The organism is Methylobacterium sp. J-026, assembly GCF_022829585.1.
Classification (GTDB): domain Bacteria; phylum Pseudomonadota; class Alphaproteobacteria; order Rhizobiales; family Beijerinckiaceae; genus Methylobacterium.
Genome location: NZ_JAKSYC010000100.1, coordinates 1 through 97,867 on the forward strand (window position 1 = coordinate 1; position 97,867 = coordinate 97,867).

General features: G+C 71.6%; 88 protein-coding genes and 3 tRNA genes. 37 read left to right on the forward strand and 54 right to left on the reverse strand.

What is annotated here, in order from left to right; all coding sequences use genetic code 11:
• Positions 1-141: 141 nt before the first annotated feature.
• From MKK69_RS09660 to MKK69_RS09700, 10 genes are all read right to left on the reverse strand, one after another.
• Positions 142-636 (reverse strand): cupin domain-containing protein, encoded by a 495-nt coding sequence (locus MKK69_RS09660; protein ID WP_243967549.1) that lies wholly within the window; start codon positions 634-636, stop codon positions 142-144.
• 267 nt (positions 637-903) lie between these two features.
• Positions 904-1,026, reverse strand: a complete 123-nt coding sequence (locus MKK69_RS30965; RefSeq protein WP_279598286.1) for a hypothetical protein — start codon at positions 1,024-1,026, stop codon at positions 904-906.
• 155 nt (positions 1,027-1,181) lie between these two features.
• On the reverse strand, positions 1,182-2,654 hold the full coding sequence (gene cysG / locus MKK69_RS09665; RefSeq protein ID WP_243967550.1) for a siroheme synthase CysG: 1,473 nt from the start codon (positions 2,652-2,654) through the stop codon (positions 1,182-1,184).
• 139 nt (positions 2,655-2,793) lie between these two features.
• The gene (locus MKK69_RS09670) at positions 2,794-5,490 is read right to left on the reverse strand and encodes a nitrate reductase (protein WP_243967551.1); all 2,697 of its coding nucleotides are present in this window, start codon (positions 5,488-5,490) and stop codon (positions 2,794-2,796) included.
• Positions 5,491-5,722: 232 nt separating this feature from the next.
• Positions 5,723-7,327, reverse strand: coding sequence for a sulfite reductase subunit alpha (locus MKK69_RS09675; protein WP_243967552.1), 1,605 nt, complete (start codon positions 7,325-7,327; stop codon positions 5,723-5,725).
• The gene (locus MKK69_RS09680) at positions 7,324-9,138 is read right to left on the reverse strand and encodes a NirA family protein (RefSeq protein WP_243967553.1); all 1,815 of its coding nucleotides are present in this window, start codon (positions 9,136-9,138) and stop codon (positions 7,324-7,326) included. Before MKK69_RS09680 ends, MKK69_RS09675 begins: the two co-directional genes overlap by 4 nt.
• A gap of 11 nt (positions 9,139-9,149) precedes the next feature.
• The gene (locus tag MKK69_RS09685) at positions 9,150-10,418 is read right to left on the reverse strand and encodes an NAD(P)/FAD-dependent oxidoreductase (protein WP_243967554.1); all 1,269 of its coding nucleotides are present in this window, start codon (positions 10,416-10,418) and stop codon (positions 9,150-9,152) included.
• A 451-nt stretch (positions 10,419-10,869) separates the two neighbouring features.
• Positions 10,870-11,031: a hypothetical protein gene (locus MKK69_RS09690; protein ID WP_243967555.1), complete on the reverse strand. Its 162-nt coding sequence runs from the start codon at positions 11,029-11,031 to the stop codon at positions 10,870-10,872.
• Between the two features lie 145 nt (positions 11,032-11,176).
• Positions 11,177-12,178 carry a CmpA/NrtA family ABC transporter substrate-binding protein gene (locus tag MKK69_RS09695; RefSeq protein ID WP_243967557.1) on the reverse strand — a complete coding sequence of 334 codons (1,002 nt, stop codon included), beginning with the start codon at positions 12,176-12,178 and terminating at the stop codon, positions 11,177-11,179.
• Complete coding sequence (locus MKK69_RS09700) at positions 12,175-12,762, reverse strand: ANTAR domain-containing response regulator (RefSeq protein WP_243967558.1); 588 nt, start codon at positions 12,760-12,762, stop codon at positions 12,175-12,177. The genes MKK69_RS09695 and MKK69_RS09700 overlap by 4 nt, the downstream gene beginning before the upstream one ends.
• A 236-nt stretch (positions 12,763-12,998) precedes the next feature.
• On the opposite strand from MKK69_RS09700, the gene MKK69_RS09705 reads away from it, so the two are divergent.
• The 8 genes from MKK69_RS09705 (at position 12,999) to MKK69_RS09740 (ending at position 24,605) form a co-directional block, all read left to right on the forward strand.
• On the forward strand, positions 12,999-13,640 hold the full coding sequence (locus MKK69_RS09705; protein WP_243967559.1) for a hypothetical protein: 642 nt from the start codon (positions 12,999-13,001) through the stop codon (positions 13,638-13,640).
• Between the two features lie 102 nt (positions 13,641-13,742).
• Positions 13,743-15,632: a glycoside hydrolase family 15 protein gene (locus MKK69_RS09710; RefSeq protein WP_243967560.1), complete on the forward strand. Its 1,890-nt coding sequence runs from the start codon at positions 13,743-13,745 to the stop codon at positions 15,630-15,632.
• Positions 15,629-17,704 (forward strand): transketolase, encoded by a 2,076-nt coding sequence (gene tkt / locus MKK69_RS09715; RefSeq protein ID WP_243967561.1) that lies wholly within the window; start codon positions 15,629-15,631, stop codon positions 17,702-17,704. Before MKK69_RS09710 ends, tkt begins: the two co-directional genes overlap by 4 nt.
• A 233-nt stretch (positions 17,705-17,937) precedes the next feature.
• Entirely contained in the window at positions 17,938-20,784 is a 2,847-nt protein-coding gene (locus MKK69_RS09720; protein ID WP_243967562.1) for a bifunctional transaldolase/phosoglucose isomerase, read from the forward strand.
• Positions 20,785-21,000: 216 nt separating this feature from the next.
• Positions 21,001-21,978 (forward strand): phosphogluconate dehydrogenase (NAD(+)-dependent, decarboxylating), encoded by a 978-nt coding sequence (gene gnd, locus MKK69_RS09725; protein WP_243967563.1) that lies wholly within the window; start codon positions 21,001-21,003, stop codon positions 21,976-21,978.
• Positions 21,979-21,987: 9 nt separating this feature from the next.
• Positions 21,988-22,713 carry a 6-phosphogluconolactonase gene (pgl, locus tag MKK69_RS09730; RefSeq protein ID WP_243967565.1) on the forward strand — a complete coding sequence of 242 codons (726 nt, stop codon included), beginning with the start codon at positions 21,988-21,990 and terminating at the stop codon, positions 22,711-22,713.
• A gap of 114 nt (positions 22,714-22,827) precedes the next feature.
• A complete protein-coding gene (locus tag MKK69_RS09735; RefSeq protein WP_243967566.1) occupies positions 22,828-23,898 on the forward strand; it encodes an HD-GYP domain-containing protein in 1,071 nt (356 codons plus the stop codon).
• A gap of 185 nt (positions 23,899-24,083) precedes the next feature.
• Positions 24,084-24,605, forward strand: a complete 522-nt coding sequence (locus MKK69_RS09740) for a cysteine dioxygenase (RefSeq protein WP_243967567.1) — start codon at positions 24,084-24,086, stop codon at positions 24,603-24,605.
• 18 nt (positions 24,606-24,623) lie between these two features.
• Here MKK69_RS09740 and MKK69_RS09745 read toward each other — a convergent pair whose 3' ends face one another.
• Together MKK69_RS09745 and MKK69_RS09750 are read right to left on the reverse strand one after the other, a co-directional pair.
• Positions 24,624-25,085, reverse strand: coding sequence for an Lrp/AsnC family transcriptional regulator (locus tag MKK69_RS09745; protein ID WP_243967568.1), 462 nt, complete (start codon positions 25,083-25,085; stop codon positions 24,624-24,626).
• 23 nt (positions 25,086-25,108) lie between these two features.
• Positions 25,109-26,233: a 2'-deoxycytidine 5'-triphosphate deaminase gene (locus MKK69_RS09750; RefSeq protein ID WP_243967569.1), complete on the reverse strand. Its 1,125-nt coding sequence runs from the start codon at positions 26,231-26,233 to the stop codon at positions 25,109-25,111.
• Between the two features lie 275 nt (positions 26,234-26,508).
• On the opposite strand from MKK69_RS09750, the gene apaG reads away from it, so the two are divergent.
• The 3 genes from apaG to speG are packed head-to-tail and all read left to right on the forward strand — an operon-like array spanning position 26,509 to position 28,668.
• The gene (apaG, locus tag MKK69_RS09755; protein WP_043355208.1) at positions 26,509-26,901 is read left to right on the forward strand and encodes a Co2+/Mg2+ efflux protein ApaG; all 393 of its coding nucleotides are present in this window, start codon (positions 26,509-26,511) and stop codon (positions 26,899-26,901) included.
• Positions 26,902-26,935: 34 nt separating this feature from the next.
• Positions 26,936-28,102: an acetylornithine deacetylase gene (gene argE, locus MKK69_RS09760; protein WP_243967570.1), complete on the forward strand. Its 1,167-nt coding sequence runs from the start codon at positions 26,936-26,938 to the stop codon at positions 28,100-28,102.
• 17 nt (positions 28,103-28,119) lie between these two features.
• Positions 28,120-28,668: a spermidine N1-acetyltransferase gene (gene speG, locus MKK69_RS09765; protein WP_409564792.1), complete on the forward strand. Its 549-nt coding sequence runs from the start codon at positions 28,120-28,122 to the stop codon at positions 28,666-28,668.
• A 316-nt stretch (positions 28,669-28,984) separates the two neighbouring features.
• On the opposite strand, the gene MKK69_RS09770 is transcribed toward speG, so the two are convergent.
• The 3 genes from MKK69_RS09770 to MKK69_RS09780 form a co-directional block, all read right to left on the reverse strand.
• Positions 28,985-30,016, reverse strand: a complete 1,032-nt coding sequence (locus tag MKK69_RS09770) for an Hsp33 family molecular chaperone (RefSeq protein ID WP_243967573.1) — start codon at positions 30,014-30,016, stop codon at positions 28,985-28,987.
• Positions 30,017-30,267: 251 nt separating this feature from the next.
• Positions 30,268-31,248: an ornithine carbamoyltransferase gene (gene argF / locus MKK69_RS09775; protein WP_243967574.1), complete on the reverse strand. Its 981-nt coding sequence runs from the start codon at positions 31,246-31,248 to the stop codon at positions 30,268-30,270.
• A gap of 168 nt (positions 31,249-31,416) precedes the next feature.
• Positions 31,417-32,607, reverse strand: coding sequence for an aspartate aminotransferase family protein (locus tag MKK69_RS09780; protein ID WP_243967575.1), 1,191 nt, complete (start codon positions 32,605-32,607; stop codon positions 31,417-31,419).
• A 307-nt stretch (positions 32,608-32,914) separates the two neighbouring features.
• On the opposite strand from MKK69_RS09780, the gene MKK69_RS09785 reads away from it, so the two are divergent.
• From MKK69_RS09785 to MKK69_RS09800, 4 genes are all read left to right on the forward strand, one after another.
• Positions 32,915-33,388, forward strand: a complete 474-nt coding sequence (locus tag MKK69_RS09785; protein ID WP_243967576.1) for a RidA family protein — start codon at positions 32,915-32,917, stop codon at positions 33,386-33,388.
• A gap of 1 nt (position 33,389) precedes the next feature.
• Positions 33,390-34,139, forward strand: coding sequence for a glycerophosphodiester phosphodiesterase family protein (locus MKK69_RS09790; RefSeq protein WP_243967577.1), 750 nt, complete (start codon positions 33,390-33,392; stop codon positions 34,137-34,139).
• A gap of 170 nt (positions 34,140-34,309) precedes the next feature.
• Positions 34,310-35,590, forward strand: coding sequence for a GNAT family N-acetyltransferase (locus MKK69_RS09795; protein ID WP_243967578.1), 1,281 nt, complete (start codon positions 34,310-34,312; stop codon positions 35,588-35,590).
• Positions 35,587-36,747, forward strand: coding sequence for a M20 aminoacylase family protein (locus MKK69_RS09800; protein ID WP_243967579.1), 1,161 nt, complete (start codon positions 35,587-35,589; stop codon positions 36,745-36,747). The genes MKK69_RS09795 and MKK69_RS09800 overlap by 4 nt, the downstream gene beginning before the upstream one ends.
• A 9-nt stretch (positions 36,748-36,756) precedes the next feature.
• Here the strand turns inward: MKK69_RS09800 and MKK69_RS09805 are convergent, their stop codons facing one another.
• From MKK69_RS09805 to modC, 3 genes are all read right to left on the reverse strand, one after another.
• The gene (locus tag MKK69_RS09805; protein WP_243967580.1) at positions 36,757-37,299 is read right to left on the reverse strand and encodes a TetR/AcrR family transcriptional regulator; all 543 of its coding nucleotides are present in this window, start codon (positions 37,297-37,299) and stop codon (positions 36,757-36,759) included.
• Between the two features lie 5 nt (positions 37,300-37,304).
• Positions 37,305-37,772, reverse strand: coding sequence for a DUF1348 family protein (locus tag MKK69_RS09810; protein ID WP_243967581.1), 468 nt, complete (start codon positions 37,770-37,772; stop codon positions 37,305-37,307).
• Between the two features lie 453 nt (positions 37,773-38,225).
• The gene (gene modC, locus MKK69_RS09815; RefSeq protein WP_243967582.1) at positions 38,226-39,329 is read right to left on the reverse strand and encodes a molybdenum ABC transporter ATP-binding protein; all 1,104 of its coding nucleotides are present in this window, start codon (positions 39,327-39,329) and stop codon (positions 38,226-38,228) included.
• 62 nt (positions 39,330-39,391) lie between these two features.
• On the opposite strand from modC, the gene MKK69_RS09820 reads away from it, so the two are divergent.
• Complete coding sequence (locus MKK69_RS09820) at positions 39,392-40,072, forward strand: glutathione S-transferase (RefSeq protein WP_243967584.1); 681 nt, start codon at positions 39,392-39,394, stop codon at positions 40,070-40,072.
• A 63-nt stretch (positions 40,073-40,135) separates the two neighbouring features.
• Here the strand turns inward: MKK69_RS09820 and modB are convergent, their stop codons facing one another.
• The 4 genes from modB to MKK69_RS09840 all read right to left on the reverse strand — a co-directional run bounded on the left by modB (position 40,136) and on the right by MKK69_RS09840 (position 42,299).
• The gene (gene modB, locus MKK69_RS09825) at positions 40,136-40,828 is read right to left on the reverse strand and encodes a molybdate ABC transporter permease subunit (RefSeq protein ID WP_243967585.1); all 693 of its coding nucleotides are present in this window, start codon (positions 40,826-40,828) and stop codon (positions 40,136-40,138) included.
• A gap of 13 nt (positions 40,829-40,841) precedes the next feature.
• Complete coding sequence (gene modA, locus MKK69_RS09830; RefSeq protein ID WP_243967586.1) at positions 40,842-41,657, reverse strand: molybdate ABC transporter substrate-binding protein; 816 nt, start codon at positions 41,655-41,657, stop codon at positions 40,842-40,844.
• Positions 41,658-41,798: 141 nt separating this feature from the next.
• Positions 41,799-41,996 carry a hypothetical protein gene (locus MKK69_RS09835; RefSeq protein WP_243967587.1) on the reverse strand — a complete coding sequence of 66 codons (198 nt, stop codon included), beginning with the start codon at positions 41,994-41,996 and terminating at the stop codon, positions 41,799-41,801.
• Between the two features lie 159 nt (positions 41,997-42,155).
• On the reverse strand, positions 42,156-42,299 hold the full coding sequence (locus MKK69_RS09840) for a hypothetical protein (protein WP_243967588.1): 144 nt from the start codon (positions 42,297-42,299) through the stop codon (positions 42,156-42,158).
• 286 nt (positions 42,300-42,585) lie between these two features.
• On the opposite strand from MKK69_RS09840, the gene MKK69_RS09845 reads away from it, so the two are divergent.
• Both MKK69_RS09845 and MKK69_RS09850 read left to right on the forward strand, forming a co-directional pair.
• On the forward strand, positions 42,586-43,506 hold the full coding sequence (locus tag MKK69_RS09845) for a 50S ribosomal protein L11 methyltransferase (RefSeq protein WP_243967589.1): 921 nt from the start codon (positions 42,586-42,588) through the stop codon (positions 43,504-43,506).
• Between the two features lie 30 nt (positions 43,507-43,536).
• Entirely contained in the window at positions 43,537-43,725 is a 189-nt protein-coding gene (locus MKK69_RS09850; protein WP_243967590.1) for an Rmf/CrpP family protein, read from the forward strand.
• Between the two features lie 21 nt (positions 43,726-43,746).
• Here MKK69_RS09850 and MKK69_RS09855 read toward each other — a convergent pair whose 3' ends face one another.
• Positions 43,747-45,213, reverse strand: coding sequence for a methyl-accepting chemotaxis protein (locus tag MKK69_RS09855; RefSeq protein ID WP_243967592.1), 1,467 nt, complete (start codon positions 45,211-45,213; stop codon positions 43,747-43,749).
• Positions 45,210-45,533, reverse strand: a complete 324-nt coding sequence (locus MKK69_RS09860; protein ID WP_243967593.1) for a hypothetical protein — start codon at positions 45,531-45,533, stop codon at positions 45,210-45,212. The genes MKK69_RS09855 and MKK69_RS09860 overlap by 4 nt, the downstream gene beginning before the upstream one ends.
• A gap of 589 nt (positions 45,534-46,122) precedes the next feature.
• Between MKK69_RS09860 and MKK69_RS09865 the strand changes: the two genes are divergently transcribed.
• Complete coding sequence (locus MKK69_RS09865) at positions 46,123-47,253, forward strand: serine hydrolase domain-containing protein (RefSeq protein ID WP_243967594.1); 1,131 nt, start codon at positions 46,123-46,125, stop codon at positions 47,251-47,253.
• 89 nt (positions 47,254-47,342) lie between these two features.
• Here MKK69_RS09865 and MKK69_RS09870 read toward each other — a convergent pair whose 3' ends face one another.
• From MKK69_RS09870 to MKK69_RS09885, 4 genes are all read right to left on the reverse strand, one after another.
• Positions 47,343-48,503 (reverse strand): M20 family metallopeptidase, encoded by a 1,161-nt coding sequence (locus tag MKK69_RS09870; RefSeq protein WP_243967595.1) that lies wholly within the window; start codon positions 48,501-48,503, stop codon positions 47,343-47,345.
• A 69-nt stretch (positions 48,504-48,572) separates the two neighbouring features.
• Positions 48,573-50,399, reverse strand: coding sequence for a glutamine--fructose-6-phosphate transaminase (isomerizing) (glmS, locus tag MKK69_RS09875; protein WP_243967596.1), 1,827 nt, complete (start codon positions 50,397-50,399; stop codon positions 48,573-48,575).
• Between the two features lie 150 nt (positions 50,400-50,549).
• Positions 50,550-51,926: a bifunctional UDP-N-acetylglucosamine diphosphorylase/glucosamine-1-phosphate N-acetyltransferase GlmU gene (gene glmU / locus MKK69_RS09880; RefSeq protein WP_243967597.1), complete on the reverse strand. Its 1,377-nt coding sequence runs from the start codon at positions 51,924-51,926 to the stop codon at positions 50,550-50,552.
• A 235-nt stretch (positions 51,927-52,161) separates the two neighbouring features.
• Positions 52,162-52,237: transfer RNA gene (locus tag MKK69_RS09885), tRNA-Asn, on the reverse strand.
• Between the two features lie 276 nt (positions 52,238-52,513).
• Between MKK69_RS09885 and MKK69_RS09890 the strand changes: the two genes are divergently transcribed.
• The gene (locus MKK69_RS09890) at positions 52,514-52,753 is read left to right on the forward strand and encodes a hypothetical protein (RefSeq protein ID WP_243967598.1); all 240 of its coding nucleotides are present in this window, start codon (positions 52,514-52,516) and stop codon (positions 52,751-52,753) included.
• A 313-nt stretch (positions 52,754-53,066) separates the two neighbouring features.
• Complete coding sequence (locus tag MKK69_RS09895; protein ID WP_243967600.1) at positions 53,067-54,746, forward strand: methyl-accepting chemotaxis protein; 1,680 nt, start codon at positions 53,067-53,069, stop codon at positions 54,744-54,746.
• Between the two features lie 38 nt (positions 54,747-54,784).
• Here MKK69_RS09895 and MKK69_RS09900 read toward each other — a convergent pair.
• From MKK69_RS09900 to rocF, 3 genes are all read right to left on the reverse strand, one after another.
• Positions 54,785-54,858, reverse strand: a tRNA-Cys gene (locus MKK69_RS09900).
• A 116-nt stretch (positions 54,859-54,974) separates the two neighbouring features.
• On the reverse strand, positions 54,975-55,844 hold the full coding sequence (locus MKK69_RS09905) for an urease accessory protein UreD (RefSeq protein ID WP_243967601.1): 870 nt from the start codon (positions 55,842-55,844) through the stop codon (positions 54,975-54,977).
• A complete protein-coding gene (gene rocF, locus MKK69_RS09910) occupies positions 55,844-56,812 on the reverse strand; it encodes an arginase (RefSeq protein WP_243967602.1) in 969 nt (322 codons plus the stop codon). The genes MKK69_RS09905 and rocF overlap by 1 nt, the downstream gene beginning before the upstream one ends.
• A gap of 683 nt (positions 56,813-57,495) precedes the next feature.
• Here rocF and MKK69_RS09915 point away from each other — a divergent pair.
• Positions 57,496-59,658, forward strand: a complete 2,163-nt coding sequence (locus tag MKK69_RS09915; RefSeq protein WP_243967603.1) for a methyl-accepting chemotaxis protein — start codon at positions 57,496-57,498, stop codon at positions 59,656-59,658.
• A gap of 99 nt (positions 59,659-59,757) precedes the next feature.
• Here the strand turns inward: MKK69_RS09915 and MKK69_RS09920 are convergent, their stop codons facing one another.
• Positions 59,758-61,167: an ATP-binding protein gene (locus MKK69_RS09920; RefSeq protein WP_243967604.1), complete on the reverse strand. Its 1,410-nt coding sequence runs from the start codon at positions 61,165-61,167 to the stop codon at positions 59,758-59,760.
• A complete protein-coding gene (locus MKK69_RS09925) occupies positions 61,164-61,919 on the reverse strand; it encodes a response regulator (RefSeq protein ID WP_243967605.1) in 756 nt (251 codons plus the stop codon). Before MKK69_RS09925 ends, MKK69_RS09920 begins: the two co-directional genes overlap by 4 nt.
• 205 nt (positions 61,920-62,124) lie before the next feature.
• On the opposite strand from MKK69_RS09925, the gene MKK69_RS09930 reads away from it, so the two are divergent.
• Entirely contained in the window at positions 62,125-63,990 is a 1,866-nt protein-coding gene (locus MKK69_RS09930) for a glycoside hydrolase family 15 protein (RefSeq protein WP_243967606.1), read from the forward strand.
• A gap of 54 nt (positions 63,991-64,044) precedes the next feature.
• On the opposite strand, the gene MKK69_RS30970 is transcribed toward MKK69_RS09930, so the two are convergent.
• The 4 genes from MKK69_RS30970 to MKK69_RS09950 form a co-directional block, all read right to left on the reverse strand.
• Positions 64,045-65,538: a DUF2336 domain-containing protein gene (locus MKK69_RS30970; RefSeq protein WP_279598288.1), complete on the reverse strand. Its 1,494-nt coding sequence runs from the start codon at positions 65,536-65,538 to the stop codon at positions 64,045-64,047.
• A complete protein-coding gene (locus MKK69_RS09940; protein ID WP_243967608.1) occupies positions 65,535-66,620 on the reverse strand; it encodes a lytic transglycosylase domain-containing protein in 1,086 nt (361 codons plus the stop codon). Before MKK69_RS09940 ends, MKK69_RS30970 begins: the two co-directional genes overlap by 4 nt.
• A 90-nt stretch (positions 66,621-66,710) precedes the next feature.
• Positions 66,711-67,340, reverse strand: a complete 630-nt coding sequence (locus MKK69_RS09945; protein WP_243967609.1) for a flavin reductase family protein — start codon at positions 67,338-67,340, stop codon at positions 66,711-66,713.
• 531 nt (positions 67,341-67,871) lie between these two features.
• Complete coding sequence (locus tag MKK69_RS09950) at positions 67,872-68,435, reverse strand: nitroreductase (protein WP_243967610.1); 564 nt, start codon at positions 68,433-68,435, stop codon at positions 67,872-67,874.
• Between the two features lie 164 nt (positions 68,436-68,599).
• On the opposite strand from MKK69_RS09950, the gene MKK69_RS09955 reads away from it, so the two are divergent.
• Positions 68,600-69,520 carry a hypothetical protein gene (locus tag MKK69_RS09955; protein ID WP_243967611.1) on the forward strand — a complete coding sequence of 307 codons (921 nt, stop codon included), beginning with the start codon at positions 68,600-68,602 and terminating at the stop codon, positions 69,518-69,520.
• A gap of 18 nt (positions 69,521-69,538) precedes the next feature.
• Here the strand turns inward: MKK69_RS09955 and MKK69_RS09960 are convergent, their stop codons facing one another.
• Complete coding sequence (locus MKK69_RS09960; protein ID WP_243967612.1) at positions 69,539-70,432, reverse strand: DMT family transporter; 894 nt, start codon at positions 70,430-70,432, stop codon at positions 69,539-69,541.
• Positions 70,433-70,656: 224 nt separating this feature from the next.
• Between MKK69_RS09960 and MKK69_RS09965 the strand changes: the two genes are divergently transcribed.
• Complete coding sequence (locus MKK69_RS09965) at positions 70,657-71,055, forward strand: PRC-barrel domain-containing protein (protein ID WP_243967613.1); 399 nt, start codon at positions 70,657-70,659, stop codon at positions 71,053-71,055.
• 92 nt (positions 71,056-71,147) lie between these two features.
• Here MKK69_RS09965 and MKK69_RS09970 read toward each other — a convergent pair whose 3' ends face one another.
• Complete coding sequence (locus tag MKK69_RS09970; protein ID WP_243967614.1) at positions 71,148-71,390, reverse strand: hypothetical protein; 243 nt, start codon at positions 71,388-71,390, stop codon at positions 71,148-71,150.
• 472 nt (positions 71,391-71,862) lie between these two features.
• Here MKK69_RS09970 and MKK69_RS09975 point away from each other — a divergent pair, with 472 nt between their 5' ends.
• The 3 genes from MKK69_RS09975 (at position 71,863) to MKK69_RS09985 (ending at position 74,158) form a co-directional block, all read left to right on the forward strand.
• Complete coding sequence (locus MKK69_RS09975; protein ID WP_243967645.1) at positions 71,863-72,267, forward strand: DUF2231 domain-containing protein; 405 nt, start codon at positions 71,863-71,865, stop codon at positions 72,265-72,267.
• Positions 72,264-73,616, forward strand: coding sequence for a PQQ-dependent sugar dehydrogenase (locus MKK69_RS09980; RefSeq protein WP_243967615.1), 1,353 nt, complete (start codon positions 72,264-72,266; stop codon positions 73,614-73,616). The genes MKK69_RS09975 and MKK69_RS09980 overlap by 4 nt, the downstream gene beginning before the upstream one ends.
• Before the next feature lie 287 nt (positions 73,617-73,903).
• Entirely contained in the window at positions 73,904-74,158 is a 255-nt protein-coding gene (locus tag MKK69_RS09985) for a hypothetical protein (protein ID WP_243967617.1), read from the forward strand.
• Between the two features lie 321 nt (positions 74,159-74,479).
• Here the strand turns inward: MKK69_RS09985 and MKK69_RS09990 are convergent, their stop codons facing one another.
• From MKK69_RS09990 to MKK69_RS10005, 4 genes are all read right to left on the reverse strand, one after another.
• Entirely contained in the window at positions 74,480-74,674 is a 195-nt protein-coding gene (locus MKK69_RS09990; protein ID WP_243967618.1) for a hypothetical protein, read from the reverse strand.
• 382 nt (positions 74,675-75,056) lie between these two features.
• Positions 75,057-75,401, reverse strand: a complete 345-nt coding sequence (locus MKK69_RS09995; protein ID WP_243967619.1) for a hypothetical protein — start codon at positions 75,399-75,401, stop codon at positions 75,057-75,059.
• Between the two features lie 265 nt (positions 75,402-75,666).
• Positions 75,667-75,742: transfer RNA gene (locus MKK69_RS10000), tRNA-Lys, on the reverse strand.
• A gap of 100 nt (positions 75,743-75,842) precedes the next feature.
• On the reverse strand, positions 75,843-77,411 hold the full coding sequence (locus MKK69_RS10005) for a 2-isopropylmalate synthase (protein WP_243967620.1): 1,569 nt from the start codon (positions 77,409-77,411) through the stop codon (positions 75,843-75,845).
• A gap of 410 nt (positions 77,412-77,821) precedes the next feature.
• On the opposite strand from MKK69_RS10005, the gene leuB reads away from it, so the two are divergent.
• The 3 genes from leuB to ubiB all read left to right on the forward strand — a co-directional run bounded on the left by leuB (position 77,822) and on the right by ubiB (position 81,807).
• Positions 77,822-78,931 (forward strand): 3-isopropylmalate dehydrogenase, encoded by a 1,110-nt coding sequence (gene leuB / locus MKK69_RS10010; RefSeq protein ID WP_243967621.1) that lies wholly within the window; start codon positions 77,822-77,824, stop codon positions 78,929-78,931.
• Between the two features lie 109 nt (positions 78,932-79,040).
• The gene (gene ubiE, locus MKK69_RS10015) at positions 79,041-79,823 is read left to right on the forward strand and encodes a bifunctional demethylmenaquinone methyltransferase/2-methoxy-6-polyprenyl-1,4-benzoquinol methylase UbiE (protein WP_243967622.1); all 783 of its coding nucleotides are present in this window, start codon (positions 79,041-79,043) and stop codon (positions 79,821-79,823) included.
• A 421-nt stretch (positions 79,824-80,244) separates the two neighbouring features.
• A complete protein-coding gene (gene ubiB, locus MKK69_RS10020) occupies positions 80,245-81,807 on the forward strand; it encodes a 2-polyprenylphenol 6-hydroxylase (RefSeq protein WP_243967623.1) in 1,563 nt (520 codons plus the stop codon).
• A gap of 15 nt (positions 81,808-81,822) precedes the next feature.
• Here ubiB and MKK69_RS10025 read toward each other — a convergent pair whose 3' ends face one another.
• Positions 81,823-84,783: a response regulator gene (locus tag MKK69_RS10025; RefSeq protein WP_243967624.1), complete on the reverse strand. Its 2,961-nt coding sequence runs from the start codon at positions 84,781-84,783 to the stop codon at positions 81,823-81,825.
• Positions 84,780-85,994, reverse strand: coding sequence for a cell division protein ZapE (gene zapE, locus MKK69_RS10030; RefSeq protein ID WP_243967626.1), 1,215 nt, complete (start codon positions 85,992-85,994; stop codon positions 84,780-84,782). The genes MKK69_RS10025 and zapE overlap by 4 nt, the downstream gene beginning before the upstream one ends.
• A 305-nt stretch (positions 85,995-86,299) precedes the next feature.
• On the opposite strand from zapE, the gene MKK69_RS10035 reads away from it, so the two are divergent.
• On the forward strand, positions 86,300-86,893 hold the full coding sequence (locus MKK69_RS10035; protein WP_243967628.1) for a GNAT family N-acetyltransferase: 594 nt from the start codon (positions 86,300-86,302) through the stop codon (positions 86,891-86,893).
• A gap of 9 nt (positions 86,894-86,902) precedes the next feature.
• On the opposite strand, the gene MKK69_RS10040 is transcribed toward MKK69_RS10035, so the two are convergent.
• Positions 86,903-87,664 carry a ComF family protein gene (locus tag MKK69_RS10040; RefSeq protein ID WP_243967630.1) on the reverse strand — a complete coding sequence of 254 codons (762 nt, stop codon included), beginning with the start codon at positions 87,662-87,664 and terminating at the stop codon, positions 86,903-86,905.
• Positions 87,665-87,691: 27 nt separating this feature from the next.
• Positions 87,692-87,937, reverse strand: a complete 246-nt coding sequence (locus tag MKK69_RS10045; protein WP_243967631.1) for a hypothetical protein — start codon at positions 87,935-87,937, stop codon at positions 87,692-87,694.
• 168 nt (positions 87,938-88,105) lie between these two features.
• Between MKK69_RS10045 and MKK69_RS10050 the strand changes: the two genes are divergently transcribed.
• The gene (locus MKK69_RS10050; protein ID WP_243967632.1) at positions 88,106-88,996 is read left to right on the forward strand and encodes a methyltransferase domain-containing protein; all 891 of its coding nucleotides are present in this window, start codon (positions 88,106-88,108) and stop codon (positions 88,994-88,996) included.
• Positions 88,993-89,355, forward strand: a complete 363-nt coding sequence (locus MKK69_RS10055; RefSeq protein WP_243967633.1) for a DUF427 domain-containing protein — start codon at positions 88,993-88,995, stop codon at positions 89,353-89,355. Before MKK69_RS10050 ends, MKK69_RS10055 begins: the two co-directional genes overlap by 4 nt.
• 189 nt (positions 89,356-89,544) lie before the next feature.
• Here MKK69_RS10055 and MKK69_RS10060 read toward each other — a convergent pair whose 3' ends face one another.
• Positions 89,545-91,011: a DUF6880 family protein gene (locus MKK69_RS10060; protein WP_243967634.1), complete on the reverse strand. Its 1,467-nt coding sequence runs from the start codon at positions 91,009-91,011 to the stop codon at positions 89,545-89,547.
• A 94-nt stretch (positions 91,012-91,105) separates the two neighbouring features.
• Positions 91,106-91,345 carry a hypothetical protein gene (locus MKK69_RS10065; RefSeq protein ID WP_243967635.1) on the reverse strand — a complete coding sequence of 80 codons (240 nt, stop codon included), beginning with the start codon at positions 91,343-91,345 and terminating at the stop codon, positions 91,106-91,108.
• Between the two features lie 142 nt (positions 91,346-91,487).
• Between MKK69_RS10065 and MKK69_RS10070 the strand changes: the two genes are divergently transcribed.
• A complete protein-coding gene (locus tag MKK69_RS10070) occupies positions 91,488-91,742 on the forward strand; it encodes a hypothetical protein (RefSeq protein ID WP_243967636.1) in 255 nt (84 codons plus the stop codon).
• 6 nt (positions 91,743-91,748) lie between these two features.
• Here the strand turns inward: MKK69_RS10070 and fabI are convergent, their stop codons facing one another.
• The 3 genes from fabI to fabA form a co-directional block, all read right to left on the reverse strand.
• Entirely contained in the window at positions 91,749-92,579 is an 831-nt protein-coding gene (fabI, locus tag MKK69_RS10075) for an enoyl-ACP reductase FabI (RefSeq protein WP_243967637.1), read from the reverse strand.
• 381 nt (positions 92,580-92,960) lie between these two features.
• Entirely contained in the window at positions 92,961-94,187 is a 1,227-nt protein-coding gene (fabB, locus tag MKK69_RS10080; RefSeq protein ID WP_243967638.1) for a beta-ketoacyl-ACP synthase I, read from the reverse strand.
• Positions 94,188-94,316: 129 nt separating this feature from the next.
• Positions 94,317-94,853 carry a 3-hydroxyacyl-[acyl-carrier-protein] dehydratase FabA gene (gene fabA, locus MKK69_RS10085; protein WP_243967639.1) on the reverse strand — a complete coding sequence of 179 codons (537 nt, stop codon included), beginning with the start codon at positions 94,851-94,853 and terminating at the stop codon, positions 94,317-94,319.
• A 219-nt stretch (positions 94,854-95,072) separates the two neighbouring features.
• Between fabA and irr the strand changes: the two genes are divergently transcribed.
• Positions 95,073-95,588 (forward strand): Fur family transcriptional regulator Irr, encoded by a 516-nt coding sequence (gene irr / locus MKK69_RS10090; RefSeq protein WP_243967641.1) that lies wholly within the window; start codon positions 95,073-95,075, stop codon positions 95,586-95,588.
• 79 nt (positions 95,589-95,667) lie between these two features.
• Here the strand turns inward: irr and MKK69_RS10095 are convergent, their stop codons facing one another.
• Positions 95,668-96,231 (reverse strand): SH3 domain-containing protein, encoded by a 564-nt coding sequence (locus MKK69_RS10095; RefSeq protein ID WP_243967642.1) that lies wholly within the window; start codon positions 96,229-96,231, stop codon positions 95,668-95,670.
• 255 nt (positions 96,232-96,486) lie between these two features.
• Here MKK69_RS10095 and MKK69_RS10100 point away from each other — a divergent pair, with 255 nt between their 5' ends.
• Positions 96,487-97,485, forward strand: coding sequence for a 2-hydroxyacid dehydrogenase (locus tag MKK69_RS10100; protein ID WP_243967643.1), 999 nt, complete (start codon positions 96,487-96,489; stop codon positions 97,483-97,485).
• A 33-nt stretch (positions 97,486-97,518) separates the two neighbouring features.
• Here MKK69_RS10100 and MKK69_RS10105 read toward each other — a convergent pair.
• Positions 97,519-97,867: Crp/Fnr family transcriptional regulator (locus MKK69_RS10105; RefSeq protein WP_243967644.1), on the reverse strand; the 349-nt coding region annotated here is incomplete at its 5' end.

The following is a 97,867-nucleotide window of genomic DNA, read 5'->3' on the forward strand; positions in this document are numbered from 1 at the left end:
CCCCCCTCTGCGGGGGAGGGTGCCCCCCGAAGGGGGTCGGGAGAGGGGAGCCCGGCTTCCGGAAGGGGCGCAGCTCTCGTGTAGGCCAGAGCTTCGTTCTGCACCCTCGCTCCCCTCTCCCGACCCCTGCTGACGCAGGGGTCAGCCCGGACCGCCGCTGCTCCGGCTCGGATCGTCGGCGGGGTCGATGTAGTTCAGCCCGAACGGGCCGGAGCCGTTGACCTGCAGCTCCACCGGCTCGTCGGTGGTCCAGAGGGAATGCGGCATGTCCTCCGGCAGGTAGACGAAGCCACCCGCCGTCAGCGCCGCGCCCTTCGTCCTGTCCAGGGTGCGCCCGTGCGCGTGGTAGATCGACCCCGACAGGATCGTCAGCGTCTCGGGCTTCGCATGCGTGTGCGGCGCGATCACCGTGTGGGCCGGGAACTTGAGCCGCAGCACGAACGGCCCGGGCTCAGCGGGATCCCCGGCGACGCGGCTGATCAGCGTGCCCTTGGGCAGGTTCGGCGGCCCCGGCTCGTAGCGGACCGACGCCGCGTCGGGCTTCACCACCATCCCGCCCGCGTCCTGGTCCGCCGCCAGGGCCGGACCGGCCGCCGCGAGCAGGGCCGCAGCACCGAGCCAAAACTGTTTTCTCATCGCGCGCCTCCCGGATCTCTTGAGGGTTCTGTCGCGAGGGTCCAGGCCCCCCGCCCCTGTTCTGGTGCAGGCACGGCGGCTTCACAGAACCGGCTGACGAAACACATCGTCGCGGGCCCGCCCGCCCATCGTGACTTTAGCCGCCTCGAACGTGCTGATGCGAGTCGCGACACGCATCGCGTCCGGGCCATCCGGTACACCGCTTCCCGGCGGTGCTTGGCGGCCGCGATCTCGGTGATCGCCGCGTCGCTGACACGGGAGACCCGCTCAACGCCGCGCGGCATCGGCGATCAGATCCATCATCGCCTCGTAGGCGGCGGGCGCGACCATGTGGGCCATCACCCGGTTGTGGTTGAGGATCGCGACCGTTTCACCCTGCGCCTCGCTCAAGACGCCGTCGGCGCTCCTCTTCAGGTCCGATACGCTGACAGCCGCGTTCGCCAGGACGGTCTGCGTCTCACGCCCCGCCGGGTGCTGCGTCGGGCACATTCGATACCGGTTTCAGGGCCGGAATCTGGCGCGGTGCGCGAAGGCTTCAAACCACTTCAGATCGCCACCCGCTCCGGCGCGGTCTCGACCTGCGCGGCACCCCGCATCTCCGAGAACGCCTCGCCGACCATCAGCAGCGCCGGCCCGTCGAGGCCCGCGGCCTCGACGCGGTCGGCGAGGTCGGCCGCGGTGCCGCGCAGGGCCTGCTGGTTCGGGCGGGTGGCGTTGAAGACCAGGAGCGCCGGGGTCGAGGGGGCCAGCCCCTCCGCGACCGCCCGGGCGAGCAGCGCCCGCAGGGTGCGCTTGGGCATGTAGACCACGGTCGTGACGCTCGGATCGGCCAGCGCCCCCCAGTTCAGGTCGTCCGGGAGATCGCCGCGGCGGTCATGGCCGGTGACGAACTGGAGCCGGCGCGCGGCGTCGCGATGGGTCAGGGACAGGCCGAGGGAGGCCGCCGCCCCCTGCGCCGCCGAGACCCCCGGCACCACGGTGACCGGGATGCCGGCGGCCCGGCAGGCCTCGATCTCCTCGCCGGCCCGGCCGAAGACCAGCGGATCGCCGGATTTGAGCCGCACCACCTGCTTGCCCGTGCGGGCGAGCTGCACCATCAGCGCGTTGATGTCGTCCTGGCGGCAGGACGGGCCGTGGCCGGTCTTGCCGACCAGCATCGTCCGCGCCTCGCGGCGGGCGTAGTCCAGGATCTCGGGAGCGACGAGGTCGTCGTACAGGATCACGTCGGCGTTGCGGAGCGCCCGGAGCGCCTTGAGGGTCAGGAGTTCCGCGTCCCCGGGGCCGGCCCCAACCAGCGTCACCGCACCGCCCTTCGGTGCGGCCTCGGTCTCCCCGAGCAGCTCGGCGAGGTCCTGCTCCGAGGGTGCCCGGTCGGGCTCCGCGAAGGCGCGCTCGGTGAAGCGCTCCCAGAAGACGCGCCGTTCGGCGAACCCGTGGAAGCGCGCCGTGACGCCGTCACGCCAGTCCCGGGCGGCCGCGACCCAGCGGGCGAAGCCCTGGGGCAGCATCGCCTCAATCCGGGCCCGCACGGTCTGGCCGAAGACCGGGGCGGCGCCCTCCGTGGAGATGCCCACCACCAGCGGCGAACGGTTGACGATGGCGCCGAACTTCACGTCGCAGAGATGCGGCCGGTCGACCGCGTTGACGATGGCCCCGGCCCCGCGGGCAGCCACCACGAAGGCGACGCACTCGGCCTCGTCCTCCAGGGCGCCGATGCAGAAGGCCGCGCCCCAGAGGTCGTCGGGGGTCCAGGCGCGCTCGTGCAGCACCACCTGCCCGTCGACGATCTCGCCCGGGACCGCGCGCAGCTCCTCGCCGGGCTCGGGGGCGTAGACGTCGACATGGGCGCCGGCCGCGGCCAGCACCTTCACCTTCCAGGGTGCCCCGCCGGAGGAGCCGGCCAGGACCACGCGCTTGCCGCGCAGGGGCACGAAGACGGGCAGCACCGCCAGCGGCTCCAGGCCGGCGGCCTTGGTCTCGCGGGGCGCGCGGGCGGCGCGCAGGGGGGTATCGGTCACGGCTTTGTCCTGAAGTCTGCCTCGTGCCGGTCATCCCGCCGGACACCCTCGTCCTGGGGCGCCGCTTCGCGTCCGCACCCCAAGAGGAGGGGCTGGCGGGACGGGCCGATCGGTCCTCACCGGCGAATATACCAAACAATCACGCCGCGCGGGCGGTTTGCCCGGCGAGCATCTTGCGGATCTCCGGTATGCAGGAGCCGCAATTCGTGCCGGCCTTGCAGGCGGCGCCCACCGTCTCCACGGATCCGGCCCCCGCGGCGATCGTCGCGGTGATCACGTCGGCGCCGACCCCGTGACAGGCGCAGACCACGGGCCCCGCCGAGGCGGTCGCGGCCCGGCCCGAGAGCAGCGCCCGGCGCTCGGCGGTCTCGGGTTCCTCGGCGGCGAACAGGGCCTTGGCCGCCTCCCAGTCCGGCCGCTCCGCCGCCGGCGCGTAGGCGAGGCACGCGACGAGGCGCGCGCCGTCATAGACCGCGCAGCGGTACCGGTCCCGGGCGTGATCGGCATATTCCGCCAGTTCGCAGCCCGCCAGGGCCTCGCTCTGGATCAGGCCGCGCACCATCAGCGCCACGGCCCGGGAGCTGTCCTGCGTGGCGAACTGCACGCCCCAGCCGCCGGTGATCGCCGCCCGCGCCCACCACCAGCCCTCGGGCAGATCCACCTGCCGGCGGGTCATCAGGAAGCCGCGGGCCCGGTAGGCCACCGGCGCCACGGCGGCCGGCGTCGCCTTCAGCTCGGGCTGGCCGGACACCGGATCGGGCATGCCGCGCACCAGGGCGCCGACCCGGGCCCGCGACGCGAAGGCGCCGCCCCAGTGCATCGGCATGAACACGTTGCCCGGCACCACCGTGTCGGTGACCGTCACCTCCAGCTCCGCCTCGCCGTGCGCGGTGGTCAGCCGCGCGATGCCGCCGTCGGCGAGGCCATGGGCCGCCGCGTCGTCCGGGTGGACCTCGACGAACGGGACCGCGCGGTGTGCGGACAGGCGCTGGCTCTTCCCGGTTCGGGTCATGGTGTGCCAGTGGTCGCGCACCCGGCCGGTGTTGAGCACGAACGGGAACGCCTCCGAGACCGCCAGGGCGAGGCCGGGCGGCTGCACCGCCACGAAGCGGGCCCTCTGGTCGAACGTGTAGAAGCGCCCGTCGCCGAACAGCCGGGCCTTGCCCTGCGGGGCGCCGCGCGGCCCGGAGCGCTTCGGGATCGGCCACTGCACCGGCAGGTTCACGTCGTAGGCGGCCTCGCTGAGGTCGGCGAGCGCGCCGAGATCGAAGTCGCGCGTGCCGTTGTTCTCGTAGGCCGAGAGCCCGGCATGCTCGCGGAAGATCGCGGCGGCGGAGTCGAACGCGAAGGCCCGGCCGTGGCCGAGCCGGCGGCCGACCTCCGCCAGCACCGCCCAGTCGGGGCGGGCCTCGCCGGGGCTGTCGAGGAAGCGGCGCTGGCGGGAGATCCGCCGCTCGGAATTGGTGACGGTGCCGTCCTTCTCGCCCCAGCCCTGCGCGGGCAGCAGCACCGTCGTCTTGCCGAGGCCGCGGGCCGTGTCGGAATCCGCCACCGCCTCGGAGACCACGTAGAGGTCGAGACCGCCGAGCGCATCCCGGATCAGGTCGGCCCGCGGCATCGAGACCAGCGGGTTGGTGCCCATCACCCAGAGGGCCTTGATCTTGCCCTTGGCGACCGCCTCGAACAGGGCGACCGCCTTCATGCCCTCGCCGGTGATGATCCGGGGGGCGCCCCAGAAGCGGCGCACCCGGTCGACCTCCTCGGGGGCGAAGTGCATGTGCGCGGCCAGCATGTTGGCTAGCCCGCCGACCTCGCGCCCGCCCATGGCGTTGGGCTGGCCGGTCAGCGAGAACGGCCCCATCCCGGTCTCGCCGATGCGGCCGGTGATCAGATGGCAGTTAATGATGCTGTTGCCCTTGTCGGTCCCCTGTGCCGACTGGTTCACCCCCTGCGAGAAGGCCGTGACCACCCGGCGGGTGCCGGAAAACAGGGCGTAGAACGCCGCGATGTCGGCCTCCGGCACCCCCGTCGCGGCGGCGACGGCCGCGGCGTCCGGTGCGATCAGGCGGGCGCGCTCCAGGGCGCCGTCGAGCCCGGCCGTGTGGGACTCCACGAAGGCGCGATCGCGAAACCCGTTATCCGACAGGTAGACGAGGAGCCCCGAGAACAGGGCCACGTCGGTGCCCGGCCGGATCCCGAGGAACAGGTCGGATTCCTGCGCGGTCTGGGTCCGGCGGGGGTCGATCACCACGAACTTGGTGCCCCGCCTTGCCTTCGCGTCGGCCATGCGCCGGAACAGGACCGGATGGCACCAGGCGGTGTTGGAGCCGACCAGCACGATCAGGTCGGCCTCGTCGAGATCCTCGTAGCAGCCCGGCACGGTGTCGGAGCCGAAGGCCCGGCGGTGGGCCGCGACCGCGCTCGACATGCACAGCCGCGAATTGGTGTCCACGTGCGGCGTGCCGATGAAGCCCTTCGCGAGCTTGTTGGCGACGTAGTAATCCTCGGTGAGCAATTGCCCCGAGAGGTAGAAGGCGATGGCGTCCGGCCCGTGCTCATCGGCAACCGCGCGGAGCTTTCCCACCACGGTGTCGAGGGCCGCGTCCCATGAGACCCGCGTCCCGTCGACCTGTGGGTGGAGCAGGCGGTTCTCCAGCGACAGGGTCTCGCCCAGCGCCGAGCCCTTGGAGCACAGGCGGCCGTAATTGGCCGGGTGCTCGGCATCGCCCGCGATGGCGGCGCCCCCCTGCCCGTCCGGTGTCGCGAGCACGCCGCATCCGACCCCGCAATAGGGGCAGGTGGTCCGCACTGCCGGGTCTGCCACGGGCTGAAGCATGGCTGGGTCCTCGAAAGTCTCGTGTCCGACGGCGCCCGCAAGAGGCGGGCCGCGTGCTTCCTCCCCCCTCTGCGGGGGAGGGTGGCCCCCGCGTCGGCGAGGGTCGGGAGAGGGGAGCGCCGGATCCGGAGGGGTCGCGTCGGAAGCCAGATCCTGAACCGTCGCGCTGCCCCTCTCCCGCCCCGCATCCGCCGGGCACCCTCCCCCACAGAGGGGGGAGGGTTTTGGCTGATCAGTACACGTCGGCCTGGTAGCGCCCGGCCTTCTTCAGCGCGGCGAAATATGCCACCGCATCCTCGGGGTTCTTGCCGCCGTGGCTGGCCGCCACGTCGATGATCGCCCGCTCCACGTCCTTAGCCATGCGCTTGGCATCGCCGCAGACGTAGAAATGCGCGCCGCCCTCCAGCCACTTCCATAGCTCGGCGCCGTTCTCGCGCATCCGGTCCTGGACGTAGGTCTTCTCCGTCCCGTCCCGGGACCAGGCGAGCGACAGGCGGGTGAGCACCTTGTCGTCCTTCAGCCTGGTCAGCTCGTCCTTGTAGAAGAAGTCCGAGGCCTGCCGCTGATGGCCGTAGAACAGCCAGTTCCGGCCGGATGCCTGCGTCGCGGCGCGCTCGCGCAAAAACGCCCGGAACGGCGCGATGCCGGTGCCGGGGCCGCACATGATCACGTCCTTCGATAGGTCGGCCGGCAGCCCGAAGCCGTGGGCCTTCTGGAGGTAGACCTTGACCCGGGTCTGCTCGGGGAGTCGCTCGCCGAGATGGGTCGAGGCCACCCCGAGCCGCAGCCGCGAGCGGTGGTTGTAGCGCACCGCGTCCACCGTTAGGGACACGCGACCGACATCCACCTTGGGTGAGGACGAGATCGAGTAGAGGCGCGGCTGGAGCTCGTCCAGCGCCTCCAGGAAGACCTCCGCGTCGGGCCGCGCGCCGGGGAACTTGTGCAGGGCGCCGAGCACGTCGAGATAGGCGGCGTCGCCGTCGGGATCCTCGCCGGAGGCCAGAGCCTGCGCTTTCTTGCGGGCCGCCCCCGAGGTGAGGAGCGACAGGAGCTGGTAGAGATTGTCCGGTGCCGCGCCCAGGGCGTAGTTGATCAGCAGGTGCTCGCGCAGGGTCCTGGCGCCGATGACCCGTTCCGGGCGGGCGCCCAGCTCGGCGATCACCGCGTCCACCAGCGCCGGGGCGTTGGCGGGGAACAGGCCCAGGGAATCGCCGACCTCGTACCGGATCGGCGTGTCGTCGAGGCCGATCTCGATATGCCACGTCTCCTTCTCGCCGCCCGGCTCGTTGAGGCGGCGGCGGGACAGGAACAGCGCCTCCACCGGGTTCTCGCGGCAATAGCCGAGCGGCCCGAGATCGGTGGCGGCCGTCGGGGACTTGTCGTCCGCCTTCGGGGCAGCGGGTGCGCCGGAGGCGGCGCCGAATTCCTCCTCCAGCTTCTTGAGCATGCGCAGGGTCTCCTTGCCGCCGGGCTGGCAAAGATTCAGGCGCGCCTCGTTCTTGAGGAAGATCGCGTTGGCATAGTCGGCGCAGTTGTAGCCGCACTGGCCGCAATCCTGCTGGGCCATGGCGGCCATGAGCTTCTGCGGCTCGGGCCGGTCCTTGGCCATGTCCATCCGGTCGCCGATCGGGACGGAGGGGTCGTGCCAGGGTGCATCGTCGTTGTCGGCCAGCCGCGGGCCGCCGGGCGGGGCCTCACCCGGCGCCAGCGCGGTGGCACCCGCGACGGCCGGGCCGAGGAGCGCCGCGAAGTAGCCCGAGAGCCAAGCGCGCTGGTCCTCGTTGAACGGGGCGGTCTCGGGGATCAGGACGAGGGGCGGCGAGACGTGCTGGCTCATGCGGCGACCTTTAGGGCGGGCTGGTCCTCGGCGGCGTCGCGGAGCGCCTCCGCACCGGTGCGGCCGGTGAAGGCCTGGAAGCTCTCCTCGGGCCCCTGGCGGCGGTCGAGATAGGCGCGCAGCAGCGCCTCGACGCGGGAGGGGCAATCCTCGGCCTTCACGGCCTTCCAGATCTCGGTGCCGATCTTCGGGTTCTCGGCGAAGCCGCCGCCGACCACGATGTCGTAGCCCTCGACGGTATCGCCCTCTTCCGAGACGACGACCTTGGCGCCGATCAGCCCGATATCGCCGATATAGTGCTGGGCGCAGCTGTGATGGCAGCCGGTGAGGTGGACGTTCACGGGCACGTCGAGGTCCGGGACGGCCGCCTCGACATGGTCGGCGATGACCAGGGCGTGGCCCTTCGTGTCCGAGGCGGCGAACTTGCAGCCCCGGGCGCCCGTGCAGGCCACGAGGCCGGAGCGGATGCCCGCCGCCCTGGTGGAGAGCCCCAGCGCCTCGACCCGGGCCTCGACCTCGGCGACCCTCGCGTCCGGCACGCCGGAGAAGATGAAGTTCTGCCAGACGGTGAGACGGATCTGGCCGTCGCCGCAGTCGCGGGCGATCTCGGCCAGCGCCCGGACCTGATCGCTGGTCATCTTGCCGACCGGCAGGACCACGCCGATCCAGTTGAGGCCCGGCTGCTTCTGCGCGTGGACGCCGACATGGGCGTAGCGGTCGGTGGGCTTGCGCGGCGCCACGTGCTCCGGCGCGACCCGGTCGAATTTGCGACCGAGCTTCTCCTCGACGGCGGCGAGGTACGTGTCGAAACCCCAGGCGTCGAGGACGTACTTCATCCGGCTCTTGTTGCGGTTGGTCCGGTCGCCGTTCTCGATGAACACCCGGATGATCGCGTCCGCGACCGCGTTGCACGCCTCGGGCTTGAGCACGATGCCGGTGTCGCGGGCGAGGTCCCGGTGACCCGAGATGCCCCCGAGGACGAGGCGCATGTAAATGCCCGGCGGCACCGCGGCGCCCTCCAGCACCTCCACCGCCTGGAAGCCGATATCGTTGGTCTCCTCCAGCGTCGGCATCACGCCGCTGCCGTCGAAGGCGACGTTGAATTTGCGCGGCAGGCCGTAGAGCGAGCGGTCGTTGAGGATCCAATTGTGCCAGGACTTGGCGAGCGGGCGCGTGTCCAGCAGTTCCTGCGCGTCGATCCCGGCCGTGGACGAGCCGGTGACGTTTCGGATGTTGTCGGCGCCCGAGCCCCGGGCGGTCAGGCCGATATCGGTGAGCCCGTCGAGGAACGGCTGGGCGTGTTCCGGGCCGATCTCGCGCACCTGAAGGTTGGCCCGCGTCGTCACGTGGACATAGCCGCCGCCATGCTGGTCAGCGAGGTCGGCGACGCCGGCGAATTGCCAATGGTGCAGGATCCCGTTCGGGATCCGCAGCCGGCACATGTATGAGACCTGGTTCGGCGCGACCCAGAACAGGCCGTGGTAGCGCCAGCGGAAATTGTCCTCGGGCTTCGGCTGCTTGCCGGCGGCGGCCTCCTGGATCAGGCGGTTGTGACCCTCGAAGGGACTCTCCGCGCGCTTCCACTTCTCCTGCTCGCAGAGCTTGCCGCCGTCCTTGACGGTCTTGTCCTGCGCCTTGATGTGGATCGCGTCCGGGCCGGTGGGCTCGGCGGGCGGCGCGGCCGCCCCGGCGCCGCCGGCCAGGCCGCCGGTCATGCGGATTGCGGCGATGCCGGACGCGAAGCCTTCGAGGTAGCGCTTCTGCTCCGCGTCGAAGGCGCTCGCTTCGGTCTGTGTCGGGGTCTCGGACATCCGCGCCTCCTCTAAGCGGCCAGCGGCTCGGACGCGAGGCGCCCGAACATCAGATCGTCGACGTTCTCAATGGGGTCGCCGGAGCGGATCAGGCCCTTGCAGGCGCCCTGCTCGGCGATGTCGCCCACGAAGACGGCACCGATCAGTTTTCCGTCCCGCAGCAGCAGCTTGCGGTAGAGGCCGGCGCCGGGATCGGACAGCACGATCGCCTCGGCATCGTCCGGGGTGTCGACGGTCCCGGCGGAGAAGACCGGAAGGCCCGAGACCTTGAGGCTGGTGGAGAGCGCCGTGCCCCGGTACTCGGCCGGCTGGCCGGCGAGATGGCGGGCGAGCGTTTCGGCGTGCTCGTAGGCGGGCTCGACCAGCCCGTAGACGAGCCCGCGGTGCTCGGCGCACTCGCCCAGGGCGAAGATGCGCGGGTCCGAGGTGGTCAACCGGTCGTCGACCTTGATGCCGCGGCCGATCTCCAAACCCGCCGCCTGCGCCAGCCCCACGGACGGCCGCACGCCCACCGACATCACCACGAGCTCGGCCGGGAGCACGGTCCCGTCCTTCAGGACGAGGCGTTCGACCCGGCCATCGCCTTCGATCCGGTCGGTGTCGGCCTGCAGGATCACCCGGACGCCCCGGGCCTCCATGGCACGTTTGACCAGCCCGGCGGCGTGGTGATCGAGCTGGCGCTCCATCAGCCGGTCCATGACGTGGAGCAGGGTCGTGTCGACACCCAGGCGCGCGAGCCCGACCGCGGCCTCGAGGCCGAGCAGGCCCCCACCGATGACGATCGCCCGGGCATGCTGGACGGCCGCCCGGCGGATCGCCGCCACGTCGGCCAGGTCGCGGAAGGTAATCACCCCCGGGAGGTCCATCCCGGGTTTCGGCAGGCGGATCGGGAGCGACCCGACCGCCAGGACCAGTTTGTCGAAGGGAAGGACATGGGTCTCGCCGACCATGACCAGGGCGTTCTCCCGGTCGATCTGCGTGACCGGCGCGCCGGTGATCAGGCGGATGCCGTGGGCCGCGTACCAGTCGAGGCCGCGGAATTCGCAGGCTGCCTCATCGACTTCGCCGCCGAGCAGCGAGGAGAGCAGGACCCGGTTGTAGGCGGCCTGCGGTTCGGCGCCGACGCAGGTGACGTCGAAACGGTCGCGGCAATCCTCGGTCAGGCGCTCGAGGAAGCGCAGCGAGGCCATGCCGTTGCCGACGACGACGAGTCTCTCACGCGGCAGGCCGGTCTCGGCGCGCGCGTCGGGTACGCGGGTGTCCAAAGGGGATGTCGCCATCGCTCGTTCGTGTCTGGAACCTCGATTGCAGGGTCGTTGGCGGACCGCCCACGAAAAAGCCGCTGCCGGTGATCTCCCAGCCGGCTTCAGCCTCAGGAGAACCGGATCAGCGGCCTCGCTGACGGCGCTGCCCGTCGCCGTTGACGGACCCATGTGAGGTAGCAGCTTCCGTGCCAGAGACGGCGCCAGGTGCTTAAGTCGCGGACCGGAAAGGCAGGATGCGTTTCGGCCGCAGGGCCGGGATCCGCCCGGGCCCGCTCCGTGCGCTGCACAAAAAGCGGGCGCACGCTGGTTAAATGATCAGTCGCCCGGAACCTGAACGACGGCACGCGGCACCGGGGTGCACGGGGCCTGATCCGGAGACGCCGCATGGACGCGACGTTGATCCCGCAGCCTCCGAGCGCATCGGGGCAGGCGCGTGGAATCAGTCCGGTCAGACCGGAAATTCTGATCAGATGAGGGTGGAGAGAACCGCCAGCAGGCCGAGGGTCGGCATCGCTCCGACCAAGAGGACCCAGTACCAGTTGCGGTTGGTACCGGCACGCCGGTTATCGTTGCTCGCCCGCGGGGTCCTGCCGCCCCGCTGGACGTGACGGCGAAGCTCGTCGCGCATCCGCGGATGCGACGGGTACGAGCCAGTATCGAGTTTGCGGCATCCGGGCATGGCATCGACACAACGGGTCGGGCCGCACGACGTTCCAGTCCGTTTCGTCCTGATGAGGCCCGCCGGTGACGAAACTCAGCGGCTGTCGCGCGCCTCAGAGGTCGTCCGCCGCCACCCGATAGAGATCGGGCCTGTAGACCGTGGGGATCGCGGCTTCGAAACCGGTCGGATCGACCACCTGCCGCGCGGCCTGCATCTGCGCGAGGAGCCATCGCGCGTCCGCGAAACGCGGCTCCTGGATCGCGGCGCCGAAGCCGAGGGCCGCGCCGGTGGCCGCCGGGGCCGGCGCTCCGCCCGGCAGGGAAAGGCCGACGATCGCCTCATCGAGGTCGAGGTAGCTCCGCCGCGCGAGGCGGTGCGCCAGCTCCGTGCGGTTGTCCGGATCGGCGCACCACCGCCCGGCCCGGGCCACCGCCCGGACCAGCGGGAGGATCGTGCCGTCGAGGCGCTCGGACACCGCCAGCACCTTCTCGGGGGCGTCCGGGGCCAGCGCGCTGCCGAGCACCGCGATCCGCCCGTGCCCGGCTGCCACCGCCACGTCGTTCCACGGGGCCCCCGCGCAGAACCCGTCGACCAGGCCCCGGGCGAGGGTCTCGACGCTGTACTGGGGCGGGACCACGACGGTGCGGAACGCGCCCGGGTCGAGCCCGCCGGCCTCGGCAAACAGCCGCAGCTGGTAGCTGTGGCACGAGAACGGGTGGACGGTGCCCAGGGTCAGCGGCCGGCCCGCGGCGCGGCGCGCCTCCGCCTCCCGGGCGAAGGCCCGGGCGACGTCGCCGGGGCGTTCGCTCTCCGGCGCCATCGCGGCCCAGAGGCTGCGCGACAGGGTGATGGCGTTGCCGTTGACGCTCAGCTGCATCGGAACGATCAGGTCGGAGGGCGGACCCGACAGGGACAGGCGGCTTGCCAGCGCCAGCGGTGCCAGCATGTGGGCGCCGTCGAGGTGCCCGAGCGCCAGCCGGTCGCGCAGGGTCGCCCAGGACGGCTCGGCCGTGAGGTCGAGTTCGAGGCCCTCGGCCCGGGCGAAGCCGAGTTCGTGCGCCGCGATCAGGGGGGCGGCGTCGCAGAGCGGGACGTAGCCGAGCTGGAGCCTCATCCGAGCAGGTCCGCGGTGGTGACGATCGCCCGGGCGATGTCGGCGATCTTGCGCTTCTCGTTCATGGCCTTGCGGCGCAGCTGCTTGTACGCCTCGTCCTCCGAGAGGCCCTTCAGGCTCATCAGGATCCCCTTGGCCCGCTCGATCAGCTTGCGGTCGGCGAGCTCGCCCCGGGCCTCCGACAACTCACGCTGCAGGCGCGCGAAGGCGTTGAAGCGGAGGATCGCGATGTCGAGGATCGACTTGATCCGCTCCGCCCGCAGCCCATCCACCACGTAGGCCGAGATCCCGGCATCCACGGCGGCCTGCATCATGGTGGTGTCCGAGCGGTCGACGAACATGGCGACGGGCCGCTCCACCTGCCGCGAGACCCCCGACATCTGCTCCAGGATGTCCCGGCTCGGGCTCTCCAGGTGGATCACCACCACGTCGGGCTTGAGGGCGGTCACGCGCTCCATCAGGTCGACGGTGTCGGGGATGACCACCACGCGGCCGACCCCGGCCGCGCGCAGTCCCTCCTCCAGGATCGCCGCGCGGGCGCGGCTCGGATCGATCACGGCGACGGTCAGGCTTGATTCGGTCATCGGGGCCCGGTTCGGGGCGGGTCGTCTCGGCGGCCCGGTGCGGGCGGGCCGGGCCAAGCAAGGGATATGCCCCCCACCGGGGTTCCGGGGAAGCGCGATCGGGTTTTCTCCCCAACCCTGACCAACCCTCGATCCGAGGCGGCTTGCAACGCCCGCGAAAAGAAACGGTCCCGTTTCCGCCGCATTGTCGGCCCCTCCTGCGGGCATCGGAGCGATCAGGGAGATCGGTGAGTCGGATGCGCAGGCCAGATCAGCCCGCCCTCACGGACGCCGGCACCGCCCGGGTCTCGATGCCCTTCCTGCCCACGCTGATCGTCGTCGCCGTGCTGGGCGCGGCCTCGCTCTATTGCCCGTCGTCAAATCCGGCCCGCCCGGCCTCGCGGGCGGATCTCGCGCTGTCCGATCCGCTGACGACGGAATCCCTCGCGCCGGTTGCGTTCGTACCCACCCCGACCGCCTTCGCGCCGATGACCGCGATTCCCGCCGGACCCGGCCGCCTCCCGGCCGCTCTGGTCTTCGCCGAAGCCTTCCCGCTCGACACCTCGGCGCCGCGAGCAACCGCGTCGACCCTCCACGCCGGGGTGCCGACCCGACCGGCGCCGCGCCTCGCCGCCGCGACCCGGCGTCCCTGCCCGGGCCGCCGGTGCCCGGAGGCGCCCCAGCGCGGTGCCGATCCATTCGCGGCCGCCCATGCGGAGGCCGCGGAACCGGTTGAGAGCGGCGCGATCCCGCATCCGGCCCTGCCCTTTGCCGACACGGTCGCCGAGACCCTGGCGCCCGCCGCCGAGGTCCTGGGCGACGCGGCCGAACTCATGCGCAGCGGCGCCGCTGCGGTCCAGGGCTCCGTCTCCCTCGCGGTGGCCGACTGCCTGCGCTGACCGGCCGCCGCCGGGGGCGATCCCCCTGGATCTGCCGGCCGTCCGTCCTAGGTGCATTGCAGCGGACGGCCCTAGCCGGACGCGGACCGGGGCCGGGGCCGGATGGCTGTACGCATCGAGGATTACGCGCTCGTCGGCGATTGCCGCAGCGCCGCGCTGATCAGCCGGCAGGGCAGCGTCGACTGGCTGTGCTGGCCGCGCTTCGACGCGGCGGCCCTGTTCACCAGCCTGCTCGGGACCGAGGCGCACGGGTTCTGGAAGATCTTCCCCGAAGCGGAGCACGTCGAGACGCGCTGGTCCTATCGGCCGGGCAGCCTCGTGCTGGAGACGCGCCACGCCACGCGGCTGGGGGAGGTCCTGGTCACCGACTTCATGCCGGTGGGCGACGGATCGCATCTCGTGCGCTTGGTCGAGGGCATCCACGGGCGCGTCGCCATGCGGATGGAGATGGCGGTCCGCTTCGATTACGGCTCGGCGGTGCCCTGGGTGTCCCGCTCGGAACTCGGTGACCTGCGCGCCGTCTCGGGGCCCCACAAGGTCGTGCTGCGCACCGATGTCCACCTGAAAGGCTCGGACGCACAGACCACGACGGCCGAATTCACCGTCCATGCCGGGCAGAAGCACCGGTTCGTCCTGAGCTACGGCCCCTCCCACGAGGACGATCCGGTGGCGATCGAGCCGCGCAGGGCGCTCGACGCCACGGATCAGCACTGGCGCGAATGGTCGAGCCGCTGCACCGGCGGCACGGCCTGGGATCAGATGCTCCAGCGCTCGCTCCTGACCCTCAAGGCGCTGATCTACGAGCCCACCGGCGGCATCGTGGCCGCGCCGACCGCCTCCCTGCCGGAGGGTCTCGGCGGCGAGCGGAACTGGGATTACCGCTTCTGCTGGCTGCGCGACTCGACGCTGACGCTGATCGCCCTGATGGACGGCGGCTATATCGACGAGGCGCGCGACTGGCTCGGCTGGCTGCAGCGGGCGGTGGCCGGAAATCCGGAACAGGCGCACATCCTCTACGGGATCGGCGGCGAGCGGCTGCTGCCCGAGATCGAGCTCGACTGGCTGCCCGGCTACGAGAATTCGCGGCCCGTCCGCATCGGCAACGCGGCCGCCGGCCAGTTTCAGATCGACGTCTACGGCGAGCTGTTCGACGCGCTCTACCAGGCCCATGCCCGCGGCCTGCCGGTGAGCGCGGACGGGCTGCGGGTCGGCCTGGCGATCCTCGGCCACCTGGAACGCGCCTGGCGCCGGCCCGACGAGGGCATCTGGGAGGTGCGCGGGGGCGCGCGCCACTTCACCCATTCCAAGGTGATGGCCTGGGTGGCGTTCGACCGCGCCCTGCGCATGCACGAGATGCACGAATCGGGCGCCACGGAGGAGCACGCGAAGCGCTGGCGCGCCGTCCGGGACGAGATCCACGCGGAGGTCTGCGCGAAGGGGTTCGACCCCGCACTGAACAGCTTCGTCCAATCCTACGGGTCGAAGGCCCTGGACGCGAGTTTGCTCCTCATCGCCCATACCGGATTCCTGCCGCAGGACGATCCCCGGGTGGTCGGCACCGTCGAGGCGATCGGCAAGGGGCTGATGCGGGACGGCTTCATCCTCCGCTACGAGACCGAAGGGCAGGTCACCGACGGCCTGTCGGGCAACGAGGGGGCCTTCCTGCCCTGCACGTTCTGGTACGTCGACAACCTGATCGGCCTGGGCCGGCGGGACGAGGCAAGGGCGATCATCGAGCGCCTCATCGGCATCTGCACCGATCTCGGCCTCGTCAGCGAGGAATACGACGTGCATGCCAAGCGCCTTGTGGGTAACTATCCGCAGGCGTTCACCCACGTCGCGCTCGTCAACACGCTGCTCAGCTATACGCGCGGCGAAGGGCCGGCGGACCGTCAGGGTGGTAAGGCCAACGGAGCCCCTCCCGCCGTCCTTCGGCAGCGCGAAGCCGCGAAGCGGACCGCGAGAGGCGAACTGGAAGACGCGACATCATGAGCGGTGCTGACACTCCGGCCAAGGCGGCCCTCGCTGAGATCGATACGCTCAGCATCAACACGATCCGGACGCTGGCGATCGACGCGGTGCAGAAGGCCAATTCCGGCCATGCCGGCGCGCCGATGGGCCTCGCCCCCGTGGCCTACACCCTCTGGAACCGCTACCTGCGCTACGACCCGGCGCACCCGCACTGGCCGAATCGCGACCGCTTCGTCCTGTCCTGCGGCCACGCCTCGATGCTGCTCTACGCGCTGCTGCATCTGGCCAACGTCGCCGAGAGCGACGGCGGCAACGCCCCGGCGGTGGCGCTGGAGGACATCAAGAAGTTCCGCCAGCTCGACAGCCGCACGCCCGGCCATCCGGAATACCATTTCACCACCGGCGTTGAGACCACCACCGGGCCCCTCGGCCAGGGCGTGGCCAACTCGGTCGGCATGGCGATGGGCAGCCGCTTCCTCGGCCAGCACCTCAACCGGCCGAACCTGCCGCTGTTCGACTACAACGTCTACGCGATCTGCTCGGACGGCGACCTGATGGAGGGTGTGGCCTCCGAGGCGGCGTCGCTGGCCGGCCACCTGCGGCTGGCCAACCTCTGCTGGATCTACGACGACAACACCGTCACCATCGAGGGCCACACCGAGCTGGCCTTCGGCGAGGAGGTCGCGACCCGCTTCCTGGCCTATGGCTGGCAGGTGCTCCGCGTCGCCGATGCCAACGATCTGCACGCGATCACCGGCTCGCTCGACACGTTCCTCGCCAGCCATGACCGGCCGACGCTGATCATCGTCAAGTCGGTGATCGGCTACGGCGCGCCGAACAAGCAGGGGACGTCCAAGGCCCATTCGGACGCGCTGGGCGTGGACGAGGTCAAGGGCGCCAAGCGCGCCTATGGCTGGCCGGAGGACGCCCAGTTCCTGGTCCCGGACGGCGTCCACGAGAACTTTCGCGATGGCATCGGTCAGCGCGGCGCTGCCCTCTACGACGCGTGGCAGGGCCTCCTGACCCAGGCCCGGGAGGCGGATGCCGCCCACGCCGAGGATCTCGCCGCCCTGCTGGAAGGGCGCCTGCCCGAGGGCTGGGACAAGGACATCCCGGTCTTCGAACCCGACGCTAAGGGGATGGCGACGCGCGAATCCTCCGGCAAGGTGCTCAACGCCATCGCGCAGCACGTGCCGTTCATGCTCGGCGGCTCCGCTGACCTGGCCCCGTCCAACAAGTCGAACCTGACCTTCGAGGGCGCGGGCTCGTTCGGGCCGTTCTCGCCCGGCGGCCGCAACCTGCATTTCGGCGTGCGCGAGCACGCCATGGGGTCGATCGTGAACGGGCTCGGCCTCTCCGGCCTGCGCGCCTACGGGGCGACCTTCCTGGTCTTCGCCGACTACATGCGCCCGCCGATCCGGCTCGCCTCGCTCATGGAGCTCCCGGTCTTCCACATCTTCACCCACGACTCGATCGGCGTGGGCGAGGACGGGCCGACCCACCAGCCGGTGGAACAGCTCCTGTCGCTGCGCTGCATCCCGGGTCTCGTCACCCTGCGTCCGGCCGACGCCAACGAGGTCGCCGAATCCTACCGGGTGATCTTCTCGCTCAAGAACCAGCCGGCCGTGCTGGCCCTCTCCCGCCAGCCGCTGCCGACCCTGGACCGCACCAAGTTCGGCGCGGCCTCCGGCACCGCCAAGGGCGGCTACGTGCTGGCCGATTGCGCGGGCACGCCGGAGGTGATCCTGCTCGGCTCGGGCTCCGAGGTGCAGCTGTGCGTCGGCGCCTACGAGGCGCTGACGGCCGAGGGCGTGAAGGCCCGGGTGGTGTCGATGCCCTCCTGGGACCTGTTCGAGCGGCAGGACGAGGCCTACCGCCATGCGGTGCTGCCGCCGGCCGTCAAGGCGCGGGTCGCCGTCGAGCAGGGCAGCATCATCGGCTGGGACCGCTATGCCGGCTCCGAGGGCGCGATCATCGGTATGAGCACCTTCGGCGCCTCGGCGCCGATCAAGGATCTCCAGTCCAAGTTCGGCTTCACCCCCGAGAAGGTTCTGGAAGCCGCCAGGGCGCAGGTGGCCAAGCACAAGCGGTAATGACTGATACGCGACGGCCCCCTCCCCCCTCTGCGGGGGAGGGTGGCCCCCGAAGGGGGTCGGGAGAGGGGAGCGACGGTGCAGGATCGGGCATTGCCCTTCGTGCTGGTCACACCCTTTCCTGAAGCCGGGTTCCCCTCTCCCGACCCTCGCTGACGCGAGGGCCACCCTCCCCCGCAAAGGGGGGAGGGAGGGCGCCCGGCAAAAAGCGGCACGCGAGACGAGGAAACGACATGAACGCGCTCAAGGCCCTGCACGACGAACAGGATCAAGCGGTCTGGCTCGATTTCGTGGCCCGCGGCTTCATCCAGAAGGGCGAGCTGAAGCGGCTCGTCGAGACGGACGGCCTGCGGGGCGTCACCTCCAACCCGTCGATCTTCGAGAAGGCGATCGGCCACTCGGACGAGTACGATGCCAGCCTCCGGGCCGTGCAGGAGACCGGCGACAGCCGCGTGATCGATCTCTACGAGGGTCTGGCCATCGCCGATATCCAGGCGGCGGCCGACGTCCTCCGCCCGGTCTACGAGGCGAGCGACGGGGCCGACGGCTACGTCAGCCTGGAGGTCTCCCCCTATCTGGCGCTGGACACCGAGGAGACGCTGACCGAGGCGCGGCGCCTGCACAAGGCAGTTTCGCGCGACAACCTGATGGTGAAGGTCCCGGCCACGCCCGAGGGCATCCCGGCGATCCGCCAGCTGACGGAAGAGGGCATCTCGATCAACGTCACCCTCCTGTTCTCGCAGGAGGCCTACGCGGCGGTGGCCCGCGCCTTCATCGACGGGCTCGACGCGCGGGCGAAGGCCGGCCACGACGTCTCACGGATCGCCAGCGTGGCGAGCTTCTTCATCAGCCGCATCGACGTGCTGGTCGACAAGCAGCTGGACGAGAAGATCGCGCAGGCCAACGACCCCGACGAGAAGCTCGCCCTGGAGCAGCTCAAGGGCAAGGTCGCGATCGCCAACGCCAAGCTCGCCTACCAGCGCTACAAGCGCATCTTCGCGGAGTCCAAGTGGACCGCGCTGGCCGAGAAGGGCGCCAAGGCGCAGCGGCTACTCTGGGCCTCCACGGGGGTGAAGAACAAGGCCTATTCCGACGTGCTCTACGTCGAGGAACTGATCGGCCCGAACACCGTCAACACCATGCCGCCCGCCACCATGGACGCGTTCCGCGACCATGGCACCGCGCGGGCGACCATCGAGGAGGACGTGCCGGGGGCCGAAGCCGTGATGGCCCGCCTCGCCCGGGCGGGCATCGACATCGAGGCGGTGGCCGAGCAGCTGGTGCGCGAGGGCGTGCAGCTCTTCATCGACGCGGCCGACAACCTCCTGGGCGCGGTCGCGGGCAAGCGTGCCGCGCTCCTGGGTCACCGGCTCGACGGCCAGACCCTCGTGATGGACGACACGCTGGCGGCCGAGGCGAAGAAGACCGTCGAGTCCTGGCGCGCCAGCGGCTCGATCCGCCGCCTCTGGGCGGGGGACGCCTCGGTCTGGTCCGGGCACGACGAGGCGCGCTGGCTCGGCTGGCTCCACATCGTCGAGGAGGAGCTGGAGAAGGCCGCCGACTACGCCGCCTTCTCGGACTGGGTCAGGGCGGAGGGCTTCACCGACGCCGTCGTGCTGGGCATGGGCGGGTCGAGCCTCGGCCCGGAGGTTCTGAGCCTGACCTACGGCCCGCGCGAGGGCTTCCCGAAGCTCCAGATCCTCGATTCCACCCATCCCGATCAGGTGCGCGCCCTCGAGGCGGGCATCGATCTCGGGAAGACGCTGTTCATCGTCGCGTCCAAGTCCGGCTCGACGCTGGAGCCGAACGTGTTCCGCGACTACTTCCTGGGGCGGGTGAAGGAGACCCTCGGCGACCGGGCCGGCGATCACTTCGTCGCCGTCACCGATCCCGGCTCAGACATGGAGCGTGCGGCGCAGGCTGATCGGTTCAAGAAAATCTTCTACGGGGTGAAGCAGATCGGCGGGCGCTACTCGGTGCTCTCGGCCTTCGGACTCGTCCCGGCCGCCGCCATGGGGCTCGACGTCAAGGCGCTCCTCGAGACAGCGCGCATCATGGTCCGTTCCTGCGGCCCGGCCGTGCCGCCGTCCCAGAATCCGGGCGTGCTGCTCGGCACCGCCCTGGGCGCGGCGGCGCTCGCCGGGCGCGACAAGGTGACGGTCGTCGCCTCGCCGCCGCTCGCGAGCTTCGGCGCCTGGGCCGAGCAGCTCATCGCCGAATCGACCGGCAAGCAGGGCAAGGGCCTCGTGCCGGTGGACGGCGAGCCGGTCGGCGTCCCCGCGGTCTACGGACGCGACCGGTTCTTCCTCTACCTGCGCCTCGACGGGCATGCCGAGGCGGCGCAGGACGAAGCCCTGCGTGCCCTGGAGCGGGACGGTCACCCGATCGCCCGCATCACCCTCGATTCCATCGAGCAGATGCCCCAGGAATTCTACCGCCTGGAGATGGCCACCGCCGTGGCCGGCGCGGTGCTCGGCATCAACCCGTTCGACCAGCCCGACGTCGAGGCCAGCAAGGTCGAGACCAAGAAGCTGTTCGCGGAGGCCGAAGCCAAGGGCGCCCTCCCCGGGGAGACGCCGCTCTTCGAGGATGACGCGCTCGCCCTGTACGCCGACCCGCAGAATGCCGAGAGCCTGAAGGCGGCGCCCGAGGGGCTTGCGGCGGCGCTCAAGGCCCAGCTCGCCCGGCTCAAGGACGGCGAATATCTCGCGCTGCTGGCCTACGTGCCCCGCGACGCCGACACGGCGGCGATCCTTCAAGAGGCGCGGATCGCGGTGCGCGACGCGCGCAAGGTCGCGACCTGCCTGGAATTCGGGCCGCGGTTCCTGCACTCGACGGGACAGGCCTACAAGGGCGGCCCGAACACCGGCGTGTTCCTGCAGATCACCTCCGAGCCGGCTCAGGACCTGCCAATCCCCGGCCGGTCCCTGGGCTTCGCCACGGTGGTGGCCGCGCAGGCGCGCGGCGACTTCGCCGTGCTCGCCGAGCGCGGACGGCGGGCGCTGCGGGTCCACATCAAGGGCGATCTCGGTGCCGGTCTGAAGCGGGTTGCGGCGGCGCTGAAGGCGGCGGTTGCGTAGGTCCCCTCAGGCCCCTCCCTGCCCTCAGCGCCCTGCGGGGGGAGGGAGAGGCTCTGGGATTGGCCCGTCATAGGGAGCCGCCGCCAAATCAGGCGCCCTGAGCCATAGGGAGAGCCGGGGGTGGTTCCGGACTGAACAGGACGGTGCCGCCAGCCGCACCATCACCCCAGTCCGCTCTCCGCAACGGGGAGGGGAAACCCCGAGGAGACCACGGCAATGCAACTCGGCATGATCGGCCTCGGCCGGATGGGCGGCAACATCGTCCGGCGCCTCCTGCGGGACGGGCACACGGCGGTGGTGTTCGACCAGAACCCCGCGGCGGTCGCGGCGCTGGTAGAGGCTGGCGCGGTCGGCGCATCGAGCCTCGAGGATCTGGTTTCCAAGCTGGAACTGCCGCGCGCGGCCTGGGTGATGCTCCCGGCGGGCGCGATCACCGAGGCGGCCGTCCAGACCCTCGCGGGCCTGATGCAATCCGGCGACTGCATCATCGACGGCGGCAATTCCTTCTACGGCGACGATGTCCGCCGGGGGATCGCCCTCAAGGAGAAGGGCCTGCACTACGTGGATGTCGGCACCTCGGGTGGCGTCTGGGGGCTGGAGCGCGGCTATTGCATGATGATCGGCGGCGACGCCGAGACCGTCGACCGCCTCGACCCGATCTTCAAGACCCTGGCGCCCGGCATCGGCGACATCCCGCGGACGCCGGGCCGCGAGGGCCGTGATCCCCGCGCCGAGCAGGGCTATATCCATGCCGGTCCGACCGGGGCGGGCCATTTCGTGAAGATGGTCCACAACGGCATCGAGTACGGCCTCATGCAGGCCTACGCCGAGGGCTTCGACATCCTCCGCCACGCCAATACCGAGGCCCTGCCGGCCGAGCGGCGGTTCGACCTCGACCTGGGCGACGTCGCCGAGGTGTGGCGGCGCGGCAGCGTCGTCTCCTCCTGGCTCCTCGACCTGACCGCCCAGGCTCTGGCCGGCGACGCGCAGCTCACCGAGTTCTCCGGCCACGTCGACGATTCCGGCGAGGGCCGGTGGACGATCAACGCTGCCATCGAGGAGGGCGTGCCGGCCACGGTCCTCTCCGCCGCGCTCTACCGGCGGTTCCGCTCCCGGGAGCACGAGAGCTACGCCGACAAGCTGCTCTCGGCGATGCGCAAGGGCTTCGGCGGCCATCAGGAGCCGAAGGCGTAGGGGCACCCCATGAGCCTTCCCGCCGGCACCCATATCCTGCCCGACCCGCAGGCGGTCGCCCGCGCGGCGGCCGAGCGGCTGATCGCGGCCTGCGGCGAGAACCACTCCGAGCGGATCGCGATCTGCCTGTCCGGTGGATCGACCCCGAAGGTGCTCTACGGTCTGCTCGCCGGGCCCGACTGGGCCGGGCGCGTGCCCTGGGAGCGGATCCACTGGTTCTTCGGGGATGACCGCGTCGTCCCCTGGGACGACCCGCGCAGCAACGTCCGGATGGTCCGCGAGGCGTTCGGCCACGGCTCCCGGATCGCGCCGACGCACCTGCATTTCATCCCCTCCGACGCGGGGGCGGAGATCGGTGCCCGCGCCTACGAGCGCACGCTGCTGGACTTCTATGGCGCCGACGGCCTCGCGCCGGACCGGCCGCTGTTCGACCTCGTCCTGCTGGGCCTCGGCGAGGACGGGCACACCGCCTCGCTGTTCCCCGGCAAGCCGGCGGTGGACGAGGCGCGGCGACTGGTCGCCCCCGTGCCGGAGGCCGGCCTCGCCCCCTTCGTGCCGCGCATCACCCTGACTGTCCCGGCGCTCGCCTCCGCCCGGCACGTGCTGTTCCTGGTCACCGGCGCGGGCAAGCGGGCGCCCCTCGCCCGCCTCGCCGCCGGGGAGGACCTACCGGCGGGCCGCGTGACCGGCGCGGGCGCGGTGGCCTGGCTGCTCGACGCCGCGGCCGCGGGCTGACCTCCGGCCGCCGCCGATACGCTCTGGCAAGTTCGCCGCATTATCCTACACTGAACCGAAGCGCCGCACCGTCCGAGTGCGGCGCCGACTTCGCACACGGTCACGTCGGGTGAGATGCACGCGGGCACCCTCGTCCTCTACACCGACCAGCCCCAGGGCCGCGCCGACCTCGTGCGCGCCCTCGAGCAGATCGCCCCCTGTGCGGTCCTGCGGGCTGCCGAGGGGCCGCCCCCCGGCCCCTGCCTCGCCCTCATCGCCGACCTCGACCTGTTGCAGCCCTCGCCGCTCATCGGCCTGCGGGCCCTGATCGCGGCCACCCCCGCCCTGCCCCGCGTCTTCCTGATGCGCAGCATGGGCGAACGGAGCCTGTCGGCGGCGCGCGGTCTGGGCGGGCGGCTCTGCCTGCCCATGGACACGCCGGTCGAGACCGTGATGGAGGCCCTCCGGGCGCAGCTCCAGCCCGGGGACGCAACGCGCAGGTCGGTCCGGTCGAAGGCCGGGGAGGCGCTGGTCGTCCAGGCCGCCGACGCGGCGGGCGCGGTCATCGCCGACCTGCTCGACGCCGCGCGCCGGTCCGGAACCGTCGATGCCGCACGCCTCGACGCGGGACTGGACCCGATCCTCGGGGCGATCCGCGCGGGCGGCCTCGCATCCTGGCTCGAGACCGTGCGCGCCTACGACGACGCCACCTACCAGCATTGCCTGCTGGTGGCGGGCCTCGCCGCGGCCTTCGCCATCGACCTCGGCTTCTCGGAGGCGGACCGCCAGCAACTCGTGCGCGCCGCCCTCGTCCACGATGTCGGCAAGGCCAAGATCCCCCTGGCGATCCTGAACAAACCGGGCCCCCTCGATGCGGACGAGCGCGCCGTGATGCGCGCGCACCCGGCCCTGGGCCACGCGATCCTCGTCCACGCGGGCGGGTTCGACGAGGCCGTGCTCACCGTGGTCCGCCACCACCACGAGATGCTCGACGGTTCGGGCTATCCGGACGGGCTGCTAGACGATGCCATCCCCGATATCGTCCGGCTCATCACCGTCTGCGACGTCTACGCGGCCCTGGTGGAACGCCGCCCGTACCGGCCGCCGATGTCGGCCGCCGAGGCCATGGGGATCCTCCGCGGCATGGACAGCAAGCTCGACCGGATCCTGGTCGACGCCTTCGAGCGGTCCGTCGCCGGGTCCTGATCCTTCGGCGTGGCGACGGCGGTCCACACCCTGCCGGGCCCGCGCAATCACGTTTCTCGCAGAGGCCGGATCACGCAATGGCGGCGCCGCAAACGACGGTCTCGGCGTGAAGAACGCAAACATCTGCCGGCCGGCACGCGATAAGATCTTTTCAGTCCCAACGAGCGGGGCGCAGGAGATCCCCGATGGTGCCGTCGATCACGTCCGCCGCTGTCGAGGCGATGATGTCGGATCTCGCGGGATCGGCCCGCCGCGCGCCCGAGGCCTATCTCGCCGCCGCCCGGTCGACGCTGCTGCGCATCCTGTCCCGGCCTGAACTGCTCGACCCATCGCGGCTGGTCGGCCGGGGCGAGGGCCTGAGCCGCAACCTGCTGTTCGGCACGGAGGCGATCAGCGTCTGGGCGATGGTCTGGCCACCCGGCGTCGCGACGCCGGTCCACGACCACCATTGCTCATGCTGTTTCGGCCTGCTGCGCGGTGCCCTGCGCGAGACCTGGTACCGGCCGATCAGCGACACCCACGCGGTGGCGACCCTGGACGCCGTCCGCCAGCCCGGCTTCGTCGCCTGCATGATGCCGTCCGGGCCGAACCTGCACCGGATCGCCAATGACGGACCGGAGGCGGCCGTGTCGATCCACGTCTACGGCTACGATCACCGGGTGCAGGCCTCCTCGATCCACCGGACCTACGAGATCGCCGAGGGCTGACGGGCGGGGCCGGCCCGCTCAGGCCATGTAGAGCGTCGGGACGGCGGTCGTGTACTTCATCTCCTCCATGGCGATGGAGGAGGACAGGTTCGAGAAGTCGAGCTTGGCGATGAGCCGCTGGTAGACGGCGTCGTAGGCCTCGATATCGGGCACCACGATGCGCAGCAGGTAGTCGATCTCGCCGGTGAGGCGCCACGCCTCGACGATCTCGGGGAAATCGGCGACGATCCGCCGGAACGCCTCGGACCAGTCGGCGGCGTGGCGCGGCGCCTTGACGGCCACGAACACCGTCGTCGGGACATTGACCTTGCGGCGGTCGACCAGCGCGACCCGGCGCCGGATCACGCCCGTCGCTTCGAGCTTCTTCACCCGCCGCCAGCACGGCGCCGCGCTGATGCCGACCCGCTCGGCGAGTTCGGCCACGGGGAGCGTGGCATCCTGCTGGAGGATGTCCAGGATCTTCCGGTCCACCGCGTCCATGCGATCGATGCGTCCGGCTGGCGCTAGAGGAAGAAGTGCTTCGAGAGCTTCAGGCCCTGGGCCTGGTAGTTCGAGCCCGCGCCCGCCCCGTAGAGCGTCTCCGGCTCGGCCAGCATGCGCTCGTAGACGAGGCGGCCGACGATCTGGCCGTCCTCCAGCAGGAACGGCACGTCGCGGGAGCGGACCTCCAGCACGGCGCGGCTGCCCGCGCCCCCCGCCCCGGCATAGCCGAAGCCCGGATCGAAGAAGCCCGCGTAATGGACCCGGAACTCCCCGACCAGGGGATCGAACGGCACCATCTCGGCGGCGTGGTCCGGGGGGACCTGGACCGATTCCTTCGAGGCCAGGATGTAGAACTGGCCGGGATCGAGGATCAGGCTACCCGATCCGTCGGCGGCGAGCGGCTCCCAGAAATCGGCGGCGCGGTGGCGCCCGGGGGCGTCGACGTCGACGAGGCCGGTGTGTCGCTTGGCCCGGTAGCCGATCAGCCCGTCGAATCCGGACAGGTCCACCGAGACCGCGACGCCGCCCTGGAAGGACGGGCTGCCCACATCGACCAGGGCCGAGCGGGCGTGGAGCCGGCCGAGTTCGGCCTCGCTCAGCCGCGGCGCTCCGCGGCGGAAGCGGATCTGGGACAGGCGCGAGCCGGTGCGGACCAGGACCGGGAAGGTGCGCGGGGAGATCTCGGCGTAGAGCGGGCCGTCATAGCCGGGCTCGACCTGATCGAACGCCTCGCCCCGGTCGGTGATCACCCGGGTGAACACGTCGATGCGCCCGGTGGAACTCTTCGGATTCGCCGCCGCCGCGAGATCGCCGGGCAGCGACAGGCGCTCCTGCAACTCCGCGATGTAGACGCATCCGGTCTCGAGGACCGCCCCGGGGCGCAGGTCGATCCGGTGCAGCGACAGGTGCTCGACGCAGGCCTGGACCGTGCGTCCCGCACCCGGCAGGAAACTCGTGCGCACCCGATAGGCCGTGTCGCCGAGGCGCAGATCGATACTGGCGGGCTGGATCTGATCGGCCGCGAACGGGTGCGCGGTGCGGATCCCGCCCGCCTGTGCCAGGGCCGCGATGGCCTGGGCCGGCAGGATGCCGCCGCGGCTCTCCGGGCCCGAATCGGCAGCCCCCGTGCCTGCGCCCGCTGTCATCGCGCCCGTCTCTCCCTCGCGTGCCGCCGGCCGGTCCGCGGCGACCGCCTATTTCCGCCGGGACTGGCTAACGCGGCCTTAATCTGGTCTCCCACCCGGCACAGCGCGTCCCGAGTCGAACCCGCGGCGGCACCCGTCCGGCGTCCGGACCGGGACCGCGCGAGGTAGTCCGCCGCAATTGACGGCGATTCCGCCGCCAACTACCACCGCGCAGGAAGCGCGTTTCATTCTGCTTCAGCGAATCGCATTGTCCGAAAGAAGGGCCAAATAGGGCGATGTACAAGGCCGAGACGCGGGGAATTAGTGTGACCGTTCAGTCCCGTTTCGTCGAGGAGGAATCTTCGCCGAACGAGAGCCGTTATTTCTTCGCCTACACGGTGGAGATCGTGAATAACGGCAGCGAGCAGGTCCAGCTCCGCTCGCGGCATTGGCGCATCATCGACGGGCACGGCGCCTGCCAGGAAGTGCGGGGGACCGGCGTGGTCGGCAAGCAGCCGGTGCTGGAGCCCGGCGAGTCCTTCTGCTACACCAGCGGCTGCCCGCTGAACACGCCCGACGGGCTGATGGCCGGCAGCTACACCATGGCGACGGTGGCCGGTGAGAGCTTCGAGGCCGAGATCCCCGCCTTCTCCCTCGACAGCCCGCACGTCCGCCGAAGCCTTCACTGAGGTCCCGGGCCGGGGCCTCGCCCCGGAGGAACCCATGCCCGCGACCGGCGAGCGGCTGAGCCCGCTCGACATGCTGGCCCGCCTCGTGTCCTTCGACACCGAGAGCGACTCGTCCAACCTCCCGCTGATCGAGGCCGTCTGCGACTACCTCGACGGCTGGGGCGTCCCGTACCTGCACCTGCCGAATGCGGGCTTCGACAAGGCCGCCGTCCTCGCCACGATCGGCCCGATGGTCGATGGCGGCGTCGTGCTGTCCGGCCATACCGACGTGGTCCCGACATTGGGCCAGGCCTGGAGCAGCGACCCGTTCACGCTGCGCGTCGCCGATGGGCGGGCCTACGGCCGCGGCGCGGTCGACATGAAGGGCTTCGACGCCCTGGTCCTGGCGCTGGTGCCCGACATGCTGGCGGCCGACCTGAAGCGGCCGATCCACATCCTGCTGTCCTACGACGAGGAGACCACCTGCCTCGGCTCGATGGACGGGATCGCGCGGTTCGGCGCCGACCTGCCGAGGCCCGGCGCGGTGATCGTGGGCGAGCCCACCGGCATGGAGGTGGCGGACGCGCACAAGAGCATCGTCACCTGCCTCACCACCGTCCACGGCCGCGAGGCCCACTCGGCCCGGCCGGCCCTCGGGGCCAATGCGGTGGCGGCCGCCTGCGACCTCGTCGCCGGCCTCAACCGGATCGCCGACGCCATGATTGAGCGCGGCGACGCCTCCGGCCGGTTCGATCCGGCCGCCACCACGGTCCATGTCGGGACGATCCAGGGCGGCACCGCCCGGAACATCATCGCCAAGGAGTGCCGCTTCCACTGGGAGTATCGCGGCCTTCCGGATCTCGACCCGGCCGAGATCCCGCGGCTCTTCGCCGAGGAGACCGCGCGGGTGACCCGGGAGCGCCTCAACCGCTACGGCGATTTCGGGCGGATCGAGACGCTGCAGGAAGTCGATATCCCGGGGCTGGCCCCCGAGCCCGGCTCGGAGGCCGAACGGCTCTGCCTGCGGCTCGCCGGGCGCAATCGCACCGTCGCGGTGCCCTACGCCACCGAGGCCGGGCGGTTCCAGGCGGCGGGCATCCCGACCGTCGTCTGCGGGCCCGGCGACATCGCCCAGGCCCACCAGCCCGACGAGTTCATCACCCTCGAGGCCCTCGGCCAGGGTGAGCGGTTCCTGCGTAACCTGATCGAGGCCTGTGCGTGATGAACGCGCTCATCGGAATCACCATCAAGCTGCGGCCGCTGGAGCGGGAGGACCTGCGCTTCGTCCACCAGCTCAACAACAACGACAGCATCATGCGCTACTGGTTCGAGGAGGCCTACGAGTCCTTCGCCGAGCTGCAGCAGCTCTACGAGCGCAACATCCACAACCAGACCGAGCGGCGCTTCATCGTGGCCGATCCGACCGGCGAGCCGGCCGGGCTGATCGAGCTGGTGGAGATCAACCACCTGCACCGGCGCTGCGAGTTCCAGATCGCGATCCATCCCAACTTCCAGGGCCGCGGCTATGCCTGGCAGGCCACGCGGATCGCCATGGATTACGCGTTCAGCGTGCTCAACATCCACAAGCTCTACCTGCACGTGGACCGGGACAATGCCCGGGCCGTGCGCATCTACGAGCGCTGCGGCTTCCGTCCCGAGGGCGTGCTCAAGGACGAGTTCTTCGTGAACGGGCGCTACCGCGACGCCGTGCGGATGTGCCTGTTCCAGCCGGATTATCTCAAGGCCCGCGGCAGCGGCGACATCGCCGAGCCCGTGCTCAAGGTGTGAGCGGATCCGGGTCGTGCCGCGGATGGCGGGGTGATCGGCCGCTCCTCCCGGGGACGGTTTATACGTCGTGTTCGGGATTCTCGCGCGGTCGATGCGTCTGGCCGCCCGGAACTGCCAAGCGCCTGCTCTCCCCCGCAGCGACGAGATTCAAACGTCGCTTCCGAATGAGGGCAGCGGTCGAGCCCATACGCGCCCTCCTTCACAGTCGCGCGCGCGTCAGGCAGCCCAATGCATACCGGAATTCATCCGTTCCGCACGGTAATCCCGACCCTAATATCGTAAAGAAACGCTGCCATCTCCATCGTGAAGGCAGTGTCTACTGACGAGGCTGCTCCGCGATCTCGGCCTCGACCGCCTGCGGGTCGAGTTCGTAGCGCCGCGAGCAGAACTCGCAGGTGATCACGATGCGCCCGTCATCCGCCACCATGTCATGCCGTTCCTGCGGGGAGAAGGAGCGGATCATGCCCATCACCCGCGCCTGCGAGCAGCGGCAGGTCTCCTGCACGGTCTGGCGGTCGAACACCCGCACGCCGCGCTCGTGGAACAGCCGGTAGAGCAGGCGCTCGCTCGACACGTTGGGGTCGACCAGCTCGTGATCCTCGACCGTCGCCACGAGGGAGCGCGCCTCGACCCAGGCATCGTCCTCCGGCGCCCCCCCCGAGAGGTGCACGTGGCCCTCCGGGATGTCCCCCGGCGGCAGGTCGGCGAGGCGGGCCCGGTCCACAGACTGGGGCAGGAACTGCACGATCAGCCCCCCGGCCCGCCAGCGCCCGGTGCTCTCCTCCAGCGATTCGGCGACCGCGAGGCGCACCTGCGTCGGGATCTGCTCGGACTGGCGGAAATACTGATGCGCCGCTTCCTCCAGGCTCTGGCCATCCAGGGCGACGACGCCCTGGTAGCGGCTGGAGGCGGTGCCCTGGTCGATGGTCATGGCGAGATGGCCCGCCCCGATCAGGTCGCGATCCTTCAGCGGACCCGCACCGAGGGCTGCGACCCGCTCCGGCGCGAAGCGCGCGGTGGCGCGCAGGCGGTCCGGCGCCTCGAAATCCACCACGATCATCGCCACCGGCCCGTCGGTCTTGGTCTGCAACTGGAACCGGCCGTCGAACTTCAGCGAGGAGCCCAGCAGCACCGTGAGCGCGGCGGCCTCGCCGAGCAGCCGCGCGACCGGGTCCGGATAGCCGTGGCGGCGCAGGATCGTGTCCACGGCGGGGCCGAGCCGGACGATGCGCCCGCGCACGTCCAGGGCCTCCACCGCGAAGGGCAGCACCGCGTCGTCTTCACCCGCGTGGCCGTTCCCGGTCGCTGCGTGCTGCGGCTGGGATTGCGATTGATGTCCTGACGTCATGCCCTCTCCGATCGATCCGTCCCGGCGAGGCGTGGGTTCCTCGTCCCGAGGGGCGGGGCGGCGTGAGGAAATGACCTTGGCGGTGCGATCGGATCCCTCAGCCCCGCCTGCGCCCCCGCGGGAGAACGGGCGCGATGCGCCAGATCCGTTGCCGGGATGCCGCCTGCCGGCAGCCGTGATGGGGATGCGGGCCGCCTGCGCGGCCCGCTCAGCCTATATGGTGCGCCGGTCCCGCGAGCGCGAGCCCGGGATCAGAGCCCGCTGGCCCGCAGGCACCAAGCCAGGATCCCCTTCTGCGCGTGCAGGCGGTTCTCGGCCTCATCGAACACCACGGAGCGCGGGCCGTCCATCACCTCGGCGGTCACCTCTTCGCCGCGATGGGCCGGCAGGCAATGCATGAAGATCGCGTCCGGGTTCGCCGCGGCCATCAATTTGGCATTGACCTGATAGGGGCTCAGCAGGTTGTGGCGGTGGGCCTCGTCGTCGTCGCCCATCGAGACCCAGCAATCCGTCACCACGGCATCGGCGCCGGCCACGGCCGCGAACGCGTCGGTCGTCACGTGGACGGCGGCGCCTTCCTGCTTCGCCCAGGCGAGGAGCCCCGGCGGCGGCGCGAGTTCTGGGGGGCTGGCGACGTTCAGGGTGAAGTCGAACCGCGCGGCCGCGTGGACCCAGCTCGCCAGCACGTTGTTGGCATCGCCCGACCACGCCACGGTGCGGCCCTTGATCGGCCCGCGATGCTCCTCGAAGGTCAGCACGTCGGCCATGATCTGGCAGGGATGCGAGACCTTGGTCAGGGCGTTGATCACCGGCACCGTGGCGTGCTCGGCCAGTTCCAGCATCTGCCCGTGGTCGAGGATGCGGATCATGATCGCGTCGACGAAGCGGGACAGCACCTGCGCGGTGTCGCCGATGGTCTCGCCGCGGCCGAGCTGCATCTCTGAGCCGGTGAGCATCAGGGTCTCGCCGCCGAGCTCACGCATGGCCACGTCGAAGGAGACGCGGGTGCGGGTCGAGGGCCGGTCGAACACCATCGCGAGGGTCTTGCCGGTGAGCGGGCGCTCGGCCGCTCGCTCGCCCTTGCGGCGGCGCGCCTTGATGGCGGCGCTGGCGTCGAGGACCTGGCGCAGCTCCGCCCCGGACAAATCCGTGAGATCGAGGAAGTGGCGAGGGCCGGCACCGTTCAGGTGCGGGGCCGGGGCCTCGGCCCGGCCATTCATCTGGGCTTTCATCGCGTCACAATAACTAGAGTCAGCTCAACGATCACCTGATCATGAACGGCACTCTATCTCCTTGCAGGGGCATTCCCGTCAGACACGGCGGGATCGACCGTATCCGGAAACGCTTCAGGCCGCCCGCCGCGGGGCGGCGGACGGTGTTCGACGGTCCGGGAATCGGACCTATTCGGCCGCGCCGCGCACGGCCTCGAAACCAGAGGCGGCCGCGTCGAGGCGGCGGACCGCCTCGTCGATCTCGGCATCGCCGATGGTGAGCGGCGGCAGCAGGCGGACGATGTTGTCGCCCGCCGGGATCACCAGCAGATGCGCGTCCCGGGCCGCGGCGGCGAAATCGGTGTTGGGCACGCCGAGCTTGAGGCCGAGCATCAGCCCCTCGCCGCGGATCTCCTGGAACACGTGGGGGTGGCGGTCGCGCAGGGCCGCGAGCTTCTGCTTGAGCAGCAGGCCGGAGCGGGCGACGCGCTCGAGGAAGCCGTCCGCCAGGACGACGTCCAGCACCGCGTTGCCCACGGCCATCGCCAGCGGATTGCCCCCGAAGGTGGTGCCGTGCGTGCCCGCGGTCATGCCGCGTGCGGCCTCGCGGGTCGCCAAGCAGGCGCCCATCGGGAAGCCGCCGCCGATGCCCTTGGCCACGCTCATGATGTCCGGGGTGATGCCCGACCATTCATGGGCGAACAGACGGCCGGTGCGGCCGACGCCGGTCTGGACCTCGTCCATGATCAGGAGCAGGCCGTGCGCGTCGCAGATCTCCCGCAGGCGACGGAGCTCCGCGTGGGGAATCACCCGCACGCCGCCCTCCCCCTGAATCGGCTCGATCATCAGCGCCGCCGTCTCGGGCCCGATGACGGCCTCCAGGGCGGCGAGATCACCGGTCGGAACCTGGTCGAATCCCTCGACCCGGGGCCCGAAGCCCTCCAGGTATTTCTGCTGGCCGCCGGCCGCGAGGGTCGCCAGCGTCCGCCCGTGGAAGGCGCCCGCGAAGGTGACGATCCGGTAGCGTTCCGGATTGCCCCCGGCCGCGTGGTACTTGCGGGCGATCTTGATCGCCGCCTCGTTGGCCTCCGCGCCCGAGTTGCAGAAGAAGACCACGTCCGCGAAGGTCGCGTCCGCCAAGCGCTGCCCGAGGTGCTCGCCGCCGGGGATCTCGAACAGGTTCGAGGTGTGCCAGATCCGATTCGCCTGCTCGGTGAGCGCGCCGACGAGGTGCGGATGGGCGTGGCCCAGGCCGTTCACCGCGATGCCCGCGCCGAAGTCGAGATATCGCTCGCCGCCCTCGGTCTCGAGCCAGGCGCCCGCGCCGCGCGCGAAGGCGAGCGGCGCGCGGACGTAGGTCGGCAGAAGGGCTGACGTCACGGGTCCCGTCTCCGTCTCTCGTAATGGCCGGAGCAAGCGTAGCCGGCTCCAAATGAAAGTGCCGCCTCAGTCATGGGCGGCACGCGCGCGATTACTATGAAAGTGCGCGGCGCTGTCAACGTTTCAATGGTCTTCCGCCCCGCGCGGCAGGTCTGCGCGAAGCCCGGGACGGCGCGGTTCTAGCCTGCCCATGGGGTGGCAGCGGGGCGCGGCGGCCGTCCGGGATCTGCCGTGCGCCCCCCTTGCGCCGCGGGGGACGGCCGTGCTCCTGACGGGCACGGATTCGCGGGAATCGAGGGAAGGTCCGATGAGCACGGTCAAGGAACGCCTGGAAACGCTGGACCTCGCCCTGCCGAAGGCGGCGGCGCCGGTGGCCAACTACGTGCCGTTCGTGCGCACCGGCAACCTCGTGGTGATCTCCGGCCAGGTCTGCTTCGGCGCGGACGGCACCATCGCGGCCGAGCACACGGGCAAGGTCGGCGGCGGCGTCTCCCCGGAGGCCGGCAAGGCGGCCGCCCGGCTCTGCGCCCTGAACGTCCTCGCCCAGCTCGAGGCGGCGGTGGGCGACCTCGACCGCGCCCTGGTCCAATGCGTGCGGCTCGGCGGCTTCATCAACGCGGCCCCGGGCTTCTCGGCGGTCGCGGGCGTGATGAACGGTGCCTCCGACTTGATGGTCGCGCTGCTCGGCGACCGTGGGCGCCATGCCCGCTCCACCGTCGGCGTCGCGGAACTCCCCCTCGACGCCGCCGTCGAGGTCGAGGCGATGTTCGAGGTCCGCTAGCGTGGCCGCCCCCGACTGGCTGACCGCGCGGCCGATCGCCCATCGCGGGTTGCACGACCGGGGGGCGGGCCGGCCGGAGAACACCCTGGCGGCCGCCCGCGCCGCGATCGCCGGCGGGTTCGCGATCGAGTGCGACGTGCAGCTGAGCGCCGACGGCGAGGCGATGGTGTTCCACGACGCCGCCCTGGGCCGGCTCACGGAGGCGCGCGAGGCGGTGGCGGAGCGCTCGGCGGCCGAACTCGGGACGCTCGCCGTCGCCGGGACCGCGGAGACGATCCCGACCCTGCCGGCCTTCCTGGCGGCGGTGGCCGGGGCGGTGCCGGTGGTGATCGAGGTGAAGTCGCGCTACGACGGCGACCTGCGGCTCGCGACCCGCGCCGCACAGGTCGCCGCCGCCTATGAGGGCCCGGTGGCGCTGAAATCCTTCGACCCGCAGGTGGTGGCAGGCCTACGCCCCCTGTGTCCGGCCACGATCCCCCGAGGCATCGTGGCGGAGACGACCCAGGACGATCCGGTCTACGCGGCGCTGCCGCCGAGCGACCGCCTGGCCCTGTCCAACCTGCTGCACTTCGCCGAGACCCGGCCCGACTTCCTGTCCTGGCGGGTGGACGACCTGCCCTGTGCGCCGACCTATCTCTGCCGGCTGCTCGGGCGGATCCCGGTCATGGCCTGGACCGTGAGGACCGAGGACCAGCGCGCCCGCGCGGGCGCGCACGCGGACCAGATGGTGTTCGAGGGGTTCGTGCCGTGAGCCGACCGGCCCTGCCCCGTCGGGTCCCCGATCGCGTCCGTGTTGGCGCGCTCCGGATGGACCTGCGGCTGACGCCGCAGTTTCGGACAGGGCCCCGCTGAAAGGCTTCCCGCGCTGCCGCGCGCATCCGCCCGCTTGCCCCTCCTCCGGGTCGGACTAGACTAGGTGCCATGAAGCAAGCACCCGGGCCGATGCCGGAGACCGCCGCGCTCACCGTGCGCGCGCTTCCCGGATTGAAGGAGATCGGCGCGGCGGATTGGGATGCCTGCGCCTTCTCCCCCGAGACCCTGGCGGCCGGCGACGAGACCCACAACCCGTTCGTCTCGCACGCCTTCCTCTCGGCGCTGGAGGATTCGGGCTGCGTCTCGCGCCGGACCGGGTGGCTGCCGCTCCACGTCTCGATCGAGCGCGACGGCCGGCGGCTCGGCGTCGCGCCCTGCTACCTGAAATCGCACAGCCAGGGCGAATACGTGTTCGACCACGGCTGGGCCGACGCCTATGAGCGCGCCGGCGGGTCGTACTACCCGAAGCTCCAGGTCAGCGTGCCATTCACGCCGGTGACCGGCCCGCGCTTCCTGATCGCCCCGGGTGCCGATCCGGACGAGGCCACCGCCGGCCTGATCGCCGGCCTGCGGGCGCTGCGGGGCGAGACCAAGGCCTCCTCGGTCCACGTGACCTTCATGCGGGAAGCCGAGTGGGACCGGGCCGGCGAGGCGGGCTTCCTGCAACGCACCGACCAGCAGTTCCATTGGGAGAACGACGGCTACGCGGGCTTCGACGACTTCCTCGCCGCCCTCGCCTCGCGGAAACGGAAGAACATCCGCAAGGAACGGCGCGACGCGCTGGCCCCCGGCATCACCGTCGAGCACCTCACCGGCGCCGCCATCACCGAGGCGCATTGGGACGCGTTCTACGCCTTCTATACGGATACCGGCTCCCGGAAATGGGGGCGGCCCTACCTGAACCGCCGGTTCTTCTCGCTGCTCTCGGAGCGCATGGCCGACCGGGTGCTGCTGGTGATGGCCAAGCGGTCCGGCGCCTACATCGCCGGCGCCATCAACCTGATCGGCGACACGGCGCTCTACGGGCGCAACTGGGGCTGCGTCGAGGACCATCCGTTCCTGCATTTCGAGGTCTGCTACTATCAGGCGATCGACTTCGCGATCGCCCGGGGCCTGAAGCGGGTCGAGGCCGGGGCGCAGGGAGAGCACAAGCTCGCCCGGGGCTATCGCCCGGTGCTGATGCACTCGGCCCACGACATCGCCGACCCGGCGCTCCGCCGCGCGGTGGCCGATTACTTGCAGCGGGAGCGTGCCCACGTCGCCGAGGCGGTGGACGTCCTCGACACGCTGACGCCGTTCCGGCGCACGGACGGGGACGGTGCCTGCGGCGGCGCGGCGCCGCCCGAGACGTCCGCTCCCGACAGGTCCCCCGAGAGTTCCGACACATGAGCCCGATCGACCGCATCAACACCTATGCCGACGCGCTGACGGCGCTCCGCCGCGACCTGCACGCCCATCCCGAACTCGGCTTCGAGGAGGTGCGCACCGCCGGCATCGTCGCCGACATGCTGGAGACATTCGGCTGCGAGGTGCATCGCGGCGTCGGCGGCACCGGGGTGGTCGGCCTGCTCAAGGGCCGTACCGACAACGGCCGGCGGATCGGCCTGCGCGCCGACATGGACGCCTTGCCGATCGAGGAGGAGACCAACCTCCCCTATCGCTCCACCTATGCCGGCAAGATGCACGCCTGCGGCCATGACGGCCACACCACGATGCTGCTCGGCGCCGCGCGCTACCTCGCCGAGACCCGCGACTTCGACGGCACGGCGGTCTTCGTGTTCCAGCCCGCGGAGGAAGGGCGGGGCGGCGCCCGGGCCATGCTGAAGGACGGGCTGTTCGAGCGGTTCCCCTGCGACGAGATCTACGGGCTGCACAACCAGCCCGGCGGCGGTGCGGGCACGATCAAGCTGCGTCCCGGACCGATCATGGCGGCGGCCGATTTCTTCGACATCCACATCCGCGGCACCGGCGCCCACGCCGCCCAGCCCCATCGCGGCGTCGACCCGATCGTGGTCGCCACCGGCCTCGCCCAGGCGCTGCAATCGATCGTCTCGCGCAACGCCGACCCCCTGAAGTCGATCGTGCTGTCGATCACCCGGATCGAGGCGGGCTCCGCCTACAACGTCATCCCGGAAACGGCCCACCTCGCCGGGACGATCCGGACCTTCGACCCGGAGATCCGCGCGCTCGCCGGGACGCGGATGCGGGAACTCGCGGCGGGCTTCGCCGCGGCCTACGGCGCCGAGGTGACGGTCGATCTGCAGGACGTGTTCTCGGTCCTGGAGAACGCCCCCGAGCAGGCCGCCGCCGCCGCCGAGGTCGCGACCGAACTGCTCGGCGCCGACAAGGTCGAGGCGAACGTCGTCCCGAAGATGGGCAGCGAGGATTTCGCCGACATGACCCGGGTGGTGCCCGGCGCCTATGTCTGGCTCGGCGCCGGCCCCGGTCCGGGCCTGCACAATGCGGGCTACAATTTCGACGATTCGATCATCCCAACGGGCAGCGCCTTCCTGGCCCGGATGGTCGAGCGCCGCACCGCCGCCTGAGCCCGCGCCTCAAGCGGTCGCGATCCGTGACCGCAGCGTGGCGAGCCTGCGGGTGAAGAGCGCCGGATCGTCCAGAGCCCGCGCCAGGACGATCGCCCCCTGGATCTGCGCCACGACCTCCTCCGCCAGCGCCGTGCTGGCGGATTCGCCATGCCCGGCGCGGCGCAGGGACGCGGCCAGGGCCTCGATCCACCGGGCGAAGTAGCTCCGCACCGCCGCGCCGAACCGATCCCGGCCGGCGCCCAGCGCCAGGACGCCGATCAGGCAGACGCGCTGTCCGGACCGGAAGTAGCGCTCCACCGCCTCGAACATCGCCGACACGGCCTCCCCGGGGGGCTCCCCCTGCCGCAGGGGTGCGAAAATCTCGGACTCGAACCAGCCATCGATCGCGTCGAGCACGCAGGCGGCCATCTCGTCCTTCCCGCCCGGGAAGAGGCGGTAGAGGCTGCCCTTGCCCAGGCCGGTCGCCTGCGTGATCCGCGACAGGCTCGCCCCCTCGTAGCCGTGCTGGCGGAACGCCTCGGCGAGGGCCGGAAGGATCTCGGCCCGCATGGCTGTCAGAGGTCGAGATCGCTCAGGCCGGGATGATCGTCGGGCCGCCGGCCCAGGGGCCAGTGGAATTTCCGGTCGGCTTCGGGGATCGCCAGATCGTTGATGCTGGCGATCCGGCGGCGCATCAGCCCCTGCGCATCGAACTGCCAGTTCTCGTTGCCGTAGGAGCGGAACCATTGCCCGGCCGCATCGTGCCACTCGTAGGCGAAGCGCACCGCGATCCGGTCCCCGCCGAAGGTCCAGATTTCCTTGATCAGCCGGTACTCGAGCTCCCGCGCCCATTTGCGCTGGAGGAAGGCGACGATCGCCGGGCGCCCCGTCAGGAATTCGCTGCGGTTCCGCCACACGCTGTCCGGCGTGTAGGCCAGCGAGACGCGCTCCGGATCGCGCCCGTTCCAGGCATCCTCCGCCATGCGGGCTTTCTGGGCGGCGGTCTCGGCGGTGAAGGGCGGGACGGGCGGGCGGTCCGACATGGCGCGGGCTCTCGAATTTGTACCGATCGGTACAGAGGCGCCTATCGGGTGGCGTGCGTCAAGCGATCTCCGTCCGGGATCAGGACGGGCGGCGACGGTCGCGGAAGTCGGCCGGGGGCGTTCCGACCCGCCGGCGGAACAGGCCGGCGAACCGTTCGGCACATCCGCCCGAGCCGGTCAAAACCGGCGCCGGATCGGCCAAGCCATATGCGGACGCGCCCCGACCGATGTCGACAGGGGGCGACATCGGTGCGAATCTCCGGCTCGCGGTATCGCGCACAGCCAGCATCGAGACGGGGAGGCCCATGTCGCCGGAAGTACGGGAATCGCGCGCCGCCCTCATCCTCCTGGCCGCGTCGGTCGGCGCCGTGCTGGTCTTCGGCGCGTTCACGCTGCTGACCCAGATCGGGTAGCGCCGTCCCAACTGCCCACGGAGACCGGCCGGCTGCGGCGTCAGATCGCCACCGCGGGACGCAGCAGGCCGATGCCCGCCGGGTCGAAGGCGGCGCTCTTGACGATCGCGTGGACCGGTTGCCCGACCGCGAGCCCGAGGTCCCGGACCGCGGCCACGGTCAAGCGCGCCACCAGATGCGCGCCGTTGCAATCGATCTCCACGGACGTCTCCGCGCCCGACGGGACCATCCCGGAGATCCGTCCGGCCAGGACGTTGCGGGCGCTGAGGCCCTGGGGACGGATGGTGGCGACCAGCACGTCGCGGGCGGGGATCCGCACCCGCAGGCGCGTCCCGGCCGGGCGCATCAGCCCCGGCACCAGCAGGCGCCCGGCCGCGCCGGTCAGGCAGGTGAGGCCGGTTGCCGGATCGGTCGCCGCCACGACCATGTCAAGGAGGGCGCCGGCCTCGGCATCGTGGACCGGCACGAGATCGGCCCGGCGCAGGATCGCCTCCGCCGGGCCGGCGGCGGCCACGCGCCCCGCCTCGAGCACCACCACCGTGTTGGCGAGCCGCGCCACCTCCGAGACCGCGTGGCTGACATAGACGATCGGCACCCCGGCCTCGTCGCGCAGGCGCTCGACATAGGGGAGGATCTCGGCCTTGCGGGCCTCGTCCAGCGCCGCCAGGGGCTCGTCCATCAGCAGGAGGCGCGGCCGCGCGAGGAGCGCCCGGCCGATGGCGATCCGCTGGCGCTCGCCCCCGGAGAGACCGGCGGGCCGGCGGTCGAGCAGAGGGCCGATGCCGAGCATGCCGGTCACCGCCGCGAAGGTCGCCGGGTCGGCCCGGTGCCGGGCGACGAGGCGGCCGTACTCGAGGTTGGTCCGCACGCTGAGGTGGGGGAACAGCCGCGCATCCTGGAACACCACGCCGATCCGCCGCCGGTGGGGCGGGAGGAACAGCCCGGCGGCCGTATCGACCAGGGTCGCGCCGTCGGCGACGATCCGGCCGCGGTCCGGCCGGGCGAGGCCGGCGATCAGGTCGATCAGCGTCGTCTTCCCCGAGCCCGAGCGGCCGAACAGGGCGGTGAGCCCCGGCCCGGCCTCGAAGGCCGCGTCGAGGGCGAAGGCTCCCCGGCGGAGGGTGACATCGACCTGAATGCTCACGGCGTGCGACTCGGGTAAGAGCGAGCGCGGCGCGGGCCTGCGCCGGCCGGGACACAGCCCCGATGATCACCGTCCACCATCTCGAGAACAGCCGCTCGCAGCGCGTCCTCTGGCTCCTGGAGGAACTCGGCCTGGCCTACACGGTGAAGCGCTACGCGCGCGATCCGCAGACCCTGCGGGCGCCTCCGGAACTGGTCGCCGTCCATCCCCTGGGCAAGTCGCCGGTGATCACCGACGACCGGATCGTGGTCGCCGAGACGGGTGCGATCGTCAGCTATCTCACCGCCAAGGCCGGGGGCGGGCTGGTGCCGGCCCCGGGGACGGATGCGCACGCCCGCTACGTCTACTGGCTGCACTACGCGGAGGGGTCCGCGATGCCGCCGCTCCTCCTCAAGCTGATCTTCTCCCGCCTGGCGCCGGGCAGCCCGTGGCTCCTGCGTCCCCTGGTCCGCCGGATCGCCGACACCGTGCTGCGGGGCTTCGTCGACCCCGATCTGCGCCGGCACGCGGCGTTCTGGGAGGCGGAGCTCGCCGACCGACCGTATCTCTGCGGTGCGGATTTCACCGCCGCCGACATCATGATGAGCTTCCCGCTGGAGGCGTTCGCGGCGCGGGGCACCGGGCTCGGCCCGCAGGTCCGGGCATGGCTCGGGCGCGTCCAGGCCCGCCCGGCCTATCGGCGGGCGCTGGATGCGGGCGGCCCCTACGCCTACGCCGGGCCGGGCGCGGCCCATACCGGCTGAGGTCCGGGTCACCGGGCCAGCGGCCGTCGCCGGGATGAGGGGTGCGACCGGGGCGGCCATGCGTCAGCCCGCGCCCAGCCGCCGCCCGGCACGGTTCGCCAGGAACTCGGAGACCAGCAGGGCCGTCACCGATATGGCGATCGACACCAGGGTGAGGCGCAGGGCCGGGCCCTCGCCGCCGGGAACCTGGGTGAGCGTGTAGATCGCCGAGGGCAGCGTCTGGGTCTCGCCCGGGATGTTCGACACGAAGGTGATGGTGGCGCCGAACTCGCCCATCGCTTTGGCGAAGGCCAGCACGGCGCCCGCGATACAGCCCGGCAGGCTCAGCGGCAGCGTCACCGTGAGGAACACCGTGAACGGGCTGGCGCCCAGCGTCCCGGCCGCCTGCTCCAGCCGGCGATCCACAGCCTCGATCGACAGCCGCATCGCCCGCACCATCAGGGGGAAGCCCATCACCGCGCAGGCCAGCGCCGCCCCCGTCCAGCGGAAGGCGAGGACGATCCCGATCTCCGCCAGCGCGCCGCCGAGCGGGCCCCGCCGGCCGAAGGCGAGCAGCAGGAGGTAGCCGGTCACCACCGGGGGCAGGATCAGCGGCAGATGGACAAGACCATCGAGGAGCGCCCGCCCGGGGAACCGGCGCCGCGCCAGGAGCCACGCGATCGCGAGGCCGGGGACGAGGCTCGCCAGCGTCGCCACCGTGGCGACCCGCAGGCTCAGGGCGACGGCGGTCCATTCCTCCGGGGTGAGACCCAGCACGGCGGCCGAGCCGCTAGGGGCCGGCTTTGGGCGGCTCGACGACCGTGAAGCCCTGGCGCTCGAAGGCCCCCCGGGCGGCCGGGCTTCGCAGGGCGGTCAGCAGGGCGGCGGCATCGGGATTGTGCGAGTCGCGGATGACGGAAGCCGGGTAGACGATCGGCGGGTGGCTGTCGGCCGGAAAGGTCGCCAGCACGTGGACGCTCGAATCGGCGGCGGCGTCCGTGGCGTAGACGATGCCGAGGGGGGCCTCGCCGCGGGCGACGAGCAGCAGGGCGGCGCGGACATTCTCGGCCTGGGCCACCTGACCCTTCACGGCCTCCCAGGCTCCGAGCTTCTCCAGGGCGGCCTTGCCGTATTTGCCGGCCGGCACGGCATCGATCGTCGCCATGGCGAGCTTGCCGCCGCCGAGCAGTTTCGGCAGCGTCGTCCCGAGATCGGGCGCCAGGGCGATCTGCGGATCGGAGCCGGCGTTCTCGGGGCCCGGCGCGATCAGCACCAGCGCGTTGCGCAGGAGGTCGACCCGCGAGCCCGGCTTCAGGAGCCCGGCCCGCTCGACGTAATCCATCCAGGCCTGATCCGCCGAGATGAACAGGTCGGCCGGCGCCCCCGCCTCGATCTGCTTGGCGAGGGCGTTCGAGCCCGCATAGGAGATCCGGGCCGTCTTACCGGACTCTTTCGTCCAGGCCGCCGCCGCGTCGTCCAGCGCATTCTTCAGGCTCGCCGCGGCGAACACCACCACGGGCTCCGCCGCACGCGCCGGCCGGGATGCGGGGGGCACCGCCAGCATGCCGAGCGCGAGCGCGGCCAGGATCCATCGGCTCAGGCGCATCTAAGCTTCCCTGTCGCGGGCCGCTATATCCGGCCGGGTATGACGGGGATCATAGGGTTGTCGCCGCGCGCGGCCAAGGTCCGCCCGGCCGCGTCCCATCCGGCTGGCGGTGTCCTGTTTTCGAGGGTGTTCCGCCCGGTCTCAGCCGTGCGGGGTCTCACGGGGCTCTGGCGGCGCGGCTTCCGCGCGGTGCAGGCGGCTGAGGAGGACGAGGAGGTGGCCGGGCAGGGGGCCGTCCGGCGTCGGCGCGCCGAAGAGCCGGTCGCGCGGCCGCGACGGTCCGGACGCCTCGTTGACCACCACGGGCCCGCGGGGGCCGGAACGCCTGGACTTGGTCACGCGGTACGCACCCTGCTCAATCGTGATTCACGGCCGAAGCCCGCAAAAACGTGGCGCTGCGCAGCGAGTTCCGCGCGATTCGCCGGAACCTGTGGTTAACGCGTAGACACCATGCCGCATTCCTGGGCGGCCGATCGTGCGAATCCCGGACGCGACCGATCACCAGGTCCGGAGGTCGGGTTTTTCCGTCGATCCGACGTCCGGCTGCCTGTTCATGCCGACCGCCACCAGGAGCCCCCAGAGCCAAGCCGCTCCAGCGGTCGCGAACGCGAAGGCAACGCTGATGAGGAGGGGCGAGGTCATGGATCGCTGGTGCCTGTCAAAACCGGCGTGCCGCCGCGGAATGGACGGCGCGCCCGAGTTGAGGGTTCGGGCTTCGGGAAGCCGAGACTGACTAAGCACAGACTGCGGCCCCGAACACTGATCTGGCTGGCTCGAAAGACAAGTATTTCGGCTTGTGTCCAACCGGCAACAAATGGGCGCCCTGGCCCGGTCGCGCGCCCGGCTCCGGCCCCGGGGAGGATTTTTTCGCGTCGGCCGCCCCTTGCCCCCTGTGATGTCGCGCGCCCGGGCGTTACAGCCCGGCACCATGCTCGAAGGCCTTCCGCCCCACCGCCCGTCCCACGTCCTGCGCCTGCTGACCGACGAGCGCTCGGCGCGGGCGATGACCGATCTGCTGGGGGAGATGTTCGATCCCACCGAGACCGCCGTGGCGGCGTTCGAGGATGCGGACGGGTGCACGTGGCGGCTGGAGGCCTACTTCGCCGATGCGCCCGACGAGGATTACGTCCGCGCGCTGATCCGGCCCGTGATCGGCGCTGCAGCCGACACCGCGGAGTTCCGCACCATCGAACAGCAGGACTGGGTCCGGGCCTCGCTCGAGGGGCTGAAGCCGGTCCGGGCCGGGCGGTTCCTCGTCCACGGCGCGCATGACCGCGATGCGGTGCGCGCCAACGACCTGCCCATCGAGATCGAGGCGGCGTTGGCCTTCGGCACCGGTCATCACGGCACGACTCTGGGCTGCCTCCGGGCGCTGGTCGACGTGCTGAAGCGGCGGCGGCCGGCCCGCGTCCTGGATGTCGGCACGGGCACCGGGATCCTCGCCTTCGCGGCCGCCAAGGCGCTCCGGCAGCCCGTGGTGGCCGGCGACCTCGACGCGGAGGCGGTGCACACGGCGCGGGAGAATGCCCGGGCCAACGGCCTCGGCCCCTATCTCAAGCTCTATCACGGCCCCGGGGTGCGCCACCGGCTCGCGTCCCGGCCCCGCCACTTCGATCTGGTCTTCGCCAACATCCTGGCGCGGCCGCTGCGGCTCCTCGCCCCGTCGCTGACGCGGGTGGTCGCGCCCGGCGGCGTGCTGGTCCTGTCCGGGCTGATCGAGCGCGACGTTCCGGGCGTGCTCTCGGCCTACCGTCTGCAGGGTTTCGCGCTGGTGCGCCGGGGCCTGATCGAGGGCTGGGTCGCCCTCGTGTTGAGACGCGGCGGTGCGGCCGAACGGCCCCTCGGCTGAACTGCGCCCGGGCCGGCACGTTGTCCGGTCATGAGCCAGACGCCGCTCCACGACCCGTCGCCGGATCCGATCAGCGAGGGGGCCCATGCCCGGGCGCGCGGCCGTCCCAGGGACGCCTGTCCGTATCCGGCGAATTCCGAACCCCGGACCGCTTGGCTGGAGGGGTACGACGGCGTGCCGTTCGACCGCGTCCCCGACCCGCCGCACAGAGGCGGCTGAGCCGCCCCGGTCCAGGGCTGCTCAGGCCGCGCGGACCGAGGCCAGGAAGCGGCCGACCTCCTGCCCGAGGGTCTCGAACTCGGCCGACAGTTCGGAGGCGGAGGCCAGGACGCCGTTCGCGGTCGCTCCGGTCGCCTCGACGGTCACGGCGACCGCCGCGACGGTGGAGCTGACGGCGCCGGTGCCGCTCGCCGCCTCGGCGACGCTGCGGACGATCCGCTCGGCGGCGGCACCCTGGTCGCGGACGGATGCGGTGATTTGCGTGGCGAGCGCATTCATGTCGCGGATGCGGACCGTGATCGCGTTCACCGCCGTGACCGCCCGATGCGTGGAGGTCTGGATCCGCCCGACCTGCTGGCCGATATCCTCTGTGGCCTTGTCGGTCTGACTGGCCAGTTCCTTCACCTCGGCGGCGACGACCGCGAAGCCCCGGCCCGCCGTGCCGGCCCGGGCGGCCTCGATCGTGGCGTTCAAGGCCAGCAGGTTGGTCTGGGCGGCCACCGTCGAGATCAACGCCACCACGTCGCCGATCCGCTCGGCGGCCGCGCTCAGTTCCTGGACCAGGGGGACCGCGTCCGCCGCCTCGGCGGCGGTGACGTTGGCGAGCTCTGCGGATCCGCTCACCTGCCGCTCGATCTCACCCAGCGAGGCGCCGAGCTGCGCCATGGCCGCGGCCGCGGTCTCGGCCGTCTGCGCCGCGTCCCCGGCCGCAGAGGCCACCTCCGACGACCGGCGTGCGGAGTCCGAAGCCGTCGCGGACATGTCGGCGGCAGCCCTGCGCAGGCTCGTCGCCGCCGTCGAGACGTGAGCCAGAATGCCGCCGACGGTCGTCTCGAAGGTCTGGGCCAGCTGCTCGGTGGTGCTCCGCCGGGCCGCATCGAGGGAGCTATGCGCGTCCGCGTTCTCGCGCTCCAGAACGCTGGCGCGGGCAAGCTGGGCCTGCGCCTCCTTCTCGGATCGGCCGAGGGCCTCGAACGACCGGACCGTCATCCGGCAGACCCAGATCAGGATGGCGGCCTCCGTCACCACGATCGCCGCGTGCAGCGCGACGCGCCCGAGGTCGCTGGCGGCGTCCGGGAAGACCAGCGCCGGAATCGCCAGATCCAGGGCGAGATGATGGACCGCGGTGGCCAGTGTCGCCGCCAGGATCACGCGCCAGTCGCACCAGCCGACGAGCACGGCCAGGCAGGCGAAGAAGTACATGTGCAGATCGATCTGCCAGGGATGACCGGTGAAGACGGTCAGGAACACGGCCGCCATGCCGATCAGGGCGAGGCCGCTGACGATGCGCGTGGCTTGGCCGATCGGGTCGCGGCGCCACAGCAGGGTCGCGGTCCCGGCCAGGATCACCACGGCCGCGATCGGGCCCGGCGCCGGCAGCCCGCCGGTCAGGGCGACTTCGGCGCCCGCAACGATCGGCACATGCGCCCACAGGGTCGCGATGAGCGTGCGGCCGAAGCTGCGCCGGAGGGCGTCGAGATGGTTCATCGCGTGGAATGTCCGGTGTTGGTGTCGTCTCGAGGGGTGAGCGCGGCGCCCTGTCGTCCGCAGCCGTCGGCGAGGCGTCCGTCGAGGACGAGCCAAGCCCCCGCCGCGTAGAGGCGTCCGACGAAGCCGTCGCTGTCCGAGCGGGCGATCAGGATATCTGGCCGGCCGCCGACATTCACGATTGCCCCGCCCGCTTCGGCGACCAGGCGGGCGAGGTCGGCGGCGTCAGATCCCGGTCCGCGCACGAGGGCCACGACGTCCGATCGGGGGGCGGCGAGGAGCATCAGCGGTACGACGAGGGCGACGGCGCTTCCGAGCACGCCGAAAGCCGTCCGATGCCGGGCGCGCGCAGGGCCTTCCCCGGATCCTGAATCGATTGCCGCCGCCATGCTCGCCCGCCACGTCCTTCATCGTCGGGAGATCTGAATCAGCCTATCGGCTTGCGGTGACGATCCACCGACAGGACTAAACCGACAGTTTATGGCCGAAGGGATTTTTTGGGTAGATTTTTTTGGCAGAGAAATCTGATTTTTAAACTGAATAACTGTCGATGAACACGCATCGATGCGTTTATTGGTGATTTTTATTGTTATTATCGCAGTGTATAATTGTCTAATAAAACGATTTCTGCTCCGTCAATATAGGAATATGCAGCGATCTTCACGATCACTTCGAGCCTTTCAAGGCCGTGGCCGCGCCGGGGTGCGGGTCCGGCGCCGTGGCGCTGGAGCGGGGCCCGTTTCCCGCCGGCATGGCGCGGCGCGCATTCTGCTTCCCGTCTCGGCTGGGTGGCGAAGGGCTCGGTCGCCGGGGGCTTCCCGAGCGCGCCACGGCGGAGCGGGACGTCTGGAACGAGCCTGACAAGCGATGCGTCCCGCTCATCGACTCAGACCCTGTGTGAGGCAGACATTGGCATCATCGACGACACCGTCCTGGCCCGCGGATCCCTGGGAGACCGTCGATCCCGGTGAGGCCGGGTTCGATCCCGCCCGCCTCGCGGAGGCGGTGGCGTATGCCGCGGCGAACGAGAGCGCGTGGCCCCGCAGCCTGTTCTACCCGGACGGGCGCTACGTCGGGATCGTCGAGTGGAACGAGACCGGACCGTGGAGCGACATCGTCGGGCCGGTGCGCCCGCGGGGCGGTCCGGCGGGCGTGATCCTCAAGGACGGACGCCGCGTCGCCGCCTGGGGCGATACGGGCCGGCCGGACATGACCTTCTCCATCGCCAAGAGCTACCTGGCGGTGCTGGCGGGCCTCGCCCACGATGACGGGTTGATCCCCGACGTGGACGCGCCGGTGCGGGACAGCGTGCCCGACCCGTGTCTCGAGGGGCCGCATAACGGGGCGATCACGTGGCGCCACCTGCTGCAGCAATCGAGCGAGTGGCAGGGAACGTTGTTCGGCAAGTCCGATCAGGTCGACCATTTCCGGCAGATCGGTCCGGGGGCGGACAATAGCCGCAAGGGCCAGCGGCGCGCGCCGAACCCGCCGGGCACCTATTACGAGTACAACGACGTGCGGGTGAACCTGCTGTCCTATTGCCTGATGCGACGCTTCGGCCGCCCCCTGCCGGAGGTGCTGCGCGAGCGGATCCTGGATCCGATCGGCGCCTCCCGCGACTGGGCGTGGCATGGCTACGACACCAGCTGGGTCACGGTCGACGGCGCGCGGATCCAGTCGGTGCCGGGGGGCGGACATTGGGGCGGCGGCCTGTTCATCGGCGCCGACGATCATGCCCGCTTCGGTCTGCTCATCAACCGCGGCGGCGCCTGGAACGGTCGGCGGCTGCTGTCGGAGCGCTGGATCCGCGCCATGCTGACCCCGTCGCCGACCCTCGACAGCTACGGCTATCTCTGGTGGCTCAACCGGGGCGCGACCGCGAAGCCGCATTTGCCGGCCACGTCGTTCAGCGCTCTCGGCGCTGGCAATAACGTGATCTGGTGCGATCCGGACCGCGATCTCGTGGCGGTGCTGCGCTGGATCGACAAATCCGCCCTCGACGGTTTCCTGCTGCGCCTCGCGGCGGCCCTGCGCGTCTGAGCGGGTCTCGCGCGGGCGGCGACAGAGGATCGGCGAAGACCCGCGAGGGTTCGAAGGGCCGGAGCATCGCCCCGTGAGTTCAGATTCCCTCAGCCCTCCGCCAGCGCCGCGATGGTCTGCGCCATCGCCCGCGCGCGGGGGACGAGGCTCGCCACCTCCAGGTACTCCTCGGGCGAGTGGGCCTTGCCGCCCACCGGGCCGACCGCGCAGAGGGTCGGGCAGCCGACGCTGGCGGTGAATCCGGAATCGGCGCAGCCCCCGGCGAATTCGCCCGCGACGGGATGGCCCTGCCCCGCGCTCACGCCAGCGTAGGTCTCGTACAGCGCCCGGGAGGCCGCGTCCTGGACGAGTGGAAGGAACGCGCCCTTGACGGTCAGGTGCGCGGTCGTTCCCGGCACCGTGGCATCCGCCACGATGGCGGCGATCCGGTCCATCGCCGCCTCCCGGTCGGGCGGGGTGACGTAGCGCAGGTCGATCTCGCAGGTCGCCCGGGGCGCGACGGTGTTCACCGACTGGCCGCCGGAGACCAGCCCGACATTCACCGTCGTCCCCCTGTCGAGGTCGGTGATCGCGTGGAGCGCGACGGTCTTGTGGGCCAGCGCCAGGATGGCGCTCCGTCCGTCCGCGTAATTGCCGCCGGAATGGGCGGCCTTGCCCAGCACCTCCAGATGCATGAACACGCCGCCCTTGCGGCCGGTGACGACGTTGCCGGTCGGCCGCCCCGGCTCGGAATTCAGCACGGCCCGGGCGCCGCGGGCGGTCTCCTCGATGATCGGCCGGCAGGCCGGGGAACCGATCTCCTCGTCGCTGGTGAACAGGCCGGTGAGCGGCACCCGCGCACCGCCCGCCCGGTGGTAGGCCGCGAGCACGAAGGCGTTCATCACGAGGCCCGCCTTCATGTCGGCGACCCCCGGCCCGTAGGCGCGCCCCGCGGCGATCCGGAACGGCCGCTGCGCGGCCTCGCCCTTCGGGAAGACGGTGTCGCGGTGGCCCATGAGCACGACCGGACGGTTCCCGCCCCCGGAACCGGCGACCTGGGCCCGCAGCGCGTCGCCAAAACCCTCCACCGGGACCGTGGTGACCGGGATGCCGTGGCCGGCGAGGAAGTCCGCGATGCGGGCGCCGACGGCATCGACCCCGGCCTTGTCGTAGGAGCCGGAATCGATGTTCACCAGCTCCTCCAGCAGGGCCAGCATCGCGCCCTCCTGCCCGTCGAGCCAGCGGAGGGCGTCGGAGTCGGTTTCGGTCATGGGCTGCGCATACCGTTTCCTGCGGGATCGGGCCGCACGCAAGGACGGCGCCGCGCCCGGCCGGCGCGGCTACTCCACGGTGACAGACTTGGCCAGATTCCGCGGCTGGTCGACGTCTTTCCCCATGAACACCGCCGTGTGGTAGGCGAGCAGCTGGATCGGCACCGCGTACACGATCGGCGCCACGGTGGCGTCGACCGCCGGCATGGTGAAGGTCGCGAGGGTGTCGAGCCCGTGCTCGGCCGCACCCTTGGCGTCGCCGATCAGCACGATCCGCCCGCCGCGGGCGGCCACCTCCTGCATGTTCGAGACGGTCTTCTCGAACACCGCGTCGTGGGGCGCGATCACGATCACGGGAACGCTCTCGTCGATCAGGGCGATCGGCCCGTGCTTCAGCTCGCCCGCCGCGTAGCCCTCCGCGTGGATGTAGCTGATCTCCTTGAGCTTCAGCGCGCCCTCCAGCGCCATCGGGTAGCTGGTGCCCCGGCCGAGATAGAGGACGTCCCGCGCCTTCGCGATCTCCCGGGCGAGGCCCTCGATCTCCGGCTCGTGGGACAGCGCCTCGGCCATCAGGCCCGGCGCCTTGATCAGCGCGTCGACGAGGCGCCGCTCGCCGGCCGCGTCGAGGGTGCCGCGCGCCCGGCCGGCCGCGATCGCCAGGCAGAGCAGCACGGTGAGCTGGCACGAGAACGCCTTCGTGGAGGCGACGCCGATCTCCGGTCCGGCCAGGGTCGGCATCACCACGGAGGATTCCCGCGCGATGGTCGAGGTCGGGACGTTGACCACGCAGAGCGTGTGCTGGCCCTGGCTCTTCGCGTAGCGCAGGGAGGCGAGCGTGTCGGCGGTCTCGCCCGATTGCGAGATGACCAGCGTCAACCCGTCCTTCTCCAGGGGCGCCTCGCGGTAGCGGGCCTCGGAGGCGACGTCGATCTCCACCGGCAGGCGCGCCACCTGCTCGAACCAGTAGCGCGCGACGAGACCGGCATAGAAGGCGGTGCCGCAGGCCGTAATATAGACGCGGCTGAGCTTGGCGAAGTCGAAGGGCAGCGCCTCGGGCAGCATCACCCGCCCCTGCGCCAGGTCGACGTAATGGGCGAGCGTGCGGCCCACCACCTCGGGCTGCTCGTGGATCTCCTTGGCCATGAAGTGGCGGTACTCGCCCTTGTCGATCCGGTAGGCCTGCGTGGCGATTTTTTGGCGCGGGCGCTCGACGTGGGCGCCGGCCTGGTCGCGGATCTCGGCGCCGTCCCGGGTCAGGATCGCCCAGTCGCCCTCGTCGAGGTAGGTGATGGCATCCGTGAAGGGGGCCAGCGCCAGGGCGTCGGAGCCGAGATAGGTCTCGCCCTGGCCGAAGCCGACCGCGAGCGGGGCGCCGTGGCGGGCGCCGATCAGAAGGTTCTCCTCGCCGGCGAACAGGAAGCCCAGGGCGAAGGCGCCGCGCAGGCGCGGCAGGGCGGCGGCCACCGCCTCGACGGGCCCCATCTGCCGGTCCATGTTGCGGCTGACGAGCTGGGCGACGACCTCGGTGTCGGTCTCGGTCTCGAAGACGATGCCGTCGGCCTCCAGCTCCTGCTTCAGCTCGCGAAAATTCTCGATGATGCCGTTGTGCACCACCGCCAGCCGCCGGGTGGCGTGCGGATGGGCGTTGGTCTCGTTGGGGCGCCCGTGGGTGGCCCAGCGGGTGTGGCCGATGCCGATCGTGCCGGTGAGCGGTTCGCGCTCCAGCCGGTTCTCCAGGTTGACGAGCTTGCCGGATGCCCGGCGCCGCTCCAGCCGCCCGTGCTCCAGAGTGGCGATGCCGGCGGAATCGTAGCCGCGGTATTCGAGACGCCGCAGGGCCTCGATCACCTGACCCGCCACCGCGTCGCGCCCGACGATGCCGACGATGCCGCACATGGGATTGTCTCTCGCTCCGACGCCCGGGAGGCCCTGCGCGCAAGGTCCGGGCCGCTCCGCGCAGGGCGCGTCCAAGGGTGGCTTGTACCGGATCCGAGCCGCGCAGGGCCAGCCCCGGCCAGTACGGCAGGGGCCGGAGACCGCGGCGCGTCACGCCTTCTTGCGCAAAGCCTTCTCGGCCAGCAACGCGGCGCGCTTCAGCTTGGCCCAGCCGGGCTTCACCGCCTGCCGGCCGCGGGCGACCGCCATGGCGTCGGCCGGGACGTCGTCGATGATCACGGAGCCGGAGGCGACGTAGGCCCCCTCCCCCACGGTGACCGGGGCGACCAGGGCCGAGTTCGAGCCGATGAACGCGCTGGCGCCGATCGTTGTCCGGTGCTTGAGCACGCCATCGTAATTGCAGGTGATCGTGCCGGCGCCGATATTGGCCTTCGCGCCGATCTCCGCGTCCCCGAGATAGGTGAGATGCGCGGCCTTGGCGCCCGCCCCCATCCGGGTGTTCTTCAGTTCGACGAAGTTGCCGAGTTCCGCGCCGGTCTCCAGCACCGCGTGCCCGCGCAGCCGCACGAACGGGCCGATCGTCACGCTCGACGCCATCTCGGTCTCGGTGAGGTGCGCGAAGGCCCGGACCGTGCAGCCGTCGCCGACCCGCACCCCCGGCCCGAACACGACGTTGGGTTCCACGACCACGTCGCGCCCGAGGACCGTGTCGTAGCTGAGGAACACCGTCTCGGGGGCGACCAGGGTGGCCCCGCCCAGCATGGCGGCGCGGCGCAGGCGGGCCTGGATCGCCGCCTCGGCGACGCCGAGCTGCACCCGGTCGTTGACACCCTGCGCCTCCGCCTCGTCCACCGGCACGGTGGTGACCGGCAGCCCGTCCGCCACCGCGAGCGCCACGGCGTCCGGGAGGTAATACTCCCCCGCGGCATTGTCGTTGCCGATCCGGGTGAGCAGGGCCAGAGCGTGCCGCCCGGCGAGCGCCATCAGGCCGGCATTGCACAGGGTCACGGCCCGCTCGGCCGGGCTCGCATCCTTCTCCTCGCGGATCGCCAGGACGCGGCTCCCGGCGGTGAGAACGCGACCGTATCCCGCCGGCGTCGCGCTCTCGAAGGCCAGCACGGCGACGGCCGCGCCGTCGGCCAGGGGCGCGCGCAGGCGCAAAAAGGTCTCGGCGGTGATGAGCGGCGTGTCGCCGAACGCGATGACCACGTCGTCGTCCGGATCGGTCAGCACCGCCCGGGCGGCCAGCACGGCGTGGGCGGTCCCCAGCCGCTCGGCCTGCGGGAAGACCTGCGCGCCGGGGGCCGCCCTCGCGATCTCGGCGGCCACGTCGTCGCGGCCGGGCTCGGCTACGACGGCGATCCGGCCGGCGCCGGCCGCCTGTACGGCGGCGAGGACGTGGCCGAGCATGCTGCGCCCGGCGATCCGGTGCAGCACCTTCGGCAGGTCCGAGCGCATCCGCGTGCCCTTTCCGGCCGCGAGCACGATGGCGGTGAGGCTGCGCGGGGGCGTTCCGGTGGGAGTCATCGCGGATCCAGGCATCGTGAGACGACGGCACGGATGGGCCGGACCGGCGCGGCGCGCAAGCCCGGGCGATCGGCGGCGCGAGACGTCCGGCCTCATCCGGCTGGGCGAACGAATCCTGGACGATCACGAACTCGCCGCCCTCATCCGGGCGGCCACCGATCTGGCCGGTGGCCGATCGCGCACAGGACGGGAAACCCGTCACCGGCGTGGACGCCCCCAGACGATGATGATTGGATGGCTCCCCGAGCAGGACTCGAACCTGCGACAAGGCGATTAACAGTCGCCTGCTCTACCAACTGAGCTATCGGGGATCACGGCCGCGTCTCTACACACCGGCACCGCCGGACGCAAGGGCCTCGGAGGCGATCCGTGGCCGCCCGGGGGGATCCCCCCATCATGGGCCCGATGCGAAGGGTGCATGACGCGCCGGGCGAGGCCATTCGGCAACACGGCGCGGCGCCGCGCGGCCTGCCGGTTGCGCGGATGGTGCGGCGGAACGGGGCGGCCTCATCGGGTCATCGGCGCGTCATGGCGCGGTCCTACGGGACCGGCCCCGCCGGTCCGACCGGCCCGTCGCCGCCGTGACCATGCTGACCCATCGTTGCCTCGATCCCCAGGATCCCTACGCCGAACGGGAAGTCCGCGTCGTCTTCGCGTGGGCGGCCGGCGGTCCGCGGCTGATCGCGGCCCTCGACGAGGAGGCGTCCGATATCCTCCCCGATCTGATCGAGGCGCAGTGCGATGACCTGCGGCGGGAGATCGTCGCCGCGCTGCCGTTGCCGCGCGCCGATCGGACCGGCGCGTTGCTCGGGCGTGCGCAGCGCTGAACTTCGGCGCCCATCGCGGCCCGTCGCGGTGTCCGGCACGGGCCCCGGCCTCCTCGACCCGCCCGCCGGACCGAACCGCGAAGCGTCGCCATGATTGCGCGCGCATTGCCGAGGCTACGACACAGCAAAGTCGTTCCGATTTGTCCGGGTATTTGTGAGCGCGGGCCCGAAACAGGAATAACCTTCCGGCTAGATCTGCTATAAAAACCAAGTACCCTTTTTGCATATTTGCCGGCTATATTTGACTGTACGGCAATGCTTGCTGCGGTATAGCGGGTTCCTCTCAGCCCTCCTCGAAAGCGGCGCCGCCTCGATGCGCATTTCCCTCGGTTTCAAGCTCTTCACGGTCATCGGGCTGCTGGCCCTCGTCGCCATCGGCATCGCGATCTTCGCCGTGCGCCAATCCAACTGGGAACAGGAGCGTGCGGCGGCCACCGACAAGATCTGGAACGCCGGGTTGCAGGCCGGCGCGCTCGGCCAGGCGATCGAGCACGCCGTGGTGCAGGCGACGGCGCTGTTCACAGCGGAGGACGTGACGGAGGCCCGGTCGCGCCTGTCCGCGCTGCACGAGGCTCTGGCGACCGTGGAGGAGGTGCGCGTCCCGTTCCTGGCCGCGATGGAGGACCAGCTCCCCGAGGACCGGCGCCGCCGGTTCGATCTCTTCGTCAAGGAGTTCGTCGCCTATCAGAACGACACGGCCGAGCTGGGTCTCACGGTCTCGCCCAAGGCCGCCCTGATCCAGGCGACGGACGAGTCGACCGTGAAGAACAGGGAGCACATGGTCGCGGAGATCGCCGCGCTCGGACGCGAGGTGCTGAACCGCCTCAACACCCGCCGGGCCGCGGATGCCGCCGACCGGCGAACGGCGCGGATCACGCTGATCGTCGTGCCGGCCGTGTCCCTCGCCCTGGGACTGCTCACCGCGATCTGGATCATCTTCACCCAGGTCCGCCAACCGCTGAATCGGCTCAAGGGCTGCATGACCACGCTGGCGGCCAACGATCTCGGTCGCCCGATCCCGTTCACGCATCGTCGCGACGAGATCGGCGAGATGGCCGGGGCCATCGCGGCGTTCCAGAGGGCCCTGATCCAGAAGCGCGACCTCGATGGGGAGGCCCAGGTCCGGCGCGACCGCGACCGGGTCCGCGCCGAGAAGCTCGCGGTGGCGACGCACGAGTTCGAGGTCGAGACGCAGCGCGCGGTCGCCGACCTCGCCGGCTCGGCCGAGGCGATGATGTCGGCGGCCGACACGCTCTCGGGCAATGCCGGTGACATGGCGGTTCAGGCCACCGTCGTGGCGGGCGCCTCGAGCCAGACGGCGGGCATCGTCGACAGCATCGCCAGCGCCGCCGAGGAACTCTCGGCCACGGCCCGCGAGATCGAGGCGCGAGTCCGGGACACCAGCGAGATCGCGTCCTCGGCCCTGACCGACACGCGGGGTCTGGAGGAGACCGTCCGCACGCTGTCGCAAGCCGCGGAGGAGATCGGAGCGGTCGTGACCCTGATCCGCGACGTCGCCGAACAGACCAACCTCCTGGCGCTCAACGCCACGATCGAGGCGGCCCGCGCGGGCGTCGCGGGCCGCGGCTTCGCCGTGGTGGCCGCGGAGGTCAAGGCGCTCGCGGGCCAGACCGCCCTCGCCACCGACCGCATCACCGGTCAGGTCGGATCGATTCAGGGCGCCGCCGACCGGACGGTCGGTGCCATCGCGGCGATCGGCCAGACGATCGCCCGCATGAGCCTGATCGCCTCCGAGGTGGCGGAGGCGACCGATCAACAGGGCAGCGCCAGCCAGGAGATCGCGCGGGCCATCTTCAACGCCGCCGCGGATGCCCGCAAGGTGTCCGAGAGCATCTCCGGCGTCCGGGCCGCGGCCGCGTCCAACGAGGACCAGGCCGGTCAGGTCCGGGGCACCGCCGCGCGGGTCAATACCGGGACGCACAGCCTGCAGCAGGCGATCGAGACCTACATGGTGCAGGTCCACGGCGCGTAGGGCCGGCGGCCCGCGCGCGATATCGGTGAAAGGAATGTTGGAGGCCTCGCCCGGAATCGAACCGGGGTGCAAGGATTTGCAGTCCTCTGCGTAACCACTCCGCCACGAGGCCTTCTCGACGGCGCCTGTGCGCCGCGCGGAGCTTGGCGGACAGCTCCGGGTGCGCGTCTCTAGCAGAGGTCGGCGGCCGCAGGCAACGGCCGTGACGACACGGATCGCCGGAACGCTTCAGCTCTGCCAGACCCGCGGCATCGGCAGGCCGCGATAGCCGGCGAGGAACCGGGCGGCGAGACGGCGCAGGGGGCCGATTCCGCCCGCCAGGGCACGGACCACGAGGTGCCCGTTCCAGGCGCTCGCCGCCGCCTCGATCCCGGGGGCGGCGGCCTCCGCCAGGAGGACGCGCGCCTCCTCCAGGCGCGCTTCCGCACCGTCCGAGACGTCGAGCAGAGTCGCGCAGGCGCGCCCGCCGCCGCCGATCGCCGGTCGGGCCAGGAGATCGCTGATCGGACCGTCCAGCGCGATGCTGTCGGCATAGATAAGGCGACCGGCCCGGCGCACGCGCCACGCATCCGCGAACAGCCCGGCGGTGATCCGCTCGCCCCGGGCGGCACGGCCGAAGGCGACGATCTCCACGGCCAGCAGGCCCGCGCCCGCGGCGAGATCGGCTTCGAAGCGCCGCCGCACCCGGGCGCGGTCGAACAGGATCGTCTCCTGGGGCAGCCAGGCGAGCCGCGCACCCGCGCCCAGGCTCAGGCGGTTCTCGATGCGGCTCACCGGCCCGTCGGAGCGGTAGATCTTCTCGGCCGCCGTCGTGGTGAGGACGAGATCGGCCGCCGGATCGAGCTCCAGGGCCACCGAGAAGGCGTCGCCGCACGCCACGCCGCCGGCCGTGTTGACGAGGACGGCTTCGAGCGCCCCCGGCCCCCGCGGGAAGCGCAGGCGCGACGGCCCCGATTCCGCCAGGTCGATGATCCGCGTCGCCCCGCCCGTGCGGGCCGGCCCGGCGCGCAGCCGGACGCGGCCGTCGGAGCGCTGCCGCGCCGGCGGCATGGCGGCGGCCGGGTCGAGTTCCTGCGGGTCCGGGATGCGGCCGTCCATCACCCGCGTTCGGCCGCGTCGCCCGGCGTCGCTTCGGCCGGCAGCGTCGGCCGGTCGAGGATGCGTCGGCCGAACAGGCTCGCCGCCAGCTCGACCAGCACCCGGGCGCTGCGCCCGCGCTCGTCGAGGAAGGGATTGAGCTCGACGATGTCCAGCGAGCGCACGAGGCCGGAATCGTGCAGCATCTCCATGATCAGATGCGCTTCCCGGAAGGTGGCGCCCCCCGGAACCGTCGTGCCGACCCCCGGGGCGAGGGACGGGTCGAGGAAGTCGATGTCGAAACTGACGTGCAGATGGGCGCGCCGGGCGGCGACGTGTTCGAGGATCCGCCGCAGGGGGGCGACGACCCCGAACTCGTCGATGGTGCGCATGTCCGTGACCCCGACCCGCCGGGCCGCCACCAGGGCGCGCTCCCCGGCATCGATGGAGCGCAGGCCGAACAGGTGGACATCGGTCGGGGCGAGCGGCGGCGGAGCCGGCTCGGCGAACAGGCGCGGGAAGCCGGGCTCCCCGCACAGGGCCGCCAGCGGCATGCCATGGACGTTGCCGGACGGGGAGGTCTCCAGGGTGTTGAAGTCGGCGTGGGCATCCAGCCAGAGCACGAAGAGCGGCCGGCGCTCACGGGCGGCGTGGCGCATGACGCCGTCGATCGATCCGAGCGAGAGACTGTGATCGCCGCCGACGGTGAGGGGCACCGCGCCCGCAGCGAGGGCATCTTCGACCGCGCGGGACAGGGCACGCGTCCAGGCCGCCACGGCGGCGAGGCCGCGCCCCCCGACCGGACCATCGGGGACGACGTCGCCGTGGTCGGTGACCGCATGGCCGAGGTCGGACAGGGCGCGGACGAGGCCGGCGGTGCGCAGGGCTGCCGGGCCCATCAGGGCGCCGGGCTCGCTGGTTCCGACCTCGATCGGCGCGCCGATCAGCGCGATGCGGTGCCCCGCGTGGGGGCTTGTCTCGCTGGTCATCCCGTCTCCACCGGTCGCTCGGACGTCCGCGCGTCCCCGCCGCTCTAGCAGGTGGCGGGCCGCCGCCACAGGCCGACGCGGCGCCTTCGCCGATCCGCAAGCCTCTGATCGACCGACGCTCGAAGAATGATTGTGCGAGGCGGAATCCTGGGTTGGAAAGTGCCGGTTTCAGAAGGTCCGCGCCCTGCCCTCTCAAGGTGTTTGGGCTGGGTGCGGGGAGCGCGATCCATGACGGTAACGGAGCGAAAGAGCAGCGTGTTTCCCCTTCCCCTCGTGGGCTTGCGGCTTCACAGGGCGAGCCGGGGGCTCCACGGGTGCAGGACGAAGGCGCGGGTCCCCCCTCCCGGGCGGGAGAGGGACAGGGTGAGGAATGCGACCTCTCCGGATCGACCTGATCCCTCACCCCAACCCTCTCCCGCCCGGGAGAGGGGGCCTGTCGCGGCTTCCCGCGCCGATGTCTAAACATCGTAGTCCTGATACATAACATCATGTTTAGCTGAGTAATTACAACCCTTGCTCCGAGTAAAAAACGCCGGTTAATCGCATCTATAGGCATCTTTATTTGAAATTCAACAGGCTGCATTGTTTCATGGTGGCCGGCGCCCGACAATGGTGTCACAGAAAATTAGGATTATTGTGGGAAGGCAGCAGAGCTTCTCTATCTAAGACTATTCAAGGTTGCCATGACGCTTCTGTCCCGTTTGAGCGTGCGTCTCCCCGCGATGACCGTCGGCCTGGCGCTGCTCAGCGCCACCGCAATGGGCGGATTCAGCTGGTACACGGCCCGGTCCGGGCTGATGAGCGCGGCCCAGGACCGCCTGCAACTGGCCGCCGCGGCCCGCCGGGACGGCATCGAGCTGGTGGCGGATCGGATGCAGGCCGACTTCCTGGCGGTCGCGGCGCATCCGCAGATCGTGTCGAACTTTCCCGACCTGATCGAGACCCTGGATCCCGCCAAGCCCGAGGTGGCGGCCGTCATCGAGGCGTTCCGCGCGCCGCAGACGGTCGAGGCGCGGGTCGCCCTCGACGGCACCGGCCTGAGCGCGATGTACGCGCGCCGGCACGTCAAGGTGCAGGACGTGGCACGCAAGCTCGTCGCCCAGGCCGGCTACGCGGACCTCATGTTCGTGGATCAGAACGGCCGGATCGTCTACACCACAACGAAGGGCGCGGATTTCGCCAAGTCGGTCGCCGATCCGGATCTGGCGCAGACCGGTCTCGCCCGCCTCCTCAAGCGCCTCGAAACGGCCGATCCGGGCACGGTCCTGTTCGAGGATTTCGCCGCCTATCCGGTCGATGGCGTTCCGGCCGCCTTCATCGGTCGCGCCATGACCAAGCGCGCCAATGTCGCCATGGGGACCGCGCAGGCGGCGGAGCGGATCGGCACCGTCATCATGCGGGTCACCCCGGCGGTGTTCGATCAGACGCTGGCCAAACGGACCGGCCTGGGCGAGACCGGACAGGTCTTCGCGGCGGGTGGGGACGGGCTCCTGCGCAGCGATCCGCCGCTGAACCCCACGGTGAAGGCCGGAGGCGCCGTCACGCTGCTCGGGATCGCCCCCGATCGGATCAAGGCGGAGGGCAGCCTCACCTTCCCGGCCGCGGACGGACCGCACATGGCAGCGGCCTCCGCGCTCAGCGTGCTGGGGGCGCCCTGGACTGTGGTGGCGGAGCAGACCGAGGCCGAAGCGATTGCGTCGGTCCGGGCGCTCTCGCGCATCCTGATCCTGACCGGTCTGTGCATCCTGGCCGCGACGGCGGCGCTCGGCCTGCTGCTCGCGCGCTCGATCGTGGCGCCGCTGGGCGCCCTCACCCGCGCCCTGAAGGCGCTCGCCGACCGTCAGCCACTCACGGACGTGGCCGGGATCCGGCGCCGGGACGAGATCGGCGACATCGCCCGCGCCGTGGTGACGATCCGCGACATGTCCCTGGAGGATGCCGCGCAGCAGTTGCAAACGACGGAGGCCGTGCGCCTGCGCGAGGAACAGAACCGGCGCACCATGCTGCGGGACCTCGCCGACGGGTTCGAGCGCTCGGTGGGCGGGATCGCCGAGGGCCTGACGGGGGCCGTGTCGTCGCTCCAGGACGCGTCCGGCGCCATGCGGGTCGCGGTCGCCGGGACCTCCGAGCGCTCGACCAGCGTCGCCAGCGCGGCGCGGCAGACATCCGACAACGTCAACGCCGTCGCCGCCGCCGCCGCCGCCGAGGAACTCGGTGCGACCGTGCGGGAGATCGGCCGGCAGGTCGAGCAGGCGACCGGCATGTCGGCCAATGCGGTTGGCGAGGCCCGGCGGGCCGAGCAGACGATGACCGATCTCGCCGCCGCCGCGACCCGGATCGGCGACGTGGTCGGGATGGTCTCGACGATCGCCGGACAGACGAACCTGCTGGCGCTCAACGCGACGATCGAGGCGGCCAGGGCCGGCGAGGCCGGAAGGGGCTTCGCGGTGGTGGCCGCAGAGGTCAAGGAACTGGCCCCCCAGACGAGCCGCGCCACGGAGGAGATCGGCCGGCAGGTGGCGTCGATCCAGACCGTCACCGGCGACGCCGTCGGGGCGATCCAGGGCGTCGCCTCGCAGATCGAGGCCATGAATCAGGTCTCGACCGGCATCGCCGCCGCCGTGGACCAGCAGGGCGCCACGACGCAGGACATCGTCCGCAGCATGGGGCAAGCCTCCACCGGCACCGGCCTGATGACCGCCGATATCGCGGAGGTCGCCCGGGTCGCGGACGATGCCGGGGAGGCCGCCGCATCGGTGGCGCAGGCCTCGGACGCCCTGGCGGCGCGCGCGGAGCAGCTCCGCGGCGAGGTCGCGCAGTTCCTGCGCAACATCCGGGCGGCTTAGGGCACGCGCCGCCGAAGCGGACCCCGGTTCGGCGGCATCGGATCGGGGGCTCGGACCGGCTTCCGACAGGCGGCCGCCGGGTTTCGGCGGCGGGTGGCGTCAGGCCGCCTCGGCGGGAACCGGGGCGGCCTTCTGCGCCGCCTGCCCCGCGAAGATCTGGGCGGCCAGGGGCAGCTCGATCACGGCGCTGAGGCCGCCCGCGCGGCCGTTCTCCAGAATCAACCGGCCGTTATGCGCCTCGACGATGGCCTGAACGATCGACAGGCCGAGGCCGAAACCCCGCGCCTCGTTGAGGTTGCGGGCCCGGTCGCCGCGGACGAAGGGCTGCAGCATCGCCTCCCGCTCGGCCTCCGGGATCCCCGGGCCGGGGTCGAGCACGCAGATACGGACCCCGCGCTCGGAGGATTCCATGTGGACCTCCGCCCGGCCGCCGTACTTCACGGCGTTGTCCACGAGGTTCGTCACCGCCCGCTGCAATTCCTCGGGGCGCCCCTGGACGAGGACGTGGCGGCTTTTGCCGACGCGCACCGGCGCGCCGAAATCCGAGAAATCGTCGCAGACCGTCTGCACGACCGAGGCGAGATCGACCAGGGTGAAGCTGCTCGCGTCCCGGGCCTGACCGTCGCGCACGAAGGACAGGGCCGCCTCGACCAGGCCGTTCATCTGGTCCAAATCGCGCAGTGTGGCGGCCCGGGCGTGGTCGTCCTCGATGAATTCGGCGCGGAGGCGCAGCCGGGTGATCGGCGTGCGCAGGTCGTGGCTGATCGCCGCGAGCATCTGCGTGCGGTCGTCGATCAGCCGGCGCACCCGCGACCGCATCCGGTCGAGCGCCCGGGAGACGGCGAGCACCTCGCGCGGGCCCGCCTCCGGCAGGGCCACGTGATCGTCCCGGGTTCCGAAGGCCTCCGCGGCGCCGGCGAGCCGCTTCAGCGGCGCCGTGAGCGCCCGGGTCGCCCAGACGCAGAGCAGCGCCAGGGTCAGCGCCAGGAACACGACGGTGAAGATCAGGGCGCCCTGCTTCGGCGCCCGGAGCGGATCGTTCGGCAGCGTCGCCTGCAGCATCGCGCCGCCGGCCGTGACGATTCCGACATGCAGCCGTCCGTCCGCCTTCTCCGCGTCGGTGTCGCCGGCGGACAGGTCGATGATCTGCACCGGACGCCCGGCCCCGTTCCGGAGCCGGTGGATGACCGGAAGATCCGGGACCGGCTTGGCGCCGGGCGGCGCCTCCCCGTCCCAGGCCTCGACATGGATCAGCGGCAGGCTGCGGCCGCTGGCGAGCAGAGCCGGCCGGGCGGCCGGATCGACCACGTCGAGGAGCCGCGCCAGCGTCCCGAGGCGGCTGGCCGCGACCCCCGGCAGGGTGTCCGGGTTCTGGGATTCGTGCAGCAGCAGGAACGCGGCGGTCGCCACCACATGCGCCACCGCGATGCCGGCCACGACGAGCAGCGCGATCTGGCCCGCGATGGTCGCCGGTCGCATCCGGGCGCGCAGCCGCCGCAGCACGCTCATGAGCGCGTGACCTCCGGCGTGAACAGGTAGCCGCCCGAGCGGATCGTCCGGATGAATTCGGGGTTGCGGGTATCGCGCTCGATCTTCTGGCGGATGCGCGAGATCAGCACGTCGATGCTGCGCTCGAACGGGCCGGCGGCGCGGCCCTGGGTCAGATCCAGGAGCTGGTCGCGCGACAGGACCCGTCCGGGCCGCAGGCAGAGGGCGTGGAGGAGGTCGAACTCCGCCCCGGTGATGGCGATGCGCGCGCCCTCGGGCGACAGCACCTGCCGCAGGGAGACGTCGAGGGTCCAGCCGGAGAAATGCAGGCGGCGGCGCTCGTCGGTGTCGGGCGCCTCGGCGGCGACCCGGCGCAGGATCGCGCGGATGCGGGCGAGCAGCTCCCGCGGGTTGAACGGCTTGGCCAGGTAATCGTCGGCGCCGAGTTCCAACCCGAGGATCCGGTCGACATCCTCGGACTTCGCCGTCAGGATCAGAATCGGGATCTGCGACGAATCCCGCAGGCGCCGGCACAGGCTGAGCCCATCCTCCCCCGGGAGCATCAGGTCCAGGACGATCAGATCGATGCGCGATTCCGCCAGCGCATGGTCCATGTCGGTCCCGTCGCCCGCGAGCGTCACGCGGCAATCGTTGCCGCGCAGATAGCGCGCGATCAGGGTCGAGATCTCCCGATCGTCCTCTACGACGAGGATGTGGGGTGTCGACGGTGTCGTCGTCGCGACGGAGTCTGTGTGCGATTCAGCCTGCATCATCGGGCCATCATGCCCCGAACCGACGATTATTCGAAGGTGTCTGGCGAAACCAATTTGTAAGCGCGTGTTTCCCGCGGATCTGCTCCGGGATCTGGCCGCCCTGCGGCGAATCGTCGAGCCGGACTCCCCGCCCGGCGCGGCCTGGCTACCTCACGGATCAGCGTTCGCCCGGTGTGACGGGTGAGGCCGCCATCCGGAACCCCCCGTGTCAAAGCCCATCAGCGACTACGCCCTCATCGGCGACACCCATTCCTGCGCGCTGATCGCCCGCGACGGTTCGATCGACTGGCTGTGCTGGCCGCGCCACGATTCGCCGGCCCTGTTCGTGAAGCTCCTCGACGACGAGACAGGCGGCGCCTGCAGCGTCGCGTTCGACGGGCTCACCGGGACGGCGCGCCGCTACCTGCCCGAAACCAACATCCTCGAGACGAGCTTCACCACCAGGACCGGGCAGGCGCGCCTCGTCGACGTGATGCCGGTGAACCCCCCGAGCCCGGAACCGGACGAGGGCCCGGACGGCGAGGGTGAGAGCCGGCTGATCCGGCTGCTCACCTGCGTGACCGGGACGGTGACCGGGGCATTCCGGGTGCGCCCGACCTTCGACTACGCGCGCCGCCCGTGCACGCCCATCGTCGAGGGCCCCTCCGTGCTGTTCGAGGCCGGCGATTGCCGGCTGCGGGTCAACGCGCATCCGCGGCCGACGCTGATCGGGGACGAGGCCGAGATCCGGTTCCAGCTATCCGAGGGCGAGACCGCCTACCTGGTCCTCACCCACGGGGAGGACCGGGAGGACGCCGCCATCGACGATCACGCCGGCGCCCAGCGCCGCCTCGATCTGACCGAGGATTACTGGCGCCGCTGGAGCGCCCGCAGCACCTATCGCGGCGCCTATCGCGACGCGGTGATGCGCTCGGCGCTGTGCCTGAAGCTGCTGACCTACTCGCCCTCCGGCGGCATCGTGGCGGCGGCGACCGCGGGGCTGCCGGAGGCCGTGCCGGGGGACCGCAACTACGATTACCGGTTCACCTGGATGCGCGACGCCGCGTTCACCGTCACGGCCTTCGTGATGCTCGGCTACGTGCGCGAGGCCTCCGAGTTCCTGCGCTTCCTGCGGGAGCGCGACGGCACCTATGGGCGTGAGACGCGGCTGATGTACGGCGTCGCCGACGACATCCCGCCGGAGGAGGAACTCGACCACCTCGCCGGCTGGAACGGCGTGCGGCCGGTGGTGATCGGCAACCTCGCCGAGGACCAGGATCAGCACGACATCTACGGCGAGCTGCTGCGGGCGCTCTGCGTCTTCCTGGAGGCCGTGGATTACGATCCGCCGGAGAAGGTCAACGACCGCCTGCCGGAGGTGCTCGACAACCTCACCGCCCGCGCGATCCGCCACCGGCACGACGCGGACAACGGCATCTGGGAGCTGCGCACGGGGCCGCGCCAGCAGCTCCATTCCAAGGCGATGATCTGGGTGGCGCTCACGGACGCGGCCCGGATCGCCCGCAACATTTCGGGAGTCCCCGAGGCGAAGATCCGGGAATGGGAGCGCGTCGCCGCCGAGGTCCGGGCGGAGTATCTCGACCGGGGCTGGAACGCCGAGAAGCGGGCCTATGTCGGCGCCTACGAGTCGCACCATCTCGACGCCGCGGTCCTGCGTGTCGCCCTGTTCGGGGCCCTGGATCCGAAGGATCCGCGGATGCGCGCGACGCTGGCCGCCGTGGAGCGGGAACTCGGCGTCGGCGACCTGATCTACCGCTACCGCATGGATGACGGGCTGACGGGCGACGAGGGCACGTTCACGGCCTGCGCGTTCTGGCGGGTCGGCTGCCTCGCCCTCGACGGCCGGACCGCCGAGGCCAAGGCGGTCTTCGAGCGGCTGATCGCCCGGGGCAACGATGTCGGGCTGTTTGCCGAGGAGATCGACCCGGTCACCGGGGAGCAGCGCGGAAACACCCCGCAGGGCTTCTCCCACATGGCGCTGATCAACGCCGCCCTGCGCCTGGAGGACAGCATCGACCGCTACGGCTTCGCGGACGCGGCGGACGGCGTGGCACACAGGGCGGCCGAGTAGCGGCTCGACAGCGGGTCGCGGGCACCGGCGGCGGGGCCGCCGGCGGCGGTCCGATCAGGCGGCGACCCGGACAACCTTGTCCGGCTCGCGTCCATCCGCCGGGGAGGCATCGAGGCCGCGGCTGATGCGGAACTGATCCAGCAGGCTGTCGCCCAGGCTATCCAGAACCACCTCCGTCGCGGCCTGAGTCGCCGGGTCCACCGCCGGCTCCTCGGTCCGGTACCAGGCCAGGATCTGCTCCGGCAGCGCGTCCAGGATCGCCCCGACGGGGTTGTGCGGTTCGGCATTCGCGACGGCACCGGTCTCGGCGGCCTCGGCCGGCGGTGCGAAGGCGGTCCGGCTCTGGCTCGCCAAGGCGGCGCGCCAGGCGGCGTCCGCCACCTGGGCGTTGCGGCGCGCGGTCTCGCGCGCCGCCGCCTCGGCCGCGATCGCCCGGGCGGCCTCCCGGGCCTCGTCGCGGGCGGCCTCGGCCTCGTAGCGGTTGAGGAGAACGAGGACCGGCTGCATGTCCGCGCCCGGCAGGCTGTCGCAGGCGCCGATGGCGCATTCGATGATCCGCCGGGACAGGCCGGCCCCGCGGACGGGCGTCCCCCGGCGGGCCACGTCCTGCCAGGCCGCGAGGGCGGCCTGCATCGCCGGCAGCAGCGCGTCCGGGAGGCCGGCCCGCTGGTGCAGGTCGGCGAAGCTCCGGGGATCGCGCAGGGCCCGGGCGACGCCGGCATGGTCCTGGCCGGACAGGTCGGCCAGGGCCGCGAGGGTGAAGTCGGTCCGCCCGGACAGCACGGCGCGGAGGATCAGGCCGGCGGTGAGCTGGTGGGTCGTGCGCAGATGCGCGACGAGCCGGGCGACGCCGGCCGCCCCGGAACCCGCGCAGGCGTCGAGGGCCACGCGCTCGCCGGCCTCCCGGCGCAGCCGGTCGCAGCGCTCGCCGCCGAGCCAGCCCCGGTGGGTGACGAAGCCGGACAGGGCCTGCGCCACCGCGAGGCCGATCGCGTGGCGCACCTCCGGAGGCAGGTCGGCCCGGGCCAGCAGCGCTTCGCGGAGCGGCGCCTCCGCACCGCTGCGCTCGATCATGCGCAGCATGCGGCCCGCGGTGATCTTCGCCGTCGGGTTGCGGGCGAGCGCCACCAGCGTGTCGAGCGCGCCGATCTCGGCCAGCGCCCCCGAGACCGCGTGCGACAGGTGATGGCGGGCGGCGATGACCGCACGCGTCGTCTCGTCGCCGAGCGCGGCCGCGTCCACGAGGTCGGCGTCGGTCAGCACCGGCGAGCGTGCCAGCACCAGCCGGGCGACCTCGGGCACGTCGCAGGACAGCGCGACCACCAGGGGGCGGGGCGTGCGCGCGGAGGACGCGCAGGCCTCGGCCAGGGCCCGGCGGACCAGCGGCGACGGGTCGTCCAGGAGGCTGAGCAGCGCGGTCTTGGCCTCCCAGGCCTGGTCCGCGGCGAGATTGCCGTAGAGATAGGCCCGCGTCAGGACCGCGGTGGCCTCGGCGCGCTGGCTGGCGGAGGCGTTCTGCGTCCAGGCTAGGAACTCGCGGATGATCATGGACCGCTCCGGGGTGCGAACAGGCTGTTCCTGGCGCCGGTCGCGGGACGCGCCGCGGCGAGTTCCGCCGGGCGCTGCGGCGGCAGCGGCGGGTTGACGAGGGCGCTGCCGGGCGGCGTCGCCGCGGGTGCGGCGAGCGCGCCCGTCGTGACCGGCTCCGGAACGGAGGCGGCCGGCGGGGGCTCCGACGCGGAGCGCGGGAAGTAGGTCGGCGCGGCATGGCCGGCCGGCTGCGCCGCATTGCGCTCCTGCCAGAGCCGCGCCGCGGCATCCGTGACGGCCCCGCGCTGATCGGTCTGGAACAGGCTGCGCAGGTCGCTGGTGCCGCCGAAGCCCGTCGCGACGCTCGCATAGGCCGAGACCGCCTGCGGCGCCGCGGCGCCGTCCTGGCGCAGGGCGGTGAGATCGGTGGCCGCGGCCCCCTGCGCGGCCGCCGCGAGGCTGGCGTAGAGTTCGGCGGCGCTCCGCGGCCGGCCCGTGCGGTCGTAGAACAGCGCGCGGTTGGCGGCGGCCGCCTCGGGCAGGTCGAGGGCGGCGGCGCGGGCGGGAAAGGCGCGCGCGGTCGAGATCAGGGCGGCGGCGCCCTTGGCGCCGAGGACATGCGCTGCGTAGAGGTCGCCCGGGGTCGGCTCCCGGCCGAGCGCCCCGGACAACGCCTCGGCGTTCTGCTGGGTCAGGGCACCGGCGAGCGTCGCCGAGACTTTTGGATCGCGGCGCAGGTCGAGGATCGCCTGCTTCTGTCCCGCATCGGCCACCGCGTAGGTGCCGTCCGCCTGCCGGGTGATGGCGTCGGCCTGCACCTGAAGGCCGAGCTTCGGCCCGGCATTCTTCATGACGCCGAGCCAGGTTTGCTCAATGAACTGGAACAGCCCGGTTGCCGAGGAGGTGCCGGCCTTGGCGGCGGGGTCGAGGGCGGATTCCCGCCGGGCCGTGGCGAGCAGGTAGTCGAAGCCGACCCCGCTCGCCATCGCCCCGTCGCGGATCGCCTGGACCACCGGCGCGGTGGCGGCCGTCCCCGGCATCGCCCGCGCCTGGGGCGGCGGGCTCTCCGGAGGGCTGGACGGCGTGGTGAACAGGAACATCCGGGCGCGCGCAGGGGCTGAAGACAGCTGGAACCTGCGCCCGCTATGGTAAACAAGTCCTCAATCGCCCGTGACGGAACAAGTCCGGTTTCAGGATCCCGAGAACTCGCCCGCCCCCTTCGGCCGGCGCATCTGGAACCGCGTGTCCGCCGTCGCCTGAAAGTAGTCGAAGTATCCGCCGCGCATGATCGGGTGCATCGCGCCGGTATCGACCATCCCGTCCTTCACGTAGGCCGCGTCGACATAGATCGAGACCACCTGGCCGATGACCAGGAAGTTCTCGGCCTCGCCGCCGTCGAGCGGCACCAGCGGGACGGTCTGCAGCCACCGGCATTCGAGGGCGGCCGGCGAGGCCGCGACCCGGGGCGGGCGCACCTTGTGCGACGGGGCGGTGGCGAGGTTGGCGAAGGCGAATTCGCTCTCCCCGCGCGGCAGCGGCGCCGAGGAATCGTTCATCCCGTCGCGCAGGTCCCAGGTGGCGAGGTTGCAGACGAATTCCTTGCCCTCCTCGGCGAAGGTCATGGCGTCCTTGCGGCCCGAGGACGAGAACGCGACCATGTTGTCGGCCACGGCATTGAAGAACGAGTAGGGCGCGAGGTTGAGCTTGCCGTCGCGGCTCATGGCGCTGATCCAGCCGATCGGCCGGGGCGCGACGATCGCCTTGAGCGGGTTGTGCGGAAGCGCGCGCGCCTCCCGCGGGACGTCGAGATCGTAATGCACGGGCGGCCTCTCCAAAGCGCTGCCGGCCCAGCGTGGACCGGCCGGCAGCGACGCAGACCGTCCTTAACGCATGATCGCGATCGAACGCTGCGCGATGGAGTCCGATCGCCGGATCGATCCCGCAAGGCGACGATGGTTGCGCCTCTCCGGCGGCAGCGCTGTCACGTCCGCCGCTGGCGAGAACCTGCCGCGGAGACCCGCCAAGCGCCCGCTGTAGCTACCGGATTGCCCCGTCCATACGTAACGCCAACGCCTTGAGGAGAAAATGCTTTCCCCTCCCCCTTGCGGGGAGGGTCAGGGGTGGGGGTGGTGCAGAAGGCACCAGGACGCTCGATTCTGTACGACCCCCACCTCCGGCTCCTCCCCGCAGGGGGGAGGAGAGCAGGCCCCGGCCGAGATTCGGGAATCCGGTAGCCCACAGCGAAGGGCGGGAGAGGCGCAGCGTTGGTGGCCCCGCTTCTCCGGCGGGAATACCTCCTTCAGCCAATCCCACGCCGCGCTGGAGCGCGAAGGATCCCGGCACGCGCGGGCTCAGAGGTAGGTGACGACCTCGTCCAGCGCCGGCCGCGGGCGATCGGCGGGCACCTCGCGGGCTTGGCCGATATGGACGAAGCCCGCGAGCTTCTCCCAGGGGGCCAGGCCCAGCGCGTCGAGGACGCGGCGGTCGTAGGCGAACCACTCCGTCAGCCAGGAGGTGGCGAAGCCGGCCGCGTTGGCTGCGATCACGAGGTTCATGGTGGCGGCCCCCGCGGAGAGCACCTGCTCCCATTCGGGGATCTTCACGTGCGGCGCGGCGCGCGACACCACCGCGACGACGAGGGGGGCATGGGTCAGCCGGGCCCGCTCCTGCGCCAGGCGCTCGGGGGCGGCATCCGGATTGTCCGCCGCGAAGGCGTCGGCGATGAGTGCGCCGACCCGGTCCCGCGCCGCGCCGGCGATCACGAGGAAGCGCCAGGGCGCCAGCTTGCCGTGATCGGGCACGCGGGAGGCCGCCGCAAGGATCGTCTCGAGCTGCACCCGGTCCGGGCCGGGCTCGTCCAGCAGCGGCGGCGGCACCGAGCGGCGGGTCTTCAGGAGATCGAGGGTGGCGGTCATGGGCTCCGTCCCGGTATCGCGTCCCGGCCGGGATGTGGCATGCGCGGGTCCCCGTTGGAAGGGCGGCCTTGCCGTCGCCATGGTCCGGAGGCACAGGCGGCGGGCGATCCGCCGACGGAACCCCGTCCGGTGCGCCGCGGGGCAGATGGGAGAGGGGCCGATCGATGGGCACGAGGCTTGCCGCGACGATGTTGGCGATTCTCGTGACGGGAGCCGGTCTCACGCCCGCGCGCGCGCAGGATCCCCTTCAGAATCGCCTCGGCGGTCCCCTGCCCTCCCCGTCGATCACGACCCCGGACCTGCCGCCCGCCCTCCCGGCCATCGAGCCGGAGGCGCCGCTGTCCCTGTCGGCGCTCCTGTCGGGACCCGGGGTCGCGCTGCGCCAGGGCCTCTCATGGCGGATCTACGAGGATCGCGGCGACGGCACCCGGCCGTCGATCGTGGCACGCTCGACCGAGGCGGAGCCGCACTTCACCCTCGCGTCCGGTTCCTACGTCGCCACCGTGACCTACGGCTTCGCCAGCGCGTCGAAGCGGATCGTCATGGCGGGCCAGCCGATCACCGACACCCTGCGCGTCGCGGCCGGCGCCCTGAAGCTGTCGGGCGCCGTCGGCGACCAGAAGATCGCCCCCGCCGAGCTGTCGTTCTCGGTCTTCGTGCCGGTGGGGACCAATTCCGAGGGCCGGCTCGTGCGCGCGGGCATCAAGGCCGGCGAATTGCTGCGGCTGCCCGAAGGCACCTACCACGTGGTGTCGACCTACGGGGAGTCGAACGCCATCCAGCGCGCCGACCTCCGGGTCGAGAACGGCAAGGTCACGGAGGCGACCCTCAACCACCGTGCCGCCACGGTGACCCTCAAGCTCGTGGCGGCGCCCGGGGCGGAGGCCTTCGCCGGCACGGCATTCTCCGTCCTGACGCCCGGCGGCGACACGATCCGCGAGGCGATCGGGGCGTTCCCGCAGGTGACCCTGGCCGAGGGCGACTACGTGCTGATCGCCCGCCATGACGGGCAGGTCTACACCCGCGAGTTCAAGGTCGAGAGCGGGCTGGACCGGGACATCGAGGTCGTGGCCAAGTCGGGCTGAGGGCGGCCCGACGTCCCGTCAGGCGAACCGCCGCGCCAGCGCCACGCAGAGCGCGACCGCCGCGGCGGCGCCGATCATCGCGGGTTCGATCCGCTCGCCCAGCACGAGGGCGGCGACGCCGAGGCCGAGGAACGGCTGCAGCAGCTGGAGCTGGCCGATCGCGGCGATCCCGCCCCGGGCCAGCGCCCGGTACCAGAACACGAACCCGATCAGCATGCTGAACAGCGCCACGTAGGCGAGGCCCGCCCAGGCCGGCATCGGGATCGCCGCGGGCTCGGCCGGGCTCAGGATCAGGGCCAGCGGCAGGCTCACAGGCAGCGACAGGACCGTGGCCCAGGCGATCACCTGCCAGCCGCCGAGCCGCCGGGCCAGGACGCCACCCTCGGCATAGCCGAGGCCGCAGACCAGGATCGCGGCGAGCATCAGGGCGTCGCCGGGCCCCGGCGGTCCGTCGAGCCCCCGCGCGGCGAAGCCGACGGTGACCAGCGCGCCGCAGAGCGACAGCAGCCAGAAGGCCCGGGACGGCCGCTCCCCCGAGCGGAGGGCCCCGAACAATGCGGTGGCGAGCGGCAGCAGCCCGACGAAGACCGTGCCGTGGGCGGCCCCGACCGTCCGCAGGGCGAGCGCCGTGAGCAGCGGGAAGCCGACCACCACCCCCGCGGCCACGATGGCGAGCGCCGGCATGTCGCCGCCGCGGGGCCGTTTCTCGCGGAAGGCCGCGAGCGCGGCCGCCCCGGCGAGGCCTGCCAGGGCGGCCCGGGCCGCGCTGAGGAACAGCGCGTCCATCCCGGTCAGCGCGAGGCGCGTGGCCACCAGCGAGGCGCTGAAGATGGCGACGCCGATGAGCCCGTCGATCCAGGGCCCCGCGGTGCCGCGCTGCGCCGATACCGTCTGACTCGAACGTCTCGCCACGCAACCCTCCCGGTCAGGCCCGGCGGCGTGACACGGGTGGCGCGCGCCAGCCAGGGACGACGACCGGCGCGACCACCGAACTGTCCTGGCCCCCAATCGGTACGGTGCCGCGCCGCTGCGCACAGGTTCCATGTGTTGGGCGTTAACATTTCTGTGCCGCGCCGGAACGATGCGGCGGCTGCGGGCTTACAAGCCACCCATTTCGGGTTTCTGGAGATGTCTCGATGCGCCGCCTCGTCCTCGCTGCCCTCGCCGCCGCTGCCCTGACCGGACCTGCCCTCGCCGCCAAGGACGCGCCCGCGACCGTCGCGCCGAAGTTCGAGTCGGTCCCCCAGGACGCGGTCCTCAGCTACAACCTGATCGGCCTCAACGTGACGGATGCGCAGAACAACACCGTCGGCGAGATCAAGGATCTCGCGATCGAGCACGAGAAGCTCGTCGGCTACATCGTCTCGGTCGGCGGCTTCCTCGGGATGGGCGAGCACTACGTCGCGGTCTCGCCCGCCTCGATCGCGCTCGGCTACGACGCCGACGCGAAGAAGTGGAAGGCGATCATCGGCGCCAGCAAGGATCAGCTGAAGGCCGCCCCCGAGTTCAAGTACGACGGCAAGTTCAAGCGCTGAGCGATGCGCGCCGTTCCTGCCCGCGCGGCGGGTGGGAACGGCGCATTGCCGGCGACGCCGAACCGCCTCTGCTCCATGGGGCAGAGGTCGGCTCAGACGTGGCCTTCGAGCGCCGCGCGTGCCAGGCTGGCGACCACCGCCTCCCGCTTGGCCTGCTTGAGGATGATACGCGCCGCGGCCCGTGCATTGGCGGCCCGGAGTTCGGCCTGGGGGCCGCCGTCCCGCAGGGTCCGCCAGGCGAGGGCGCGGAACCACTTCGCGTTGGCCAGCGCGGCAGCGCGGCGGCTGATCGGACCCCCGACATCGAGCGGCTTTACAAGTGTTCCGGACGCCATTGGCTCAATCCTGGACTGCGATCCACCGCTTGTCCGGTTTAGAGACAAGAAATGGCGATGCCTGGGCATTTGGGCAATAGTGATGCCGGCAATAACGTTCTGACGGTTCGTAAGGATTCGGCATCCTCGAAACGTGGTAGGCCGGGGGTTCGGAGCGCAGCGGCGTTCGGGGCATTCGAGCGGCGTCGGCCTGGCGATCGACCCGATCCCGGTGCCGCAGGCCGCGCTGATTCTCGGTGTGCTCAAGCACGCGCCGCGAATGCCGGCGCGCCGGGCCCTGAAACGGCTGCAGCCGCGTTCGACACGCGTCCGTGATCCGGGCTTGCCCCGGACCGGGTGTCGGTTCCGGAACAATTGCGGAGACCGACGGTAGATCAAACACCGCGCGGCCGGTTCGTGCGACGAGGATCCCAGATTGGTTCAGACCCCTCCGCACGCGACCGCCCAGGTCGCCGGACACCCGATCCACGCGATGCTGGTCCCGATCCCGATCGTGTGTTTCCTCGGGACCTGGGTGACCGACATCGCCTACTGGCTCACCGCCAACATGCAGTGGGCGAATTTTTCCGCCTGGCTCCTGAGCGTCGGGCTGATCGTTTCGGCCCTGGCGGTGCTCGCCGGTCTGGTCGATTTCTTCGGCGACCGCCGCATCCGGCAACTCCGGACCGCCTGGATCCACGCCGCCGGCAATGCCGTGGCGCTGGGGCTCAGCATCGTCAATGTCTTCGTGCACAGCCGGGACGCCTACACGTCCGTCGTGCCCACCGGGCTGCTCCTGTCGAGCGCGGTGGTGCTGATCCTGCTGGTCACCGGGTGGAGCGGGGCGGCCCTGGTTCACCGCCACGGAGTCAGCGTACGAATGGGAGACCGGGCATGACCCGCCGTCGACAGATCCTCGCCGCCGCGCTCCTGCTGCCGCTCTCCGCCTGCGGGCCGGATCCCATCGATCCGCAGACCCAGGTCGGGCCGAACCCGCCCCTGCCCGAACCGCACCAGTATCTGCTTCCGCCGATGCACGTCTCCAGCGCCGTCGGCTGGAAGGACGGGGAGACGCCGCAGGTCGCCCCGGGACTCCAGGTGAAGGCGCTCGCCACCGGCCTGAAGAATCCGCGCTCGATCCTGGTCCTGCCGAACGGCGACATCCTCGTGGCGGAGAGCGGCGGCCCGACGCCGCCGATCAACCGGCCCAAGGAGATCATCATGGGCTGGCTGGAGGCGAAGTCGCATTCCGTCGAGACGCCCGGTCAGCGCATCACGCTGTTGCGGGACGCGGACGGCGACGGCGTGCCGGAACAGCGCTCCGTCCTCCTCGACAAGCAGAACTCACCCTTCGGGATGGTGCTGGTCGGCAACGACCTCTACGTCGCCGATACCGACGCGGTGATGCGCTATCCCTACACGACCGGCGCGACGACGATCACGCAACCCGGCGTCAAGCTCACGGAGCTGCCGGCGGGCCACATCAACCATCATTGGACCAAGAGTCTGACCGCGAGTCCCGACGGGACCAAGCTCTATGCCGGTGTCGGATCGAACAGCAACGTCACCGAGAACGGCATCGACGAGGAGAAGGACCGGGCGGCGATCTGGGAGATCGACCGGGCGACCGGCGCGCACCGGCTCTACGCCACCGGCCTGCGCAATCCGAACGGCCTGACCTTCGAGCCGCAGACCGGGACGCTCTGGTGCGTGGTGAACGAGCGCGACGAACTCGGGCCCGATCTCGTGCCCGACTACATGACCTCGGTGAAGGATGGCGGCTTCTACGGCTGGCCGTACAGCTACTGGGGCCAGCACGTCGATCCCCGGGTGATGCCCCAGCGCCCCGACCTGGTCGCCGCGGCGATCATGCCCGACTATTCCCTGAGCTCACACGTGGCCCCGCTCGGGATGACCTTCTACACGGGGTCCGCCCTGCCCCAGACCTACCACGGCGGCGCCTTCGTGGGTGAGCACGGGAGCTGGGACCGGAACCCGCTGAACGGCTACAAGGTGGTCTACATCCCCTTCGAGAACGGCAAGCCCTCCGGCAAGGCCCGGGACGTGGTCACCGGGTTCGTGACCGACGGGCGCGAGGCGAAGGGGCGGCCGGTCGGCCTCGCCGTCGACAGCCACGGCGCCCTCCTCATCGCCGACGATGCCGGCGGCACGGTCTGGCGGGTGACGGGTGCGAATTCGCAGTCGGATGCCGGGCCGGGCACGGGGCAGAACCCCATCCTCCGCTGAGCTCACCGTAAGGGGTGCGCGGCGTCGATCGGGTCCCGTCCACCCGCCACGATCGACTCTGCCGGGACCGGCTCCGATGGTCTGCCCCGGCCGGCATGGGCCCTCGCCCACATCGTGTCGCGGATGCGGGCGGCTTCGCCCGCAGGGCGATCTTGACCGCCTATCCGGTCTGGTATGGCTGCCGCGCGGGCCCCGGGGCCAGGAACAGCAACCCCGGACCCGGTGTTTCCCTCGGGACCGGCGGCGGCGTTCCGCGCACGATCGTCGGCAACGGAGGAGCATACGCCATGAAGCTCATTACCCTCACGCTCGCCGGCCTCCTCGCCGCCGCGAGTCCCGCCCTGGCGGCCGAGACCGGCAGCGGCATGAGCCGGTCCGGGACCGCCAACAGCACCGGTCCGAACGATGCCGGTTCCGGCTCGACGCCGGGGGCGAAGGGCAGCGGACCGTCGACCGGGTCGCTGAGCCGCTCCGGGACCACCAACAGCACGGGCGCGAACGATGCCGGATCCGGCGCGAAGCCCGGCTCGACCGGCCGCTGACCCGGCGGGCCGGCTTCGGCGCCGATGATAGGTGTTGAGAAGCCCCGCCCGGCCGATGCCGGGCGGAGGCGCAGCCGCGGACCGGTCAGTATCCGCAGTACCCCTATCCGTCGGAGCACCGATCATTGCCGGGAGGCCCGTGAGAACCGGCGGTGCCATCGTGCGGGTCGCGCCCGTAGGGATAGCCGGCCAGACCGTAGCCGACCCGCGCGCCTCGGCGCCGGACGGGGCGAAGGCCAGCGCCGCGCGTCGGGCCGCCGATGCGCCCGCGAGGCATTTCAGGGCGTCATCTCCGCGTGGTGGGATCATCGGTCGACCACGTCACGGTCGCGATCCGATTCCGCGCGGCGCCACCGCCTCGTTCGGACCGGGCGGGCTGAGGGTCGCGTCGTCGCCCCGATCGCCGATCATCGGTGCGGCAGCCCCGAAGCCGAGGATTGCTTCCACGATCAGGCCGTCGAGCCTGTCGGCGACCTGAAACGCCCCGTCGACCACCCTGTGCAGGATCCAGTTCATGGTCCGATCCCCCTGAGGTCCGGCTGCGCCGCCATCCGGTGGCGGCGCGTCGGATGATGAGGCTCATCCGATCCGCATCGGCGGGATCAGACGAAATGCATCGGCAGAGCGCGGTCGAGCATCTCGGCATAGGTGCCGGCCAGGACGGCGACGGTCGCCACGGCGACGGCGGCGGCGAGGGTGAGGCGGGTGGTGAAGGTCATCGGTCGGCTCCATCGGGTCCGCGTCGGTGTTCGCGGCATGGCACCGATGTAAGCGCGTCCGTTCGGGATTGGCGTGCTCCGGCACACGAGCGCGGCGCCGTCTCAGGCCTGCCGCCGACCGGGGCGCGCGCCGGATCCGTCGCCTGGAGACGTCGCGTCGGCGCGGAACCGTGCCGTGGTCAGCAGCCGCCGCAGATTGGCTTGGCGGTTTGCTGCCCCTCGCGCTCGAGGCGATCCATGGTGGCGCTCGCGTTCCGGGCCTGGGAGCCGGGCCGGGCTTCGGCAGCGGGCGGCGTGCTGACCATGCCGTTCGGATCGGCCGCGTCCCCGGAACCTGACCGGCTCCCCTTGCGGGCCGCGACCAGGGCCGGCCGGTCGACTGCGCCCGCGCGCAGCGGTGCCCAGGCGGCTCGTTCGCGCATCGAGGCATCGAGCTGGGCCGCGGGGTCCACGCCGGTCCCGGCGGCCGCCCCGAGGCCGGGCCTCAGCAACTGCCCGGGCTCGGTGCTGCGCGGAAGGGCCACGGTCGAGGCCGCCCTCGGCGGAGCACCCAGGGCGGGCGGCGCCGTCGCTGCCGGACCCAGGCATCCGCCGAGCGTCAGGGCGCAGCAGAGGAGAGCGGCGGTCCGCAGGGCGACGATGGCGGGCTCCTCGAGGCTCGGGGTTCAGGTCTTGCCGACCGGCCGAAAAAAGCGAGGTGCGATGCCGACGCTCACGTCCGCGGCATCAACGGTGCGCGTATCCGCAGCAATCTGCGGGATCCGCAACGGTCATCGTGTCTGTAAGTCATGGTGGGCGCACTAGGGTTCGAACCTAGGACCCGCTGATTAAGAGTCAGCTGCTCTACCAACTGAGCTATGCGCCCGATCGCGTCCGCGATCCGCCCCGGCGGCCACCAAGTCCGTCGGGGTGGCGGGCTGATACCAACGCGGCCGGGGACTGTCCACCCCCGGCCGCGGATTTTCTCATTCCGCCGCGGCATGCTGCGCATGCACGCGCACGGCGTGGGCCGCGAGCTTGTTCAGCGCCGAGAGATACGCCTTGGCCGAGGCCACCAGGGTGTCCGGGTCGGCCCCGCGGGCGGTGACGCTGCGCTCGCCGTCGCGCAGGCGCACCGAGACCTCGGCCTGGGCATCGGTGCCGCCGGTCACGGCGTGGACCTGATACAGCTCCAACTCGGCCGTGTGCGGCACCAGCGCGGTGATCGCGTTGAACACCGCGTCGACCGGCCCGTTGCCGTCGGCCTCCTCGATCCGCGTGCCGGTCTCGTCGGCGATGCGCAACGTCGCCCGCTGCGGGCCGCGGGTGCCGGCGATGACCGAGAGGGAAACCAGCCGGAACCGGTCGTGCGCCGTGGCGAGGTTCTCGTCGACCAGCGCCTCGATGTCCTCGTCGTAGACGTGCTTCTTGCGGTCGGCGAGCGCCTTGAAACGCTCGAACGCGTCCTGGAACTGGTTGTCGGAGAGGTGCAGGCCGAGATCGTCGAGCTTGGAGCGGAAGGCTGCCCGGCCCGAATGCTTGCCCATCACCAGGGAGGTCTTGGACAGGCCGACCGAGGCCGGGGTCATGATCTCGTAGGTCTCGGAATTCTTGAGCATCCCGTCCTGGTGGATGCCGCTCTCGTGCGCGAAGGCGTTGCGGCCGACGATCGCCTTGTTGAACTGCACCGGGAAGTTGGTGGCGTGGCTCACGAGCTTCGAGGCGCGGGTCAGCATCGTCGATTCGACGCCGGTCTCGTAGGGCAGCACGTCGGCGCGGGTGCGCAACGCCATGACGATCTCTTCCAGCGCGGCGTTGCCGGCCCGCTCGCCGATGCCGTTGATCGTGCACTCGACCTGGCGGGCGCCGCCCTCGATCCCGGCGAGCGAGTTGGCGATGGCGAGCCCCAGGTCGTTGTGGCAATGGACCGAGAACACCGCTTTATCGGCGTTCGGCACCCGCTCACGCACGCTGGCGAACATGTCACGATACTCGTTGGGCGTGGCGTAGCCCACCGTGTCGGGCAGGTTGATCGTCGTGGCGCCGGCCTTGATTGCCGCCTCGACGCAGCGGCACAGGTAGTCGAGGGGGGTGCGGGTCGCGTCCATGGCCGACCATTCCACGTCCTCCACGAGGTCGCGGGCCTGGGCCACGGTCTTCAGGATGATCTCGACCACCTCGTCCTGGCTCTTGCGCATCTGGTGCGCGAGGTGGATCGGCGAGGTCGACACGAAGGTGTGGATCCGCGCGCGTTTGGCGTGGCGCACGGCCTCGCCGGCCCGGGCGATGTCGGCGGGGATCGCCCGGGCGAGGCCCGCGATGGTGGCGCGCTTGGTGCGCCGGGCGATCTCCGACACCGCCTCGAAATCACCCACGGAGGCGATCGGGAAGCCGGCCTCGATGATGTCGACGCCCATCGCGTCGAGGAGTTCGGCCACCGCGAGCTTCTCGTCGAAGGTCATGGTGGCGCCGGGGCATTGCTCGCCGTCGCGCAGCGTGGTGTCGAAGATCACGATGCGGTCGCGGGCCGGAGCGGTGCTGGTGGACGATGTCATGGCGTTACCCTGTCGCGGGCCGCCCGGCACTGGGCTCGGGGCGGCATGGTGCCCCCGGGGGGCTGAGAGTCGCGAGTGCAGACGATCCCCTGAAGGCCCAGGCGCGCGCGCCCGGACGGCCCTCAGGGGCGGGTAAGCAGAAGCGGAAGACGAAGCCCGGCACGACGCGCACGCGACCGCGGCGCCGTGAGGACGGCGCGGGCGGTCTCGGTCGCTGAGCCGGCTCTGGCCAAGGCTCGTCTCTCCCGGGTGAAGCGCGGACGGCGTGATGCAGCACCCGCGCGGTGGGCGGCAGAGGTAGCGCCCGCGTGGCCCAAACACAAGGGCGGCCGCGACGCGGGCGCCTTGCCAATCGCGGTGCGCCCTCGATAAAGCCGCCCGGCCCACCGAGAGAACCCGCGAGACCGTCCATGGCCAGCTACAAGCTCCTGCTCCTGCCCGGCGACGGGATCGGCCCCGAGGTCGCGGGCGGCCTGCAGGTCGTGCTGGACGCCCTCAAGGAGACCGGGCTCGCCGCGTTCGAGACCGAGACCGACCTCGTCGGCGGCTGCGCCCTCGATGCCCATGGCAGCCCGCTCTCGGACGCGACCCTGGGGCGGGCCAGGGATGCGGACGCGATCCTGCTCGGCGCGGTCGGCGGCCCGAAATGGGCCGGCGTCGCCTACGAGAACCGCCCCGAGGCCGGTCTGCTGCGCCTGCGCAAGGATCTGGAGCTGTTCGCCAACCTGCGCCCGGCGATCTGCTACCCGGCGCTCGCCGAGGCCTCCGCGCTTAAGCGTGAGCTGGTCGAGGGCCTCGACATCATGATCGTGCGCGAGCTCACCGGCGGCGTCTATTTCGGCGAACCGAAAGAGATCACCACGCTGCCGGACGGCTCCAAGCGGGCCGTGGACACGCAGGTCTACACCACGGCCGAGATCGAGCGGATCGCCCGCGTGGCCTTCGATCTGGCGGGCAAGCGCTCCGGCCGGGTCGCCTCGGCCGAGAAGCACAACGTGATGAAGTCCGGCGTGCTGTGGAAGGAGGTCGTCACCAAGGTTCATGCCGAGCACTACGCCGACATCGAACTGGAGCACGTGCTGGCCGACAACTGCGCCATGCAGCTCGTGCGACGGCCCAAGCAATTCGACGTGCTGGTGACCGACAACCTGTTCGGCGACGTCCTGTCCGACCTCGCCGCGATGCTCACGGGCTCGCTCGGCATGCTGCCCTCGGCCTCGCTGGGCGCGGTCGATGCGAGCGGCGTGCGCCGGGCGCTCTACGAGCCCTGCCACGGCTCGGCCCCGGACATCGCCGGCCAGGACAAGGCGAACCCCATCGCCATGATCGGCTCGCTGACCATGTGCCTGCGCTACTCCTTCGGCCTCGGCGAGGCCGCGGACGCCCTGGACGGCGCCATCACCGACGCCCTGGCCGGCGGTGCGCGCACGGCCGACATTGCCGGCCCGGACACGAACCCCATCGGCACGCGCGCCATGGCCTCGGTGGTGGCCGACGCCCTCCGGAGCCGCGTCCGCTAAGGGGGACGCGGGCGCGTCGCGGCACCGGGCTCGCTGCCCGACCGTCCGTGACGCATAGCGAACGGGCGCGACCTTCGCTATGACGCGCCGATCGAGGAACGGGAGCGTCATGAAGGCCGGCGACGGGACATCCGAGCGCGCGAGCGCGGATTTCGGCTTTGAGCGCGTGGCGCTCGACGAGAAGCAGGGGCGCGTCGACAGCGTTTTCCACTCGGTCGCCCGCCGCTACGACATCATGAACGACCTGATGTCGGCGGGCCTGCACCGGGCCTGGAAGGCGCAGCTCGTCTCGATGCTGCGGCCGCCGCATGGCCGGCCCTTCGCGCATCTCGACGTCGCCGGCGGGACCGGTGACGTGGCGTTCCGGGTCCTGGCCGCGGGCGGCCCGCGCACCCGGGTGACGGTGCTCGACATCAACGAATCGATGCTGCGCGTCGGCGCGGAGCGGGCGCGGGAGAAGGTCGAGGGCGCGGGCGACCGGATCGCCTTCGTCGCCGGAAATGCCGAGAGCCTGCCCCTGCCGGACGCTGCCTTCGACGCCTACACGATCGCCTTCGGCATCCGGAACGTGCCGCGGATCGAGGTCGCCCTCGCCGAGGCGCGGCGGGTGCTGAAGCCCGGTGGACGCTTCCTGTGCCTCGAATTCTCCGCCGTCGACATCCCGCTGCTGGACCGGATCTACGACGCCTACTCGTTCAACGTGATCCCGCGGATCGGCGCCCGGGTGGCGGGCGACGCGGATTCGTACCGCTATCTCGTGGAATCGATCCGGAAATTCCCGACCCGGGGCGCCTTCGCCGGGATGATCGAGCGCGCCGGCTTCCGCCACGTCACCGACCGGCCGCTCACGGGCGGGGTCGTGGCGATCCATTCGGGCTGGAAGGTCTCCTGATCTTGGCCATCAGCGCGCGCCGCTACCCCTTGTGCGTACGGGTCAGGGGTGGAGGTGGTGCAGAGGCGACCGCCGGGATCCATCCTGCACCAGCTCCGACTCCTGTCCACGAGGGCGATGGCCTGCGCGGGTTTCGCGCCGGTACCCATCGCCGAGCGCGACATGCCCCCCCTCCCGTGCGGGAGAGGGTTGGGGTGAGGGGCGGGACGGCTCAGGATCGCGACCACCATCGCGGCGCGTTCGGGCCGAGCCTCCTCCGGCGAGGGCGCGCCCCTCACCCTGTCCCTCTGGCGCACGGGAGAGGCGACCTGCGCGATCGCAGCCAACCCTGTGATTGCACGGCGCCGCAAACCTGCGGAGCCGGTCGCCACAGGGGGGACGCGCGGCCCGGCGCGGCGGTCACCGCTTGGGCGCCTCATCGATGATCGGCGCCGCGATCAACCTGTTCCGCGGTGCCCGGGTCGGCTTCGTGCTGGCCCGGGAGGGCGCGCTCGCCCTCGCCGACCCGTCGGACCTGCCGCCGCACCTGCGCCTCGCCCTGCGGCTCGGGCGCACCCTGGAGCGGCCGGGCCTCGACGACGGGGCCGCCCGGCTCTCGGCGGCCCTGACGCGGCTCGGCCCGTCCTACGTGAAGTTCGGCCAGTTCCTGGCGACCCGGCCCGACATCGTCGGCATGCGGGCGGCCTTCGACCTGGAGAAGCTGCAGGATCGGGTGCCGCCCTTCCCGCAGGCGACCGCTCTGAAAGTGGTCGAGACGGCCTTGGGCAAGCCGGTCCACGACCTGTTCCTGTCGTTCAGCGAGCCGATCGCGGCGGCCTCGATCGCGCAGGTCCACAAGGCCGTGGTGCAGGATGCCGACGGGACGCAGCGCATCCTCGCCGTCAAGGTGATGCGGCCGGGGGTGCGGGAGCGCTTCATGCGCGACCTCGAAGTCATGCGCTTCATGGCCCGGGTGGTGCACGCGCTCTCCCCGCAGGCCGAGCGGCTGCGCCCGCGCGAGGTCGTGGAGATCCTGGCCCGCTCCGTCCTGATGGAGATGGATTTCCGCCTCGAGGCGGCGGCCGCCTCCGAGATCGCCGAGAACACCCGGGGCGATACCGATTTCCGCGTGCCCAAGCCCGATTGGGAATTGACCGCCCGGGAGGTGCTGTCGGCCGAATGGATCGAGGGAACCCGCCTGCACAGCGCCGCCGAACTCGCCGCCGCCGGGCACGATCCGCAGGCGATCGGGCGCATCGTGATCCAGAGCTTCTTGCGGCAGGCGATCCGCGACGGGTTCTTCCACGCGGACATGCACCAGGGGAATCTGCTGGTCGATGCCGAGGGCCGGCTGGTGGCGGTCGATTTCGGCATCATGGGCCGGCTCGGCGCGAACGAGCGCCGGTTCCTCGCCGAGATTTTGCTGGGCTTCATCCTGCGCGACTACCGCCGGGTGGCGAAGGTCCATTTCGAGGCGGGCTACGTGCCGGCCCACCATTCCGTCGAGGATTTCGCCCAGGCGATCCGGGCGATCGGCGAGCCGATCCACCAGCGCCGGGCCGACGAGATCTCGATGGCCAAGGTGCTGACCCTGCTGTTCGACATCACCGCCCTGTTCGACATGAGCACCCGGACCGAGTTGGTGATGCTCCAGAAGACCATGGTGGTGGTGGAGGGCGTCGCCCGCTCCCTCGACCCGCGCCTCGACATGTGGACCACCGCCGAGCCGGTGGTGCGGGCCTGGATCGCCCGCAACATGGGCCCGGTGGGCCGCGCCCAGAGCGGCCTCGAGGCCCTGCGGGTGGTCTCCGACGTCGTCGGCAATATCCCCGACCTCGCGACCCGGCTCAAGCGCGTGCTGGTCCGCCTCGACGAGGCCGGCACGGGCGATGCGCGCCGGCTGGAGCGGTTCGCCCGGGATGAGCGTCTCCGGGCGATCTGGTCCACCGTGGCTTTGTGGGGCATCGCCATCGGCGCGCTGGTCCTGGCGTTCCGGGGCCTCTGAGCCCCCGTCTGCCGGTCAGGCGGCGTCGGCCTGCGCCGGCATCAGGGCGCGGAGTTCGCGGGCGAGCTCCGCGAGCCCGGTCTTGCCCTTGGCGAGCACCCGGTCGGCCTGTCCAGCGAGGCGCCGCCGGTCCTCCGCGGTGATGTCCTTGGCGGTGAGCACCACCACCGGCACGTCGCGCCACTCCGCCCGCTCCCGGAGGGTGCGCAGGAAGGTGAAGCCGTCCATCTCCGGCATCATCAGGTCGAGGAGGATCAGGGCGGGCCGCTCCTGCGCCATCGCGTCCAGCGCGCGGACGCCGTTCTCGGCCTCGCGCACGGGGAAACCCTCGCGCCGGAGATACGTGCAGAGATGCTCGCGCACATCCGGCTCGTCCTCCACCACCAGGATCGGTCCCGCGCCGCCCGCGGGCCGGAACCGTTCGACGATCTGGCGCAGGCTGCCCCAGTCGATCGGCTTCTGCAGGTAGTCCGTCGCGCCCAGCGAGAAGGCGAGGTTCTGCTCGTCCAGCACCGTCACCATCACGATCGGGGTCGCCCCGATCTCCGGCTCGGCCCGCAGGGTCCGCAGCACCGCCCAGCCATCCATCTGCGGCATGGTCACGTCGAGGAGAACCGCCCGCGGGCGCAGGCTCCGGGCGAGTTCGAGCCCCCGCCGCCCGTCCTCGGCGACCGCCACCGAGAAGCCCTCCCGCTCCAGGAAGCGGGCCAGCAGATCGCGGGTGGCGGCATCGTCGTCGACCACCAGGATGGTGTTGCGGTCGCCGACCACGGCGCCGGCTTCGTCCGGGTCCGGCGTCCCGGGTTCCTGGAACCGCAGCGGCAGCGTCAGCGTGAAGGTGGTGCCCTCCCCCTGGCGGCTCTCCACGGTAATCGCGCCCCCGAGCATCCCGGCGAAGGCCCGGGTGATCGCGAGGCCGAGGCCGGTTCCGCCGAAGCGGCGGGTCGTCGAGGCGTCCGCCTGGGCGAAGCGCTCGAACAGCTTGCCCACCTGCTCGGCATTCATGCCGATGCCGGTGTCAGAGACGGCGAAGCGCAGCATGTCCCCGGCGCGGGCGACCGCCAGGGTGATCCGGCCGTTCTCGGTGAACTTCGCGGCGTTGCTCAAGAGGTTGATCAGGCACTGGCGCACCTTCGTGACGTCGGTATGGGCGCTGCCCAGATCCTCCGCCAGGTCGAGCACCAGGGCGTTGCCCTTCTTGCCGATCAGCCCCTCGACGCTGTCGGCGACCTCGCGCACCACCGCGGCTACGGCGAAATCCTCCGCGAAGATCTCGATCCGGTCGGCCTCGATTTTCGAGATGTCGAGCACGTCGTTAATCAGGCCGAGTAGGTGCCGGGCATTGGACTCGATCTTCTTCATGTCCCCGATGAGCCCGGCCTCGCCCAGATCCTCCAGCTCCTCCTGGACCATCTCGGAATAGCCGATCACCGCCGAGAGCGGCGTGCGCAATTCGTGGCTCATGTTGGCCAGGAACTGGCTCTTGGCGGTGTTGGCCGCCTCGGCGGCCGCGCGGGCGGCCTCGATCGCCGCCTCGGCCTGCTTGCGCTCCGTGATGTCGGTGTGGGTGCCGACCCATTCGCGCAGGGTCCCGTCCGGTTCGAGGATCGGGACGGCGCGCACGCTCATGTGCCGGTAGGCCCCGGACGCGTCGCGGATGCGGTGCTCGGTGCTGTAGGATTGCCGCGTCGCCACCGCCCGCGCCCAGGCGGCTTGGGTGCGCGCGCGATCCTCGGGGTGGACGACGTCGAGGAAGCCCAGGCCGGCATAGGCGATCTCGTCCTGCCCGGTGAAGCGGCTCCAGGCGACCTGCCGGCGCTGCAGGCTCCCCTCCGGATTGGCCGTCCAGACGATCGCCGCGCTGGCCTCGATCAGCGAGCGGAACCGTTCCTCGCTCCGGCGCAGCCGGGCCTCCGCCAGGTGGCGGATGGTGTCGTCCACCACCACGAGGCCGACGCCCTCGACATCCTGTCCCGCCTCGCCCGTGACGGCGTCCGCGCCGCGGAGCGGGTAGAAGCTCATCGAGAACTGGCGCAGGCCCCCCGGCGCCGAGGGCGCCGGCACTGCGACCGGGACGTCGGGCGAGACGAGGCCCTCGCCGAGCGCCGCGGCGAGCTTGGGCGCCAACTCCTCGCGCAGAGTCGGCAGCATCGCCCAGATCGGGGCGCCGAGATCGGCCCCGAAGCCCCGCTCGCTCATGGTGGCAAGCGCCCGGTTCATGTGGCGGATCTGCAGGTTGCGGTCGAGGAAACCGAGGCCGACCGGCGCGTTCGCCAGGACCCCGTCGAGGAGGCGCGACATGCGCAGGGATTCCTGCCGCCGGACCAGGGCGAGCCGCGCCAGCAGCACGATGGCGCCCAGCGCCGCGGCGCCGGAGAGCAGGAACAGGACCAGCCCGCGCCGGTGCGCGCGGACCTGGAGGGCGGCGAGGTTTTCGGCGGCGACCTCCTGGCGCGCGGCGGCCTCGATGCGGATCGCGTCCATGAGGCGCTTGCCCTCGCCCGTCCGGACGAGGTCGGTCGCCGCGTCGAAGCCCTGGTCACGGCGCGCCGCGATCACCCGGGTGGCGAAGTCCCGCTTCTGCGCGACCAGACCGGCGAGCGCCCTTCCGCCGGGGCGGACCGGCTCCTGCGCCACCGAGCCGAGGCTCGCCAGTTCCGATTCGATCTTCGGCAGGGCGAGCGTGTAGGGCGTGAGATACGCCTCGCTGCCGACCAGCACGAAGCCCCGTTCCCCGGTCTCGAGATCCTTCACCTCGGAGATCAGGCGCTCGACCTCGCCGATGATGGCGCTGGCCCGCGCGGTCGCGGCCCTGTCGGCCTCGCCGGCGAGGTAATTCGCCGTGCCGGCCGCCAGGGCGACGACGAGCAGGATGAAGGCGGTGGGCGAGCTCAGGAGCGGACCCAGGGGCCCCGCGCCGCGCCAGTTCCGCCGGCGCAGGCGGAAGATCGAACCGACGCCGGTACGGGCGCTCATGTCTCGACCAGCCCGGTGCTGGCACCCGACGCCTCCGAATCGGATCGGCCGTGCGGCAGGGCGAGATAGTCCCGGGAGCGCATCTCGATCAGGCGGGAGACGGTCCGGTCGAACTCGAAGGCCTCCCGGCCGGTCCCGGCAGCGTAGAGATCCTGCGCGTCGGCGGCGGCAGACGCCACCAGCTTCACGTGCCGGTCGTAGAGCGTGTCGATCAGCGTGATGAAGCGCTTGGCCTCGTTGCGCTCGGCCTCCTGCATCACGGGGATGCCGTCGAGGATCACCGTGTGATAGGCGCGGGCCAGCGCCATGTAGTCGGAGGCGCCGAGGGGTTTCCGGCAGAGATCGTCGAAGGCGAACCGCGCGACCCCGCCCGCCGCCTCGGGAATCGCGACCTGCCGCCCCTGGACCGTCAGGGCCGCCGGCCGGCCCTTCGCCTGTCCGGTCAGCCCCTTGAAGGCGGCGTCGAGGGCGGCGCGGGCGGCCGCGTCCGCCGGGACATGGTACACGGCCGCGCCGCCGAGCTTCTCCAGGCGGAAATCGGTGCGCGCGTCGAGGCGCATCACCTCCACCCGCTCCTTCAGCGTCTCGATGAACGGCAGGAACAGCGCCCGGTTGAGCCCCCCCTCGTAGAGCCGGTCCGGCTCGACGTTCGAGGTCGCCACCACGGTGACGCCGCGCCGGAACAGGTGGCCGAACAGGCGGCCGAGGATCATGGCGTCGGCGATGTCGGTCACGGTGAATTCGTCGAAGCACAGCAGCGTCGCCTCGTCGGCGAGCTGGTCGGCCACGGGTCCGATCGGGTCGTCGCCCTTCACGGTGCCGGCCTTCAGCGCCTGGCGATAGGCGTAGATGCGCGCGTGGGCGTCCGCCAGGAAGCCGTGGAAGTGGACCCGCCGCTTCGGCTCCGGCGCGGCCTCGTGGAACAGGTCCATCAGCATCGTCTTGCCGCGTCCGACCGAGCCCCAGATGTAGAGCCCCCTCGGCGTCTCGGGCTCGTCCCGGCGCCGGAACAGCCAGCCCAGCGCGCTGGTCTTGCTCGCGCGCCTGCGGCGCTGCAGATCCTGGCTCAGCCGGTCGAGGGCGCGGACCAGCCGCGCTTGAGCCGGGTCCCGCTCGATCGTGCCGGTGGCGACGAGGGCCTCGTAGCGGTCATGGACAGGTCCGGGCGAGACGGCGCCGGCCCGCGCCTCCGGCGACGGAGAATGTTGCATGCCGGGTCTGTCGTTCACGCCGCCGGTTCCTCGCCCCTCGCCGCGGCGCCCGACCGGCACCTCCCGCCCCGCCGCCGCGCCGGGCCTTCCCCTGTGCCGGGGAAGACCGGCCTGAATCAAGCCCGTGCGGAGGGCCGGCGGATCGGATGGCGCATCCGGCCGGCGCATGGCAGCCACGCGGACGCGGCGCCCGGGTATTCTGCTGCATTGCACAACGCCGGGCGAGGTGCGAGATCAGGGCCGTGTTCTAGGGAGGGACGTCCGGATCAACCTGCGCGGCAACGCGCGAAGACCGGAGACCCATCATGGCCGTTCGAGCGAGCGACGTGTCGGTCCACAGCATCCGGCGCCTGTGGCCCGCCGACCGCAACGCGGTCCTCGCCTATTTCCTGCGCCTCGATCCCGAGACCCGGGCGAGCCGCTTCATGGGCAGTGTCGGCGAAGCCGGCGTGCGGGCCTATGCCGCGCAGGCGATCCGCGCCGAGGGCGCGATGTACGGCGCCTTCGTGGACGGCGTCCTGCGCGGGCTCGGCGAGCTCCGGCCGATGGGGCTGACCCGATCGCGTCTCGTGCTGGGCCCCCAGGCGGAGGCGGCCTTCGCGGTGGAGCCGGCCTTCCGCCGCCGGGGCATCGGCGCCGATCTGTTCGCGCGGATCGCCCGCGCCGCGCGTCACCGCGGCGTGACCGACCTGCACGTGCGCTGCCTGTCCGGGAACGGGCCGATGCTGCGGCTGGCCGCCAAGCACGGGGCGGCGCTCCAGCGCGCGGGCGGCGAGATCGACGGCGCCCTCCAGCTCGAACGGCCGACGCCGGTCTCGCTCTGGTACGAGGGCATCGCGGAGGCGTTCGACTTCAGCCTGGCGGTGAGTTTTCCGGACCGGGACCGCGCCTCGGCCTGAGGCCGCCGCTCACCCGGCCGCGCCGTCGATCAGGGCGAAGGTCAGCAGATCGACGGCGGCGGCCCCGCCGCGCAGGAGCGCCCGGGCGGCGGCGTTGCCCGTGGCCCCCGTGGTGGTGACGTCGTCGACGAGGAGGACCCGGCGCCCGCGGATCCGATGCGCCTCTGAGGGCGGCACCCGGAACGCGCCGCTGAGGTTCTCGGCCCGAGCGGCGCGGCTCAGCCCGACCTGCGGGCGCGTCGCGCGAACGCGGGCCAGAGCGGTCGGCGCGAAGGTGAGCGTCGTCCCCGCGGTGATCGCCCGACCCAGGAGCGCCGCCTGGTTGAAGCGGCGGCGCCACAGGCGTCCCCGGTGCAGCGGGACCGGCACGAGGCACTCCGCCTCGGCGATCAGCGTCCGGCCGCTCGCGGCCATCATCCGCGCCATCACGCCCGCGAGGTCGAGGCGATCCTCGTCTTTCAGGCGGTGGACGAGACGACGGGCGACGGCGTCATAGAGGGCGACGGCGCGACCCCGTTCGAAGACCGGCGGATCGGCGATGGCCCGGGGGGACAGCAGCGGCCCGACGCCGAGATCCACCGCGAACGGCGTCCCGTACCGCTGGCAGACCGGCTCCTCGATCAGGCGCAGGCCCGACCAGCAGGCGGGGCAGAGGGCGCCGGGATCGGCCGTGGCGGCGCCGCAGGCCACGCAGGTCGGCGGGTAGATCAGCGCGAGCGCCCCGCGCGGCAGGCCGCGCAGGGCCGAAGCGACGGCCTGGAGCGCCGTCACGGCGGTGCCGAACCGGCAGTCTCGGCCTTAGCGAGCCGAGACCGGACGCGCGTCGGGGGCCATCGGCTGCTGGTCCAGCTGGCGGGCGCGGGCATTGGCCCGGTGGCGGCCGATGGCGCAGCCGGCCGCGGCACCGAGGAGGCCGTGATGGCCCGCATAGTGACCCGCGATACCGCCGACGATGGCGCCCTTGATGCAGCCCTTCGCTTCGGCGGTGCCGGCCGCGGTGAGGGCTGCGAGGGCCATGGCGGCCCCGACCAGCATGCGCGTCATGGTGGAAACTCCTCAATCGTCTCAGCCCTGGGGCCGCATCCAGCAGGAACAGCGACGCTGCCGAGTCGTTCCACCATCCTACATCCGCTCACGGGTCCGTGTGGACCCGTCGGAACGCGGCCGTGCCGGTGCTGGCGGCCGGGGCTCGCGCACGCCATCTGAGCATCGATGGACGCCCCTTCCGCCCTGCTCGACACCGCCCTCGCCCGGCACCGCCTCGCCCGCGCCGCCAGGACCGGCTACGCCGGATTCCTGCTCGACCGCCTCGTCGAGGATCTCGACGATCGCCTCGGCGCGGTGCTGCGCGGCTTCTCCACCGTGCTCGACCTCGCCACGCCCATGCCGGCGGCCGTACCGGTCCTGGCGGCACGGTACCCGGAGGCGCTGCATGTCCGGCTCGCCCCGTGGCCCGAGCCCGGCGCCGGCCGGATCGTCGGCGATCCGGAGGTGCTGCCGTTGGCGGCCGGGAGCGTCGATCTCGCGGTCTCGCTGCTGACGCTGCACGCGGTCAACGACCTGCCGGGCACGCTGATCCAGCTCCGCCGGACCCTCCGGCCGGACGGCCTGTTTGTCGGCTGCCTGCTCGGGGGCGCCACCCTCACCGAGCTGCGCCAGAGCTTCGGGCAGGCCGAGAGCGAGGTCGAGGGCGGGGTCAGCCCGCGGGTCGCGCCCTTCGCGGCCGTCCGCGAGGCTGGCGCCCTGCTGCAACGGGCGGGCTTCGCCCTCCCGGTGGCCGACACCGACACGCTCACCGTGCGCTACGCCGACCCGTTCGGCCTGATGCGCGACCTCCGGGCCATGGGCATGACCAACGTGCTCACGGAGCGTCGGCGGACGCCTTTGCGCCGGGCGACCCTGCTGCGCATGGCTGAGATCTATGCCGCGCGCTTCTCGGATCCCGACGGCCGGGTGCGGGCGACCTTCGAGGTGCTGTGGCTGTCCGGCTGGGCGCCGCACGAGAGCCAGCAGAAGCCGCTGCGGCCCGGCAGCGCCAAGGCGCGCCTCGCCGACGCCCTCGGGACGATCGAGTTGAAGCCGGAGGAAGGACGTTCGTCATGAAGCTGCCAGGGCCCGACCACCCCATCACCATCACGCCGGAGACGCGCCGCGTGCGCGTCCTCGTGGCCGGCATCGCGGTCGCCGACACGCGCCGCGCCCTGCGCCTGGCGGAGGGCCGATACGAGCCGGTGTTCTACGTGCCCCGGGACGACATCCGGCAGGAGCATTTCGCGGCCTCCGCGCGCACGAGCCATTGCCCGTACAAGGGGGATGCGCGCTACTTCGACCTCGCGGTCGACGGCACGAACCGGCCCGACGCGGTGTGGAGCTACGAGGCGCCCTACCCCGCGGTCGCGGCGATCCGGGAGCACGTGGCGTTCTACCCGGACCGGGTCGATGCCATCCTGGTGACGGATTGACGGAGGCCATCGTCCGGTCGACGGAAGGGCACTTCAGAGCGGCCACGCGCCCGCCCTCGCGGGGGGCGGAAGACGCGGGCCTGTGTCCGCCATCGCCCCTCCCAAAACGATGTCCGACCATCGTAGCCAAGACGGGAGCGCGGGTTCATCGCGGTCGAGACCCATGGCCCGCCGCGCGCGGGAGCGGTCCTAATCCCGCACCAATCCCCAGAAGGCGTGCCTGCGCCCATACACCCGCCGCAGCTCCGCACGGTAGGCCTCCGGGTCGGGGTCGAGGGCGCCCGCCTCGATCCGTGGGGCCAGGCCGCCGAGTTCCGCGAGGTAGCGGGCTGCGTGCGGATAGGCGGCGTTCCGGTTGTCGGCGAGGATGGCGTCGATCAGCCGGCGGTAGAGGATCGTGGCGGCGAGCGGATGGTCCTGGGCCATGGCTTCGGCGGCCGGTGCCAGCACCGCGTAGTCCTGGCCCCGCCAGACAGCCGGCCGGTCCGTCACCAGCCGGGCGGCGCGCCGCAGGTCCGGCCAGCCCACCAGGAAGGCGAGCGCCCGATGGGGGTCCGGGAAGGCCGCGGCGTGGTCGAGCGCGCGCAGGAGCGCGTCCTCGTCCTCGAAATCCGGAAGCTTGGCCAGATGGGCGCGCAGCAGCGGGGCGTCCAGCTCCCGCACGAACTGCGCCCAGCGCAGGGCCTGCGCGTCGTCCCCCCGCCCGAGGGCGTCGAGGACCGCGATCTCCACCATCAGCCGCTCGCGCTCCACCGCCCGCAGGTCGAAGCCGGCGATCAGGTCGGCCCGGGTGGCGAGGCGGCGTTCCGGATCCTGCGGCCGCCGGATCCAGTCCAGAGCCTCCCCCGGGCGCCCGGCGCCGAGGAGGCGACGGGCGATCTCGGCACGGTTCTCGCCGCCCGGCGCGATCGCTTCCTCCAGTGCGACGAAGGCGTCCGGGTCGCCCCGGCGATCGGCGATGGCCTGGCGCAGGCGCAGGATCTGGCCACGGACGGCCGCGCGGTAGGGAGCCGGCGCGTTGCGGGGATGGCTGGTCCCGGGTTGTGCCGCCGCGGCCTCGGACAATCGGCCATCGATCTCGGCGAGGGCGTCGGCGGCGAGCGTCGGGATCAACGCGCCGAGGACCGTGCCCAGGGGGCCGAACGGATCCGCGGTGACGGACGACAGCAACCGCGTGGCGACCTGCGCGGCCGCCTCGGGCGGCAACGCACGCGCGATGGCCACGAAGGCCTCGGAGGCCCGCTCGAACACGCCCTGGACGGTGCCGTTGCCGTCGTCCACGCGGTTCAGGACGCCATCGGCCGCGTCGAGGAAACGCCGGAGCCGGTCGAGGGCGGCGGCGGGATCCAGGGGGCGCAACTCGTCGAGGATCACCGTGACCGTGGCGTTCAGGTCCGCCACGAAGGCGCGCCGCCTCTGCCAGTCGATCAAGCCCTCCGCCGATTCGAGGGCGGCCAGCCGCCGGTCCACGATCCCCGCCACGGCCTCCGGACCCTGAAGCGCGGCCAGAGCCGCGCTCACCAGTTTCTTGAAGGCCGGATTGCGCCCGGTCTCGCCGAGGATCAGCCCGATCAGGCGTTCGGGAGCGAGCGCGGCCAGGGTTTCGGGTGTCGGCGTCGTGCGCCGCGCACCCTTGGGCAGGGCCGTTCCCGCCAACCGCTGCTTGGCGCCCGCCGCCCCTTTTCCGATGCCTGCCCGCGCCACGTCGGCCCCGTCGATGCGCCCGATCCCGCGGGCCGCGACCGTCTCGCTACTCCACGACCTTGGCGCGGGGCCGATCGTTCCCTTGGGCGGTCTCGTCGTGCCAGCCCCCGGCTTGGTCCTGGTAGCGGATGCCCTCCGTGGACCCCGGCACCTGTTGCTCGGCGGCCGCGGCCTGAGCGGCCTGCAGCGCTTCATCGCGGCTCGGGAACGTCTCGGAGAAGACGTCGCCGACCTTGTAGGCGAAGCCGCCGTCATGCTCGACGATGCGATAGGTAACCTCAGACATCTCACCTCCTGCACGCGCCCGTCTTGGTTGAGCGCGAACCCCCCGGAGGCGAAGCGGTTCCAGAACGGCCGCGCCTTCGGCCTCCGATCCGCCGGAAAGTGCCCGTAGCGGGGACCGATCCCGGCGCCAGACGATTCATCCGATGCAGCTTCGACCGATCCTCGCCCTCGTTCTCCTCGTGTCCGCGCAGCCGGCCCGCGCCGAGGACGGATTCTTCGACAGGCTCTTCGGCGGGTCCGGGCGGGGCGCGCCGCCCAACCCCTTCGCGTCGAATTACCCCTCCGCGCCGCCCACGGCCGAGGACATCCGGTCCGAGCGCCAGCGGCGGGCCGGCCGCGGCGAGCACGGCGGCCGGGAGGCCGGCCCGCTGCCCCCGGGGCGCGTCCCGGAGGAGTGACGCGGTTCAGGCGGCGCCGACGACGCCCGCCTCGTCCTGCGCCTGGAGCACGTCCGGGCGCGGCATCGAGATGATGTTGTAGCCGGCATCGACGAAATGGACCTCGCCGGTGACCCCGCCCGAGAGCGGCGACAGCAGATAGAGGGCCGAGCCGCCGACATCCTCCAGGGTCACCGTGCGCCGCAACGGGGCGTGGGCGCGCTGGTGGTTGAACATCAGCCGGGCATCGGCGATCCCGGCGCCGGCCAGCGTGCGCATCGGCCCGGCCGAGAGGGCGTTCACCCGGATCCCGTCCGGCCCGAGATCGCCGGCGAGATAACGCACCGACGCTTCCAGCGCCGCCTTGGCGACCCCCATCACGTTGTAGTTGGGCATGACCCGCGTCGAGCCGCCGTAGGTGAGCGTCAGGAGCGAGCCGCCGGCCTTCATCCGTTTGGCCGCGCGCTGGGCGATCTCGGTGAAGGAGAAGCACGAGATCGTCATGGTGCGCGCGAAGTTCTCGCGGGTCGTCACGTCGATGTAGCGGCCCTTGAGCTGCGCCTTGTCGGAGAAGCCGATCGCGTGGACGACGAAATCGAGGCCGCCGTCGAAGCGCGCGTCGAGCGCCGCGAAGGCGGCATCCACCGAGGCCAGATCCTCCACGTCGCAGGGCAGGACGATGTCCGAATCGAGCTGCGCGGCCAGCGGCGTGACGCGCCGGCCCAGCGCCTCGCCCTGATACGTGAAGGCGAGCCGCGCACCCTGACCGTGGAGAGCCTTGGCAATGCCCCAGGCAATCGAGTGATCGTTGGCGACGCCCATGATGAGGCCGCGCCTGCCCGCCATCAAACCCGTCATGCCGACCTGTTTCCCGAACGAGCGCACCGCACCCGGAAGGTGGGGACGGGCCGCGCAACGCTCGACCGAACCGCGGCAGGGTGCCTTAGCGCGCCTCGCTCCCCGTTCCAAACGGCCGTCGGTCGGTGGCGGATAAAAAAAGCCCCGCCGAGGGGCGGGGCGTTCACGATCTGGCGGCTCAGCTCAGAAGTAGCCGTTCGTATGGGAGCGGGCTTCCTCGATCAGGGCCTGCTTGGCGTAGATCGCCGCAAAGCCTGCGAGCACCAACCCGCCCAACGTTCCGAGGATGAAAGTCCCCATCGCCACCACCAGATCTCAACAACCGGTAAACGCCGTCCTTCCGACAACGGTTCCGGCCGTCGGGTTCAGGCGTCGACTTGTTCAGGCGTCGACGTGCTTCAGGACCAGGGTGGCATTGGTCCCGCCGAAACCGAAGGAATTGGTCAGGACGTGGCCGAGTTGGGCGTTGTCCCGGCGCTGCCGCAGGATCGGCATGTCGGCGAAGGCCGGATCGAGCGTGTCGATATGGGCGCTCTCGCAGATGAAGCCGTTCTGCATCATCAGCAGGCTGTAGATCGCCTCCTGCACGCCGGTGGCGCCGAGCGAATGGCCGGTCAGGGACTTCGTGGCGGCGATCGGCGGGCAGGCTTCGCCCCGGCCGAACACCGCGCGGATCGCCTCGATCTCCTTGTCGTCGCCCACCGGCGTCGAGGTGGCGTGCGGGTTGATGTAGTCGATCCGCGCGCCCTTCAGGCCTTCCAGCGCCTGGCGCATGCAGCGCACCGCGCCCTCGCCGGACGGCGCGACCATGTCGTGCCCGTCCGAGGTCGCGCCGTAGCCCGCGATCTCCCCGTAGATCCGGGCGCCGCGCGCCCTGGCGTGCTCCAGCTCCTCGAGGACCAGGACGCCGGCGCCGCCCGCGATGACGAAACCGTCGCGGTTGGCGTCGTAGGCCCGGGAGGCCCGGGACGGGGTGTCGTTGAACTTCGACGACATGGCGCCCATGGCGTCGAACAGCACCGACAGGGTCCAGTCGAGATCCTCGCAGCCGCCGGCGAAGATGATGTCCTGCCGGCCGCCCTGGATGATCTCGGCGGCGTTGCCGATGCAATGGTTCGACGTCGCGCAGGCCGACGAGATCGAGTAGTTCACGCCGCGGATCTTGAACCACGTGGCCAGCGTCGCCGAGGCGGTCGACGACATCGCCTTGGGCACCGCGAACGGGCCGATGCGCTTCGGGCCCTTCTCCCGGGCGATGGCCGCAGATTCCACGATCACCCGGGTCGAGGGACCGCCCGAGCCCATGATGATGCCGGTGCGCTCGTTGGAGACGTCCCCCGCCTCCAGGCCCGCATCGGCGATCGCCTGATCCATGGCGACATGGTTCCAGGCGGTACCGCCGCCGTGGAAGCGCATGGCCCGCCGGTCGACCACACCCTCGGGGTCGAGGGTCGGCGCGCCGGAGACTTGGCTGCGGAAGCCGTGCTCGGCGTAGCTGGCGTCGCGCGCGATGCCCGAGCGGGCTTCACGCAGGGAGGCCAGCACCTCCTGCGTGTTGTTGCCGATGGACGAGACGATGCCCATCCCGGTGATGACGACACGGCGCATGATGGTGACGATACCTCCGTCGCGGCGTCGCACGTCCGCACCGCGTCCCGGTCAGCTAAGATGACGCGGACACAATCTCAACCGCCGAGGGCATCCGACGTTGCGTCCGGCGCCCCCGAACCGGCCCGTTCAGCTCTGGAACAGGCCGACGCGCATGTCCTGGACCTGGTAGACGCGCTCGCCGTCGGCCTCAAGCCAGCCGTCGCCGATGCCGAGCACCAGCTTGCCCTGGCGGACGCGCTTCACGTCGACATTGTAGACCACCCGCTTCATCGACGGGAGGACCTGACCGGCGAGCTTGACCTCGCCCACGCCCAGGGCCCGCCCGCGCCCGGGGGCGCCGAGCCAGCCGAGATGGAAGCCGAGCATCTGCCAGAGGGCGTCGAGCCCGAGGCAGCCGGGCATCACGGGATCGCCCTGGAAGTGACAGGGGAAGAACCAGAGGTCGGGCCGGATGTCGAGTTCCGCGGTCACGTGCCCCTTGCCGTGGGCGCCGCCCTCGGCGCCGATCGACGTGATGCGGTCGAACATCAGCATCGGCGGCAGCGGCAGTTGCGCGTTCCCGGCTCCGAAGAGTTCGCCGCGGCCGCAGGCCAGCAGGTCCTCGTAGGAGAAGTGCGTCCGGCGGCTCGCGTTCGGGGCAGAGGTTTCGGCGTCTGGCGGCATTGCGTGGGTTGTTTCCTCGGAATGTGCCGCGGGTGCGGCACGCTCGCGGGCGAAGGCCTCCGCCCCGCTGTGTGGCGCGCGGGGTAGCACGCGGCGATGCACCTTCAAAGCCGCGAGCGGCCCCGTCGGCGCGGTGACGCTCGGGTTGCGACCGCATGGCCAGTTCCATATACTGGTCAGAATCTTCCTCAGGCCCCTCGTCGAGCGTTCAGTCCAGCGATGTCCGAACCGGTGCCATTCCAGGCCATCTTCAACGGGCGGGTGCCTGCCCCCCAGCTGGAGGCCAACGGCACGCCGCGCCGCGGCTGCCCGCTCTCCGACCTGCGCGATCGTCTGCGCCGGGCGGGCCTGCGGCCGACCCGGCAGCGCCTGTCCCTGGGCTGGCTGCTGTTCGGCCGCGGCGACCGTCACCTGACGGCCGAGATGCTCTACGACGAAGCGATGCGCGCCAAGGTGCCGGTCTCGCTGGCCACCGTCTACAACACCCTGCACCAGTTCACCGAGGCCGGGCTGCTGCGCCAGCTCGCCCTCGACGGGTCGAAGGCCTATTTCGACACGAACCCCAGCGAGCACCATCACTTCTACCTCGAGGATGAGGGTCAGGTGATCGACATGCCCGATTGCGGCATCACCGTCGATTCGCTCCCCGAAGCCCCCGAGGGCATGGAGATCGCCGGGGTCGAGGTGATCGTCCGCCTGCGGCGCAGCCGACCCGCCGGGCGCCGCCAGAGCTGAGCCGGCACGGCAGGATCGGGATCGCAGGATCGTCGCAGGGGCCCGGCATCGTCCGGGCCCCGCGCCGTTGCGGGACCTCCTACTCCACGACCTCGTTCGGGTAGACCCCCCAGAGGCGGTTCTGCCGGATGTAGCCGTCCACGTCCCGCTTGTTCGGCAGGGCGACGATCAGGCGGCACCACGCGCCGGTGCAGCTCTTCACGCTGCCGATCACCCCGGTCTGAAGCCGGGCCTCGTCCTCGGCGCCGTCCTCCGCCTTGGCCCGAAGCGAGATGGCGGCCTTCTCGACACCCTTGTCGGGGCCGGCATTGACGATGGCGGTGCGCCGCCCCGAGAGCAGCGAGTGCAGGACCCAGCCCTCGGTCCCCTCCGAGTCGCGGATCCGGCGCCAGGTCTCGAACTCGCCCACGATCTCCACCGGCAGGCCGGCGCGCTGGAACACCCACAGGGTGCGGTGATCCTTGGACGGACCCTCGCGCAGATTGACGCGATCGGTCTTCAGGCTGGCATAGCGCGGCAGCGGCAGCTTGGTGACCGGCCCGATCCCGGCCTCCGGGGGCGCGGCGGGCGCCGCCAGGGCGCCTGTGGCGAAGCCCCCCGCCAGCAGCGCCGCGACGGCGAGGCTGAGGCGTGACACGCGCATGGTCGTCTCCCTGTCCGGACGGCGGATGGTGGCTGTCGGGCTTGTCGCAGGCGAGGCCTTTCGGCAAGCCGGCTTCGTCGGCATCAGATTGTGTTCCGGCCCACCTCTGATAGAGAGGCGAATGGGTCGGACCAGGCTCCGGGATCGGCGCCGCGTGACCGGTCCTGTCTGGCCGAATTCGGTTAACGGACGCTTGCGTGAAGCGGTCCGGCCGGGAGCCGCCGATACGGCCGCAGAGCTGACGGGGAGAGAAACGTGTCGAAGCGCAAGCCGCTGGTGGTCGTGACGCGGCGCCTGCCGGATGCCGTCGAGACGCGGATGCGCGAGCTGTTCGACGTCCGCCTCAGTTCCGACGACGCGCCCATGGCGGCGGACGCGATGGCGGCGGCCCTGCGCGAGGCCGACGTCCTGGTCCCCACCGTCACCGACGAGGTCGATGCCGGGCTGATCGCCCAGGCCGGCCCGAACCTGCGGCTCATCGCCAATTTCGGCAACGGCGTCGATCACATCGACGTGGCGGCGGCGCTGGAGCGCGGCATCACGGTCACCAACACCCCGGGCGTGCTGACCGAGGACACCGCCGACATGACGATGGCGCTGATCCTCGCCGTCGCCCGCCGGGTCACAGAGGGCGCGCGGATCATCCCCGACGACGAGTGGACCACCGGCTGGTCGCCGACCTGGATGCTCGGCCGGCGCATCACCGGCAAGCGCCTCGGGATCGTCGGCATGGGCCGGATCGGGCAGGCGCTCGCCAAGCGCGCCCGGGCCTTCGGCCTCCAGGTCCATTACCACAACCGCCGCCGGGTGCCGGCCGCCATCGAGGGCGCGCTGGACGCCACCTACTGGGAATCCCTCGACCAGATGCTCGCCCGGGTCGACATCGTGTCGGTGAACTGCCCGCACACGCCCGCGACCTACCACCTGCTCTCGGCCCGGCGCCTCAAGTTGCTCAAGCCCGAGGCGGTGGTGGTGAACACCGCCCGCGGCGAGGTGATCGACGAGAACGCCCTGGCGCGGCTGATCGAGGGCGGCGAGATCTCGGCGGCCGGCCTCGACGTGTTCGAGCAGGAGCCGGCGGTCAGCCCGCGGCTCGTCAAGCTCGCCCGGCAGGGCAAGGTCGTGCTGCTGCCCCATATGGGCTCGGCGACCTACGAGAGCCGCATCGACATGGGCGAGAAGGTCATCATCAACATCAAGACCTTCATGGACGGCCACCGTCCGCCGGACCGGATCCTGCCCAGCATGCTCTGACGAGGCCGGGTCCCGGCAACGCGTTCGCTTCTCTCAGAGGGCGTCGGCGGTCGCCACCGGCCGCTTGGCGGCTTCGACGCTCTGGAACAGCCGCTCCGTGGTCAGCTTCAGGAAGTAGAAGCCGAAGTCCGGGTTCTGGTAGTACAGCGCCTTGAGGTCGGAATAGGTCACGCACAGGGCCTTGCCGGGCTCCGCGCAGATCAGCGAGGCCGTGCGGGCGTTGCCCGGCGCGAGCAGGCCCAGCTCGCCGACGATCCCGCCCGCCCGCACCGCGATCCCGACCTCCGGGACCCGGAAGACGCCGCTCTCGATGTAGTACATCTCGTGGGCGGGATCGCCCGCACGGAACACGGTCTCGTCCGCCCCGAAGGCCCGCTCCGTC

What these genes read in the sequence shown, in the direction of transcription:
- ubiB (WP_243967623.1), top strand. Translation starts at nt 80,245, where the DNA reads ATGATCGGCGCCGCGATCAACCTGTTCCGCGGTGCCCGGGTCGGCTTC.
- MKK69_RS09895 (WP_243967600.1), top strand. Translation starts at nt 53,067, where the DNA reads ATGCGCATTTCCCTCGGTTTCAAGCTCTTCACGGTCATCGGGCTGCTG.
- MKK69_RS09770 (WP_243967573.1), bottom strand. Translation starts at nt 30,016, where the DNA reads ATGACGTCAGGACATCAATCGCAATCCCAGCCGCAGCACGCAGCGACC.
- MKK69_RS09785 (WP_243967576.1), top strand. Translation starts at nt 32,915, where the DNA reads ATGAGCACGGTCAAGGAACGCCTGGAAACGCTGGACCTCGCCCTGCCG.
- irr (WP_243967641.1), top strand. Translation starts at nt 95,073, where the DNA reads ATGTCCGAACCGGTGCCATTCCAGGCCATCTTCAACGGGCGGGTGCCT.
- MKK69_RS09670 (WP_243967551.1), bottom strand. Translation starts at nt 5,490, where the DNA reads ATGCTTCAGCCCGTGGCAGACCCGGCAGTGCGGACCACCTGCCCCTAT.
- zapE (WP_243967626.1), bottom strand. Translation starts at nt 85,994, where the DNA reads ATGCAACATTCTCCGTCGCCGGAGGCGCGGGCCGGCGCCGTCTCGCCC.
- MKK69_RS10025 (WP_243967624.1), bottom strand. Translation starts at nt 84,783, where the DNA reads ATGAGCGCCCGTACCGGCGTCGGTTCGATCTTCCGCCTGCGCCGGCGG.
- MKK69_RS09720 (WP_243967562.1), top strand. Translation starts at nt 17,938, where the DNA reads ATGAACGCGCTCAAGGCCCTGCACGACGAACAGGATCAAGCGGTCTGG.
- MKK69_RS10045 (WP_243967631.1), bottom strand. Translation starts at nt 87,937, where the DNA reads ATGACGCGCATGCTGGTCGGGGCCGCCATGGCCCTCGCAGCCCTCACC.
- MKK69_RS09710 (WP_243967560.1), top strand. Translation starts at nt 13,743, where the DNA reads ATGGCTGTACGCATCGAGGATTACGCGCTCGTCGGCGATTGCCGCAGC.
- MKK69_RS09845 (WP_243967589.1), top strand. Translation starts at nt 42,586, where the DNA reads ATGCTCGAAGGCCTTCCGCCCCACCGCCCGTCCCACGTCCTGCGCCTG.
- modA (WP_243967586.1), bottom strand. Translation starts at nt 41,657, where the DNA reads ATGCGCCTGAGCCGATGGATCCTGGCCGCGCTCGCGCTCGGCATGCTG.
- MKK69_RS09975 (WP_243967645.1), top strand. Translation starts at nt 71,863, where the DNA reads ATGCTGGTCCCGATCCCGATCGTGTGTTTCCTCGGGACCTGGGTGACC.
- MKK69_RS09970 (WP_243967614.1), bottom strand. Translation starts at nt 71,390, where the DNA reads ATGGCGTCCGGAACACTTGTAAAGCCGCTCGATGTCGGGGGTCCGATC.
- MKK69_RS09870 (WP_243967595.1), bottom strand. Translation starts at nt 48,503, where the DNA reads ATGACCGAAACCGACTCCGACGCCCTCCGCTGGCTCGACGGGCAGGAG.
- MKK69_RS09660 (WP_243967549.1), bottom strand. Translation starts at nt 636, where the DNA reads ATGAGAAAACAGTTTTGGCTCGGTGCTGCGGCCCTGCTCGCGGCGGCC.
- ubiE (WP_243967622.1), top strand. Translation starts at nt 79,041, where the DNA reads ATGAAGGCCGGCGACGGGACATCCGAGCGCGCGAGCGCGGATTTCGGC.
- argE (WP_243967570.1), top strand. Translation starts at nt 26,936, where the DNA reads ATGCCCGCGACCGGCGAGCGGCTGAGCCCGCTCGACATGCTGGCCCGC.
- MKK69_RS09795 (WP_243967578.1), top strand. Translation starts at nt 34,310, where the DNA reads ATGAAGCAAGCACCCGGGCCGATGCCGGAGACCGCCGCGCTCACCGTG.
- MKK69_RS09805 (WP_243967580.1), bottom strand. Translation starts at nt 37,299, where the DNA reads ATGCGGGCCGAGATCCTTCCGGCCCTCGCCGAGGCGTTCCGCCAGCAC.
- MKK69_RS10005 (WP_243967620.1), bottom strand. Translation starts at nt 77,411, where the DNA reads ATGACATCGTCCACCAGCACCGCTCCGGCCCGCGACCGCATCGTGATC.
- MKK69_RS09965 (WP_243967613.1), top strand. Translation starts at nt 70,657, where the DNA reads ATGCGCCGCCTCGTCCTCGCTGCCCTCGCCGCCGCTGCCCTGACCGGA.
- glmU (WP_243967597.1), bottom strand. Translation starts at nt 51,926, where the DNA reads ATGACTCCCACCGGAACGCCCCCGCGCAGCCTCACCGCCATCGTGCTC.
- MKK69_RS10070 (WP_243967636.1), top strand. Translation starts at nt 91,488, where the DNA reads ATGCAGCTTCGACCGATCCTCGCCCTCGTTCTCCTCGTGTCCGCGCAG.
- fabI (WP_243967637.1), bottom strand. Translation starts at nt 92,579, where the DNA reads ATGACGGGTTTGATGGCGGGCAGGCGCGGCCTCATCATGGGCGTCGCC.
- MKK69_RS09700 (WP_243967558.1), bottom strand. Translation starts at nt 12,762, where the DNA reads ATGACCGAATCAAGCCTGACCGTCGCCGTGATCGATCCGAGCCGCGCC.
- MKK69_RS09750 (WP_243967569.1), bottom strand. Translation starts at nt 26,233, where the DNA reads ATGACAGCGGGCGCAGGCACGGGGGCTGCCGATTCGGGCCCGGAGAGC.
- MKK69_RS09740 (WP_243967567.1), top strand. Translation starts at nt 24,084, where the DNA reads ATGGTGCCGTCGATCACGTCCGCCGCTGTCGAGGCGATGATGTCGGAT.
- MKK69_RS09920 (WP_243967604.1), bottom strand. Translation starts at nt 61,167, where the DNA reads ATGAGCGTGCTGCGGCGGCTGCGCGCCCGGATGCGACCGGCGACCATC.
- tkt (WP_243967561.1), top strand. Translation starts at nt 15,629, where the DNA reads ATGAGCGGTGCTGACACTCCGGCCAAGGCGGCCCTCGCTGAGATCGAT.
- MKK69_RS09695 (WP_243967557.1), bottom strand. Translation starts at nt 12,178, where the DNA reads ATGAGGCTCCAGCTCGGCTACGTCCCGCTCTGCGACGCCGCCCCCCTG.
- MKK69_RS09890 (WP_243967598.1), top strand. Translation starts at nt 52,514, where the DNA reads ATGCTGACCCATCGTTGCCTCGATCCCCAGGATCCCTACGCCGAACGG.
- glmS (WP_243967596.1), bottom strand. Translation starts at nt 50,399, where the DNA reads ATGTGCGGCATCGTCGGCATCGTCGGGCGCGACGCGGTGGCGGGTCAG.
- MKK69_RS09980 (WP_243967615.1), top strand. Translation starts at nt 72,264, where the DNA reads ATGACCCGCCGTCGACAGATCCTCGCCGCCGCGCTCCTGCTGCCGCTC.
- MKK69_RS10095 (WP_243967642.1), bottom strand. Translation starts at nt 96,231, where the DNA reads ATGCGCGTGTCACGCCTCAGCCTCGCCGTCGCGGCGCTGCTGGCGGGG.
- MKK69_RS10055 (WP_243967633.1), top strand. Translation starts at nt 88,993, where the DNA reads ATGAAGCTGCCAGGGCCCGACCACCCCATCACCATCACGCCGGAGACG.
- gnd (WP_243967563.1), top strand. Translation starts at nt 21,001, where the DNA reads ATGCAACTCGGCATGATCGGCCTCGGCCGGATGGGCGGCAACATCGTC.
- pgl (WP_243967565.1), top strand. Translation starts at nt 21,988, where the DNA reads ATGAGCCTTCCCGCCGGCACCCATATCCTGCCCGACCCGCAGGCGGTC.
- fabB (WP_243967638.1), bottom strand. Translation starts at nt 94,187, where the DNA reads ATGCGCCGTGTCGTCATCACCGGGATGGGCATCGTCTCGTCCATCGGC.
- MKK69_RS09850 (WP_243967590.1), top strand. Translation starts at nt 43,537, where the DNA reads ATGAGCCAGACGCCGCTCCACGACCCGTCGCCGGATCCGATCAGCGAG.
- MKK69_RS09735 (WP_243967566.1), top strand. Translation starts at nt 22,828, where the DNA reads ATGCACGCGGGCACCCTCGTCCTCTACACCGACCAGCCCCAGGGCCGC.
- MKK69_RS09990 (WP_243967618.1), bottom strand. Translation starts at nt 74,674, where the DNA reads ATGAACTGGATCCTGCACAGGGTGGTCGACGGGGCGTTTCAGGTCGCC.
- MKK69_RS09840 (WP_243967588.1), bottom strand. Translation starts at nt 42,299, where the DNA reads ATGACCTCGCCCCTCCTCATCAGCGTTGCCTTCGCGTTCGCGACCGCT.
- MKK69_RS09950 (WP_243967610.1), bottom strand. Translation starts at nt 68,435, where the DNA reads ATGACCGCCACCCTCGATCTCCTGAAGACCCGCCGCTCGGTGCCGCCG.
- MKK69_RS09810 (WP_243967581.1), bottom strand. Translation starts at nt 37,772, where the DNA reads ATGTCGGACCGCCCGCCCGTCCCGCCCTTCACCGCCGAGACCGCCGCC.
- MKK69_RS09745 (WP_243967568.1), bottom strand. Translation starts at nt 25,085, where the DNA reads ATGGACGCGGTGGACCGGAAGATCCTGGACATCCTCCAGCAGGATGCC.
- MKK69_RS10035 (WP_243967628.1), top strand. Translation starts at nt 86,300, where the DNA reads ATGGCCGTTCGAGCGAGCGACGTGTCGGTCCACAGCATCCGGCGCCTG.
- MKK69_RS09985 (WP_243967617.1), top strand. Translation starts at nt 73,904, where the DNA reads ATGAAGCTCATTACCCTCACGCTCGCCGGCCTCCTCGCCGCCGCGAGT.
- MKK69_RS10050 (WP_243967632.1), top strand. Translation starts at nt 88,106, where the DNA reads ATGGACGCCCCTTCCGCCCTGCTCGACACCGCCCTCGCCCGGCACCGC.
- MKK69_RS10065 (WP_243967635.1), bottom strand. Translation starts at nt 91,345, where the DNA reads ATGTCTGAGGTTACCTATCGCATCGTCGAGCATGACGGCGGCTTCGCC.
- MKK69_RS09685 (WP_243967554.1), bottom strand. Translation starts at nt 10,418, where the DNA reads ATGGCGACATCCCCTTTGGACACCCGCGTACCCGACGCGCGCGCCGAG.
- argF (WP_243967574.1), bottom strand. Translation starts at nt 31,248, where the DNA reads ATGAAAGCCCAGATGAATGGCCGGGCCGAGGCCCCGGCCCCGCACCTG.
- MKK69_RS09680 (WP_243967553.1), bottom strand. Translation starts at nt 9,138, where the DNA reads ATGTCCGAGACCCCGACACAGACCGAAGCGAGCGCCTTCGACGCGGAG.
- MKK69_RS09855 (WP_243967592.1), bottom strand. Translation starts at nt 45,213, where the DNA reads ATGAACCATCTCGACGCCCTCCGGCGCAGCTTCGGCCGCACGCTCATC.
- MKK69_RS09940 (WP_243967608.1), bottom strand. Translation starts at nt 66,620, where the DNA reads ATGTTCCTGTTCACCACGCCGTCCAGCCCTCCGGAGAGCCCGCCGCCC.
- leuB (WP_243967621.1), top strand. Translation starts at nt 77,822, where the DNA reads ATGGCCAGCTACAAGCTCCTGCTCCTGCCCGGCGACGGGATCGGCCCC.
- MKK69_RS09690 (WP_243967555.1), bottom strand. Translation starts at nt 11,031, where the DNA reads ATGCGCGACGAGCTTCGCCGTCACGTCCAGCGGGGCGGCAGGACCCCG.
- MKK69_RS09820 (WP_243967584.1), top strand. Translation starts at nt 39,392, where the DNA reads ATGATCACCGTCCACCATCTCGAGAACAGCCGCTCGCAGCGCGTCCTC.
- rocF (WP_243967602.1), bottom strand. Translation starts at nt 56,812, where the DNA reads ATGACCAGCGAGACAAGCCCCCACGCGGGGCACCGCATCGCGCTGATC.
- MKK69_RS09675 (WP_243967552.1), bottom strand. Translation starts at nt 7,327, where the DNA reads ATGAGCCAGCACGTCTCGCCGCCCCTCGTCCTGATCCCCGAGACCGCC.
- fabA (WP_243967639.1), bottom strand. Translation starts at nt 94,853, where the DNA reads ATGCCGCCAGACGCCGAAACCTCTGCCCCGAACGCGAGCCGCCGGACG.
- MKK69_RS09905 (WP_243967601.1), bottom strand. Translation starts at nt 55,844, where the DNA reads ATGGACGGCCGCATCCCGGACCCGCAGGAACTCGACCCGGCCGCCGCC.
- MKK69_RS09925 (WP_243967605.1), bottom strand. Translation starts at nt 61,919, where the DNA reads ATGATGCAGGCTGAATCGCACACAGACTCCGTCGCGACGACGACACCG.
- apaG (WP_043355208.1), top strand. Translation starts at nt 26,509, where the DNA reads ATGTACAAGGCCGAGACGCGGGGAATTAGTGTGACCGTTCAGTCCCGT.
- MKK69_RS09705 (WP_243967559.1), top strand. Translation starts at nt 12,999, where the DNA reads ATGCGCAGGCCAGATCAGCCCGCCCTCACGGACGCCGGCACCGCCCGG.
- MKK69_RS09915 (WP_243967603.1), top strand. Translation starts at nt 57,496, where the DNA reads ATGACGCTTCTGTCCCGTTTGAGCGTGCGTCTCCCCGCGATGACCGTC.
- MKK69_RS30970 (WP_279598288.1), bottom strand. Translation starts at nt 65,538, where the DNA reads ATGATCATCCGCGAGTTCCTAGCCTGGACGCAGAACGCCTCCGCCAGC.
- MKK69_RS09800 (WP_243967579.1), top strand. Translation starts at nt 35,587, where the DNA reads ATGAGCCCGATCGACCGCATCAACACCTATGCCGACGCGCTGACGGCG.
- MKK69_RS09955 (WP_243967611.1), top strand. Translation starts at nt 68,600, where the DNA reads ATGGGCACGAGGCTTGCCGCGACGATGTTGGCGATTCTCGTGACGGGA.